Annotated in this window: 102 protein-coding genes (1 of these 102 running past the window's edge); 55 read left to right on the top strand and 47 right to left on the bottom strand. The window is 61.6% G+C overall.

All coding sequences use genetic code 11. The annotated features are described in order from the left end of the window. A protein-coding gene (locus SNL23_RS05565; protein WP_318301811.1) for an NAD-dependent epimerase/dehydratase family protein crosses the window boundary here: on the bottom strand, positions 1-357 show its 5' end (the start). The gene continues 495 nt to the left of window position 1, outside the view; only the first 357 of its 852 coding nucleotides appear in the window; the start codon lies at positions 355-357; its stop codon lies beyond the left edge, outside the window. A 188-nt stretch (positions 358-545) separates the two neighbouring features. Here SNL23_RS05565 and exbB point away from each other — a divergent pair, with 188 nt between their 5' ends. The 9 genes from exbB to SNL23_RS05520 all read left to right on the top strand — a co-directional run bounded on the left by exbB (position 546) and on the right by SNL23_RS05520 (position 9,317). Then, positions 546-1,532 (top strand): tonB-system energizer ExbB, encoded by a 987-nt coding sequence (gene exbB / locus SNL23_RS05560; RefSeq protein ID WP_076013157.1) that lies wholly within the window; start codon positions 546-548, stop codon positions 1,530-1,532. A gap of 6 nt (positions 1,533-1,538) precedes the next feature. Further along, the gene (exbD, locus tag SNL23_RS05555; RefSeq protein ID WP_017476711.1) at positions 1,539-1,964 is read left to right on the top strand and encodes a TonB system transport protein ExbD; all 426 of its coding nucleotides are present in this window, start codon (positions 1,539-1,541) and stop codon (positions 1,962-1,964) included. Then, positions 1,961-2,710 (top strand): energy transducer TonB family protein, encoded by a 750-nt coding sequence (locus tag SNL23_RS05550; RefSeq protein WP_076013158.1) that lies wholly within the window; start codon positions 1,961-1,963, stop codon positions 2,708-2,710. The genes exbD and SNL23_RS05550 overlap by 4 nt, the downstream gene beginning before the upstream one ends. Before the next feature lie 166 nt (positions 2,711-2,876). After that, positions 2,877-3,212: a cupredoxin domain-containing protein gene (locus SNL23_RS05545; protein WP_076013159.1), complete on the top strand. Its 336-nt coding sequence runs from the start codon at positions 2,877-2,879 to the stop codon at positions 3,210-3,212. Between the two features lie 3 nt (positions 3,213-3,215). Continuing rightward, positions 3,216-4,034, top strand: a complete 819-nt coding sequence (locus tag SNL23_RS05540; protein WP_076013160.1) for an FTR1 family iron permease — start codon at positions 3,216-3,218, stop codon at positions 4,032-4,034. A gap of 19 nt (positions 4,035-4,053) precedes the next feature. Next, positions 4,054-4,584, top strand: coding sequence for an iron transporter (locus SNL23_RS05535; RefSeq protein WP_076013161.1), 531 nt, complete (start codon positions 4,054-4,056; stop codon positions 4,582-4,584). Between the two features lie 114 nt (positions 4,585-4,698). Further along, the gene (locus SNL23_RS05530; RefSeq protein WP_017476716.1) at positions 4,699-5,619 is read left to right on the top strand and encodes a hydrogen peroxide-inducible genes activator; all 921 of its coding nucleotides are present in this window, start codon (positions 4,699-4,701) and stop codon (positions 5,617-5,619) included. Between the two features lie 8 nt (positions 5,620-5,627). Beyond that, positions 5,628-7,703, top strand: a complete 2,076-nt coding sequence (gene recG / locus SNL23_RS05525; RefSeq protein WP_076013162.1) for an ATP-dependent DNA helicase RecG — start codon at positions 5,628-5,630, stop codon at positions 7,701-7,703. A 213-nt stretch (positions 7,704-7,916) separates the two neighbouring features. Then, entirely contained in the window at positions 7,917-9,317 is a 1,401-nt protein-coding gene (locus SNL23_RS05520; protein ID WP_318301810.1) for an HDOD domain-containing protein, read from the top strand. 147 nt (positions 9,318-9,464) lie between these two features. Here the strand turns inward: SNL23_RS05520 and SNL23_RS05515 are convergent, their stop codons facing one another. The 13 genes from SNL23_RS05515 to tagH form a co-directional block, all read right to left on the bottom strand. Beyond that, positions 9,465-9,845: a hypothetical protein gene (locus tag SNL23_RS05515; protein WP_010168229.1), complete on the bottom strand. Its 381-nt coding sequence runs from the start codon at positions 9,843-9,845 to the stop codon at positions 9,465-9,467. Positions 9,846-9,970: 125 nt separating this feature from the next. Continuing rightward, positions 9,971-10,894 carry a type VI secretion system-associated lipoprotein TagQ gene (tagQ, locus tag SNL23_RS05510; protein WP_076013164.1) on the bottom strand — a complete coding sequence of 308 codons (924 nt, stop codon included), beginning with the start codon at positions 10,892-10,894 and terminating at the stop codon, positions 9,971-9,973. 84 nt (positions 10,895-10,978) lie between these two features. Continuing rightward, complete coding sequence (locus SNL23_RS05505) at positions 10,979-12,691, bottom strand: formylglycine-generating enzyme family protein (protein WP_318301809.1); 1,713 nt, start codon at positions 12,689-12,691, stop codon at positions 10,979-10,981. Then, entirely contained in the window at positions 12,684-13,868 is a 1,185-nt protein-coding gene (locus tag SNL23_RS05500) for an ABC transporter permease (RefSeq protein WP_318301808.1), read from the bottom strand. The genes SNL23_RS05505 and SNL23_RS05500 overlap by 8 nt, the downstream gene beginning before the upstream one ends. Continuing rightward, the gene (locus SNL23_RS05495) at positions 13,868-14,572 is read right to left on the bottom strand and encodes an ABC transporter ATP-binding protein (protein WP_318301807.1); all 705 of its coding nucleotides are present in this window, start codon (positions 14,570-14,572) and stop codon (positions 13,868-13,870) included. The genes SNL23_RS05500 and SNL23_RS05495 overlap by 1 nt, the downstream gene beginning before the upstream one ends. Continuing rightward, positions 14,572-17,589, bottom strand: coding sequence for a serine/threonine-protein kinase (locus SNL23_RS05490; protein ID WP_318301806.1), 3,018 nt, complete (start codon positions 17,587-17,589; stop codon positions 14,572-14,574). The genes SNL23_RS05495 and SNL23_RS05490 overlap by 1 nt, the downstream gene beginning before the upstream one ends. After that, complete coding sequence (locus SNL23_RS05485) at positions 17,586-18,305, bottom strand: PP2C family protein-serine/threonine phosphatase (protein ID WP_318301805.1); 720 nt, start codon at positions 18,303-18,305, stop codon at positions 17,586-17,588. Before SNL23_RS05485 ends, SNL23_RS05490 begins: the two co-directional genes overlap by 4 nt. Beyond that, positions 18,306-18,959, bottom strand: a complete 654-nt coding sequence (gene tagF / locus SNL23_RS05480) for a type VI secretion system-associated protein TagF (protein WP_076013170.1) — start codon at positions 18,957-18,959, stop codon at positions 18,306-18,308. It lies immediately after the preceding gene. Continuing rightward, complete coding sequence (tssM, locus tag SNL23_RS05475; protein WP_318301804.1) at positions 18,956-22,456, bottom strand: type VI secretion system membrane subunit TssM; 3,501 nt, start codon at positions 22,454-22,456, stop codon at positions 18,956-18,958. The genes tagF and tssM overlap by 4 nt, the downstream gene beginning before the upstream one ends. Further along, positions 22,453-23,742: a DotU family type VI secretion system protein gene (locus SNL23_RS05470; RefSeq protein ID WP_318301803.1), complete on the bottom strand. Its 1,290-nt coding sequence runs from the start codon at positions 23,740-23,742 to the stop codon at positions 22,453-22,455. Before SNL23_RS05470 ends, tssM begins: the two co-directional genes overlap by 4 nt. Before the next feature lie 6 nt (positions 23,743-23,748). Beyond that, a complete protein-coding gene (gene tssK, locus SNL23_RS05465; RefSeq protein WP_076013173.1) occupies positions 23,749-25,083 on the bottom strand; it encodes a type VI secretion system baseplate subunit TssK in 1,335 nt (444 codons plus the stop codon). Positions 25,084-25,097: 14 nt separating this feature from the next. Beyond that, a complete protein-coding gene (gene tssJ, locus SNL23_RS05460; protein WP_076013174.1) occupies positions 25,098-25,604 on the bottom strand; it encodes a type VI secretion system lipoprotein TssJ in 507 nt (168 codons plus the stop codon). A 52-nt stretch (positions 25,605-25,656) separates the two neighbouring features. Continuing rightward, a complete protein-coding gene (gene tagH / locus SNL23_RS05455) occupies positions 25,657-26,985 on the bottom strand; it encodes a type VI secretion system-associated FHA domain protein TagH (protein ID WP_318301802.1) in 1,329 nt (442 codons plus the stop codon). Between the two features lie 404 nt (positions 26,986-27,389). Here tagH and tssA point away from each other — a divergent pair, with 404 nt between their 5' ends. The 13 genes from tssA (at position 27,390) to SNL23_RS05390 (ending at position 45,378) form a co-directional block, all read left to right on the top strand. Further along, the gene (gene tssA / locus SNL23_RS05450) at positions 27,390-28,409 is read left to right on the top strand and encodes a type VI secretion system protein TssA (RefSeq protein ID WP_076013176.1); all 1,020 of its coding nucleotides are present in this window, start codon (positions 27,390-27,392) and stop codon (positions 28,407-28,409) included. A gap of 54 nt (positions 28,410-28,463) precedes the next feature. Then, positions 28,464-28,970: a type VI secretion system contractile sheath small subunit gene (tssB, locus tag SNL23_RS05445; RefSeq protein WP_010168268.1), complete on the top strand. Its 507-nt coding sequence runs from the start codon at positions 28,464-28,466 to the stop codon at positions 28,968-28,970. Positions 28,971-28,972: 2 nt separating this feature from the next. Beyond that, positions 28,973-30,469 carry a type VI secretion system contractile sheath large subunit gene (gene tssC / locus SNL23_RS05440; RefSeq protein ID WP_017476732.1) on the top strand — a complete coding sequence of 499 codons (1,497 nt, stop codon included), beginning with the start codon at positions 28,973-28,975 and terminating at the stop codon, positions 30,467-30,469. Positions 30,470-30,642: 173 nt separating this feature from the next. Beyond that, positions 30,643-31,131, top strand: coding sequence for an Hcp family type VI secretion system effector (locus tag SNL23_RS05435; protein WP_003213345.1), 489 nt, complete (start codon positions 30,643-30,645; stop codon positions 31,129-31,131). Between the two features lie 78 nt (positions 31,132-31,209). Then, entirely contained in the window at positions 31,210-31,725 is a 516-nt protein-coding gene (gene tssE, locus SNL23_RS05430; RefSeq protein ID WP_063034108.1) for a type VI secretion system baseplate subunit TssE, read from the top strand. Beyond that, positions 31,722-33,581, top strand: coding sequence for a type VI secretion system baseplate subunit TssF (gene tssF / locus SNL23_RS05425; protein ID WP_318301801.1), 1,860 nt, complete (start codon positions 31,722-31,724; stop codon positions 33,579-33,581). Before tssE ends, tssF begins: the two co-directional genes overlap by 4 nt. After that, positions 33,545-34,588, top strand: a complete 1,044-nt coding sequence (gene tssG, locus SNL23_RS05420; protein WP_318301800.1) for a type VI secretion system baseplate subunit TssG — start codon at positions 33,545-33,547, stop codon at positions 34,586-34,588. Before tssF ends, tssG begins: the two co-directional genes overlap by 37 nt. Next, positions 34,581-37,259 carry a type VI secretion system ATPase TssH gene (gene tssH / locus SNL23_RS05415; protein ID WP_318301799.1) on the top strand — a complete coding sequence of 893 codons (2,679 nt, stop codon included), beginning with the start codon at positions 34,581-34,583 and terminating at the stop codon, positions 37,257-37,259. Before tssG ends, tssH begins: the two co-directional genes overlap by 8 nt. A gap of 158 nt (positions 37,260-37,417) precedes the next feature. Continuing rightward, positions 37,418-39,364, top strand: a complete 1,947-nt coding sequence (locus SNL23_RS05410) for a type VI secretion system Vgr family protein (RefSeq protein ID WP_076013180.1) — start codon at positions 37,418-37,420, stop codon at positions 39,362-39,364. A 15-nt stretch (positions 39,365-39,379) separates the two neighbouring features. Further along, the gene (locus SNL23_RS05405; RefSeq protein ID WP_076013181.1) at positions 39,380-39,814 is read left to right on the top strand and encodes a DcrB-related protein; all 435 of its coding nucleotides are present in this window, start codon (positions 39,380-39,382) and stop codon (positions 39,812-39,814) included. Positions 39,815-39,828: 14 nt separating this feature from the next. Then, positions 39,829-44,211 carry an RHS repeat-associated core domain-containing protein gene (locus tag SNL23_RS05400; protein ID WP_318301798.1) on the top strand — a complete coding sequence of 1,461 codons (4,383 nt, stop codon included), beginning with the start codon at positions 39,829-39,831 and terminating at the stop codon, positions 44,209-44,211. Then, on the top strand, positions 44,208-44,969 hold the full coding sequence (locus tag SNL23_RS05395) for a pentapeptide repeat-containing protein (RefSeq protein WP_173860302.1): 762 nt from the start codon (positions 44,208-44,210) through the stop codon (positions 44,967-44,969). The genes SNL23_RS05400 and SNL23_RS05395 overlap by 4 nt, the downstream gene beginning before the upstream one ends. An 88-nt stretch (positions 44,970-45,057) precedes the next feature. Further along, the gene (locus SNL23_RS05390; RefSeq protein ID WP_167663984.1) at positions 45,058-45,378 is read left to right on the top strand and encodes a DUF7716 domain-containing protein; all 321 of its coding nucleotides are present in this window, start codon (positions 45,058-45,060) and stop codon (positions 45,376-45,378) included. 123 nt (positions 45,379-45,501) lie between these two features. Here SNL23_RS05390 and SNL23_RS05385 read toward each other — a convergent pair whose 3' ends face one another. The 3 genes from SNL23_RS05385 to SNL23_RS05375 all read right to left on the bottom strand — a co-directional run bounded on the left by SNL23_RS05385 (position 45,502) and on the right by SNL23_RS05375 (position 47,326). Further along, a complete protein-coding gene (locus SNL23_RS05385; protein WP_003213368.1) occupies positions 45,502-45,777 on the bottom strand; it encodes an HU family DNA-binding protein in 276 nt (91 codons plus the stop codon). Between the two features lie 191 nt (positions 45,778-45,968). After that, positions 45,969-47,117 carry an NAD(P)/FAD-dependent oxidoreductase gene (locus SNL23_RS05380; protein WP_318301797.1) on the bottom strand — a complete coding sequence of 383 codons (1,149 nt, stop codon included), beginning with the start codon at positions 47,115-47,117 and terminating at the stop codon, positions 45,969-45,971. 41 nt (positions 47,118-47,158) lie between these two features. Continuing rightward, on the bottom strand, positions 47,159-47,326 hold the full coding sequence (locus tag SNL23_RS05375; protein WP_032856748.1) for a rubredoxin: 168 nt from the start codon (positions 47,324-47,326) through the stop codon (positions 47,159-47,161). 196 nt (positions 47,327-47,522) lie between these two features. Between SNL23_RS05375 and SNL23_RS05370 the strand changes: the two genes are divergently transcribed. Beyond that, positions 47,523-48,086, top strand: coding sequence for a chorismate--pyruvate lyase family protein (locus SNL23_RS05370; RefSeq protein WP_318301796.1), 564 nt, complete (start codon positions 47,523-47,525; stop codon positions 48,084-48,086). Continuing rightward, on the top strand, positions 48,086-48,976 hold the full coding sequence (gene ubiA, locus SNL23_RS05365) for a 4-hydroxybenzoate octaprenyltransferase (RefSeq protein ID WP_167663981.1): 891 nt from the start codon (positions 48,086-48,088) through the stop codon (positions 48,974-48,976). Before SNL23_RS05370 ends, ubiA begins: the two co-directional genes overlap by 1 nt. Positions 48,977-49,008: 32 nt before the next feature. Here the strand turns inward: ubiA and SNL23_RS05360 are convergent, their stop codons facing one another. After that, the gene (locus tag SNL23_RS05360; RefSeq protein ID WP_076013187.1) at positions 49,009-49,389 is read right to left on the bottom strand and encodes a COG4315 family predicted lipoprotein; all 381 of its coding nucleotides are present in this window, start codon (positions 49,387-49,389) and stop codon (positions 49,009-49,011) included. 152 nt (positions 49,390-49,541) lie between these two features. Between SNL23_RS05360 and phoB the strand changes: the two genes are divergently transcribed. From phoB to SNL23_RS05345, 3 genes are all read left to right on the top strand, one after another. Beyond that, complete coding sequence (gene phoB, locus SNL23_RS05355) at positions 49,542-50,231, top strand: phosphate regulon transcriptional regulator PhoB (RefSeq protein ID WP_003195617.1); 690 nt, start codon at positions 49,542-49,544, stop codon at positions 50,229-50,231. Between the two features lie 79 nt (positions 50,232-50,310). Beyond that, the gene (phoR, locus tag SNL23_RS05350) at positions 50,311-51,597 is read left to right on the top strand and encodes a phosphate regulon sensor histidine kinase PhoR (protein ID WP_256576802.1); all 1,287 of its coding nucleotides are present in this window, start codon (positions 50,311-50,313) and stop codon (positions 51,595-51,597) included. 124 nt (positions 51,598-51,721) lie between these two features. Continuing rightward, entirely contained in the window at positions 51,722-53,062 is a 1,341-nt protein-coding gene (locus SNL23_RS05345; protein ID WP_076013189.1) for a hemolysin family protein, read from the top strand. 113 nt (positions 53,063-53,175) lie between these two features. On the opposite strand, the gene SNL23_RS05335 is transcribed toward SNL23_RS05345, so the two are convergent. From SNL23_RS05335 to SNL23_RS05290, 10 genes are all read right to left on the bottom strand, one after another. Continuing rightward, the gene (locus SNL23_RS05335) at positions 53,176-53,826 is read right to left on the bottom strand and encodes a M23 family metallopeptidase (RefSeq protein ID WP_318301795.1); all 651 of its coding nucleotides are present in this window, start codon (positions 53,824-53,826) and stop codon (positions 53,176-53,178) included. 66 nt (positions 53,827-53,892) lie between these two features. Next, positions 53,893-54,192 carry a helix-turn-helix domain-containing protein gene (locus SNL23_RS05330; protein ID WP_167663978.1) on the bottom strand — a complete coding sequence of 100 codons (300 nt, stop codon included), beginning with the start codon at positions 54,190-54,192 and terminating at the stop codon, positions 53,893-53,895. 4 nt (positions 54,193-54,196) lie between these two features. Beyond that, the gene (locus tag SNL23_RS05325) at positions 54,197-54,520 is read right to left on the bottom strand and encodes a type II toxin-antitoxin system RelE/ParE family toxin (protein WP_167663977.1); all 324 of its coding nucleotides are present in this window, start codon (positions 54,518-54,520) and stop codon (positions 54,197-54,199) included. Positions 54,521-54,710: 190 nt separating this feature from the next. Continuing rightward, entirely contained in the window at positions 54,711-55,610 is a 900-nt protein-coding gene (locus SNL23_RS05320; RefSeq protein ID WP_318301794.1) for a response regulator, read from the bottom strand. A 167-nt stretch (positions 55,611-55,777) separates the two neighbouring features. Then, positions 55,778-56,539: a phosphate signaling complex protein PhoU gene (gene phoU, locus SNL23_RS05315; RefSeq protein ID WP_076013194.1), complete on the bottom strand. Its 762-nt coding sequence runs from the start codon at positions 56,537-56,539 to the stop codon at positions 55,778-55,780. A 72-nt stretch (positions 56,540-56,611) separates the two neighbouring features. Continuing rightward, entirely contained in the window at positions 56,612-57,445 is an 834-nt protein-coding gene (pstB, locus tag SNL23_RS05310; RefSeq protein ID WP_076013195.1) for a phosphate ABC transporter ATP-binding protein PstB, read from the bottom strand. 139 nt (positions 57,446-57,584) lie between these two features. Further along, positions 57,585-59,255 carry a phosphate ABC transporter permease PstA gene (gene pstA, locus SNL23_RS05305; protein ID WP_076013196.1) on the bottom strand — a complete coding sequence of 557 codons (1,671 nt, stop codon included), beginning with the start codon at positions 59,253-59,255 and terminating at the stop codon, positions 57,585-57,587. A 15-nt stretch (positions 59,256-59,270) separates the two neighbouring features. Continuing rightward, entirely contained in the window at positions 59,271-61,304 is a 2,034-nt protein-coding gene (locus tag SNL23_RS05300) for an ABC transporter permease subunit (protein ID WP_173860312.1), read from the bottom strand. Between the two features lie 430 nt (positions 61,305-61,734). Then, on the bottom strand, positions 61,735-62,724 hold the full coding sequence (locus tag SNL23_RS05295) for a phosphate ABC transporter substrate-binding protein PstS (protein WP_076013198.1): 990 nt from the start codon (positions 62,722-62,724) through the stop codon (positions 61,735-61,737). A gap of 329 nt (positions 62,725-63,053) precedes the next feature. Next, positions 63,054-64,343 carry an MFS transporter gene (locus SNL23_RS05290; protein WP_318301793.1) on the bottom strand — a complete coding sequence of 430 codons (1,290 nt, stop codon included), beginning with the start codon at positions 64,341-64,343 and terminating at the stop codon, positions 63,054-63,056. A gap of 456 nt (positions 64,344-64,799) precedes the next feature. Here SNL23_RS05290 and SNL23_RS05285 point away from each other — a divergent pair, with 456 nt between their 5' ends. Then, positions 64,800-65,204 (top strand): acyl-CoA thioesterase, encoded by a 405-nt coding sequence (locus SNL23_RS05285; RefSeq protein ID WP_003176975.1) that lies wholly within the window; start codon positions 64,800-64,802, stop codon positions 65,202-65,204. A 58-nt stretch (positions 65,205-65,262) separates the two neighbouring features. After that, a complete protein-coding gene (locus SNL23_RS05280) occupies positions 65,263-66,162 on the top strand; it encodes a D-hexose-6-phosphate mutarotase (RefSeq protein ID WP_318301792.1) in 900 nt (299 codons plus the stop codon). Positions 66,163-66,282: 120 nt separating this feature from the next. Here the strand turns inward: SNL23_RS05280 and SNL23_RS05275 are convergent, their stop codons facing one another. From SNL23_RS05275 to SNL23_RS05255, 5 genes are all read right to left on the bottom strand, one after another. Beyond that, on the bottom strand, positions 66,283-66,816 hold the full coding sequence (locus tag SNL23_RS05275) for a DUF3299 domain-containing protein (RefSeq protein WP_023659290.1): 534 nt from the start codon (positions 66,814-66,816) through the stop codon (positions 66,283-66,285). Between the two features lie 78 nt (positions 66,817-66,894). Continuing rightward, positions 66,895-67,140, bottom strand: coding sequence for a GlsB/YeaQ/YmgE family stress response membrane protein (locus tag SNL23_RS05270; RefSeq protein WP_003213408.1), 246 nt, complete (start codon positions 67,138-67,140; stop codon positions 66,895-66,897). A gap of 104 nt (positions 67,141-67,244) precedes the next feature. Beyond that, positions 67,245-68,330, bottom strand: coding sequence for a 5-(carboxyamino)imidazole ribonucleotide synthase (locus SNL23_RS05265; protein ID WP_017476761.1), 1,086 nt, complete (start codon positions 68,328-68,330; stop codon positions 67,245-67,247). A gap of 11 nt (positions 68,331-68,341) precedes the next feature. Then, positions 68,342-68,833 carry a 5-(carboxyamino)imidazole ribonucleotide mutase gene (gene purE / locus SNL23_RS05260; RefSeq protein ID WP_003195648.1) on the bottom strand — a complete coding sequence of 164 codons (492 nt, stop codon included), beginning with the start codon at positions 68,831-68,833 and terminating at the stop codon, positions 68,342-68,344. A gap of 331 nt (positions 68,834-69,164) precedes the next feature. Further along, complete coding sequence (locus tag SNL23_RS05255; protein ID WP_003213413.1) at positions 69,165-70,073, bottom strand: LysR substrate-binding domain-containing protein; 909 nt, start codon at positions 70,071-70,073, stop codon at positions 69,165-69,167. A 181-nt stretch (positions 70,074-70,254) separates the two neighbouring features. Between SNL23_RS05255 and aspA the strand changes: the two genes are divergently transcribed. The 6 genes from aspA (at position 70,255) to SNL23_RS05225 (ending at position 77,923) form a co-directional block, all read left to right on the top strand. Beyond that, positions 70,255-71,679 (top strand): aspartate ammonia-lyase, encoded by a 1,425-nt coding sequence (gene aspA, locus SNL23_RS05250; RefSeq protein WP_003213415.1) that lies wholly within the window; start codon positions 70,255-70,257, stop codon positions 71,677-71,679. Positions 71,680-72,095: 416 nt separating this feature from the next. Continuing rightward, positions 72,096-73,547: an alanine/glycine:cation symporter family protein gene (locus SNL23_RS05245; protein ID WP_076013204.1), complete on the top strand. Its 1,452-nt coding sequence runs from the start codon at positions 72,096-72,098 to the stop codon at positions 73,545-73,547. A gap of 77 nt (positions 73,548-73,624) precedes the next feature. Further along, the gene (locus SNL23_RS05240) at positions 73,625-74,602 is read left to right on the top strand and encodes an asparaginase (protein ID WP_318301791.1); all 978 of its coding nucleotides are present in this window, start codon (positions 73,625-73,627) and stop codon (positions 74,600-74,602) included. A 50-nt stretch (positions 74,603-74,652) separates the two neighbouring features. Further along, positions 74,653-75,645: an AraC family transcriptional regulator gene (locus SNL23_RS05235; protein WP_076013206.1), complete on the top strand. Its 993-nt coding sequence runs from the start codon at positions 74,653-74,655 to the stop codon at positions 75,643-75,645. 155 nt (positions 75,646-75,800) lie between these two features. Next, entirely contained in the window at positions 75,801-76,835 is a 1,035-nt protein-coding gene (locus tag SNL23_RS05230; protein ID WP_318301790.1) for a histone deacetylase family protein, read from the top strand. Continuing rightward, complete coding sequence (locus tag SNL23_RS05225) at positions 76,832-77,923, top strand: polyamine ABC transporter substrate-binding protein (RefSeq protein ID WP_318301789.1); 1,092 nt, start codon at positions 76,832-76,834, stop codon at positions 77,921-77,923. Before SNL23_RS05230 ends, SNL23_RS05225 begins: the two co-directional genes overlap by 4 nt. A gap of 21 nt (positions 77,924-77,944) precedes the next feature. On the opposite strand, the gene pdxR is transcribed toward SNL23_RS05225, so the two are convergent. Next, entirely contained in the window at positions 77,945-79,507 is a 1,563-nt protein-coding gene (gene pdxR / locus SNL23_RS05220; RefSeq protein ID WP_318301788.1) for a MocR-like pyridoxine biosynthesis transcription factor PdxR, read from the bottom strand. Between the two features lie 90 nt (positions 79,508-79,597). On the opposite strand from pdxR, the gene SNL23_RS05215 reads away from it, so the two are divergent. The 3 genes from SNL23_RS05215 to SNL23_RS05205 are packed head-to-tail and all read left to right on the top strand — an operon-like array spanning position 79,598 to position 81,361. Then, on the top strand, positions 79,598-80,233 hold the full coding sequence (locus tag SNL23_RS05215) for an FMN-binding negative transcriptional regulator (protein ID WP_076013210.1): 636 nt from the start codon (positions 79,598-79,600) through the stop codon (positions 80,231-80,233). Continuing rightward, complete coding sequence (locus tag SNL23_RS05210) at positions 80,230-80,676, top strand: GNAT family N-acetyltransferase (RefSeq protein WP_003213433.1); 447 nt, start codon at positions 80,230-80,232, stop codon at positions 80,674-80,676. The genes SNL23_RS05215 and SNL23_RS05210 overlap by 4 nt, the downstream gene beginning before the upstream one ends. A 13-nt stretch (positions 80,677-80,689) precedes the next feature. After that, a complete protein-coding gene (locus SNL23_RS05205; protein WP_318301787.1) occupies positions 80,690-81,361 on the top strand; it encodes a GNAT family N-acetyltransferase in 672 nt (223 codons plus the stop codon). A 144-nt stretch (positions 81,362-81,505) separates the two neighbouring features. Here the strand turns inward: SNL23_RS05205 and SNL23_RS05200 are convergent, their stop codons facing one another. Beyond that, positions 81,506-81,772 (bottom strand): hypothetical protein, encoded by a 267-nt coding sequence (locus tag SNL23_RS05200; RefSeq protein WP_076013212.1) that lies wholly within the window; start codon positions 81,770-81,772, stop codon positions 81,506-81,508. Between the two features lie 366 nt (positions 81,773-82,138). On the opposite strand from SNL23_RS05200, the gene SNL23_RS05195 reads away from it, so the two are divergent. The 3 genes from SNL23_RS05195 to SNL23_RS05185 all read left to right on the top strand — a co-directional run bounded on the left by SNL23_RS05195 (position 82,139) and on the right by SNL23_RS05185 (position 87,736). Further along, positions 82,139-85,111: an autotransporter outer membrane beta-barrel domain-containing protein gene (locus SNL23_RS05195; protein WP_318301786.1), complete on the top strand. Its 2,973-nt coding sequence runs from the start codon at positions 82,139-82,141 to the stop codon at positions 85,109-85,111. A gap of 111 nt (positions 85,112-85,222) precedes the next feature. Then, positions 85,223-86,551, top strand: a complete 1,329-nt coding sequence (locus SNL23_RS05190) for an autotransporter outer membrane beta-barrel domain-containing protein (protein WP_167663963.1) — start codon at positions 85,223-85,225, stop codon at positions 86,549-86,551. Between the two features lie 111 nt (positions 86,552-86,662). Then, positions 86,663-87,736 (top strand): hypothetical protein, encoded by a 1,074-nt coding sequence (locus SNL23_RS05185; protein ID WP_318301785.1) that lies wholly within the window; start codon positions 86,663-86,665, stop codon positions 87,734-87,736. Between the two features lie 74 nt (positions 87,737-87,810). Here the strand turns inward: SNL23_RS05185 and oadA are convergent, their stop codons facing one another. After that, entirely contained in the window at positions 87,811-89,619 is a 1,809-nt protein-coding gene (gene oadA / locus SNL23_RS05180) for a sodium-extruding oxaloacetate decarboxylase subunit alpha (RefSeq protein ID WP_318301784.1), read from the bottom strand. 11 nt (positions 89,620-89,630) lie between these two features. Beyond that, on the bottom strand, positions 89,631-91,046 hold the full coding sequence (locus SNL23_RS05175; protein ID WP_003213442.1) for an acetyl-CoA carboxylase biotin carboxylase subunit: 1,416 nt from the start codon (positions 91,044-91,046) through the stop codon (positions 89,631-89,633). A gap of 196 nt (positions 91,047-91,242) precedes the next feature. Between SNL23_RS05175 and SNL23_RS05170 the strand changes: the two genes are divergently transcribed. Further along, entirely contained in the window at positions 91,243-92,217 is a 975-nt protein-coding gene (locus tag SNL23_RS05170) for a LysR family transcriptional regulator (RefSeq protein WP_076013217.1), read from the top strand. Here SNL23_RS05170 and SNL23_RS05165 read toward each other — a convergent pair. The 3 genes from SNL23_RS05165 to SNL23_RS05155 form a co-directional block, all read right to left on the bottom strand. Further along, on the bottom strand, positions 92,147-92,344 hold the full coding sequence (locus tag SNL23_RS05165; RefSeq protein ID WP_318301783.1) for a PA3496 family putative envelope integrity protein: 198 nt from the start codon (positions 92,342-92,344) through the stop codon (positions 92,147-92,149). The genes SNL23_RS05170 and SNL23_RS05165 overlap by 71 nt on opposite strands. Before the next feature lie 222 nt (positions 92,345-92,566). Next, the gene (hexR, locus tag SNL23_RS05160; RefSeq protein WP_010168370.1) at positions 92,567-93,433 is read right to left on the bottom strand and encodes a transcriptional regulator HexR; all 867 of its coding nucleotides are present in this window, start codon (positions 93,431-93,433) and stop codon (positions 92,567-92,569) included. 162 nt (positions 93,434-93,595) lie between these two features. Then, a complete protein-coding gene (locus tag SNL23_RS05155) occupies positions 93,596-96,469 on the bottom strand; it encodes an EAL domain-containing protein (RefSeq protein WP_167664576.1) in 2,874 nt (957 codons plus the stop codon). 279 nt (positions 96,470-96,748) lie between these two features. Between SNL23_RS05155 and uvrD the strand changes: the two genes are divergently transcribed. The 3 genes from uvrD (at position 96,749) to SNL23_RS05140 (ending at position 100,540) form a co-directional block, all read left to right on the top strand. Then, positions 96,749-98,932: a DNA helicase II gene (gene uvrD / locus SNL23_RS05150; protein WP_076013220.1), complete on the top strand. Its 2,184-nt coding sequence runs from the start codon at positions 96,749-96,751 to the stop codon at positions 98,930-98,932. A 191-nt stretch (positions 98,933-99,123) separates the two neighbouring features. Further along, positions 99,124-99,996 carry a Tim44 domain-containing protein gene (locus tag SNL23_RS05145; protein ID WP_167664577.1) on the top strand — a complete coding sequence of 291 codons (873 nt, stop codon included), beginning with the start codon at positions 99,124-99,126 and terminating at the stop codon, positions 99,994-99,996. A 136-nt stretch (positions 99,997-100,132) separates the two neighbouring features. Next, positions 100,133-100,540, top strand: a complete 408-nt coding sequence (locus SNL23_RS05140; protein ID WP_003213456.1) for an SMI1/KNR4 family protein — start codon at positions 100,133-100,135, stop codon at positions 100,538-100,540. Between the two features lie 101 nt (positions 100,541-100,641). On the opposite strand, the gene SNL23_RS05130 is transcribed toward SNL23_RS05140, so the two are convergent. Beyond that, positions 100,642-102,399, bottom strand: a complete 1,758-nt coding sequence (locus SNL23_RS05130; protein WP_076013222.1) for a cation:proton antiporter — start codon at positions 102,397-102,399, stop codon at positions 100,642-100,644. A gap of 295 nt (positions 102,400-102,694) precedes the next feature. On the opposite strand from SNL23_RS05130, the gene SNL23_RS05125 reads away from it, so the two are divergent. Then, positions 102,695-103,180 (top strand): acyl-CoA thioesterase, encoded by a 486-nt coding sequence (locus tag SNL23_RS05125; protein ID WP_003213461.1) that lies wholly within the window; start codon positions 102,695-102,697, stop codon positions 103,178-103,180. On the opposite strand, the gene pdxY is transcribed toward SNL23_RS05125, so the two are convergent. Further along, positions 103,177-104,049 carry a pyridoxal kinase PdxY gene (gene pdxY / locus SNL23_RS05120; protein ID WP_063033787.1) on the bottom strand — a complete coding sequence of 291 codons (873 nt, stop codon included), beginning with the start codon at positions 104,047-104,049 and terminating at the stop codon, positions 103,177-103,179. The two genes, SNL23_RS05125 and pdxY, sit on opposite strands and share 4 nt — an antisense overlap. Positions 104,050-104,166: 117 nt before the next feature. Between pdxY and SNL23_RS05115 the strand changes: the two genes are divergently transcribed. Further along, the gene (locus tag SNL23_RS05115; protein ID WP_017476780.1) at positions 104,167-104,565 is read left to right on the top strand and encodes a DUF3301 domain-containing protein; all 399 of its coding nucleotides are present in this window, start codon (positions 104,167-104,169) and stop codon (positions 104,563-104,565) included. On the opposite strand, the gene SNL23_RS05110 is transcribed toward SNL23_RS05115, so the two are convergent. From SNL23_RS05110 to dksA, 4 genes are read right to left on the bottom strand one after another with little or no spacing between them, the layout of a single operon-like run. Next, positions 104,559-105,521 carry a CobW family GTP-binding protein gene (locus tag SNL23_RS05110; RefSeq protein ID WP_318301782.1) on the bottom strand — a complete coding sequence of 321 codons (963 nt, stop codon included), beginning with the start codon at positions 105,519-105,521 and terminating at the stop codon, positions 104,559-104,561. The two genes, SNL23_RS05115 and SNL23_RS05110, sit on opposite strands and share 7 nt — an antisense overlap. A 45-nt stretch (positions 105,522-105,566) precedes the next feature. Next, positions 105,567-106,211 (bottom strand): DUF1826 domain-containing protein, encoded by a 645-nt coding sequence (locus SNL23_RS05105; protein ID WP_318301781.1) that lies wholly within the window; start codon positions 106,209-106,211, stop codon positions 105,567-105,569. Next, entirely contained in the window at positions 106,211-107,416 is a 1,206-nt protein-coding gene (zigA, locus tag SNL23_RS05100) for a zinc metallochaperone GTPase ZigA (RefSeq protein ID WP_318301780.1), read from the bottom strand. Before zigA ends, SNL23_RS05105 begins: the two co-directional genes overlap by 1 nt. 27 nt (positions 107,417-107,443) lie before the next feature. Further along, positions 107,444-107,848, bottom strand: a complete 405-nt coding sequence (dksA, locus tag SNL23_RS05095) for an RNA polymerase-binding protein DksA (protein WP_177043646.1) — start codon at positions 107,846-107,848, stop codon at positions 107,444-107,446. A gap of 127 nt (positions 107,849-107,975) precedes the next feature. Between dksA and SNL23_RS05090 the strand changes: the two genes are divergently transcribed. Then, positions 107,976-108,344 (top strand): glutamine synthetase, encoded by a 369-nt coding sequence (locus SNL23_RS05090; protein ID WP_318301779.1) that lies wholly within the window; start codon positions 107,976-107,978, stop codon positions 108,342-108,344. On the opposite strand, the gene SNL23_RS05085 is transcribed toward SNL23_RS05090, so the two are convergent. Then, positions 108,341-109,552 (bottom strand): N-acetylmuramoyl-L-alanine amidase, encoded by a 1,212-nt coding sequence (locus tag SNL23_RS05085; RefSeq protein ID WP_167664582.1) that lies wholly within the window; start codon positions 109,550-109,552, stop codon positions 108,341-108,343. The genes SNL23_RS05090 and SNL23_RS05085 overlap by 4 nt on opposite strands. 127 nt (positions 109,553-109,679) lie before the next feature. Here SNL23_RS05085 and folE2 point away from each other — a divergent pair, with 127 nt between their 5' ends. The 7 genes from folE2 to SNL23_RS05050 are packed head-to-tail and all read left to right on the top strand — an operon-like array spanning position 109,680 to position 115,322. Further along, a complete protein-coding gene (gene folE2 / locus SNL23_RS05080) occupies positions 109,680-110,576 on the top strand; it encodes a GTP cyclohydrolase FolE2 (RefSeq protein ID WP_076013231.1) in 897 nt (298 codons plus the stop codon). Next, a complete protein-coding gene (locus tag SNL23_RS05075; protein ID WP_167664584.1) occupies positions 110,573-111,241 on the top strand; it encodes a metal ABC transporter ATP-binding protein in 669 nt (222 codons plus the stop codon). Before folE2 ends, SNL23_RS05075 begins: the two co-directional genes overlap by 4 nt. Continuing rightward, on the top strand, positions 111,241-112,107 hold the full coding sequence (locus tag SNL23_RS05070; RefSeq protein ID WP_318301778.1) for a metal ABC transporter permease: 867 nt from the start codon (positions 111,241-111,243) through the stop codon (positions 112,105-112,107). The genes SNL23_RS05075 and SNL23_RS05070 overlap by 1 nt, the downstream gene beginning before the upstream one ends. 11 nt (positions 112,108-112,118) lie before the next feature. Then, complete coding sequence (locus SNL23_RS05065) at positions 112,119-113,003, top strand: metal ABC transporter substrate-binding protein (RefSeq protein ID WP_167664586.1); 885 nt, start codon at positions 112,119-112,121, stop codon at positions 113,001-113,003. Continuing rightward, complete coding sequence (gene hisI, locus SNL23_RS05060) at positions 113,000-113,425, top strand: phosphoribosyl-AMP cyclohydrolase (RefSeq protein WP_318301777.1); 426 nt, start codon at positions 113,000-113,002, stop codon at positions 113,423-113,425. Before SNL23_RS05065 ends, hisI begins: the two co-directional genes overlap by 4 nt. Then, on the top strand, positions 113,422-113,982 hold the full coding sequence (locus SNL23_RS05055; protein WP_076013235.1) for a gamma carbonic anhydrase family protein: 561 nt from the start codon (positions 113,422-113,424) through the stop codon (positions 113,980-113,982). The genes hisI and SNL23_RS05055 overlap by 4 nt, the downstream gene beginning before the upstream one ends. A gap of 2 nt (positions 113,983-113,984) precedes the next feature. After that, positions 113,985-115,322: a dihydroorotase gene (locus SNL23_RS05050; protein WP_318301776.1), complete on the top strand. Its 1,338-nt coding sequence runs from the start codon at positions 113,985-113,987 to the stop codon at positions 115,320-115,322. Positions 115,323-115,343: the final 21 nt, after the last annotated feature.

Here is a 115,343-nt window from a genome sequence, read left to right as displayed (position 1 = left end):
GTTCTGCTGCCCATACACACTGCTACTGGACACAAACAGCAAGTGCTTAGGTTCTTGGCCGTAGTCGTTCAACCATTCCAGCACATGCTGCAACCCTTGCACGTACGCGGAGCGATAGCCTGCTTCGTCGTGATCGGTGGCCGCCGCGCAATACACCAGGTAATCCACCCCGCCCACCGGCCAGGTGTCGGGGCAATCTTCTTTGAACAGGTCGCCGGCAATCCCGATCACGCCCTCGGGAAGGCGCGAGACATCCCGCCGCAGGCCATGAACCTCCCAGCCCTTGGCCAGCAATTGGGTGGCCAGACGGCTACCGACATCGCCGCAACCGGCAATCACCACAGAAGGCGCAGACATCACAAAACTCCATTCTTAAAGGTCAAGATTAGCCCCCACAGATGACCAGCGGCCAGCAAAACGACAAATAAAGTATCCGTATTGCTTCTGTTAACAAGAATTACTTGCAATAATAACCGCCCTTTTGTCCTCGACCCGATACGGTCTGGAAGGACACCCACTCATTCTTTCTCTCAGGTCCGGCCAGCATGACACGCAATAAATTCCCCGCTTCGCCAACCAAGCCTCACAGCCCATCCCGCGCCTGGCGTGCGATAGCTGCAGTGCTGTTCAGCGTTCTGCTGGCTCCGACCGCCGCGTTCGCCGATAACACCGCACCAGCCACCCCGCCTGCTGCCACTGCGCCAGCCCCCGAGCAAAATGCTCCTGCGCCAGCCGCCGCACCCGCTGCCACCGACCCGGCCCTGGCCGCCGAAGGCGCACCGGCTGACGATTCCGGCGTCGTGCTGGAAGAAGACAACAGCCTGGGCATGGCCCACGACCTGTCGCCCTGGGGCATGTACCAGAACGCTGACATCATCGTGAAGATCGTGATGATCGGCCTGGCCATCGCCTCGATCATCACCTGGACCATCTGGATCGCCAAGGGCTTCGAGCTGCTGGGCGCCAAGCGTCGCCTGCGCACTGAAATCGTCCACCTGAAAAAAGCCACCACCCTTAAAGAAGCCAGCGAAAGCGCGGCGAAGAAGGGTACCCTGGCACACCTGCTGGTTCACGACGCACTCGAAGAGATGCGCCTGTCCGCCAACACACGTGAAAAAGAAGGCATCAAGGAACGCGTCAGCTTCCGTCTTGAGCGCCTGGTTGCCGCCTGCGGTCGCAACATGAGCAACGGCACCGGCGTGCTGGCCACCATCGGTTCCACCGCGCCCTTCGTCGGCCTGTTCGGTACCGTGTGGGGCATCATGAACAGCTTCATCGGCATCGCCAAAACCCAGACCACCAACCTCGCCGTCGTGGCTCCCGGCATCGCCGAAGCCCTGCTGGCAACGGCACTGGGCCTGGTTGCCGCGATTCCTGCGGTAGTCATCTACAACGTCTTCGCCCGTTCGATCGCCGGCTACAAGGCCCAGGTATCAGACGCTTCGGCAGAAGTCCTGTTGCTGGTCAGCCGTGACCTCGATCACCTGCCTACCGAGCGCAGCTCGCAACCGCATATGGTGAAAGTGGGGTAATCGGCCATGGGCCTGCATTTGAATCAAGGCGACGACGAGCTCGTCGAGAACCACGAAATCAACGTCACGCCGTTTATCGACGTGATGCTGGTGCTGCTGATCATCTTCATGGTGGCCGCACCACTGGCCACTGTGGACATCAAGGTCGACCTGCCCGCCTCCAGCGCGAAACCTGCGCCGCGGCCGGAGAAACCGATATTCCTCAGCGTCAAGGCGGACCAACGTCTGTTCCTGGGCGAAGAAGAAGTCAAATCCGAAACCCTGGGCGCGGTGCTCGACGCCAAGACCCAGGGCAAGAAAGACACGACGATCTTCTTCCAGGCCGACAAGGGCGTGGACTACGGCGACCTGATGAGCGTGATGGATGCCCTGCGGGCAGCCGGCTACCTCAAGGTAGGCCTGGTCGGACTTGAGACGGCAGCCAAGAAATGATCACGACGCGCCACAAACTGACGCGTTATGGCACCAGCCTCGCCGTCGTGCTGGGCGTCCACGCCGTCGCGATCATCATCGCGCTCCAGTGGTCGGCGCCACATATGGTCCAGCTGCCTCCGGCGGCCATGGTCATCGACCTGGCACCGATGCCGGCGCCTCCACCTCCGGCCCCGCCGAAGGTGGTAACGCCGCCGCAACCGCCCGCGCCGGTGGAAGAGCTGCCATTGCCGAAACTGGCCGAGGCACCGAAGCCGACGATCCAGGTGCCGAAGCCGGTCAAGCCCAAGCCAAAACCGCAGCCGCCAAAACCTGTGGAGAAGAAGCCCGATCCGCCCAAGGAGAAACCTTCCGAGGAGCCACCGAGCGAAACTCCGCAGAACAACGCGCCTACGGAGAAGTCCGCTCAGCCACAACCGGGCCCTTCACCGCAGCAGATCGCGGCCAAGGCCACCTGGGAAAGTACCCTGCTGGGCCACCTGCAGAAGTACAAGAAGTACCCGCCGGGCGCCCAGGCGCGTGGCAAAGAAGGTCTGAACCGCCTGCGTTTCGTGGTAGATGCCGATGGCAACGTACTGTCCTATGAACTGGTGGGCCGCTCTGGCAACGCCGATCTGGACCGCGCCACCCTCGACATGATTCGTCGCGCCCAGCCGCTGCCCAAGCCGCCGGCCGACATGTTGAAAGGCGGCAGCATCGAGATCGTTGCGCCGTTCGTTTACAACATCGAAAAACGTCGCCGGTAATCCTCTCCGTGGGCACTCTCGGGTGCCCACGGCTGCTACGTCTCCCTGCCTATCGCCGCAAGCTGAACCCCAGTTGAACAGGCCTCAACCTAACTTTATCTTCACTTGTAACATTTAAAGACAAAGCCAATCATCCGCGAATCGTTCTCATTAGCGGACATTCGGCATGCCCAACCTTGCCCGGCTGGCTCTTCTCCTACTGGCTTTTCCCGTCGCAGCGCAAGCGGATCAGTTGGTCACCCTGGTCATTCAAAACCACACCTTCAGCCCCTCGACGTTCGAGGTGCCGGCCGGGGAACGCTTTCGTATTCAACTCACCAGCCATGACGAAAGCGTCGATGAGTTCGAAAGCTATGACATGAAATTCGAAAAAATCATCGTCCCCGGCAACACCGTTACGGTGTTCGCCGGCCCGCTGCATCCCGGCACCTACACCTTCTTCGATGACTACCACCCGGACCAGGCCAAAGGCACGGTCACTGCGGTCGCGGCCAAGGAGTAAGCCATGCTGGCCTGTCTGTTGATCGTGTTTCGAGAAGTACTGGAAGCCGGGATCGTGGTGGGGATTGTGATGGCCGCCACCCAAGGCCTGGCCAGACGCGGGCTGTTCATTGGTGGTGGAATCGCGGCCGGCGTACTCGGTGCCGGCGTCCTCGCGCTCTTTACCGGCGCAATCACCCAGGCGCTGCAAGGCTTCGGCCAAGAAATTTTCAACGCGGCCATTCTGGTGGTCGCCGTGGTGATGCTGGGCTGGCACAACCTGTGGATGGCCAGCCACGGTCGCGAGCTGGCGACCCAACTACGCAGCGCCGGCAATGCCGTACTCAACGGCGAAAAATCACTCTGGGCCCTGGCCGTAGTGATTACCGTCGCCGTACTGCGCGAAGGCTCGGAAATCGTGCTGTTCCTTTACGGCATCGCCGCGTCGAGCCAGGCAGACCCGCTCTCGATGCTGACCGGCGGCGTGCTCGGCATCGCTGCCGGGGCCGCGTTGTCCTGGCTGATGTACCGCGGCCTGGTCGCCATCAGCCTCAAGCGCCTGTTCTCGATTACCGGCTGGATGATCGCCTTGCTCGCCGCCGGCATGGCCGGCCGGGCCGCCGCGATCCTTGCCGGTATCGACCTGATTCCCGCCTGGGGCTACCAGCTCTGGGACACCTCCTGGCTGGTCTCCGATGGCAGCCTCACAGGCCGGGCACTGACCGCGCTGGTGGGCTACACCGACCGGCCACTGGGCGTCCAGTTGGTTGCCTGGTCCGTCACCCTCGCGCTCCTGGTGCTGGGTAACCGCTTACTGCATTCACGCGCGACACAATCACCTTAACCGCCCCAGGAGCCCCACCATGAAACCTCTGCGCAATCCCTTGGCCGCCGCACTGCTGCTTGTCAGCGCCGTGGCCGCTTCCTCCCTCGCCCAGGCCCGCGAATACCCGATCGGCGGGCCAGTCCAGATCAACGATATGGAGATCGCCTCTTCCTATCTGGTGGGCATCGAAATGGCGCCCATGCCGCCGGGCATGGTGATGAGCAAGGACTCGGTGCACCTTGAAACGGACGTGCACGCCACCGCCGACAACAAGTACGGCCTGTCCAACGGTGAGTGGGTGCCCTACCTGACCATCAGCTACTCGCTGGTCAAGCAAGGTTCGCCCGACTACAAGGAAATCGGTACGTTGCTGCCGATGGTGGCCAAAGACGGCGCTCACTACGCGAACAACGTGAAGATGGACGGCCCCGGCACCTACACCGTGGTATTGCGCTATGAAAGCCCGCAAATCAAAGGTTTCTTCCACCATGTGGACAAGGAAACCGGCGTGCCTGACTGGTGGGCTCCCTTCACCGAAACCTTCACCTTCAAGTACCCGCAGAAGTGAAATACCGGGCCGTGATACTCGATTAACCAGTGTCGTGGCCCCTACGCTGTCTGATAACGTGCGTCTATCGATTGCAGCCGGTATGCTTGGCCCGCAACCTCATGGACGCCCGCTATGACTCTTACAGAATTACGCTACATCGTTACCCTCGCCCAAGAGCAGCACTTCGGCCACGCGGCCGAGCGTTGCCACGTCAGCCAGCCGACGCTGTCGGTGGGTGTGAAGAAGCTTGAAGACGAACTCGGTGTGCTGATTTTCGAGCGCAGCAAAAGCGCCGTGCGCCTCACGCCCGTCGGCGAAGGCATCGTCGCCCAGGCCCAGAAGGTTCTGGAACAGGCCCAAAGCATTCGCGAGTTGGCCCAGGCTGGCAAGAACCAGCTGACCGCCCCGCTGAAAGTCGGCGCCATCTACACCGTCGGCCCGTACCTGTTCCCCCACTTGATTCCGCAACTGCACCGCGTCGCTCCGCAGATGCCGCTGTATATCGAAGAAAACTTCACCCACGTGCTGCGCGACAAACTGCGTAACGGCGAACTGGACGCGATCATCATCGCCCTGCCGTTCAACGAGGCAGACGTGCTGACCCTGCCGCTCTACGATGAGCCGTTCTACGTGCTGATGCCGGCGTCCCACCCGTGGACGCAAAAAGAAACCATCGACGCCGCCCTGCTCAACGACAAGAGCCTGCTGTTGTTGGGCGAAGGCCATTGCTTCCGCGACCAGGTGCTGGAAGCCTGCCCGACCCTGACCAAGGGCAATGACGGCGCCAAGCACACCACCGTGGAATCCAGCTCCCTGGAAACCATTCGCCATATGGTTGCTTCCGGCCTGGGTATTTCGATCCTGCCGCTGTCGGCGGTGGACAGCCATCACTACGCCCCCGGCGTGATCGCGGTGCGCCCACTGACGCCGCCGGTGCCGTTCCGTACCGTGGCGATCGCTTGGCGCGCCAGCTTTCCGCGACCGAAAGCGATTGAAATCCTCGCCGACTCGATCCGCCTGTGTTCGGTGGCCAAGCCGCCTGCTGCGAGCTAAGTAACGGTATGACTGAGCTGTCGCAGGTGTCGGTGACGGCACTCAAGGGTGTCGGGGAGGCCATGGCCGAGAAATTGGCCAAGGTCGGCCTGGAAAATCTCCAGGACGTGTTGTTCCACCTGCCCCTGCGTTACCAGGACCGCACCCGCGTGGTGCCCATCGGCCAACTGCGCCCGGGGCAGGACGCGGTGGTTGAAGGCACCGTCAGCGGCGCTGATGTGGTGATGGGCAAGCGCCGCAGCTTGGTCGTGCGCCTGCAAGACGGCACTGGCGGCCTGAGCCTGCGCTTCTACCATTTCAGCAACGCCCAGAAGGAAGGCCTCAAGCGTGGCACCCGCGTGCGTTGCTACGGTGAAGCCCGGCCCGGCGCTTCGGGGCTGGAAATCTACCACCCGGAATACCGCGCCATTACCGGCGACGAACCGCCGCCAGTGGACACTACCCTCACACCGATCTACCCGCTCACCGAAGGCCTGACCCAACAGCGCCTACGCCAGTTGTGCATGCAAACCCTGACGATGCTCGGGCCAAAAAGCCTGCCCGACTGGCTGCCCCAGGAACTGGCGCGCGACTATCAACTCGCACCGCTGGATGATGCGATTCGCTACCTGCATCACCCGCCTGCCGACGCCGATGTCGACGAGCTGGCCCTCGGTCATCACTGGGCCCAGCATCGCCTGGCGTTCGAAGAACTGCTGACCCACCAACTGTCCCAGCAACGCCTGCGCGAGAGCATGCGTTCCCTGCGCGCGCCGGCGATGCCCAAGGCCACACGTCTTCCGGCTCAATATCTGGCCAACCTGGGGTTTGCGCCGACGGGCGCCCAGCAACGGGTCGGCAATGAAATCGCCTACGACCTGAGCCAGAAAGAACCCATGCTGCGGCTGATCCAGGGCGACGTAGGCGCGGGTAAAACCGTGGTCGCCGCCCTCGCCGCGTTGCAGGCCCTCGAAGCCGGTTATCAGGTTGCACTGATGGCGCCCACCGAGATTCTTGCCGAACAGCACTTCATCACCTTCAAGCGCTGGCTCGAACCACTGGGCCTGGAAGTCGCGTGGCTGGCCGGCAAGCTTAAGGGCAAGAACCGCGTATCGGCTCTGGAACAAATCGCCGCCGGCGCCCCGATGGTGGTGGGCACCCACGCGCTGTTCCAGGACGAAGTGAAGTTCAAGAACCTCGCGCTGGTGATCATCGACGAACAGCACCGCTTCGGCGTGCAGCAGCGCCTGGCCCTGCGCCAGAAAGGCGTGGGCGGTCGCATGAGCCCGCACCAGTTGATCATGACCGCCACACCGATACCGCGCACCCTGGCCATGAGCGCCTACGCTGACCTCGACACGTCGATCCTCGACGAACTGCCGCCGGGCCGAACGCCGGTCAACACGGTGCTGGTCACCGACACTCGCCGGGTCGAAGTGATCGAACGGGTGCGCGGTGCCTGTGCCGAAGGCCGTCAGGCGTATTGGGTGTGCACGCTGATCGAAGAGTCCGAAGAACTGACCTGCCAGGCTGCCGAAACCACCTATGAAGACCTCACCAGCGCCTTGGGCGAACTCAAGGTCGGGCTGATCCACGGCCGCATGAAGCCGGTGGAAAAGGCCGCGGTGATGGCCGAGTTCAAGGCCGGCAATTTGCAATTGCTGGTGGCGACCACCGTCATCGAAGTCGGCGTCGACGTGCCCAACGCCAGCCTGATGATCATCGAGAACCCCGAGCGCCTTGGCCTGGCCCAACTGCACCAATTACGTGGCCGCGTCGGCCGGGGCAGCGCTGCCAGCCATTGTGTGCTGCTGTACCACCCGCCACTGTCGCAGGTGGGCCGCCAGCGCCTGGGCATCATGCGTGAGACCAACGACGGTTTCGTGATCGCCGAAAAAGACCTCGAACTGCGCGGCCCCGGCGAAATGCTCGGCACCCGCCAGACCGGCCTGCTGCAATTCAAGGTCGCCGACCTGATGCGCGACGCCGACCTGTTGCCCGCCGTGCGCGATGCCGCCCAGGCGTTGATCGAGCGCTGGCCGGAGCATGTCAGCCCGTTACTGGATCGCTGGCTCAGGCATGGGCAGCAATACGGCCAAGTGTGACGCTGACCCACCGTAGGAGCGAGCTTGCTCGCGAGAAACCTGAGCGCGCCGCGTTGAATCAGGATGCCCGCATCATCGTTAACGACCTTCGCGAGCAAGCTCGCGCCTACACAGGCCTGCAATAGCCGACAGTGTCACAAACCGCACTTAGACGACCCTCACTTGTATCAAGCTGGTTATACTCCAATGACTGTAGGAAATTGGATTCAGGCCATGTCAGAAGTTGCCCTCGCCACAGCCCCGCCGACCGCACCCTCGGTGATTCGGACGCTGCTTGCAAAGCTCGCCATCAGCTACACGGAAGTTGCCGAACGCCCTGGCCTGAACCCGGCACAAAAGGTTCAGGCAGTGTTGCTCGATGATGCCGTGGGTGCACTCATGGTGCTGTTTCCACAGAGTCAGCTGCTGGACCTCAATCGCCTGGCCGAGCTTACCGGCCGCCGCCTCACGGCCGTGTCGCCGGAGCGCCTCGAGCGCATGCTCGGCAAACACAGCCTGAGCCTGCTGCCTGGCCTGCCACCGCTCACCAGCTCGCCGTGCCTGTACGAAGAAAGCCTGTTGCGTGAGCCAACCGTGCTGGTGCACTCGGGCGAGGCCGGGCTGCTGCTGGAGATTTCCAGCGATGCCTTCAAGAGCATGCTGACCAAGGCCAGCGCCGCGCATTTCGGCGAGCCGCTGAGCAGCATCCGGCCGAACCTGGATCGCCCCAACGACGACCGCGAGGAAATCACCCAGGCAATGCAGGCGTTCACTGCCCGCCGTATCCAGCAGCGCCTGGAAGCGACCATCGAGATTCCACCGCTGGCCGACACGGCGCAGAAGATCATCAAGCTGCGGGTCGACCCCAACGCCACCATCGACGACATCACCGGCGTGGTGGAAACCGACCCGGCCCTGGCCGCCCAAGTGGTGAGCTGGGCCGCATCGCCCTACTACGCCTCGCCGGGCAAGATCCGTTCGGTGGAAGACGCCATCGTGCGCGTGCTGGGCTTTGACCTGGTGATCAACCTCGCGCTGGGCCTGGCCCTGGGCAAGACCTTGAGCCTGCCCAAGGACCACCCGCAACAGGCCACGCCGTACTGGCACCAGTCGATCTACACCGCCGCGGTGATCGAAGGCCTGACCCGCGCCATGCCCCGCGCCCAGCGCCCGGAAGCCGGCCTGACCTACCTGGCCGGCCTGCTGCACAACTTCGGCTACCTGTTGCTGGCCCACGTCTTCCCACCGCATTTCTCGCTGATCTGCCGGCACCTGGAGGTCAACCCGCACCTGTGCCACAGCTACATCGAACAGCACCTGCTGGGTATCAGCCGCGAGCAGATTGGTGCGTGGTTGATGCGTTACTGGGACATGCCGGACGAACTGTCCACGGCCCTGCGCTTCCAGCACGACCCGACCTACGACGGGCAATATGCGGAATACCCGAACCTGGTGTGCCTGGCCGTGCGTTTGTTGCGCAGCCGGGGGATCGGCTCCGGGCCGCATGAAGACATCCCGGACGAACTGCTTGAGCGCCTGGGGCTGACCCGGGACAAGGCAGAGGATGTGGTGGCTAAAGTGCTGGATGCGGAAACGTTGCTGCGCGAACTGGCGTCGCAGTTCAGCCAAGGCTAAAACCTCAGCAGATCAATGTGGCGAGGGAGCTTGCTCCCGCTGGGCTGCGAAGCGGCCCCGGCTTTTTTGGGAGTGCTGCGCACTCCAGCGGGAGCAAGCTCCCTCGCCACAACAAGCATTTTCACCGCATAAGTTGTGGTGCAGCCATCAAGCCTTCGGCTTTTTCTTCGGCTTCAAATACTTGGTCAACCCCTGGAACCAGATCACCAGCGCCGGGTTGCCCTTGATCTGGATCGACTTGTCCTGAATCCCCGTCATGAACGCCAGTTGCTTGTTCTTCGCCTGCATCGTGGCGAAGCCGTAGGCGGCGTCCTTGAAGGCAATAGCAAACGCAGGCGCGGGATGAACACCCGAACGGCTGGTGATGCGCTGGTCTTTGACGATGAAGTGACGAGCAACCTTGCCGTCGAGGGTCTGCAGCTGGAACGCCAGGTCCTTGTCACCCAACTGCTGCTGGAACGCAGGGTTGGTGCGGCTGGCTTTGCCCATCAACAGGCCAAGCATCCAGAGAAGAAAACGAAATTTCATGCACACGGCCTCAGTGTAATTATTGGGTGGCCGCAGCAGTTTAACGATTTGCGCAAATAACGCTACCGATCTCCCGTTTTAGCAGGAGATCGGCTGGCGTTTACCGCTTATAGCAACAACTTTGCTTAGACGTTAGGGCAAGGAACCGGTGCCCAATCCGCCAGGTTTGGATCGCGGCAAGTGCCTTCGATCTGCGCTTTACCGGCGCTGGCAACCTGCTTGCTTTCAGCTTGCTTGGTCTGGGCGGTCTGGATGGTTTTTTCGGTCGCTACGGCTTCTTTCGGCACGGTTGGCAGCACCGGCTTCTTCGCGACTTTTACCGGCTTCTTGCCTTTGGCTGGCGTCACCACCGGCGTGGTATCGGCAGTCGCAACAGTGACGACGTCGGCACGTTGTACGCCCACTTGTTGCAGATCCTGCTCGTACGCCTGGGTGTAGTTGTTCAGGTCTTCGCTGGCCTTGCCGTTTACCGCGACGATCAGGTCGTTGGACTCTTTCAGGCCCGAGACGATTTCTGCCAGGCGCTTGCGGCCTTCGGTGTCGTTAACGGTCTTGGCCTTGCGGTCAGCCACCAGCTTGGTGAATGCGCTCTGATAGCACTGCTGGGACGCCTTGGCATACGCGGTGCTGCGATCAATGTCGGAAGCGCGCTTGTTGACGTCAGTGGCGTAGGAGGCGATGCGCTGGTTGTCATCGGTGATCTGCTTCTGGCGCTCGGTGTAGTAACCCGCTGCACCACCGGCCAGGGCGCCGCCCGCTGCGCCGATCGCGGCGTTGCGGCCACGCTTGTCGGAGTCGCCGGTCAGGGCGCCCAGCAAAGCACCACCGGCCGCACCGATTGCAGCGCCGGTGACTACCGACTTGGTCAGGTCCGAATCGGTAGCGCGCAGGTGCTGCACCGGCTCGTAGCAGTTCGGGTAGTACTCGACCTTGGTGGTCGAGGAGACCTTGTTGGTCGGCGACGTTGCGCAACCAGTCAGCACGGTGCTGAAACCAGCTGCGATCAACAGCAGATGACGCTTGGAAACCGCCTTACGGGAAAAAATCATCGTTGTGTTCTCTTTTAAGTTTGACTTGCCCAGCACGGCCCACCGCCGCCTGAGTCCTTTCCAAGCTCGCCATACAACCAACGGTCAAGACCGCTGACCGCTCGCTGCGAGCAATTCCTTCAAAATCGTCGCCGGGTCGGCCCGCTGTTGCTTGCGGTAGTTGCCTACATGGCGAACGAATAACGTCGCGCGCGTCACCAGGCTCTTGCCCAGTACCGGCTTGCGATCCAACTCTTCCTTGATCCGTTGAAACTGCGCCTGGATCACGGCATCGGTGTAGCGCGTGCCGGTGGCCAGGTTGTCGATATAGATCGCGACCGCGCCATCCAGCGCGCTGCGCCCATTGGTGATGGCCGTGGCGAACAGCTGCGCGCTGGCTTCATCCTTGGCGTCGATGGCCTGCTGGCGGCTCTTCTGCAAATTGATCAGGCGGATGTTGTAGTTGTTGATGGTCTCGGCCACCAGGGCTGCAGACTGAATCAGGTTACCGGCCGCTTCTTCGCGCTGCTGGGCGATCAGCGAGACGTTGCGCTTGAGCTCTTCGTTGACCAACCCAAGTTCGGCTTGCAGGCGCGGGTCGACGCTCGCGGCGATGATGCTGTCCAGGCGCTTGGTCGGGTCCTGGGCGTCGTCGATGGCGTCGGTCAGCGAGGCCAGGCGGCCTTCTTTCTGCCACTGGGCGAACAGTTCCTTGTAGCGCGAGCGCGGTGCCGACAAGGCGCCAATCGCTACGCGAAAGCCGGTGGTCTCGTTGCTTTGTTCGGTGCCGTCGGCGGCGAACAACGGGTACTCGCGGCGCATGCCGGTGAACAGCGTGCCCTCGCCTTCCAGGTAGTTGCCGCCCTTGACCACGAACCCGCCATAGGCGCCCTGACGACGCCCGGCGTGCACCAGTTGAAAGGATTCCTGGACCATTTCCGCCGCGTTGCCGATCACATCGAACATGCCGATCGGGTTGGGCAACTTGGTGCCGATGGGCATCAAGCGTGCGGCCTGGCCGGTGCCACCGGCGACCTGATTGAACACCGCATAATCGGCGAGGGGGCCGTCGCTTTCGCTGCCCTCGGTGCGCCGTGGGAACAGCCGGCCTTCCAGGTCCTGACGGCTGACTGCCTGGCCGCCGCGTGCGGCAAACTCCCACTCCACCTCGGTAGGCAGGCGCACAAAACCGAGGCCGCCGTCATCCGCCGAAGCACCGCGACCACTCACCGGCAGCAGCTCGCGGTGATACTTCATCAGCCACGCGCTGTACACCGCCGAGAAGCGTTCCGCCTCAAAGCGCGACAGCTTGACCTTGGGCAGGCGCGCCGCCATGCCGGTGGGTACGTCACAGGCCGGGGCCGGCTCGCCACTGGCCAGGGACTGCGCCTGGGACATGACCTGCGCGTATTGCCGTGCGGTGACTTCGTACTTGCCGATGAAGTACAGCATCGGCTTGAGCGGGGTCTTGGCGTCGGTCTTGGGCATCAGCGGCGCGATGACCTTGTTCCAGTCCTTGGGCAGGTCCTTGAGGGTGAACTGGCCATTGATAAAGTCCCGGCGATAACCGGAAATGAACGACTGCTGGTAGCCCGCCTCGCCCTCGCTGAACGGGTAGCCGAGGCTGATCTCGCGGTCATCCAGGGTGCCTTGGGCCAGCACATAGGCGTAGCGGAACACCATGTTGCCTTCGCAGGGCAGCGGCAGGCTGACGTCGTCCGGCAACGGCTTGGGGTTGTCCAGCTTGTCGCTCGCCTCATCGGCCCAGGCCACGCAGGACAGGGTCAGCGCCACGGCGGCGCCCAGTAACTTATACATCTCTGATTCCTTCAGAAGCCTGGATCCGCGCCACACGCCAACCGCCACAGGCCGCCGCCACGGCGCTGACGCCAAGGACAGCGGCCAAGGCCAGGCCGTAGTGACGCGCCAGCAGGTGACTGGCGTACTCGCCCGGCACCTGCACGAATAATTGGTTCAGGCCGGACTGCGCCAGGCCATACAACACGCCACTCAATACAGCGGAAAACCCGGCGCTGTAGAGCGCCTGCAACACCACGAACAGCAACAGCCCGGCGGTGGAAAACCCCAACAGCCGCAACACCGACAACTCCCGACGCTTGCGTTCTACCGCTGCCAGCGCTCCGGCAAAGATCGCGGCAAACGCGCCCGCCAACGCCAGCCCGGCGATGATCCAGAACACGATCGACAGGTTGCGGCTCAACGACTGCACCTGGGCGATGGTCTGGGCCTGGGTCGACACCAGCAGATTCTGCCCGACGAAATACACCCGCAGCGGTTCCACATCCACCAGGCGCCGCGCATACAAGCGGAACGCCGGGTATACCCGCTGCTCGCTGACGCCCACCGCATCGCCGTCCCAGCCAAACGCCGGCACCGCGCGGCCATCGCGATAATCTTCCGCCGCTTCCAGCAAGCCCAAGGGCGCAAACAGTCCATCCCGGGCGAAGGCTTCCAGCGGCAATACCTGCAGCACTTGAACCCGAGTGCGCTGCGACTCGACCCGCCCCGCCACCTGGCGACCAAAAACCGCCTCCAGCCAATCCCCGGCCTTTGCCCCGAGCTTCTCGGCGGCGGTGTGGCTCAGCACGATTTGATCCAGGCCCTTGGGCATCGGCATACCGGCCAGCAATGGATCATTGTCGGCGGTCGGCAGCATCTCTACCGTCACGGCGCCCAACTGCGCCGTCGCCGCAATTTGCCGAGTGCGTGGCAAGGCAAACGCCACGTCGCCGCGCTGGCGGAGCTGCTCGACAAACTCACTGCTGAATCGACCACCGCCCAACGGAATAATTTCCCGGGTGGCCGGGTCGTTTTCCAAACGTTCGGTCAAACTGCTAACCAGTCCATATTTCAGGCCGAATAACACCAACAGCGGTGCGATCACCGCCACCAGCGCGAGCACCGAACACACCGACAGCCACGCGTCGTTGCGGTAATCCTGCCAGGCCAGGGAAGCCACCAGTGCGATACGCATCAGCAGGCCTCCCCGAGGGTCGCGGTGACGCCGCCGTCGGTGTCGCGACGGCAACTGATGCGCCGCACCTGCAAGCCACTGGCCCGGGCCAGGGGTTCATCATGGGTAGCGATCACGCAGCACGCGCCGTTATTCCGGGCCTGGGCCAACAGTGCCTGCATCACCCGCTCGGCGTTCAACGGGTCAAGCGCAGCGGTGGGCTCATCCGCCAGCAACAGCTGCGGACCGTGAGCCAGTGCCCTCGCACAGCTGACCCGCTGACGCTGGCCGACGGACAACGCCGCCGGTTTCTTATCCAGTTGATCAGTGATCTCCAACTGCTCGGCCAGCCGCGCCACACTGCTGTCATCCTTTAACCCCAGCAGTTGCCGCGACAGCGCAATGTTGCCGCGCACATCGAGAAAACCCAGCAGGCCGCCGGTTTGCAGCACATAACCCAGGTGCCGACTGCGCAGGTCCGCCAGCGCGCTTTGCTGGTCGCCGCGCCAGAGCCCGGCGATGTCGACGCGGTTGAAATCGAACTGCCCGACATGATCCGGCGCCAACACCAACGCCAGCAAATCCAGCAAGGTGCTCTTGCCACAGCCGCTCGGCCCAACCACCGCCAACTGTTCACCCGCACGCAGTTGCAGGCCCGGAATCACCAGGCTATAGCGCTGGGCACCAACGCCCCGGCTCTTGTGCACTGCGCTCAAGTTCAGCATTACGGCAGCGTCGACAGCGGCACGCGGTACAACGCATCACCCGGCTCGGCATCGCCGAAACGGACCCAGTTCGCCACGTCGTTGTGGAAGGTCTCGTAGAGGCGGATCTTCGAATCCAGCTCGTCGATAAAGTCTTCCTGCTCGGCCACGCTCAACGACAGCCACAAGTCCTGGGTCATGTTCAGCGACTTGCTGCGGTACGGCAGGCCTTCGAGGTATTCGCCAAGAATGCCGCCGTCCGCCAGGTTGCCGCCTTTTTTCAAGGCCTGTGGATCGCGGCTCATGTAGGCCGAGGCGCTGGCGATTTCCTGGAAGAAATCCTTCGGTGAGGTCTGGGTTTTACGCGCCGCGTCGACGATCAGTTTCAGTGACTGCTGCAAGTCGTTGAGCTGCAATTTGGTCAACATCACGCACACCTGGAAGGCCGGCAGTGCGGTGTTGGTCAGGTCGCGGTCGGCGGTCCAGGCACTCACCAGTTGCGGCGCCTGGCTCGCGGTTTTGCGGCCGAGAAAATCCATGTGCATCGCATAACCGACGGCGGCGGATTTGTCCGCCAGGGTCGGCGCGGTGCTGAGCAGCGGCACCGGCTGCGGCGTGTTGCTGCGCACCTGATGCACCAGGTTGGCGAACACCGTACCGATCTCGTCGACACGCTCGCCGAACTTGCGCACATCGCCACCGGGCACCGGCGTGTACAGGTCGCCGATCTGCGGGTTGGCGTCGGCGGTGAGTGTGCGGTACTGGGTTTCGGCGCCGCTGTGGGTTTTCTTGCCGGCGTCGGTGCGCAGGTGCAGGGCGTAGATCTTGATCTGCTTGCCCAATGCAGCCTGACGTACTTCGGCTTCGTTCATCTGGGTGGTGGCGAACGGGTCGTTCTTGCGCAACGCACCGGCGTCGGTCACCAGCAGGATCAGGCGCCCGCCGTAGCCGGACCAGTCCATGCCCTCCACCGCCTGCATCACACCGGCGAACGCGTCTTCGTTGAACGAGTGGCTGGACACAGTGGACGCCTTCACCTGCCGCGCCATGTCGAGGAAGCGTTGCGGGTCGCGGCCCTGGTCGAGGCTGATCAGGGTCTTGGCCACGTATTCCAGGCCCGGGGTTTTCTTGATGCTGTTGCGAAAACCCACCAGGCCGAAGCTCACGCTGTCCAACTCACCACGTTCGGCAATACGGGTTTGCAGTTCGTGGACCACGTCGCGGACCTGATCGATATACGGCTGCATGGACACAGTGGTGTCGACCACCAGCACCACGGCCGTACGGAAGGCATCGGCGTTGGCGTCGATCACCGGGGTTCGGCCGACGGCCTTGGCAATGGTGTTCGGTGTGCTACCGGGGTCGATGGAGGCGACGTTGAGCAACTGCACCGGCTGGCCGTTTTCGTCGAAGCTCTCTTTGGAGTCGAAGATCGGCAGCAGGTAGAACTGGTTCTGCGGGACGGCGCTGGCGGTGGGTTCCAGGGCCAGCACTTGTTGGTTGTCCTCGCTGTTTTTCTGCACCTTGAGCAGCAGGTTTTTCGCCGCCGCCGGATCAGCCAGCAGCTTTTCCACTTCTGCGGATTGGCGCAGGAACATCACCGGCGCCCGGCCCGATCGCTCGGTGAACTTGAGCACCAGGCTCTGCTTCCAGTCGCTGACTTGCGCCGCCGGCAACCAGCCGTCGCTGCGCCCGTCGGTGGCAGCGCCAACCCGCAGCCACAGGCTGCCGTCGACGTCCTTGCGCTGGTAGACGTAGAGCACCGAAAACGCCGGCAAACCCTCGCCTGCCGTGCCGCCCGCGTCACTCGACAATTTCGCGCCGGGCTTGCTCAGTACTCGCTGGAACAGGGTTTTCTTGCCTGCCATCAGCAACGGCCGTTGGCCGCCATCGGCCTGCGCCGTAACCGGTTGCGCGGCAGGCGGCGTGGCAGGCGGCGTGACGGCCTTGACCGCGTCGGCAACCGGCGGCGCGGCGGGTGCGTCATCTTTCAACCACCAGTAACTCGCGCCACCAATCGCCAGCGCGACCGCTACGGCAACCGCTGCCAACGCCATCATCGGCCCACGGTTCTGTTCGGACACGGCGGAGTGTTGCGTCGGTGTTACCACCGGCTGGCGCACGGGTTGTGGCTGCGGCTTTTCAGTCGGAATTTCGATTGATACCGGCGTCAGTCCGGCCAGGTCATTCGTGCCCGAAAGCGGAATCGGCAGAGGCCGAATCAACGTCGCCTCGACCTGCTCTTCCTTCGGCAACTGATCCAACGCCCGCAACAACGCCGCCGCATCCGGGAAACGTTCCGCCGGGTCTTTGGCCAGCAGCTTGCGCAGTACCTCCTGATAACGCCCGTGATGCACCGGTAATTCCGGCAGCGGTTCAGTCAGGTGCGCCAGCGCAGTGGAAAGCGCATCGGTACCGTTATAAGGCAGCTTGCCCACCAGAATTTCGTAGAGCACCACGCCCAACGCATACAGGTCGGCGCGGCCATCAATCTCCTGGCCCCGCGCCTGCTCCGGGCTCATGTAGCTCGGCGTGCCAACGGCAAATCCGGCCTGGGTGAACTGCGTGCGGTCATCCAGGGATTTGGCGATACCAAAGTCCGACAACACCGCCGTGCCATCCGCGCGGAACAGAATGTTCGCCGGCTTCACGTCACGGTGGACCAACCCCTGGGCGTGGGCATAGCCCAGCGCCGACGCGATCTGGCGGATATACGTCAGCCCCTGCTCCGGCGTCAGGCCAGCGGCGATGCGCTCCTTGAGCGTGCCATTGGGCAGGTATTCCATGGCCATGTAATACAGCTCACCGACATTGCCGATGTCATGGATGGTCACGGTATGCGGGTGGGACAGGCGCGCCAGGGTCTTGCCTTCGCGCAGGAAGCGTTCGCAGAAGCTCGGGTCGGCCGCCAGCGCCGCCGCCATGATCTTCAACGCCACCTTGCGCTCCAGGGACCGCTGGGTCGCCAGGTACACGCTGGCCATGGCGCCAACGCCAATTTCGCCTTCGATGTCGTAGCCGGGAATGACGATGTTCATGTCGACACCTTCACAACGATGGCGGTGATGTTGTCCGGCGCGCCGCGATTGAGCCCCAGGTGCACCAGGCTGCGGACGATTTCGTCGGGCTCGGCATGGCTCAACACTTCGCGAATCTCGTGGTCCTCGACGGTCTTGTTCAAGCCGTCGCTGCACAGCAGGTAACTGTCGCCGGGGGCGATCAACAGGTCGACAGACGACAACGCCAACTGCGCTTCCACGCCAATCGCACGGGTGACGATATTCGCCCGTGGATGCACCCGGGCGTCGGCTTCGCTGAGCAGGCCGCTGTCCTGCAAATCCTGTACGTAACTGTGGTCGCGGGAAATGCCTTCCAGCACGCCGTCCCGCAGGCGATACAAGCGGCTGTCGCCGGCCCACAAGCACACACCGCGCAAGCCTCGGGTGGCGAGCAACACCACGGTGCTGCCCATCATGCTCACGCCACGGTGGGCGGTTTCTTCGCGCACCGCGCCGTTGACCCGCAACAGGTCGCTGCGCAACGCCGCGGTGTATTCCTCAAGGGAACGGCCGACGGGAATGCTGCGCAGGCTGTCGACGATCAGGCTGCTGACGTAGTCCCCTGCCGCATGCCCGCCCATGCCGTCGGCCACCACCCACAGGCCGTTTTCCAGCAGATCGAGGCAGGCGTCTTCATTGACTTGGCGAACCATGCCGACATGGCTTTTGCTGGCGGATTTGAACGTGGACCGCATCTACACAACACCTTCTTGGCCAAGCAAAAATTGCGCAAAATCGTCGGCGGCAGGCAGGCCCTGACACCGCAATAAACCGGGGGAAATCTGTTGCGAACCACGGCCCCACCACAGGCTCGCGCCTTCGCAGGCCTGTTCGGCAAGCGCAGTCATCCGCGCTTGCGGGTCTGTGGCAGCGACGCGTTGCAGGCCGGCAAAGCGGCTACCCAAGGTGCGTGGTTGGCAGGCTGGAGCGCCGAGGGATTCGATCCCGTCGCTGAAACCTTCGAAGGTGGCGCCGGCATCCAGCGTGCTGAGCAGCAGTTCTTCCACCTGTTCAAACCAAGCGTCCGGGCCGCTGACGACGGAGGCTGGGTCGCTGTCGTGATCCAACAACGCAGCCACGGTCAGCGGGAAATAGCGCCCTACCCGGTCGATGCTTGGCATCACCACGCCCACCGCCGCGTCCGGCCCGCACACACCGGGTGCCAACACGAAGCGCCACAACGGGCTGACCAGGTAAGCGTTCAACCAGTCAGCCCCAAGGCGGGTCTGGCTGGCGAGTAATCCGGACGCCAGCCAACTGTCCCAAGGGCCGATAAAGCTCTGCGGCAGCGCGCGGCTGACAAAGTCGCCGCGGCTGGCCAACTTGCCGTAGAAACCCAGCGTGGTCATAGCCGCTCCGGCAGGCTGAAGCCGTTAAGCACGCGGCTCTTGAACGGGTTGAAGGCGCTGTTGGCCCGCAACTCGTAGGAGATGCTCGCACCGTCGACCCGCAGGCGGAGGTTGAAACGGTCCGGCGAATTGCCAGCGGTCAGGTCGGACTGTTCCAGCAACCGGAACCACGCCCACGGGCCATCCAGCGTCACACCGGAGCGCCGACTGGCCGACGGCGGCATGATGGAGATGCGCACCACGCCAATGCTGCCGGGGTTCGGCCACTGCATCGCGACCGGGCGGCTCGGGCCGTGGTCGTAGCTCAGTTGCTGGCCGTCCAGGTCCAACAGGAACTGGGTGATGGTCGCGTCCATCGCCACCGGCTTGAGTTCAAAGCGCACGATCGGCTGAGTGCCACCGGCGCGGAAAAACGCGTCACGAATGGTTGCCGCGCGCTGGAAGGTTTGCAGCACGCCCGGCGCGATGCCGAGCTTCTGCGCCGCGCCCGGCTGCCAGCGCCAGGTTTGCGTGGAGGTGTCGACGTAAGGTTGCAGGTACTTGCGGAAGTAGTTGTCCATCACCCCGCCCACCCCAAAGAACTGCCCGAAGTCATCCAGGGTCGCGTCCCGCGCACTGCCAGGCGACATCGGATAACGCCCGGCCAGGGACTGGCGATACACGTTCACCACTTCACTGACCCACGCCGCATTCAACTGGTTACGCACCCCGCCCATCATGCTGTTGGTGGTGGAGTTGACCACTGACTTGACCATGCCCTGCACCAGCGGCGGCTGGCGTTCGGCATTCAGGCTGACCCGCGTGGCCGCAGCCGCTGCCTGGTTTTTCGCTTCGCCGAGCAACGCATCGCCGCTGGCGCCGACCATGGCGCTGACCTGCACATACAACGCATTCATGTCCGACAGCAGGCCATCAATGGCCGCCGGTTCGCCTTCGTTCTTGCTGACGATGCTGTTGAGTTCGGCGAAGTGCGCGGTCACCGGATCTTCACTGGCCGCTGGTGCATTCGCGGTTGGTTGGTCCTGGCCAAGCAGGCTGCCGAGACGTTCCTTGAGTTTGTCCACGCCACCTTCCACCGGCGCGCCCTTGGCGGCCAGCAGGCGTTCTTCCGCTTGCAAGTCGGTCTCCTTGGAGACCGCCACCAGCAGCTTCTTCAGCGGCGAGGTCGGCCCGGAAATCACCCGCAAAACGTCGGCCGCCTGGGCCACGCTGGTGATCGGCACAAAGTCGATGTCAGCCAGCAAGGCGTCCCACTGGCGTTGATAGTCCTGGAAGTACAGGCGACGCACGTCGGCCGCGAGGCTGACCACGTTCTGTTGATCGGCCGGCTCGCGGCCCAGCACCCATTGCTCTTCAGCGAGGGTGCCGGTCTGGTTCAGGCTGGTCAGCAGGAAGCCCTGGCGATAACCCTTGGCGGTGAAGAAGCCGCTCAACGGCTCGCCCAACGGCTTGCCACTTTTGCGACTGAACACCAGCGCGGCGTCGCGGCCCGCCGCTTCGTTGATGCGAAAGTCCGGCACGCCTTCCGGCAGTTTCTGGCGCTTGATGCGGTCGTAGACACGCTGGGCCACCGGCAGTTGCTGCAGTTGCCGACGCAGGTCGTCGATCAGGCGCGGGTCAAGCCGGGCGCTGGGCGGATGCCGCTCGAACAAGGCCTGCAAGTGCCCGATCAGTGCCTGGCGCTGGTCCGCCGGCAGGTCGCGCGGCAGGTTGCGGTCCCAGTCCAGGGCGATCCAGGCCTTGATGAAGTCCGGGTCGTAATGCTCACTGTCAGCGAGCATCAGGTAGGCCTTCAAGCCTTCATAGAGGAAGTCGGAATTGCCGCCGCCGTGCAGTTGCTCTTCGATGCGCGTCACCAAACGGGGCGCGAACACGGCGATCAACAGCTTGCGGTAGACGCTGGCGGATTCGGCTTCGAGCATGTCGCCCTGATACAGGCCCAAGCCTTCGGACCAGCTCGGCGAGTCGCCCGCCAGGTTCTTCACGGCGTTGAGCAACGGCAATACCGCGAGCACTTCGCGTTGCGCCGGGCTCAGGTTCTGCACGGTCTGGCCCAGCGGTGCGACCTTCTGGTCAACCTGGGCGATGTAGGCCTTGTTGGCGCGATAACTCACCCACCACAGCGTGCTGACGACCAGCACCAACGCCACGGTTGCGGCCAGCACGCCACGGGCAATCCACTTGCGGCGGCGCTCGACCTTCGGGTTGACGCCCACCAGGCCACGCTCGGCAAACGCCACGGCGGTGAACAGTTTTTCGATGAAATAGCTGCGCCCGGTGCCGGTCTGGCGCGCCAGGTGCTGGCGGTCCAGGTTCATGCTCTGGGCCATGGCGCCGATCAAGCGGTCAATCGGGCTGCCTTCCTGGGTGCCGCTGGTGAAGTACACGCCGCGCAGCAAGACGCGCTCTTCAAAGGCGTTGGGCTTGAACACGCCTTCGAGGAAGCCTTGCAGGCAATCCTTCAACGCGCCGAACTGCTGCGGGAAGCCGTAGATCAGGTCGCGCCGCGCCGGGTCGCGTTCCTGTTGCAGGCGTTCCACCAGGCGCTCGTTGAGCCGCTGTTCCAGGCCGGCGAATTCGCTTTGCAAATGAGCCAACGGGCTGTCGCTGTTCTTGCCGTCGTCCAGGGCGAAGGTCATGCCCCACACCTGGGCGCGTTCTTCCTTGCTCAGGTTGTCGAAGAACTCCATGAAGCCCGGCACCAGGTCGAGCTTGGTCAGCATCAGGTAGATCGGGAAGCGCACGCCCAGTTGGGTGTACAGCTCCTGGATGCGCAGGCGGATCGCGGCGGCATGGGCGGCACGCTCGGCGTCGCTGCCCAGCAGCAGGTCCGAGAGGCTGATGGCGATAAACGCACCATCAATCGGGCGCCGGGAACGCTGCTTTTTCAGCAGGTCGAGAAAGCCCAGCCAAGCGGCTTTATCCACCGTGGAGTTGCTGTCCTGGGTGGTGTAGCGGCCGGCGGTGTCGAGCAATACGGCCTGGTCGGTAAACCACCAATCGCAATTGCGCGTACCGCCCACCCCCCGTACCGCACCGGCACCCAACTGCGCGGCCAAGGGAAAGTGCAGGCCGGAATTGACCAGCGCGGTGGTCTTGCCCGAGCCCGGCGGGCCGATGATCACGTACCACGGCAGCTCATACAGGTTGCGGCGCTCGTCACCGCCCAGCTTGGCCTTTTTCAACAGGGCCAGGGCTTCGTCCATGCGCTGGCGCAGGGTCGCCAGCTCTTCGGCGGTGGCGACACTGGCAGGGTCTGCCGGGGTTTCTGCGGCAAGGCTGCGCATCACTTCGGCGGCCTGGCGGCGGGCCTGGATAATCCGGAACACGCGGTAGGCAATCCACACCGCGAACACCAGGATGATCAGCGCCCAGCGGCGCCCTTCCGGCACCAGCACATCGAGCAACGGCCCCACAAACCAGATGATCAGGCTTAAGGCGATCAGACCCAACAACGGGATCACCCAGCGAATCAAAAAACTGAAAAACGCCTTCACTCGACCCCCTCCGCCAATACGGTGATTTCTACCCGGCGATTGCGCGCACGGCCTTCAGCAGTGGCGTTGGTCGCCACCGGCTCGGTGTCGCTACGGCCCTCGGCGCTGAAGCGTTCCGCCTGGCCGGTCTTGGCCGCGAGAATCTCCAGCACCGACTTGGCCCGCGCCTCGGACAGCGCCCAGTTGGACGGGAAACGCAGGGTCGCAATCGGACGGTTATCGCTGTGGCCGGTAACGCGCACCTGGCCCTTGACCTTGCGGATGGCGTCGGCGATGCGCAGCATCAGCGGCTGGAAGTCATCGACGATGCTGGAGCTGGCCGAGGCGAACAGTTCATCGCCACGGATGGTCACCACGGAGCGGTCGACGGCATCTTCCACAGCCACGCGACCGGCCTTGATGTCTTCCACCAGGAAGCCCGCCAGGCGTGGTCGCTCAATGATTTTCGGCTGGGCGACTGGACGGTCGATGGCCTGCACCGGGATCTCGCCCAGGGCATGAATATTCTTGAACACCGGCTCGGCATCCGACGCCAGTTTCATCCGCAACCCGAACAGCAACGCCAGCAACAGCGCCACGCCGATCGCCACGGCGATCCACGGCGGCATGAATTGCGCCAGGCGATCACGGGCCACGGTGACGCCGCGCCAATGGGGCGACAGCTCTCGCTCATGCTCGCCACGGGCACTGCGAATCGCCGCCGCGGTACGCTCGCGCAAGGCTTCCAGCTGGCTGCGGCCGTCGTTCATCACGCGGTAGCGACCTTCGAAACCCAGGCACAGGCACAAGTACAGCAGTTCCAGCAGGTACAGGCGTTCCCGCGGGCTTTGCAGGCAGTGATCCAGCAACTGGAAGACCTTTTCGCCGCCCCAGGCTTCGTTGTGCACGGTGATCAGCAGGCTCTGCTTGCCCCAGTCACTGGCACTGCCCCACGGCGTACTCAGCACGGCTTCATCGAGGGCGGTGCACAGCGCGTAACGCGCCAGCAGCACTTCATTGCGGGCCACGCCGGCGGCCTCGGCACGCTCTTCAAACTGGCGCAGGTAGGCCAGCAATTGCGCGCGCAGGCTCGACGGCGCCGGGTGGGAAATGGTGTTGCGCAGGCGTGTCAGCAGCGACAGCAGCGGGCCGGCGGCGCTTTCCAGTGGGTTCAGGCCTTGGGCCTTGCCGGTCAGGATCGGCGCGGCACGCATCGACAGCGGCGCCGTCTCTGCGCGAACCGGCTCCGGTGCGCGGCCACCCGGGCGCGGCATGAACTGGGTGCGGTCATCGTCATTGGGATGCATCGCGGATTATCCTCGGATCGCCCAGAAAGCCAGGTTCAACCCCGGGAACTGGCCGGCGATGTGGAACGCAAAGCCGCCGGAATTACTCAGTTGCTGCCAGTGCTCGCTGCCCCGGTCCAGCTCGTAATAGGTGCTGCCTGCGTGGTACGGAATCTGCCGTGGCGCCACCGGCAGCGGCAGCAGGCCGATGCCCGGCAGTTGCAGGTTGACCAGGTCGCGAATGTGTTCCACCGAGCCGACTTTGCTTTGCTGGCCGAAGCGCGCGCGCAGGGTTTCGCCCGGCACATCGGCGCGCACCACCAGGATGAAACTGGCGCTGTCGATCAAGGTTTTGTCGGCCAGCATCGCCACGTGCACGCCGTAGGCTTTCTCGACAATCGGGATCGGCGTGGCCTTGCTGTCGATCAGCATCGACAGTGCTTCGCGCAGCGCCTGCATCACCGGGGTGAAGCTCAGGGCCAGGTCGTCATGCTGGTATTGCGGGTATTCCTGGGGGCGACGGCCAGTGGTGGAGAAGGTCGAGAACTCGCCGGCCAGGCTCACCAGTTCACTGAAGAAACGCTCTGGGTGCAGCGGGCTCAACTGGCTCAGGTGCTGGATCAGCGGCTGGGCACGGTTGACCAGTTGCAACAGCATGAAGTCGGCAATTTCCGAAGCGCCACCGGCGCCCGAAGCCACTACGCGCCCGGCCAACGCTTCGCCGCGCTGGTGCAGCAGGCCCAGCAGTTCGCTGCGAAACGCGGTCAGCGGTTTGCTGGCAGCCACGTCGAGTACCGGCGGGATGTAGCTGTCGTCCAGCACCAGGGCGCGGTCGGCGCGTTTTTCCTTGATGCGCACCAGGCCGATGGCTGCGTAATCGCTGATGCCATCCTGGGCAGTCAACAGCCGCAGGGCACGGGAACCGACCGCCACCGGCGCACGGTTTTCAAAGGGGGCGTTGTCGTCGCGCACTTCGCGCACCTGGCTGACGTAGCGCGCCGCTTCCAGGGCTTCGCCTTCGTCGACGGTGTCGCGGGCGCCGGCACGCTTGAGGGGCAGCGCCAGGTAGACCAGGCCATCGCGCAGGTGGTCGTCGATGTTCAACGGGCTCGGCGCCAGGTCGTCCTGGGGGATATTGAACGGCGTACCGTCGGGCAACAAACCGCGTGCCGAGACAATCGCCAGCTTGCCCTGGGCCAACAGGCCCTGGTCGATCAACAATTCGGAGAAGCCCCAGGCCCCTGCCGACAACGGACGGCTGCGCGCATCGATCAGGTTTTCCAGGTAACGGTCATGCTGCTGGAAGTGCTGCGTTCCGATGAACATGCCTTCCGACCAGACCACGCGATTGTTCCAGGACATGGGGGCTCCGATTCTTATTGGGCAGGGCTGGATGGGGGAACCACGACGTCGGCACGCACCGCATGCACATCGAGGCTGATCTGGTATTCGGTGTATTGGCGCGCCGGCACGTTAAGCACGGTGCGCCACACGGCGCGGTCCAGTTCGCGATAGCCCACCAGCAGGCCGATCTGGCGGGTGGACGGGTCGAGGTCGCGCTGAATGCTCAATTGCTGGCCGGGCTGGATCACCACTTCGTCCTGGTCGAGCAGGTCGAGGCCGAGGGTCGACTGGGCGCGATCGGCCAAGGCGAAGTAGTCGGAACGGCTGAAGGTGGCGGCGTTTTTCAGTTCGAAAATCCGCACCCGTACCGGGGCTGCCTGGCCATTGGCGCCGGGGTTGAGCCCGGTGATGGCGTGGAAATGCAGCTCGACGGCGGCGGTGTCTGCCTCAGCCTCGGGGGCTTCGGGCTTGGCCGCATCCTTGGCACACGCCGTCAGCAGAAGCGCGGTGGCGGCTGCGAGTAAAAACCTGGGAATCATCCTGCGTCCTCAATGACGTACTTAGCTATCCGTTGTTCCATGTACTGCGTTGTTAGTGACGCTGTCGGCTGCTGTGCTCTTCGTAGGCACGGCTGAATTCACGCCCGAACAAGTCCTGGAAATCTTCCTGGGCCTCGCGGGAAATATTGCTGTAGAGCTCGGTGAACTGCTGCCAGTACTGGGCCTGGCGCGAACCGTTGAAAATGCTCGACAGCCCGCCGGGCTTGCCCATGCGCTCTTCGAGCTGCGCCGGTTCAAAGCGCGTCAGCAGGTGCTTGATGGCGGCTTCGACCCCGGCCATTACCGCCAATTGGTGTGCGCGCAGATCGTCGAAACTGTCGCGAACCGCCACGTCCGGCGCCATAAACGCCTGGTTGCTGTGACGTAGGAGCAGCAGTAACGCTTCATCGGCGTTGGGGGCGAATTTCAACGGGTTGTTTTCCACCGGCTGAATCACCGTCTGCTGCATGCGGAACTCACCCTTGAGGCTGCTGCGGGCACGCAATACGTCGATCAGGCCTTCGACCATCAGCCGGTAGCTGCGGCCGATGCTTTCCATCTGGGCTTCGACTTGGGCCTTGTCCAGCCGCAACTGATCGAGGCCGGCACCGCGCAGGAAGGCTTGCAGCAAATCGGGTTGGTTGGCGTCGGCCACAGGGAGCGGCTGCTCAACCTTGGGAGGCTCGATAATCGGTGTTGGAGGAGGTAGTGGCGGCGGCGCAACAGGCTGGGGTGCCGGGGCATCGCCAAACAAATCCCAGTCGTCGGGAATGATTGAGCCCGAGACCACCGGCGCAGGTGGTTCAGCCACGGGCAGCGGTGTCGGCGGACGGAAGTCGTGTTGCTCGGCCGGTACGTGATCGTGCACGGTGGCCGGCGGCACGCTGTTGGGCGCGAGGAAGTCGAACAGGTCCGGCAGGGTGTCCATCGACGAGGCGCCCTGGAACTGCGGCGCGATGACCGGGTGCGGCGTCGGGGTGCTCACGGCGGCGCCCATCAGGGCTTCGAAGCTGTTGGAGGTGTCACCGGTGAAAGACGGGGTATCTGTCACTTTCAGGTTGAAATCGATACGCGCCTGGATTTCGTAATCACCGATGCGGATCAGCTCACCGTCTTGCAATGGCTCGCTGTTTCCCCGGCGCAAACGGATGCCGGCGTTGACTAGCTCAACACCGTTAGTGCTGTTATCGGTTAAATAATAACGACCATCTTTGTATTGAATAACGCAATGCTGCGTGGAAACCAGGCGCTCCGGGTCAGGCAGTATCCAGTCATTTTCGGAACCGCGGCCAATAGCCATCGCTCCCTGATCCATGGACTTTTCAGGGCACTGGCCAGGGGTAATCTTGTGATAACTAGTGATAGTCAAACACAGCGACATCATGCCTCCTTGCTGATACTTCGCGCGCGGCCGTTCCCTGGGAGAAATGCTCCCGAGGGATCCACGACAGATCCTTTCAACACCTTGAAAGCCTGCTTCAACCCGCGTAATAGCTGATCTTAACCGGCCTGTATGACAAAAATCCTGCCTCGGCACCTGCTTCGACTGATCGGTCGCGCAGGATGTTAAGCACCGCACATCTGTCATAGAGGGCGAATAGCTTACCTTGACAAGGCATAAGTACTACACCAAAAATGCACAACTTCTTGAACACCAATGATGGCACTTTGAAATCAGCATGATGTCAAAGCGCTAAATATGACCAAGAAAACATGCAAAGTTCCTCGCGCAACTAATGCATGAGTTGTCCGTCATCTAACGGGCTGATAGGGAGATCGAATTTAGTGGATGTGCCTCTGCTGCTCGCCGCCGTTTCCGCGACTTCGCCTTGTGGCGAAGACTTGGAATATGACGCCGATTATTTGCATCTTGAGCGTGCCGCACAGGGTCAACCCGAGCGCAGCATGGGCGACTCGATCCTGCCCGCCGAACCTCCGGAATGGCGCAGCATCCAGCAGCAAAGCCTCGACCTCCTGCAACGCAGCAAAGACCTGCGCATCACCCATTTCCTGTTGCAAAGCGCCCTCGCCCTCCAGGGCATCGCGGGGCTTGCCGACGCGCTCACGCTGATCAACGCGCTGCTGCGCGAATACTGGGCCGACCTGCATCCGCGCCTGGATGCCGATGACGACAACGACCCCACCGTGCGCATCAACGCCCTCAGCGGCGTGACCAGCGACGCGAACATCCGCCTGCTGCGCGAAGCCATTCTTACCCGTTCGCGCACCTTCGGCCCCGTCAGCCTGCGCGCCGCGCTGAATGCCAGCGGGCTGCAGAGTTTCCCCGGCGAAAGCCTCGGCGCCGAACAGCTCAACGGCGCGTTCCTCGACAGCGATGCCGAGCAACTGCAAGCCACCCGCGACGCGCTGAACGCCGCCCGCGCCGCCTGTGATGCCATCGAACAATACGTCAGCGACCAGGTCGGTTCCGCCCAGGGCGTGGACCTCGGCCCCTTGAAGCAACTGCTCAAGCAGGCCGTGCAGATACTCAACCAATATGCCCCACACAGCGGCGCCGCCAGCGAGCCCGAGGTTGTCAGTGACGACAATGCCCCCTCGGTTGAATACGCCGCCGCGCCCGTTGCAGCACGCCCGACCGGCGACATCGCGAGCCGCGATGAAGTGCTGCGCAGCCTCGACAAAATACTTGCGTACTACACCCGCCACGAGCCTTCGAGCCCGCTGCCGGTGCTGTTGAACCGAGCGAAGAATCTGGTGCACGCCGACTTTGCGGCCATCGTGCGCAACCTGATTCCCGACGGCATGTCCCAATTTGAAAATCTGCGCGGGCCGGACAGCGAATAAGCGTACGGATCGCGCAGTTACAACACCGTCGCTCAAGCGACCAGGAGCAGCAACGTGGCGAAGCAAAGTTCTCAGAAATTCATCGCGCGCAACCGTGCGCCTCGGGTGCAGATCGAGTACGACGTCGAGCTCTACGGCGCCGAGAAAAAGGTCCAGCTGCCCTTCGTCATGGGTGTGATGGCCGATCTCGCCGGCAAGCCCGCCGAGCCTCTGGCGCCTGTGGCCGACCGCAAGTTCCTTGAAGTGGACGTCGACAACTTCGACTCGCGCCTCAAGGCTATGCAGCCACGCGTCGCGTTCCATGTGCCCAATGAGCTGACCGGCGAAGGCAACCTGAGCCTGGACATCACCTTTGAAAGCATGGACGACTTCAGCCCCGCCGCTGTGGCGCGCAAGGTCGACTCGCTGAACAAGCTGCTCGAAGCCCGCACGCAGCTGGCCAACCTGCTGACCTACATGGACGGCAAGACCGGCGCTGAAGAAATCATCATGAAAGCGATCAAGGACCCGGCATTGCTGCAGGCCCTTGCGAGCGCGCCGAAGCCGGCAGGGGACCAGTAATCATGACCGAGAATACCGCCCGCGAAGGCGCCCAGAACCTGGGCGCTACCGAAGAAACCAGCGAGTTCGCGTCGCTGCTGCTGCAAGAATTCAAACCCAAGACCGAGCGTGCTCGCGAAGCCGTGGAAACCGCCGTGCGCACCCTGGCCGAGCAGGCACTGGCCCAGACGGACCTGGTGTCCAACGACGCGATCAAGTCGATCGAATCGATCATCGCCGCCATCGACGCCAAGCTCACCGCCCAGGTCAACCAGATCATCCATCACCAGGATTTCCAGCAACTGGAAAGCGCCTGGCGTGGCCTGCACTACCTGGTGAACAACACCGAGAGCGATGAGCAACTGAAGATTCGCGTGCTCAATATCTCCAAGCCGGACCTGCACAAGACCCTGAAGAAATTCAAGGGCACTGCGTGGGACCAGAGCCCGATCTTCAAGAAGATGTACGAAGAAGAATACGGCCAGTTCGGCGGCGAACCTTACGGTTGCCTGGTGGGCGACTACTACTTCGACCAGTCGCCTCCCGACGTGGAGCTGCTGGGCGAGCTGTCGAAAGTCTGCGCCGCGATGCACGCGCCGTTCATTGCCGCGGCTTCGCCGACTGTGATGGGCATGGGCTCGTGGCAGGAACTGTCGAACCCGCGCGACCTGACCAAGATCTTCACCACCCCGGAATACGCCGGCTGGCGCTCCCTGCGTGAATCGGAAGATTCGCGCTACATCGGCCTGACCATGCCGCGCTTCCTCGCGCGCCTGCCGTACGGCGCCAAGACCGACCCGGTGGAAGCCTTCGCCTTCGAAGAAAACACCGACGGTGCCGACAGCTCCAAGTACACCTGGGCCAACGCGGCCTATGCGATGGCGGTGAACATCAACCGTTCGTTCAAACACTTCGGCTGGTGCTCGCGCATCCGTGGCGTGGAGTCTGGCGGTGAAGTCGAGAACCTGCCGGCCCACACCTTCCCGACGGATGACGGCGGTGTGGACATGAAGTGCCCGACCGAAATCGCCATCAGCGACCGCCGTGAAGCGGAACTGGCGAAGAACGGTTTCATGCCGCTGCTGCACAAGAAAAATACCGACTTCGCCGCCTTCATCGGCGCCCAGTCGTTGCAGAAACCGGCCGAATACGACGACCCGGACGCCACCGCCAACGCCAACCTGGCCGCGCGCCTGCCGTACCTGTTCGCCACCTGCCGTTTCGCTCACTACTTGAAGTGCATCGTGCGCGACAAGATCGGTTCCTTCAAAGAGAAGGACGAGATGCAGCGCTGGTTGCAGGACTGGATCCTCAACTACGTGGACGGCGACCCGGCGCACTCCACCGAAACCACCAAGGCCCAGCATCCATTGGCGGCTGCCGAAGTGATCGTGGAAGACGTTGAAGGCAACCCGGGGTACTACAACTCCCGGTTCTACCTGCGCCCGCACTACCAGCTTGAAGGGCTGACGGTGTCGCTGCGCCTGGTATCGAAACTGCCTTCGGCGAAAGGCGCGTAATAAAGATCCGCCGGGATCGGGCTTTTGTGGGAGCCGGGCTTGCCCGCGATGCAGGCGACGCGGTCTGTCAGTCAGACCGCAGTGATGCCATCGCGGGCAAGCCCGGCTCCCACAGAAAAGCACCGCCCTTGGGTTAACCAAATATCGTGGCTGAGTCCACACAGGGAGAAAACATGGCTGTTGATATTTTCATCAAGATCGGCGACATCAAGGGCGAGTCCATGGACAAGGCCCACAAGGACGAAATCGACGTATTGAACTGGAGCTGGGGCATGGCCCAGTCCGGCAACATGCACGTTGGCGGTGGCGGCGGCGCGGGCAAGGTGAACATCCAGGACCTGTCGCTGACCAAGTACGTCGACAAGGCCTCGCCTAACCTGATGATGCACTGCGCCAGCGGCAAGCACATCGACAAGGTCACGCTGACCGTGCGCAAGGCCGGCGGTGAAAGCCAGGTCGAGTACATGATCATCAACCTGGAAGAAGTGCTGGTCACCTCCCTGAGCACCGGCGGTTCGGGCAGCGATGATCGCCTCACCGAAAACGTGACCCTGAACTTCGCCCAGGTGATGGTGGACTACCAGCCACAGAAAGCCGACGGCACCAAAGACGGCGGCGCGATCAAGTTTGGCTGGAACATTCGCTCCAACACCAAACGCTGATTGCCCCTGTAGCCGCCACCCCAAGTGGCGGCTGCAAGCCCCCTGTTCCTCTCGCAACCCGTCCGTGGAGCTGCTTTGGTGGTAACTGAAATTGCTTCCCGCGATCGCCTGCAACCGTCCCTGCTGGACCGGTTGACCGACGATGACCCGACCAATCCCAAGGAAAGCGCCGACAAACGCGTGCTGTCCCTGAGCCAATTGAAAGCCTCGGTGCTGCGTGACCTGACGTGGCTGCTCAACACCACTTCACTGCTCAACGCCGATGCCACGCTGCACACGCCGGCCGGTACGTCGGTGGTCAATTACGGGCTGCCTGCCCTGGCGGGCAACAGTGTCTCCAGTGTCGACGTCAGTGCCCTGGAAGCCTTGATTCGACAAGCTATCGCCACCTTCGAGCCGCGTATCCTGCGTCATACCCTGCGGGTCAAGGCGCGCGTCGGCCATGGCGAGATGAACCATAACGCCCTGAGTTTCGAGATCGAGGGCGACCTGTGGGCGCAGCCGGTGCCATTGCGCCTGTTGCTGCAAACCGACCTGGACCTGGAATCCGGCCATGTGCGTGTGGTCAACGCCGACCAGCGGAGACGCCCATGAACCCGCGCCTGCTGGAGCTGTACAACCAGGAACTGCACCACGTGCGCGAAAGCGCCGCCGAGTTCGCCAAGGAATACCCGAAGATCGCCAGTCGGCTGACCCTGTCCGGCATGGACTGCGCCGACCCGTACGTCGAGCGTTTGCTCGAAGGCTTTGCGTATCTCACGGCCCGGGTCCAGCTCAAACTCGACGCCGAGTACCCGACCTTCACCAACAACCTGCTGGAGATCGCCTACCCGCACTACCTGGCGCCGACCCCGTCGATGACCGTGGTGCAGTTGCAGGCCGATCCCGATGAAGGCTCCCTGGCCAGTGGTTTTCCACTGCCCCGCGACACCGTTTTGCGGGCCGCCTTGGGCCGCGAAACCCAGACCTGCTGCGAGTACCGCACCGCGCACCCGGTGACACTGTGGCCGTTGCAGGTCGCCCAGGCCGAGTACTTCGGCAACCCGTCCACGGTGCTCGGGCGTTTGGCCGCCAGCGAACCCAAGGCCAAGGCCGGCCTGCGCCTGACCTTGCGTACCGGCGCCGAGCTGCCGTTCAACAGCCTCGCCCTGGATAATTTGCCGCTGTACCTCAGCGGTGCCGACGAACAACCGTTCCGCCTCTACGAACAACTGCTGGGCAATGCCTGTGCGGTGTTCGCGCGCAAGCCCGGCGGTGATTGGGTGGAACGCCTGCCGCCGGATGCCTTGCGCTCCCGGGGTTTCGACGACGCCGATGCGGCAATGCCGGTGGTGCCTCGAGCATTCCAGGGCTATCGCTTGCTTCAGGAATACTTCGCCCTGCCCCACCGTTTTCTGTTCGTTGAATTCGCTGAGCTGAGCCGCGCCGTCAAGCGCTGTGACGGCCAGGAGCTGGAACTGATCGTGCTGTTCGACCGCCACGATCCAAGCCTGGAAGGCAGCGTCGGCAAGGCGCAGTTCGTGCCGTTCTGCACCCCGGCAATCAACCTGTTTCCCAAGCGCGTGGACCGGATCCACTTGTCCGAGCGGGTCAACGAACACCATGTGATCGCCGACCGCACGCGGCCGATGGATTTCGAGATTCACTCCTTGAGCGGCATCACGGGCCACGGCACCGGGCCCGAGCAACCGTTCTTGCCGTTCTACGCAGTACGCGATCCGTCGCGCTATGGCCGTGACCAGGCTTACTACACGGTGCGCCGCGAACCCCGCGTGTTGTCCAGCGACCAGCGCCGCAACGGACCGCGCTCCACCTATGTGGGCAGCGAAACCTTCGTCAGCCTGGTGGACACCCAGCAAGCGCCGTACCGCCATGACCTGCGCCAACTGGGCGTTACTGCGCTGTGCACCAACCGCGATTTGCCGTTGTTCATGAGTGTGGGCAACGGCAAGACCGACTTCACCCTGGCCGACAGTGCGCCGGTCTTGGCTGTGCGTTGCGTCGCCGGGCCAAGCCGCCCGCGCGCCAGCCATGCTCATGACGCCAAGGCCTGGCGCCTGATCAGCCAGTTGTCGTTGAACTACCTGTCGCTGAGCGAGCAAGGCCAGGGCGCCGCCGCGTTACGCGAACTGCTGCGCCTGTATGGCGACAGCAACGACGCCGCCCTGCAATTGCAGATCGAAGGCCTGCGGGAAGTCAGCAGCAAAGCGGTGACCCGCCGCCTGCCGATGCCCGGCCCGATCGTGTTTGGCCGGGGCCTGGAAATCACCCTGGAATTTGATGAAAACGCGTTCCGCGGCACCGGCGTGTTCCTGCTCGGTGCGGTGTTTGAACGGTTCCTGGCACGCTATGTGTCGATCAACAGTTTTACCGAGACGGTGATCCGTACCACCGAGCGCGGCGAGATCATGCGATGGAAAGCCAAGCCCGGACGCCGTCCGACCCTGTGAGTACCCTGGATGCTATGCATCAGGAGCCCTGGGAATATGACTTCTTCCAGGCGCTGCGTCGTATCGAGTGCGAATCGCCGGACCTGCCACGCCTGGGACATTCCCTGCGCCTGGCGGATGACCCGTTGCGTCTCGGGCAGCAGGCCGATTGCACCTTTGCACCGGCCACATTGGCCTCGGTCGAACCTGGGGCTGAAGGCCAGCCGGCACGGCTGGAGCAGTTCTTCTTCGGCCTCGGCGGCCCCAACGGCCCGCTGCCGCTGCACATCACCGAGTACGTGCGTGAGCGCCAGCGCAACAACGCCGACAGCACCAGCAAGCGCTTCCTGGATGTGTTCCACCACCGCCTGCTGACCCTGTTTTATCGCGCATGGGCCGAGGCACGGCCGACCGTCAGCCATGACCGTCCGGACGATGACTACTGGTCGGCGCGCCTCGCGGCACTGAGTGGTCGCGGTACACCGAGCCTGCTCAACCAAGGCCTGATCCCCGACACGGCGAAGCTGCATTACAGCGGCCACCTGTCGGCGCAAACCCGCTACCCGGATGGCCTGAAAGCGATTCTCGGCGAGTACTTCGGCCTGCCGGTGGAGATCGAAGAATACGTCGGCCAATGGCTGGAACTGCCCGAGCGCAGCCGCGTGAGTGTCAGCGCCAACCAGCTGGGCGTGGACTTTTGCCTGGGCAGCCACGTGTGGGACCGCCAGCACAAATTCCGTATCCGCCTCGGCCCCCTGAAGCTCGATGACTACATGGGCATGCTGCCTGGCAGCCAGCCGTTCAACGAGCTGGTGGCGTGGGTCGCGGAGTACCTGGGCCATGAACTGGACTGGGACCTGAACCTGATCCTGCAACAACCGCAAGTGCCGGCCCTGCAACTCAACGGCCAGTTCCGCCTCGGTTTCAACACCTGGCTCGGCCAACCCGAGCATGACGCCAACGACCTAATCCTGGCCCGGCATTACGCCAAACACGCCAACACCTCAAGGAATCCAGAGCATGGGTGAAATCAGTCGCGCCGCACTGTTCGGCAAACTCAACAGCGTGGCCTACAAGGCCATCGAAGCCGCCACCGTGTTCTGCAAGCTGCGGGGCAACCCGTATGTGGAACTGGCCCACTGGTTTCACCAGTTGCTGCAACTGCAGGACTCAGACCTGCACCGCATCATCCGGCAGTTCAACGTCGAGCCGGCGCGCCTGGCCCGTGACCTGACCGAAGCCCTGGACCGCCTGCCCCGTGGTTCGACGTCGATCACCGACCTGTCGTCCCATGTGGAAGAAGCGGTCGAGCGTGGCTGGGTCTACGGCAGCCTGATGTTTGGCGAAACCCAGGTGCGCACCGGCTACCTGGTGCTGGGGATCCTCAAGACGCCAAGCCTGCGCCATGCGCTGCTGGGGTTGTCTGGAGAGTTCGACAAGATCAAGGCCGAAGCCCTGAGCGAACGCTTTGACGAGTACGTCGGCGACTCGCCCGAAAATGCACTGAGTGCCAGCGACGGTTTCAATGCCGGCGCCGTACCCGGCGAAGCCAGCGGCGCCATGGCCCCGAGCGCGATGGGCAAGCAGGAAGCCCTCAAGCGCTTCACCGTCGACCTGACCGAACAAGCCCGTAGCGGCAAGCTCGACCCGATCGTCGGGCGTGACGAAGAGATCCGCCAACTGGTGGACATCCTAATGCGTCGCCGCCAGAACAACCCGATCCTTACCGGTGAAGCCGGCGTCGGCAAGACCGCCGTGGTCGAAGGCTTCGCCCTGCGCATCGTCGCCGGCGACGTACCGCCAGCGCTGAAAGATGTGGAACTGCGCAGCCTGGATGTGGGCCTGCTGCAAGCCGGCGCCAGCATGAAAGGCGAGTTCGAACAGCGCCTGCGCCAGGTCATCGAAGACGTGCAGGCCTCGCCGAAACCGATCATCCTGTTTATCGACGAAGCCCACACCCTGGTAGGTGCCGGTGGCGCCGCCGGGACCGGTGACGCGGCCAACCTGCTTAAACCCGCCCTCGCCCGTGGCACCTTGCGTACCGTGGCCGCCACCACATGGGCCGAGTACAAGAAGCACATCGAAAAAGACCCGGCCCTGACCCGCCGCTTCCAGGTGGTACAAGTGGCCGAGCCGTCGGAAGACAAGGCGCTGCTGATGATGCGCGGCGTGGCCTCGACCATGGAGAAACACCATCAGGTGCAGATCCTCGATGAAGCCTTGGAAGCGTCAGTGAAGCTGTCCCACCGCTACATTCCGGCGCGTCAATTGCCGGACAAATCCGTGAGCCTGCTGGACACCGCCTGCGCCCGCGTCGCCATCAGCCTGCACGCGGTGCCGGCGGAAGTCGACGACAGCCGCCGTCGAATCGAGGCACTGGAAACCGAGCTGCAAATCATCGCCCGCGAGCATGCGATCGGCATCGCCATCGGTGCGCGCCAGACCAACAGCGAAGCGCTGCTGGGTGCCGAACGCGAGCGCCTGGCCACCCTGGAAACCCGCTGGGCCGAAGAGAAAACCCTGGTGGATGAGTTGCTCGCCACCCGTGCGACGTTGCGTGAAAAAGCCGGTGTGGTTGACAGTGATGCGGGTAATAACGAGAGCGACGAGCTGCGTGCGCAACTGGTCGATCTGCAACAGCGCCTCTCCACCCTGCAAGGCGAAACCCCGCTGATCCTGCCGACCGTGGATTACCAGGCCGTGGCCTCGGTGGTCGCCGACTGGACCGGCATTCCCGTGGGCCGCATGGCCCGCAACGAACTGGAGACGGTGCTCAACCTCGACCAGCACCTGAAGAAGCGCATCATCGGCCAGGACCACGCCTTGCAGATGATCGCCAAGCGCATCCAGACCTCCCGCGCCGGCCTCGACAACCCAAGCAAGCCGATTGGCGTGTTCATGCTCGCCGGCACCTCCGGCGTGGGCAAGACCGAAACCGCCCTGGCCCTGGCCGAAGCCATGTACGGCGGTGAGCAGAACGTCATCACCATCAACATGAGCGAGTTCCAGGAAGCCCACACCGTGTCGACCCTCAAGGGCGCGCCACCGGGCTACATCGGCTATGGCGAAGGCGGGGTGCTGACCGAAGCCGTGCGGCGCAAACCCTACAGCGTGGTGCTGCTGGACGAGGTGGAAAAAGCCCACCCGGACGTGCACGAGATCTTCTTCCAGGTATTCGACAAGGGCGTAATGGAAGACGGCGAAGGCCGGGTGATCGACTTCAAGAACACCTTGATCCTGCTGACCACCAACGCCGGTACCGAGCTGATTTCCCGGGTCTGCAAAGACCCGGCGAACATCCCAGAGCCCGAGGAAATCGCCAAGGCCCTGCGCCAGCCGTTGCTGGAGATTTTCCCGCCGGCGCTGCTCGGCCGCCTGGTGACCATTCCGTACTACCCGCTGAGCGACGAGATGCTGAAAGCGATCACCCGCCTGCAACTCAACCGCATCAAGAAGCGCGTGGAGAACACCCACAAAGTCGCCTTCGATTACGACGACGAAGTCGTCGACCTGATCGTGTCCCGCTGCACCGAAACCGAAAGCGGCGGGCGGATGATCGACACCATCCTGACCAACAGCCTGCTGCCGGACATGAGCCGCGAATTCCTCACCCGCATGCTCGAAGGCAAGGCGCTGGCGGGGGTGCGGATCAGCACGCGGGATAACGAATTGCACTACGACTTCAACGACGCGGATTGACCTGACGGAATGCGATCAAAACTGTGGGAGCGGGCTTGCTCGCGAAAGCGGTGTATCAGTTGAGGCATCCGGTGACTGATTCACCGCGTTCGCGAGCAAGCCCGCTCCCACAGTTGGAGCCGGTTCCTACAGTTATTACGCAATTTACGGGTTAACCGATGTTATTCAACCAATCGTCACGCCTGGCCAAGATCACCAGTCCCCTGGGGCCGGACGTGCTGCTGCTCAATGAAATGGGCGGCGGTGAAGAGTTGGGTCGGCTGTTCAATTTTGAACTGCAGTTGACCTCGCTGGACGCCAACATCGACCTCAACCAGTTGCTGGGCAAGCCGATGAGCCTGAACCTGCAACTGGCGGACGGTGGCGAGCGGCACTTCCACGGCATCGTCGCCCGCTGCAGCCAGAACATCGACCAGGGCCAGTTCGCCAGTTACCAGGTGACCCTGCGCCCATGGTTGTGGCTGCTGAGCCGCACCTCCGACTGCCGGATTTTCCAGAACCTGAGCATCCCGCAGATCATCAAGCAGGTGTTCCGCGACCTGGGTTTTTCCGACTTCGAAGACGCCTTGAGCCGGCCGTACCGCGAGTGGGAATACTGCGTGCAGTACCGCGAGACCAGCTTCGATTTCGTCAGCCGCTTGATGGAACAGGAAGGCATCTACTACTTCTTCCGCCACGAGCAGGACCGCCACGTGCTGGTGTTGGCCGATGCCTACGGTGCCCACGCCAACGTGCCCGGCTATGCCTCGGTGCCTTACTACCCCAAGGACGAGCAGCAGCGCGAACGCGACCATATGCACAACTGGCACTTGGCGCAGGAAGTGCAGCCCGGCTCCCTTGAGCTCAACGACTACGACTTCCAGCGCCCCAGCGCCAGCATCGACGTACGCTCGGCCATGCCGCGCCCGCACACCGCCGGCGATTACCCGCTGTACGACTACCCCGGCACCTACGTCAAAAGCGAAGACGGCGAACACTACGCACGCACCCGCATCGAAGCCCTGCAAACCCTGCACGAACAAGTGGAGTTCAGCGGCAACGCACGGGGCCTGGGTTCCGGCCACCTGTTCAGCCTCACCGGCTTCAGCCGCCGCGACCAGAACCGCGAATACCTGATCGTCGGCGCCCGCTACTACATCTCCCAGGAAAGCCTCGAAAGCGGCGGTGGCGCAGCCTCGGCCCAGTTCGAAAGCACCCTGACCTGCATCGACGCGCAACAGAGTTTCCGCCCGCTGGCCAACACCTACCGGCCCATCGTCAAAGGCCCGCAGACGGCGCTGGTGGTGGGCCCCAAAGGCGAAGAAATCTGGACCGACCAATATGGCCGGGTCAAGGTGCATTTCTATTGGGACCGTCACGACCAGTCCAACGAAAACAGCTCGTGCTGGATTCGTGTATCGCAGTCATGGGCCGGGAAAAACTGGGGCTCTATGCAGATTCCACGGATTGGCCAGGAAGTGATTGTGAGCTTCCTGGAAGGTGATCCGGACCGGCCGATCATCACTGGCCGCGTGTACAACGCCGAGCAGACCGTGCCTTACGATTTGCCGGAAAACGCCACCCAAAGCGGGATGAAGAGCCGCTCCAGCAAAGGCGGCACGCCGGCCAACTTCAATGAAATCCGCATGGAGGACAAGAAGGGGTTGGAGCAGTTGTACATCCATGCCGAGCGTAACCAGGACATCGTGGTTGAGGTGGATGAAAGTCATTCGGTGGGGCATGACCGGAACAAGAGTATTGGGCATAACGAGACGGTGACGATTGGCAGTAACCGCCTGCGGGTTGTGCGCAACAACGACACCGTGATTGTGGGCGGTGCCAAGTCTGACAGTGCCGCCACGACCTACACCATCGAGGCGGGCGACAGTATTCGCCTGGTGTGCGGCGCCAGTGTGATTGAGCTCAAGGCCGGTGGAGACATCAACCTGACCTGTGGCTCGTTCAACCTGTTTTCCACCGGCAGCAGCAAAATCCAGACGAAGGGCAAACTGGATATCAACGTGGGCAGTGACAAGGGCACGGTGCCCGGTGCCCAAGGCGTGCAAAGCACGATCAAGTCCGCCGTCGAATCAAAATTCCCTGGCAAGCCCGGCGCTGGTCAATAACGAGATTTCTCCACCATGAATTACCTGATCAACGAAGCCCAATTCACCCTGCCCGATGCAGAGGTGCAGGACACCTCGATCAACATTCTCAAGTTCGCCAAGCTGGGCACCACGCTGGTGGTCAGCCGCAGCCCGTTGGCAGATGGCGAGACCTTACACAGCAACTTCGAGGGCCAGCTTAAAAAACTTGAGCAGCAAGTCAAAGACCTTCGTTATTCGCCGGCGCAAGCCGTCAAGGTGGGGCCAGCGCAGGACATCGACGCCTTTGAGGTGCAGAACCGTTTCAACAAAGGCAGTGACAATATTTACCAATATCAGCTGGCGATGCAGATACCCGGCACACGCCGCTTGATTGCCCTGAGCTACGTCAAGACCCAGCCCCTGGGGCCTGCCGAAGCGGCACATTGGGCAACGCTCAAGAACACGCTTAACTTCGTCGCCACGCCCTGAGTAGAGTCTGAACAATGAGTGAAGACCTCTGGGCTGCCCGCGAAGGCGACGCGCTGCTGCACACCTCGGTGATGGCCGATATTCTCGGCGGCGTGCTGGAAGTGGCGGCCTATGCCGCACTCACTACCGTGGGCTGCCTGGCCGTTGCAGGGGCGGTTTTCCTCGCGACCGGTGCGACCATCGCCACAGGCGGCGTTGCATTGGTTTTGGTAGTGGGGGCAGTCGTTGGGATCACCGCAGGGCTCACAGGGGCCGACCTGAAAATATCCAGTTGGTGCGAGTCCGCCGCCAACTGGGTTTTCCCGCCGGTGATCGATGCCTTCATCACCAGCGGTTCGGACAACGTCTTCATCAATGGCAAAAAAGCTGCCCGCGCCGCTGGCAAGATGACTGCTGTTCCGGTCGCACCCAGCGAACCGCCAGCCCCCAGCTTCCTGGACATGGCCGGGGAGTTTTTCTCACAGATGTGGCGCCCGACCGTCGCCTCCCCCGCCCCTGGCACCGAGCCTTGCCCGCTGGACACTGTGGCGTGCAACAAGCACCCGCCCATGCCCCTGCAATTCATTGCCGAGGGGTCCAGCTCGGTGTTCATCAACGGGCAGCCTGCGGCACGCAGTGGCGATCGCAGTACCTGCGACGCCAAGATTGGTACAGCCCCGGGCCTGATCTCGCCGGATGTGCGCATCGGTGGCGGGACCATCGTGGTGCAAGAGATTCGTAGCGGCAAGACGCCGGGCGTGGGTTTGGCGATTGCGGTGGTGATGGCGTTGCGGGGCAACCTGAAATGTTTCTGGACCAAGCTGCCGTGCCTGGTTGGAGGCTTGGTGGTGGGCGGTGCCATTTCTTATGCAACCAGCAAGGTTACCTCTGCGCTCAAGAGCGCCATGAATGGCTCGCCCAATCCGGTTCACAGCGCGACCGGGGCCAAGGTCCTGGGTGGGGACGAGGAGCTGGATTTCGTGCTGCCGGGTTTGCTCCCGATAGATTGGCAGCGTTTCTACAGCAGCCTCGACACACGCCAGGACGGTCTCTTCGGCGCGGGCTGGAGCGTTGCGTATGAAGTGTCGATTGAGATAGATGCAGACGAAAACCTGCTCTACATCGATGAGCAAGGGCGCCGCCTGGAGATCGGCTACATCCCCTTGTCCGGCGGAGCATTCGACCCGGGCGAAGGCCTTGCGGTCAGGCGCAGTGCCGACGGCGCGGTATTGATCGAGAGCATCGACGGCCTGTATCGCCTGTTCGAGCCCGACCCACTGAACAGCGCGCGGATGCGTCTGCAGCTGCTGGGTGATCGCAATGAAGGGCGGATCTTTCTCGACTACGACACTCAGGGGCGGCTGTATCGCCTGCGCGACACTCATGACTTGATGCACGTCGAGCTGAGCTACTCGACCGAATATCCACGGCGCGTGAGCCACATCGAACGGCGTTACCTGCGCCAGGACCATTTCGATGCGCGCAGCGACGTGCTCGTCAGCTACCGCTATGACAGCAACGGCGACCTGGCTGAAGTGTTGGACGTGCAAGGTACCACCCTTCGACGCTTTGCTTATGACAATGGCCGGCGAATGGTCGAACACCAGTTGCCGAGTGGCCTGCGCTGCTTCTATCAATGGAGTGCAGTGACCGGACCCCACGGTGACGAGTGGCGCGTGAGCCGCCACTGGACAGATGCAGGCGATGAATACACCTTCGACTACGATCTCGACGCAGGCATTACCCGCGTGACCGATGGCCTGATGCGCGTCAGCACACGAGAGTGGAACCCGCAGTACCAGATCACTCGCTACGTCGACAACCTGGGCCATACGTGGCAGTTCGAGTGGAGCGAAGATCGCCAGTTGCTCGGCGCGATTGACCCGCAAAACGGTCAGTGGCGCTTCAATTACGATGAGTCCGGCAACCTGAGCGCGGTGATCGACCCGCTGTCCAGAACCAGCGGCACGCAGTGGCTCGCGCACTGGGCATTGCCCCAAGTAGAGACCGACCTTGCGGGCAACAGTTGGCATTACCGCTACGATCAGCGAGGCAACTGCATCGAGGAAATCGACCCGCTGGGCAATAGCACGCGCTATGTCTACGACGGGTTCGGTCAACCGGTGCGCATCATCGATGCCACGGAAAAAACCAAAACGCTGCATTGGAACGAATGGAGCCAACTGGTCGAAGCGGTGGATTGCTCGGGTTATCCCACCCGTTATCAATACGACGCCTTCGGCAATCTGGTGGTGCAGACCAATGCGGAAGGTGAGTCGGTTCGCTACCGGTACGGTCCTCAGGGGCTATTGCTGGAATGCCAGCTCCCGGATGGCCGCGTGGAACAGTTCCAACGCAGCGCCAGCGGTTACCTGACGGCCCATGTCGACCCGGCCGGCAGCACCACGCGCTATGCCTATGACCTGCATGGCCTGGTCAAACAGCGCTGGGATGCGCACAACCGCACGGTCATGTTCGACCATGACGCCTATGGCCGATTGCGCAGGCTGACCAATGAGAACGGCGAAAGCTATCGCTTTGAGTGGGATGCATGCGACCGCATGGTGCGGCAGCAAGACCTCGACCAGAGTCAGCGCTGCTACACCTATGATCCGCTGGATGATGTTGTCGCCGTGGACTTCCTGCCGGGGACAGAAGGCGAACCGGTAGCGCCGCTGTCACACCAATTTCAGCGAGATCCGGTTGGACGCCTGGTCAGCAAAGTCACCGCAGACGGCACCACCGTTTACGAACATGATCTGAACGACCAACTGGTCGGCGTCACGTTCACCGCGCTTGACGGTCAGCAGCAGCGACTGGGTTTCAGCTACGACGCGCTGGGGCAACTGCTGCAGGAGCAAAGCACAGCGGGCTCCTTGCAGCATCACTACGACGAATTGGGGAACCTGATTCAGACCCAGTTGCCCGACGGTCGATGGCTGAACCGCCTCTACTACGGCAGCGGTCACCTGCATCAGTTGAATCTCGATGGAAAGGTCATCAGCGACTTCGAGCGTGATCGTTTGCACCGCGAAGTGCAGCGCACTCAAGGTCAACTCAGAACGAACACCGCGTATGACCGCAGTGGAAGGGTTCGCTCGCGCCAGCGCCGCAGTATCGACCAACCGTGGCAGTTGCCGCCGTTGGTTGAGACTGACTACAGCTACGATCCCAGCGATAACCTGATCGGGCGTCGTCGTATTGACCGCGTGCACGATCGTCAAGAGCAGTTGGGTTACGACAGTACCGACCGGATTCTTGTCTGCCACCAAGTGGGAAGGAGCGAAACCTACTCCTATGACGCCGCAGCCAATCTACTGGATAGCCCGCATCAGGGGGGCCTTGTACGGCATAACCGGCTGCTCACCTATCAGGACAAGCGTTATCGATACGATGCCTTGGGTCGTATGATCGAAAAACGCAGTAGCATCCGGGGTTTTCAGCGCTTTGCCTACGACGCTGAAAGTCGCCTGGTTGAAGTGCGAAATGAGAGCGGCAACGTGGTCAGGATGAGCTATGACCCACTGGGGCGACGCGTCGAAAAAACAGAGCATGACGACAATGGCAATCCACTGGGCCAGACGCGTTTCATCTGGGATGGTTTACGCCTATTGCAGGAACACAAACACAGCCAGACTAGCCTTTATGTTTATGAAGGGGAAAGCTACGAGCCTCTAGCCCGAATAGACGGTACCGGGTCGCTGCAAAAAATTCGCTACTACCACAATGATCTGAACGGGCTCCCTGAGCAGTTGACCGAGACCGATGGACACAACCTCTGGCAGGCCAGTTATCAAGTGTGGGGCAATACGTCGGAGGAGGTGCGCGAGCCTTACTACCTTGAAGAGCAGAATCTAAGGTTTCAGGGACAGTACCTGGACCGGGAGACGGGGCTGCATTTCAATACATTTCGGTTTTATGATCCGGATGTGGGCCGTTTTACAACGCCTGACCCTGTCGGGCTGGCAGGAGGTTTTAACCTTTATCAGTATTCTCCTAACCCTTCGGGATGGATCGATCCGTTGGGGTGGGCACCTTGCGGCGCAACAACTAGCAAGCTTCAGGCACACGCCAATGCCGCTAGAAAGGCCGTTTACAGTAATCCTCAAAGGTCTTTGACCCCAAAACAAAGAGCAGCAGTAAAACGAGCCTATGACAGAGGCGATCTCGGACAAGCACGCTCACGCTATCGTCGGTATGTAGGGCAGCGAATAGATGCAGACTTCAAAATCAGAGTGAAAAATGATCCGTCACTTGGGCATTTGGAGGTGTCAAAATCAGGGCAACGTCTACCCGATGTGTATGAAACTAAAACTAAAACCTGGTGGGATCTCACGACGAAGGCTGACTGGAAAAGAGGAACGCATCAGCGGCGTTATGGGGACTGGGGCAATGGTTATGAAGGAATATTATGGTGAGTGACAAAATTCCATCAAAAGTACTGTCCGGCGTTTCGCAGGAAGGACTCGTTTTGCCTAAAAAAACGCGTTTTGAAAACGAGCTTATCAGTGGTTGCAAATTAAAAAACGCAAAACTCTGCGATCCGATTTTTGACCAATGCATTTTGGAAAATTGCGACTTTGAGAAAGCTGACTTTTCCGGCTCGCGATTCTTCAATAAAACATCCTTGACCGATTGCTCGTTCAAAACTACAAGTTTTCAAGGATCAGGTTTCAGCAATAGCAAATTTGAGAACTGCACGTTTGTGAAGTGCGACTTTCGAGAAGCGTCCTTGAAGGATTGCACTTTTGCCAACTGCACATTCTCTCAGTGCAAAATTATTGATAATTCATTTAATGTAAAAAATATATCCACCATTAAATTCGCTGGAAAACTCCAGGAAGTTAATTTCATATCAGATCAACCCAGCACGCCACTTTCTGCTGACTTTGAACTTTGCAAACTTGATTATGTAACCTTTGAAAACTGCAACCTGGAAAATATAATCCCACCCGCCGAGGCCAAACACATTTTCTTCAAAGATGTGGCAGTTCGTGCGAAAAAAGCACTCACTATCATATCTGCAGAACCTGAAAGCCAGATCAATAAGATATTGAAGCGACGACTATTAAAACTTACAACTCAACGCGGAGCTGTCTTCAATATTGAAAACCTCGAAGATTATGAGGGCGAGGAATTCACCTCACGATTTATTTCACTTCTTCAAGATGCTTAAATTATAAAAGGGAAAGATTTGTTTAGATTAAATGACCATTAGATAAATTGAATAATCCGCCCCCTTAACCCTGATATGAGGAAGCGATATGAAATTGGTCTCAATTCGCGATGCTCTCTCTTCACCAGAGAACAATCCGCAAGGATGGTTCTATTTACCTCCAGATGCCGCGCAGTGGAGCGCTGAGACCTTAGGTGTATTTTCACTCGATAGTTCGGATTTCCCGCCTGACTCCGACGACTATTTGCCGAAACAGGCGAAAGAGGACGGTTGGATTGCAACGCTGGAAACCTCAGCAATCGAGGACGTAGTCGACAATGCAAAAGATCAGCTGCCAACAGTAAGTGTTGCAGACCTATTCAAAGCGTTTGTTTTCTATTTCGAGAATGACGCGTTTATCGAGTACTAAGCCGGTCTCATTAACCGGACGCAACGTTCAAAAAGCCACAAAAAATGGGCACCCGACCCAGTCGGCGTGCCCATTTTTTATCCCGCGCTCACACTCGCATGTGCGTAGCGCAGGCTTCTTTACTTACGGATTGACGCTGTCTTTAAGCGACTTGCCTGGCTTGAACGCAACGGTGTTGCTCGCCTTGATTTTCACCGGCTCGCCGGTTTGCGGGTTTTTGCCGGTGCGGGCGCCGCGGTGGCGCTGCAGGAAGGTGCCGAAGCCGACCAGGGTGACGCTGTCCTTGCGATGCAGCGCGCCGGTGATTTCTTCGAGTACGGCGTTGAGTACGCGGTTGGCCTGTTCTTTGGTCAGGTCTGCTTTTTCAGCAATAGCGGCTGCGAGTTCTGGTTTACGCATAAGTGAAGCCTCTTTGACGGTTTTTTGTTGTTATGTCCGTGCTGCTCTCTTTCGGAGCAGCGCCCAAGGCGCCGCAGGCTCTACTCTGCGGCAGACGGGAGTGAGGATGGCATGCCATCGGGGCCTGCGCCAGTCTCACGGCGACCTTTCTGTGGGCAAAATGATGCTTATTCCGACAGAACGACCAGCATTTACGCCAGCAGCGGCGGAAGTTCTTTGTTAAGGGCCAGTTTTTCCATCACGGCCGTGCCGGTCAGGGCATAACCCAGCAGGCGGCCGCTGGCGTCGCGGCACAGGGCCTTGATGTCGCCGCCCTGCCCTTCGACGCTCCACACACCTTCGGTGCCCCGTGGCGGTGGCGAGACGACCAGCGGGCAGACCGGGGTTTTTACTGTGACAGGCATCGGCCCGTAGCTGACAGCGGTCGCGTTGCCCGCCAGCGTCTGCGCCAGGGCGCGGGCGCAACTCATCAGGGGCATTACGTACAGCAGGTTCAGGCCATCGACCTCGGCGCAGTCGCCCAGGGCGTAGATGTTGGCGTGGGAGGTCTTGAGGTGGCGGTCGACCATGATCCCACGGTTGATCTGCAAGCCGGCGGCGGCGGCCAGGTCGACACGCGGGCGCAGGCCGATGGCAGACACCACCAGGTCACACTGGATCACTTCACCATCAGACAGGTGGGCTTCCAGGCCGTCAGCGTTGCGTTGCAGGCGATTGAGCACCGGGCCCAGGTGGAAGCGCGCCCCCAGGCCTTCAAGCCCGGCCTGCACCGCTGCAGCCGCCGCCGGGTGCAGCAGGGTCGGCATGACTTGCTCGCACGGCGCCACCAGGTCGATCTCGTAGCCACCGAGGATAAGGTCGTTGGCGAACTCGCAACCGATCAGCCCGGCGCCCAGCAACAGCACCCGGCGCTTACCGGCCGCCGCCGCGCGAAAGCGCGCGTAGTCTTCAAGGTCGTTGATCGGGAAAATCAGGTCAGCAGCGTCGCCCTGTACCGGCACCCGCACGGTTTCTGCGCCCCAGGCCAGGATCAGGTCGCGGTAGATCACCGCTTCCTCGCCGATCCACAAACGCTTGTGACCCGGGTCGATGCCGCTGATGCGGGTGTGGGTGCGCACTTCGGCCTTGAGTTGCTCGGCCATGGCGCCCGGTTCAGCCATGCTTAGGCCGTCGGCTTCCTTGTTCTTGCCAAAGCCGGTGGAGAGCATGGGCTTGGAGTAGGAGCGCCCGTCATCTGCGGTGATCAGCAACAGCGGGGTTTCGCTATCAAGCTTGCGAAACTCCCGAGCCAGGTTGTAACCGGCCAAACCCGTGCCGACGATCACGACAGGTGCGTTCATTCCTTTCTCCTTGTAGTACGTTTCTTGGATTGCTTCTTAAATCAGCCGATTTCGATCATTTCGAAATCCATTTTGCCCACGCCGCAGTCCGGGCACAGCCAGTCTTCGGGGACGTCCTGCCACAGGGTGCCCGGCGCGATACCGTCATCCGGCCATCCGTCTGCTTCGTTGTAAATCAGGCCACAGACGACACATTGCCACTTCTTCATTACTTGCTTCCTCAGGGTCCAGGCGTGTTGGCCGACAGTCGATAGATGAAACCTTGCCGTGCGGCTCAGGGCGTTTTGTACTGATCAGCAGGCGCAGATGCAAGCATGATCGACGCATGGGCCTGGCGCGTCCCGGCAAAAGTCCAGGGCACCATGGTAAGCTCGCCGTCTCATTAACTGCCAATAATGACCCTCCGTGCCGCATTCAAACGCCCTCCCCGATGCTTGCCGATGGCTGACCCAGAGCCTTCTGAGCCCACTGCCCGCGCCGCTGACACTCAACTGGCTGTTCGATGAAGGTTCCCTGACCCGGCGCCTTACATGTCTGTCCAGCGACGGCTTCAGCGTGACGCCGCTGTTCGAAGGCTGGCAACCACTGCGAGACGACGAATGCGCCGCCCTGGACCTGCCCGCCGCCAGCATCGGCTGGGTGCGCGAGGTGTATTTGCGTGGCCATGGCCAGCCGTGGGTGTTTGCCCGCAGCGTGGCGGCCCGCAGCGCCTTGCAAGGCGACGGTTTGCACATGGATGAGTTGGGCAGCCGGTCGCTGGGGGAGTTGCTGTTTTGTGACCATGCCTTCACGCGCCAGCCGATCGAAGTCTGCCGCTATCCAAGGCAATGGCTGCCTACGGCGGACCAGGTCGATAACCTGTGGGCGCGTCGCTCGCGCTTTGATCGCGGGCCGCTGAGCGTGCTGGTGGCGGAAATTTTCCTGCCGACCCTGTGGCAAGTCGTGCACGACCATCCGGAGAATTGCTGATGTACCAGCGCCTGCTCAAATCCTTGAATCGCTTGAACCCAAGGGCCTGGGACTTCATCCAGTTGACCCGCATGGACAAGCCCATCGGCATTTATCTGCTGCTGTGGCCCACGCTGTGGGCGCTGTGGATTGCCGGCAAGGGTTCGCCATCGCTGCTTAACATCGTGATTTTTGTGCTCGGCGTGGTACTGACCCGGGCCGGCGGTTGCGTCATCAATGACTGGGCCGACCGCAAGGTCGACGGTCACGTGAAACGCACCGAACAGCGGCCGCTGGTGAGCGGCAAGATCAGCTCGAAAGAGGCGCTGGTGTTCTTCGCGGTGCTGATGTTCATCAGCTTCCTGCTGGTGCTGTTGACCAATTCCATGACGATCTGGCTGTCCCTGGGCGGCCTCGCTCTGGCGGCCAGCTATCCATTCATGAAGCGTTACACCTACTACCCGCAGGTGGTATTGGGCGCGGCGTTCTCGTGGGGCATGCCGATGGCGTTCACCGCGGAAACAGGCAGCCTGCCAGCCGCGGCATGGCTGTTGTACATCGCCAACCTGTTGTGGACGGTGGGTTACGACACCTATTACGCCATGACCGATCGCGACGATGACCTGAAAATCGGGGTCAAATCCACCGCCATTCTGTTTGGCGAAGCCGACCGGGTGATCATCCTGAGCTTGCAGGGTCTGGCGCTGGCTTGCCTGTGGCTGGCGGGGATGCGCTTTGAGTTGGGTGGCTGGTTCCACCTGGGCTTACTGGCGGCGGCCGGGTGTTTTGCCTGGGAGTTCTGGTACACCCGGGACAAGGACCGCCTCAAATGCTTCAAGGCGTTTTTGCACAACCACTGGGCCGGGTTGGCGATTTTTGTTGGGATTGTGGCGGACTACGGGTTTCGGTGAAGGGCCACGCCCCTCACCGCTAGCAAATTGACTCAGGGCTTGGCGACTTTCCAGGCCCCGTCCATTTTGCCGTCACCGGTCATGTCGCCCGCCTTCTTGTCCATAATGAAGGTGTAGAGGGGCTTGCCGCTGTAGGCCCATTGGCTTTTCTGGTCGTCACGGGTGATGACGGTCCACTTGCCCATGGGCTTGTCGGTGGATTCGGCCATCAACGGCGGCCAGTTGGTGGCGCACTTGTCATTGCACATGGATTTGCCATCAGCATCCTTGGCAAAGGTGTAGAGGGTCATGCCTTTGTGGTCCACCAGCATCCCGTCCTTGGTCATCGCCGGGTCTGCCGCAAACGCCAGTGTCGGCAGCGTTAACGCGGCCGTTACCAGCAGGGTTTTCCAGGAAAAAGTACTGTGAGTCATGGGAACCTTCCTTTTGTGGTTGTCAGGATTCGGACCCCAAGCGTAGTCCAGAGAGGCGCCGAATGCCTAAGCGACTAAATTACTGTCACACGACTGCAATAATTCCGTTATCTAATGCGGCGCAAGACAGTTAAATGACAAGAGGATTTAGCATGGTTGGCAGGAGCATTCTGATCGTTGACGACGAAGCGCCCATTCGCGAGATGATCGCCGTTGCGTTGGAAATGGCCGGCTATGACTGCCTGGAGGCGGAGAACTCCCAGCAGGCCCATGCCATTATCGTCGACCGCAAGCCGGACCTGATCCTGCTGGACTGGATGCTGCCCGGCACCTCCGGCATCGAATTGGCCCGCCGCCTGAAGCGTGACGAGCTGACCGGGGATATCCCGATCATCATGCTCACCGCCAAGGGCGAAGAGGACAACAAGATCCAGGGCCTGGAAGTCGGCGCCGATGACTACATCACCAAGCCCTTTTCCCCACGGGAACTGGTCGCCCGTCTGAAAGCCGTTCTGCGCCGTGCCGGCCCAACCGATGGCGAAGCGCCTATCGAAGTCGACGGTCTGATTCTGGACCCTATCAGCCATCGCGTGACCATCGACGGCAAACCCGCCGAGATGGGCCCCACCGAATACCGCCTGCTGCAATTCTTCATGACCCATCAGGAGCGCGCCTACACCCGCGGCCAACTGCTGGACCAGGTCTGGGGCGGCAATGTGTATGTGGAAGAGCGCACCGTCGACGTGCATATCCGCCGCCTGCGCAAAGCCTTGGGCGACGCTTACGAGAATCTGGTACAAACCGTGCGCGGCACTGGCTACCGGTTTTCCACCAAAGGCTGAGCCAGCCCGAACTGCCCAGACAGCTGAAAGGACGCGTGTTTAAGTGAACCAAAACTGGCATGGCACCCTGATCCGCCACATGCTCCTGCTGATCACCGGCTGCCTGCTGGTGGGCCTGGTCAGCGGCTTTTACGGCTGGAGCCTGGCCGTCGGCATCGGCCTCTATCTTGGCTGGACCCTCAAGCAATTGCTGCGCCTGCACGAGTGGCTGCGCCAGCACAAACCTGATGAAGCACCGCCCGATGGCTACGGCCTGTGGGGCGAGGTGTTCGACAGCATCTACCACCTGCAACGCCGCGACCAACGTGTACGCGGGCGGCTGCAGGCGGTAATTGACCGGGTCCAGGAGTCCACCGCCGCGCTGAAAGACGCCGTGATCATGCTCGACAGCGACGGCAACCTGGAATGGTGGAACCGCGCCGCAGAAACCCTGCTGGGCCTCAAGACGCCCCAGGACAGCGGCCAGCCGGTGACCAACCTGGTGCGCCACCCGCGTTTCAAGGAGTACTTCGAGCAGGACAACTTCGAAGAAGCCCTGGAAATTCCGTCGCCTACCAACGACCGCGTGCGCATCCAGCTGTACCTGACGCGCTACGGCAATAACGAACATTTGATGCTGGTGCGCGATGTCACGCGCATCCATCAGCTGGAACAGATGCGCAAGGACTTCGTCGCCAACGTCTCCCACGAACTGCGCACGCCGCTGACGGTGATTTGCGGTTATCTGGAGACGCTGCTCGATAACGTTGAGGACGTGAACCCGCGCTGGACCCGTGCCCTGCAACAGATGCAGCAGCAAGGCGGGCGCATGCAAACCCTGCTCAATGACCTGCTGTTGCTGGCCAAGCTGGAAGCCACCGATTACCCCTCTGACAACCATCCGGTGCCGGTGCAAAGCCTGCTGCAGACCATCAAGAGCGACGCCCAGGCATTGTCCGGGCAGCGTGAACAGCAGATTACCCTCGAAGCCGACCCGTCGATCCTGCTCAAGGGCAGCGAGGGCGAGTTGCGCAGCGCGTTTTCCAACCTGGTGTTCAACGCCGTCAAATACACCCAGGACAAGGGCAATATCCGCATCCGCTGGTGGGCCGATGACCAGGGCGCACACCTCAGCGTGCAGGACTCCGGAATGGGCATCGACGCCAAACACTTGCCGCGCCTCACCGAACGCTTCTACCGCGTCGACTCCAGCCGCAACTCCAACACCGGCGGCACCGGGCTCGGCCTGGCCATCGTCAAGCATGTGCTGCTGCGCCATCGCGCGCGGCTGGAAATCAGCAGCGTGCTCGGCCATGGCAGTACCTTTACCTGCCATTTCCCGCCGGCCCAGATGACACGCTCACGGGTCATTCATCAGGACGAGTGACCCTCCACCCGGCAGCCGCCACTAGGCAAGCGCCCCGTCAGCCGCTACATTGGCGGACTTGCGCCTGCCTTTCAGGCCCACCTGCTCACCCTTTTTGATTAGACGGAACCCGCAAAACCCCATCATGGACCCTTCCCCTGGCATCACCCTCGCGACACTCTTCGCCGACTTCGGCATGATTCTTTTTGCACTGATCCTGGTACTGCTCAACGGCTTTTTCGTTGCGGCGGAATTTGCCATGGTCAAACTGCGCTCGACCCGGGTCGAGGCCATTGCCCACAAAAACGGCTGGCGCGGACAGATCCTGCGCACTGTACACAGCCAGCTCGACGCGTATCTGTCGGCCTGCCAGTTGGGTATCACCCTCGCCTCCCTGGGCCTGGGCTGGGTCGGTGAGCCGGCCTTCGCGCACATCCTCGAGCCGTTGCTGGGCGCGATCGGCGTGCAATCGCCGGAAGTGATCAAGGGCGTGTCGTTCTTTGCCGCCTTCTTCGTGATCTCGTACCTGCACATCGTGGTCGGTGAGCTGGCGCCCAAGTCCTGGGCCATTCGCAAGCCTGAGTTGCTGTCGCTGTGGACCGCCGTGCCGCTGTACCTGTTCTACTGGGCCATGTACCCGGCGATCTACCTGCTCAACGCCAGCGCCAACGCCATCCTGCGCATCGCCGGCCAAGGCGAGCCTGGCCCGCACCACGAGCACCATTACAGCCGTGAAGAACTGAAACTGATCCTGCACTCCAGCCGTGGCCAGGACCCGAGCGACCAAGGCATGCGTGTATTGGCCTCCGCCGTGGAAATGGGCGAGCTGGAAGTGGTCGACTGGGCCAACTCCCGGGAAGACCTGGTGACCCTGGACTTCAACGCTCCGCTCAAGGAAATCCTGGCGCTGTTCCGTCGCCACAAGTTCAGCCGTTATCCGGTGTACGACGCGGTGCGCAACGAGTTTGTCGGCTTGCTGCACATCAAGGACCTGCTGCTGGAACTGGCGGCCCTGGACCACATTCCCGAATCGTTCAACCTCGCCGAGCTGACCCGCCCGCTGGAGCGCGTATCGCGCCATATGCCGCTGTCGCAGTTGCTTGAGCAGTTCCGCAAAGGCGGCGCGCACTTCGCCCTGGTGGAAGAAGCCGACGGCAAGATCATCGGCTACCTGACCATGGAAGACGTGCTGGAAGTACTGGTAGGTGACATCCAGGACGAACACCGCAAGGCCGAGCGCGGCATCCTCGCTTACCAGCCGGGCAAGCTCCTGGTGCGTGGCGACACGCCGCTGTTCAAGGTGGAGCGCCTGCTGGGCGTCGACCTGGACCACATCGAGGCCGAAACCCTGGCCGGGCTGATCTACGACACCCTGAAACGGGTGCCGGAAGAGGAAGAAGTGCTGGAAGTCGAAGGCCTGCGGATCATCATCAAGAAGATGAAAGGGCCGAAGATCGTGTTGGCCAAGGTGCTGTTGCTCGACTAGCCGCCCCTGTAGGAGCGAGCTTGCTCGCGAAGGACGTTAACGATAACGCTGGGATCCTGACACCCGGCAGCGCCCTCAGGTTTTTCGCGAGCAAGCTCGCTCCTACAAAAGCCTTATCGCGGGCCCAATGCAAAATTGGGCAACGCCTGCACCGGCTGGTTGAATTCATAGGGAATCGACACCAGCCCCAACACCGTCGTGCGTTGCACCACAAAATGCAGATGCGGCCCGCTGCTGTTGCCGGTATTACCCGACAGCGCCAGCGGGCTGCCCACCGCCACTCGCTGCCCTTCCCTGACGCTGACCGACCCTTGCTTGAGGTGCAGGTACACGCCCTGCGTGCCGTCATCGTGCTGCACCCGCACGAAATTGCCCGATGGATCGCTGCCACGCCCGGATTGGGTGTTCTCGGTTTTCAGCACCAAACCTGCGCGTGCCGCAATGATCGGTGTGCCTTCGGGCATGGCGATGTCCATCGCGTAGCGGCTTTTGAGCTCGGAGTGGCTGAAGGTACCGTTGGGGCCTTGGGTGAGACGGAACGGGCCGCCACGCCAGGGCAAGGGATAACGATATGAAGCGGGTTGCGACGGATATACAGGCTTGGGAATCACCCGTTCCTGATACACAAACGCCTGCGCCCCGGGCGTGTACCGGTCGCTGAAGACTACAACGCCGTCAGCGTCGATGGATTTGTAGAGGGTCATGGACATCACCGGCATGACGACGGCGAACAATCCCCAAAACAGCAGTGAGCGCACGAGCATCGGGTTGGCCTGCCAGAGACGACGGGATGGCAGGCTAACAAGGGATCATGACAGTGCTATGTGACCTCAGGCCAGCAGTGGTGTGAAGCAGATATCCACGTCCATATGAGCCGCAGCGGACAGGTTAACCAAGGCATCCAGCGAGAATTTGTCGATCTTGCCGCCCAGAACATCATTGAGGCGCGGCTGACTGATGTGAAGTCGATGGGCTGCGTCCTTCTGGGAAAGCTCCCAGCTGCGAATGGTTTTGCACAGTTCCTGAAGGAGCTTTGAGCGCAAACGCATGTTGGCTGCTTGCTGGGGAGTATCTTCCAGCGCATCCCAAACGCTGCTGAAACGTTCGGTTTGAAACTTTTGGTCTGTCATGGGCTTAACCTAACTCCTGCAGTCTGGCGCGAGCCAATTCAATATCCCGCATTTCGGTTTTCTGAGTGGTTTTGCGCAGCGCATGCAGCACATAGATTGCCTCCGGCCGATTGACCACATAAAAAACCCGGAACGCTCCTGACTCGTCGAAAATCCTGATCTCATGGACGCCGCGCCCGATAGTCTTCATCGGTTTGCAATCAAAAGGCTGCTCGCCCTGCTGCAAGAGGTCCAATTGAAAACCGACGGCTCGTCGCGCATCAAGTGGAAACGACTTGAGATCCTTGAGCGAGCCTCCCACAAACACCACGTCCTTATGCCTTGGCATCCACTTCTCTTGTTCTGGAAAGGAAAAGCGTAAAAGACGATTCGGCTCAAGGAGCGGGCGGTATGTTTCAAGGCGTAGCGAACACTCGATAACGACAGTGCGTTAACGAGAGACTATATCGAAACCGATATAAATCAAGCCGAACACCGAGAATCAGACGGTTGGTCGATTCCCGATATTGGAAGAGAGATCACGCACCCGGCACAAAATGCTTCTGTGCGGTCCCGCGGGCGATCAGCCGCGAGATGTAGTCGAGCTTCTGCGCATCCTGGTCGATAAACCGGAAGGTCAGTTGCAGCCAGTCACTGTCAGGCTTGGGCTCGTAGGCCACGACGGCGTGCAGGTAACCGTTGAGACGGGCCACCTCGGCGTTTTCGCCCTGCTCCAGGTCGAGCACGGCGCTTTCCAGTACCTGAGGCAGGATTTCGCCGCGACGCACCACCAGCAGCGCCTCCTTGATGCTCAGGGCTTTGATCACGCATTGCTGGGTGCCACTGGACAGGCGCAGTTGGCCCTGGCCACGACCGCCGGCTGGCGATGCTGCAGGAGCAGCCTGCACCGACGGGCTGTTGAGCAAGCCTTTGCTCGGTGCGGCCACCGCCGCCGGCTTGACCGCTTCAGGCTTGCCGCCGGTCAGGGCGCTCAGGGAATCGTTGCCGAACGCCGAGTTCATCTTGGTCGGCGCACTGGCGATCAGCGCGTCGAGGCGGCCGATCTTGTTCAGCGCCTGCTTGACCTTGTTCAGCAACTGCTCGTTGGTAAACGGCTTGCTGACGTAGCCGGAAACCCCGGCCTGGATCGCCTGCACTACGTTTTCCTTGTCGCCACGGCTGGTCACCATGACGAACGGCATGGCCTTCAAATGAGGCTGTTCTCGGCACCAGGTCAACAGTTCCAGGCCGGACATTTCCGGCATTTCCCAGTCACACAGCACCATGTCGAAGGTTTCGCGCATCAGGATGGCCTGGGCCTTTTTGCCGTTCACCGCATCTTCGATCTTGATCCCAGGGAAGTAGTTGCGCAGGCACTTCTTCACCAGGTCGCGAATAAACGAGGCGTCATCCACCACCAATACACTGACTTTGCTCATCGACCCTTCATCCTATAAAAACCCCGGCAAGCATAACGCTTCGCTGATGGCATTTCGCCAAAACTCTTCAGTCACGCCAGGACTTTACGTTACCCCGCCGCGCAAAATTCGTACGCCACAAACGAAAACGCCCGACCAAAGGCCGGGCGTTTATTTCTCGGGCAATCTTACTTATCGTCAGGAACGCCCGGAACATTAGGGATTTGATCAACCGTGCCTTCAACTTCGGCTTTCATGCGCTTGAGGCCCATGTGCCGCACGTCGGTGCCCCGCACCAGGTAGATCACCAGTTCCGAGATATTGCGTGCGTGGTCGCCGATGCGCTCCAGCGAACGCAGCACCCAGATGATGCTCAGCACCCGTGAGATAGAGCGCGGGTCTTCCATCATGTAGGTCGCCAGCTCGCGCAGGGCGGTCTTGTATTCGCGGTCGATGATCTTGTCGTACTGGGCCACCGACAACGCCAGTTCGGCGTCGAAGCGGGCAAACGCGTCGAGGGCATCGCGGACCATGTTGCGCACCTGGTCACCGATGTGGCGCACTTCGACATAACCGCGCGGCGCTTCGCCTTCTTCGCACAACTGGATGGCGCGGCGGGCGATCTTGGTGGCTTCGTCGCCGATGCGCTCCAGGTCGATCACCGACTTGGAAATGCTGATGATCAAACGCAGGTCGGACGCCGCCGGCTGACGACGGGCCAGGATGCGCAGGCATTCTTCGTCGATGTTGCGTTCCATCTGGTTGATCTGGTCATCGATCTCGCGCACTTGCTGGGCCAGGCCGGAGTCGGCCTCGATCAGCGCGGTGACCGCGTCGTTGACTTGCTTCTCCACCAGCCCGCCCATGGCCAGGAGGTGGCTGCGCACTTCCTCAAGCTCGGCGTTGAACTGCGCGGAGATGTGATGGGTAAGGCCTTCTTTGCTAATCATGTTGGCGTCCTTGGAACGTCCAGTAAGGTGCGGTCGACCGCAGCATCAGTTCAGTGAGCAACCAGCCACCTGCTAGCCGTAGCGACCGGTGATGTAGTCTTCGGTCTGCTTCTTCGCCGGGTTGGTGAACAGGGTATCGGTGTCACCAAATTCCACCAGTTTGCCCATGTACATGAACGCGGTGTAGTCGGAAACCCGCGCTGCCTGTTGCATGTTGTGGGTCACGATGACGATGGTGAACTTGGATTTCAGTTCGTAGATCAGCTCTTCGACTTTCAGCGTGGAAATCGGATCGAGTGCCGAGCAAGGTTCGTCGAGCAGCAGCACTTCCGGCTCCACGGCGATGGTGCGGGCGATCACCAGACGCTGCTGCTGGCCGCCGGACAAACCGAGGGCCGATTCGTGCAGGCGGTCCTTGACCTCGTCCCACAGCGCCGCGCCTTTTAAAGCCCACTCAACGGCTTCGTCGAGGATGCGCTTCTTGTTGATGCCTTGGATGCGCAGGCCGTAGACCACGTTTTCATAGATGGTCTTGGGAAACGGGTTGGGCTTCTGGAACACCATGCCCACCCGGCGACGCAGCTCGGCCACGTCTTCACCCTTGCGGTAGATGTTGGTGCCGTAGAGGTTGATTGCGCCCTCGACGCGGCAGCCGTCCACCAGATCATTCATCCGGTTGAAGGTGCGCAGCAAGGTCGACTTGCCGCAGCCGGACGGGCCGATAAAAGCGGTCACGCGCTGCTTCGGGATGTTCATGCTGACGTCGAACAGCGCCTGCTTGTCGCCGTAGTACAGGCTCAGGCTCGGGACTTCGATCGCCACGGTTTCCTGGGCCAGGCTCAGGCTCTGCTTGTCGCGACCCAGGGCTGACATGTTGATGCCGTGGGAATGGGTTTCATGTTGCATGGGATGCTCCCTGTGCTACCAATTCGTTTTGTGGGAGCGGGCTTGCTCGCGAAGGCGTCAGGTCAGTTGACCCATGTATTACTGATACACCGCATTCGCGAGCAAGCCCGCTCCCACATTTAGTCCGCGTTCACTTCAATTAACTGTCCAACGCTTTGTATTTTTCGCGCAGGTGGTTACGAATCCACACCGCCGAGAGGTTGAGCGTGGCGATCACCAGCACCAGCAGCAAGGCAGTGGCATACACCAGCGGCCGTGCGGCCTCGACGTTGGGGCTCTGGAAGCCGACGTCATAAATATGGAAGCCCAGGTGCATGATTTTCTGGTCCAGGTGCAGGTACGGGTAGTTGCCGTCCACCGGCAGCGACGGCGCCAGTTTCACCACACCTACCAGCATCAGCGGCGCCACTTCACCGGCGGCACGGGCCACGGCGAGGATCATGCCGGTCATCATCGCCGGGCTGGCCATCGGCAGGACGATCTTCCACAGCGTTTCCGCCTTGGTCGCGCCCAGTGCCAAAGAACCTTCACGTACGGTGCGAGGGATCCGCGCCAGGCCTTCTTCGGTGGCCACGATCACTACCGGTACCGCCAACAGCGCCAGGGTCAGGGACGCCCAGAGCAGGCCAGGCGTACCGAAGGTCGGTGCCGGCAAGGCTTCGGCGAAGAACAGCCGATCGACCGAGCCGCCCAGTACGTAGACAAAGAAGCCGAGGCCGAATACGCCGTAAACGATGGCGGGTACACCGGCCAGGTTGTTCACGGCGATGCGGATGATCCGCGTCAGGGTGTTCTGCTTGGCGTATTCACGCAGGTACACCGCCGCCAGCACACCGAACGGGGTCACGATCATCGCCATGATCAGCGTCATCATCACGGTGCCGAAGATCGCCGGGAAAATCCCGCCTTCGGTGTTGGCTTCCCGTGGATCGTCGCTGAGGAATTCCCAGATCTTGCTGAAGTAGAAGCCGATCTTGGTCATGTAACCCATGGCGTTCGGCTGGTAGGCATGCACCACCTTGCCGATGCCGATTTCGATTTCTTTACCGTTGGCATCGCGGGCGGTGAGGCTGTCGCGGTTGAACTGGGCATGCAGGTCCGCCAGGCGGGCTTCGATGTCCTTGTAGCGGTTGTTCAGTTCGGCGCGACCGCTGTCCATGTCGGCTTGAGCGGTGGCGTCCAGCTTGCCTTCCAGCTCCAGCTTGCGACCGTGCAGGCGGATGCGTTCGAGGCCGGCGTTGATTGCGCCGATGTCGGACTTCTCAAGGGTCTTGAGCTGGGCCGCGAGCTTGTTGACGCGGTCGACGCGGGCTTGCAGTTCCGGCCAGGCCGCCTCGCCTTCAGCGATGACCTTGCCGTCCTGCTTGACGTTGACCAGGGTGCCGTAGAAGTTGCCCCATTCACGCCGCTCGATAGCCATCAGCTCGACCGGCTTGGTCTGGTTGGTCAGCCACTCGCCGACGATCCAGGTGAAGTCGTTGCCGTTCAAGTCACGGTTGCCGACCTTGATCAGCTCGCGGGTCATGAACTCCGGGCCTTGGTCCGGCACCGGCAAGCCAGCGCTTTTCAGACGCTCGCGGGGCACTTCTTCTTTCTGCACCACTTCGCCGACGACGATATGGTTTTCCTGGCCCGGCACGTTGTAGCTGGCCTGGATGAGGTCGGCCGGCCAGAAGTGGCCCAAGCCACGCACGGCAATCACGGCCAGCAAACCAATGGTCATGATGACCGCGATGGACACCGCGCCACCGCTGATCCAGACGCCCGGGGCGCCGCTCTTGAACCATCCATTCAGGGAGTTCTGTTTCACAGACTTCTACCTTTCTTAAAGCGACGAGTATTTCTTGCGCAGACGCTGACGAATCAGCTCGGCGAGGGTGTTCATGACGAAGGTGAACAGCAGCAGTACCAGCGCCGAGAGGAACAGCACGCGGTAGTGGCTGCCGCCGACTTCCGATTCGGGCATTTCCACCGCGACGTTGGCCGCCAGGGTGCGCAGGCCTTCAAACAGGTTCATCTCCATCACCGGCGTGTTACCGGTGGCCATCAGCACGATCATGGTTTCACCGACCGCGCGGCCCATGCCGATCATCAGTGCCGAGAAGATGCCCGGGCTGGCGGTCAGGATCACCACGCGCGTCATGGTCTGCCATGGCGTGGCACCCAGGGCCAGGGAGCCCAGGGTCAGGCCGCGCGGCACGCTGAACACGGCGTCTTCGGCGATGGAGTAGATGTTCGGGATCACCGCGAAACCCATGGCCAGGCCGACTACCAGGGCGTTGCGCTGGTCGTAGGTAATGCCCAGGTCGTGGGAGATCCACATCCGCATGTCGCCGCCGAAGAACCAGGTTTCCAGGTACGGGCTCATGTACAGCGAGAGCCAGCCCACAAACAGAATTACCGGGATCAGGATCGCGCTTTCCCAGCCATCGGGAACCCGCAGGCGGATCGACTCAGGCAGGCGGCTGAAGATGAAGCCGGCGACCAGGATGCCAACCGGCAGCAGCATCAACAGGCTGAAAATCCCCGGCAAATGCCCTTCGACATACGGCGCCAGGAACAGGCCGGCGAAGAAACCGAGGATCACCGTCGGCATCGCTTCCATCAATTCGATCACCGGCTTGACCTTGCGGCGCAGGCTCGGGGCCATGAAGTAGGCGGTGTAGATCGCAGCGGCGACGGCCAGTGGCGCAGCCAGCAGCATGGCGTAGAACGCGGCCTTCAGGGTACCGAAGGTCAAGGGCGCCAGGCTCATTTTGGGTTCGAAGTCGGTGTTGGCGGCGGTCGATTGCCAGACGTATTTAGGCTCGTCGTAGTTTTCGTACCAGACCTTGCTCCACAACGCGCTCCAGGAAACTTCCGGGTGCGGGTTGTCCAGCAGCAGCGGTTGCAGCTTGCCGCCGGCTTCGACGATCACCCGGTTGGCCCGTGGCGACATGCCGAAGATGCCGGTGCCGTCCACCACCGGGTCCACCAGCAGCGTGCGGTGGGCGGTGCTGTGGAACACGCCGAACTTGCCGGAGGCGTCGAGGGCGGTGAAGCCTTTGCGACGCTCTTCGGCGGCGATTTCAACGATAGGCGCGGTGCCCATCTGGAAGGTGCGGATCTGCTTCAGGCGTTGTTCGCCGTCCGGGTCACGGGCCATGAACCACTGGGCCAGGCCGCCGCTGGAGTTACCGATGATCAGCGAGATGCCGCCCACCAGCTGGGTGCTGGCCGTGACTTGCGCTACGCCGTCGTCCAACAATTTGTAGCGACCGTTGAGGCTGTTGTCCCGCAGGCTGAAAACATCGGCCTGGGCGCGACCATTGATCACGTATAGCCATTGCTGGCGCGGATCAACGAAGATGGCTTTCACCGGCTCGGTCATTTGCGGCAGTTCGATGCGCTTCTGCTCGGTGGTGACTTCCTCGGTCATCATGTTTTCTTCACGGCTGATGGACAGCACGTTCAGATGAGCACCACTGGAACCGGCCACCACCAGCGTCGAATCGGTCGCATTCAGAGCGACGTGCTCAAGCGCGCGGCCTTGTTCGTCGAGGACGATCGGCGTTTCGCCGTAAGGGTATTCGACGGCGGGCGAGATGGTCTTCTTGCCTTCCGGGTACGACACTTTATACGTGTGGCGGAACACCAAAGACTGGCCGTTGGACAGGCCGAGGATCACCAGCGGGCTGCCGGGCTGGTCTTCACCGATGGAGGCGACCGTCACACCGGCCGGCAACGGCAGGTCAACGCGCTTGAGTTCGGCACCCGTGTCAACGTTGAAGAACAGCGCCTGGCCCTTGTCGGAAACCCGCATGGCGACCTGGTTCTGTTCTTCCATGGAGATCATCAGCGGCTTGCCGGCGTCCTGCATCCAGGCAGGCGTCAGAGCGTCTTCCTTGGTCAGGTTGGCGCCGTGGAACAGCGGGGCCACCACGTAGGCGAGGAAGAAGAAGATCAAGGTGATAGCGCCCAGGACGGCAAGGCCGCCCACCAGCACGTACCAACGGGTCAGGCGATCCTTGAGCGCGCGGATGCGGCGCTTGCGTTGCAGCTCAGGCGTATTGAAATCAATGCGCTTGGGGGGAGAAGTCGTCGTCATGGTGGAATTGGCCAGATCATTCATGCGCACACCCTAGCGATCCTGTATGACAGAAAGATGACAATGCAGTGACGCAAGAAATCCGCCGCGTAGCAGGGCTGGCAGCGGATTAAAAAATGGGAGGCGAGGTCCAGGTCTTGCAGACCCCGCCCAGGCCTTGAACGGTGGGTGAACCCAGGTTCAAGGCAGGTTTACCGGCGGCTTATTTGCCACCCTCTTTCAGGCCCAGGTCAGCCAGTGCCTTGGCGGCAACTTTGGCTGGCAGCGGGATGTAGCCGTCTTTCACTACAACTTCCTGGCCCTGTTTGGACAGGACCAGCTTCACGAACTCGGCTTCCAGCGGGGCCAGAGGCTTGTTCGGGGCTTTGTTGACGTAGACGTAGAGGAAGCGCGACAGCGGGTATTTGCCGTTCAGGGCGTTTTCTTCGGTGTCTTCGATGAAGTCAGTGCTGCCTTTCTTGGCCAGGGCCACGGTCTTCACGCTGGCGGTTTTGTAACCGATGCCCGAGTAACCGATACCGTTCAGCGAAGAGCTGATGGACTGCACAACCGACGCCGAACCTGGTTGTTCGTTCACGTTAGGTTTGTAGTCGCCTTTGCACAGGGCTTCTTCCTTGAAGTAGCCGTAAGTGCCGGATACCGAGTTACGACCGAACAGTTGCACTGGCTTGTTGGCCAGGTCGCCGGTCACGCCCAGGTCGCCCCAGGTTTTGACATCAGCTTTGGCGCCGCACAGACGAGTCGAAGAGAAGATCGCGTCGACTTGTTCCATGGTCAGGTGCTGGATCGGGTTGTCCTTGTGCACGAACACGGCCAGGGCATCCACGGCAACCGGAATAGCGGTTGGTTTGTAGCCGTACTTCTGCTCGAAGGCAGCCAGTTCGGTGTCCTTCATCTTGCGGCTCATCGGGCCCAGGTTGGAGGTGCCTTCAGTCAGCGCAGGAGGAGCAGTGGCGGAGCCGGCGGCCTGAATCTGGATGTTGACGTTCGGGTATTCCTTTTTGTAACCCTCAGCCCACAGGGTCATCAGGTTTGCCAAGGTATCGGAACCAACGCTGGACAGGTTGCCCGACACACCAGTGGTCTTCACGTAAGCCGGAATTGCCGGGTCAACACCAGCGGCTACCGCGTTAGCGGTCGCAACGCCAGCAGCGACAAAAGTCATTGCCGCCATCAAACGTTTCAGTTTCATGCCTTGCTCCTAGCAGATAGGGATAGTTGGATCGGGGCCAAGTATCGGTAGGCCGTGTGAACACTCTATGTCTGGAATATGACAATTAGATGAAAGGCCAGCATTTATGAAAAAGCTGACAGGAAGGAGAAACTTCAATAAATCCGGGACTTGCGAGGAGGTGGGAGCGATTTCGTGGAAACAATCTGTATCGTTGTAAGGCAAAATCTGTGGCGAGGGAGCTTGCTCCCGTTGGGTCGCGTAGCGGCCCCCAAAATGGAACTGCTGCGCAGTTCAACGGGAGCAAGCTCCCTCGCCACAAGGTTATCCGTCAGTTTTCAAAAAACGTGTCAGCGCCCACGCTTCCACAGATACCCGCCCACGGCCATCCCCATCACGCACAGGACAGCCACGTAGTACGCCGGGCCCATGGGACTTTCTTTCATCAGCAGCGACACCGCCAAGGGTGTCAGGCCACCGAACACGGCATAAGCGACGTTGTAGGAGAACGACAAACCACTGAAACGCACCACTGGCGGGAATGCCTTCACCATGACATAGGGCACCACACCGATGGTGCCTACAAACAGGCCGGTCAAGGCGTACAACGGGAACAGCCAATCCGGGTGAGCCATCAGGCTGTGATAGAGCGTCCAGGACGTTGCCAGCAACAGCGCACAGCCGATGATCAACACACGCCCGGCACCGAATCGGTCGGCCAGGGCCCCGGAGGCAATACACCCCAGGCTCAGGGTGACGATGGCCAGGCTATTGGCCTGCAGCGCCACCGTAGGGCTGAAGTGGTAGACCGTTTGCAGCACGGTCGGCGTCATCAGGATCACAACGACCACACCGGCCGAAAGCAACCAGGTCAGCAACATCGACAACACGATGGCACCACGGTGGTCACGCAGCACCGCGCGCAATGGCAGCTCGGCCGCCAGGGTCTTGCGCTGTTGCATCTCGGCGAAGATCGGGGTTTCGTGCAGCCAGCGACGCAGGTACACCGACAGCAAGCCAAACACACCACCCAGCAGGAACGGAATCCGCCAGGCGTAATCCGACACCTGCTCCGGGGTGTAGAGCGTGTTGATGGCAGTGGCCACCAGCGAACCCAACAGGATGCCGGCCGTCAGGCCGCTGGTCAGGGTGCCACAGGCATAGCCAATATGACGCGGCGGCACATGCTCGGAAACGAACACCCACGCGCCTGGTACTTCACCGCCAATCGCCGCGCCCTGGATCACGCGCATCAGCAGCAACAGGATCGGCGCCCACAGGCCGATCTGCGCATAGGTCGGCAGCAGGCCCATGATCAGGGTCGGCACGGCCATCATGAAGATGCTCAGGGTGAACATCTTCTTGCGCCCCAGCAGGTCGCCGAAGTGCGCCATGATGATCCCGCCCAACGGCCGCGCCAGGTAGCCGGCGGCGAAAATGCCGAAGGTCTGCATCATGCGCAGCCATTCGGGCATCTCGGCAGGGAAAAACAGTTTCCCGACCACTGTGGCGAAAAACACGAAAATGATGAAGTCGTAGAACTCCAGCGCCCCGCCCAAGGCAGACAGCGACAGGGTTTTGTAGTCGTTGCGGGTCAGCGGGCGCGAAGGTTGCGCACTGCTTGCGGGCACGGAGGACATGGCAAGGCTTCTCTTATAGTAGTCAGGACGGCAAGCCCGGGACTTGCGGCAGGTTTGGCAAGATAGCAAATCGCTTGAAAAAGCACAGCGTCGGGCCGTTAACAGTTCAGATAAGCGAAATATTCCCGTCGCAGAACTGCAATTAACATGAGCAGGAGCACAGTTGCCGGAAAAAGCCGCGATACAGCTTCTATTTACCGACCAAATGAGCGACGGGAGGTCGTCGTGGCGCCGACGGCTCGATATACTCGCCCATTGCAAGCGCCAGACCCGCATCCTTGAGGGGCTGCTGTGCCAAAACGCCGTTGGTGTCCTCCAGCCGATTTGGCAGAGTTTCCCTTTAGTACGCCTTACGAGAAACGCATCGAGCGGTGTATGTTGGTGCTGAAACGTTTTTCCAGAAGACGGCTATCCACTTGAAATACCCATAAAGCGTCACGGGTCAGAGGCACCGGCATGATCGAACTCGAACAAGAAGATCCTATCCCGCAAGGCGATCTCGCCCTGCAAATCACCGCACTCCCGCGTGAAACCAACGGTTTCGGCGACATCTTCGGCGGCTGGCTGGTCGCGCAGATGGACCTGGCCGGCACAGCCATGGCGAGCAAGGTTGCCGGTGGCCGCGTCGCGACCGTCGCGATTGATCGCATGGCATTCCTGGTGCCAGTGGCCGTCGGCGCGCAGTTGTCCTTCTATACCCAGGCCCTGGAAATCGGCCGCAGCTCGATCCAGATGATGGTCGAAGTGTGGAGCGACGACCCGCTGTCCAGTGAATGGCGCAAAGTCACCGAGGCTGTGTTTGTGTTCGTTGCCATCGATGGCAGCGGTCGCACCCGGTCGGTTCCGTCGCGGGCGCGTTAAACATCGCGACGTTTTGACGGTCCATTGCCCCATTGTCTGCCATTGAGAGCGCGCGCCTATGTCTACGCCCAACGTTGAAACCGTAAAACTGGATGAGCTGAACGCTTGGCGCATCCGCCATAACGGGGCCGAATTGGTGGTCGCCCAGCAAGGCGCGCACATCGTCAGTTACCAGCGCACCGGCGAGAAGGCGCTGATCTGGCCCAATGACACCGTGGTATTCAAGAAAGGCAAAGGCATTCGTACCGGCGTGCCGGTGTGCTGGCCGTGGTTTGGCGTGTTCGACCGCAATCCGCAAAGCGTCAAGGCCATGTACCAGGGCGACGAGCCAGCTGGGGCGCATGGGTTCGTACGGACCGCCGACTGGACGTTGGCTGGCGTGGAAGCTGAAGGCGCAGCGTTGCGGGTTGAACTGGAACTGCCGGTGCCTGAAGGTGGCTTCCCGGGTTGGCCGCATCTAGTTGACCTGAAGATGAGCCTCCTGCTGGATGATCAACTGCACATCCGCCTGACCAGCCACAACCGTGGCACCGAGACCGTCAGCCTCAGCCAGGCGCTGCACAGTTATTTTGCGGTCAGTGATGTGCGCAACGTGCAGGTCGACGGCCTGGACGGGCGAGCCTATATCGACACCGCCGACGGCTGGAGCCACAAGCAGCAATCCGGGCTCCTGCACTTCACCGCCGAGACCGACCGCATCTACCTCGACACGCCAGCGCAACTGAACATTGTCGATAAAGACTGGCAGCGCCGCGTTCAACTCACCAGCACAGGTTCGCGCTCGACGGTGATCTGGAACCCGTGGACTGAACGTGCCAAGGCTTTCAGCGACATGGCCGACGATGGCTGGCAGGGCATGCTGTGCATCGAGACCGCGAACGTGCTGGACGATGTGGTGACACTGGCGCCGGGTGAAAGCCATACCCTGGGCGTGAGCATCGCCGGTATTGCCCTGTAAACCCAATCAAAAATGTGGGAGCGGGCTTGCTCGCGAATGCGGTTTTCCAGTTAGTGTATGTGCTGACTGACACACCGCTTTCGCGAGCAAGCCCGCTCCCACATTAGGTTCTGCGTCAGATCAGAGATCCGACTCTTTAACCGCCCGCACTTTCCCCGCATCCAGCGCATACGCCGCATCGGCCAGGTCATTGTTGACCTTCTCCACCTTCAGCGTGCCCGTCACCCACAGCGGCGTGTAGATATCATCCAGCTTCAAACCCTTGGGATAACGCACCAGCACCAACTGGTTGGGCGGCGGTGGCGGAACGTGGATGCAGGCGCCCGGGTAAGGCACCAGGAAGAACAGCGTGCTGCGGCCCTTGGCGTCGGTTTCCAGTGGCACGGGGTAGCCGCCGATGCGGATGTTCTTGCCGTTCATGGCAGCCACGGTCTTGGTGGAATACATCACCGCCGGCAAGCCCTTGCTCTGCTTCAGGCCACCCTTTGCGGTGAACGTGCCTTGGGCTTCCGGGGAGTTGTGGTCGATTTCCGGCATTTCTTCGAGGGCTTTCTGGTCCGACTTGGGCATCAGTTCCAGCCAGTCGGTTTCCGGCAGTTCGCCAGCGTGGGCCAACCCGGTGCATAGAAGAAGGGATAACAGGAGACGGCGCATGGAGAAGCTCGGCAAGGATTACAGTGCCGGCATTCTAGCCCCCTGCGCCTGCGCAGCGCAGAGGGCTTGGTCGCTAAATTACTTCTTTTTCAGCAAACCGTAGATCACCAGCAACACCACGGCACCCACCAGCGCACCAATGAAGCCTGCACCTTGGCCAGCCTGATAGATGCCCAGTGCCTGGCCACCATAGGTAGCAACCAGCGAACCGGCGATACCCAGCAGGATGGTCATGATCCAGCCCATGCTGTCGTCGCCTGGTTTCAGGAAACGCGCCAGCAGGCCGACGATCAAACCGATAAAGATGGTTCCAATGATACCCATGGCATTTCCCTCTGATTGAAGTGAGCTAAGTCAAAGCCTAGTCAGACTTTGGCTTCCTGCAATCAGAGGGTGGCGGGTACCAATGGTTCCCGCCCGGCCTTGGGTTATTGCTCAGCGATCAGCGCTTCGACCTTGAGGATCTGCGCTTGCAGCGTCGCGCGGTCCTTGCAGCGCAGGTTGGCGTGGCCGACCTTGCGCCCGGCCTTGAACGCCTTGCCGTAGTGATGCAGATGGCAGTCATCAATCGCGATCACGCGATCAACCGGCGGTACCACGCCGATGAAGTTGAGCATGGCGCTCTCGCCGACCTTGGCCGTGGAGCCCAAGGGCAAGCCCGCCACCGCCCGCAGGTGGTTTTCGAACTGGCTGCACTCGGCGCCTTCGGTGGTCCAGTGCCCGGAGTTGTGCACGCGCGGGGCGATTTCGTTGGCCTTGAGGCCTCCGTCGACTTCAAAGAACTCGAACGCCATCACGCCGACGTAATCCAGTTGCTTGAGCACACGGCTCGAATAATCTTCGGCCAGGGCTTGCAGCGGGTGGTCGGTGCTGGCCACGGACAGCTTGAGGATGCCGCTGTCGTGGGTGTTGTGTACCAGCGGGTAGAAGCGGGTTTCGCCATCCCGGGCACGCACGGCGATCAGCGAGACTTCGCCGGTGAACGGCACGAAGCCTTCCAGCAGGCAGGCGACGCTGCCCAGTTCGGCGAAGGTACCGACCACGTCAGCGGCGGTGCGCAGGACTTTCTGGCCCTTGCCGTCGTAACCCAGGGTGCGAGTCTTCAGCACGGCCGGCAGGCCGATGGAGGCGACTGCGGCGTCCAGGTCAGCCTGGGACTGGATGTCGGCGAAGGCCGGCGTCGGGATGCCCAGGTCCTTGAACATGCTCTTCTCGAACCAGCGGTCACGAGCGATGCGCAAGGCTTCGGCGCTCGGGTACACCGGCACGAACTGCGACAGGAAGGCTACGGTTTCAGCCGGGACACTTTCGAACTCGAAGGTCACCAGGTCGACTTCATCGGCCAGTTGGCGCAGGTGATCCGGGTCGCTGTAATCAGCCCGCAGATGTTCACCCAACGCAGCCGCACAGGCGTCCGGCGCCGGGTCCAGGAAAGCGAAGTTCATCCCCAGCGGCGTACCCGCCAGGGCCAGCATGCGGCCCAGTTGGCCGCCACCGATTACACCGATTTTCATCGTCAACAACCTCAGGCAATGCGTGGGTCTGGATTGTCCAGGACGCTGTCTGTCTGTTCAGCACGGAATTTTTTCAGCACCGCGTGGAACTGCGGGTGCTTGGCACCGAGGATGCTGGCGGACAGCAAGGCTGCGTTGATCGCGCCGGCCTTGCCGATCGCCAGGGTGGCCACCGGAATACCGGCGGGCATCTGCACGATGGACAACAGCGAATCCACGCCCGAGAGCATCGACGACTGCACCGGAACGCCAAGTACTGGCAGGTGAGTCTTGGCGGCACACATGCCTGGCAAGTGAGCTGCACCGCCGGCACCGGCGATAATCACCTCGATGCCACGGGATTCTGCTTCATCGGCATACTGGAAGAGCAAATCCGGAGTGCGGTGGGCGGAAACCACCTTCACTTCATAGGGAATGCCGAGTTTTTCCAGCATATCGGCGGTGTGGCTAAGGGTGGACCAATCGGACTTGGAGCCCATGATCACGCCAACCAATGCACTCATCGTCGTGCCTCTTCTCTCTGGGCGCCCGCAGGCGCGTCAAAAAACAACAAGCCACGCGGGAAATCCGGCGTGGCTTGTTGTACGAATTAAGGCCGGTTGGACCGGCCGAAGGCCGCGCAGTATACCGTAATAACGCAGATAAACAGCCCCTGGAATGACCATCTGTCTTACACCTCAACAGGCGGTTTTATTGACTTCCAGGTCAGCGAACTCACCAGAAAACTAATGTGGGAGCGGGCTTGCTCGCGAAGGCGGTGGATCAGCCACAGATGGGTTGACTGACACTACGCTTTCGCGAGCAAGCCCGCTCCCACATTTGATCTGTGTGGGCTCAGGTATTCTGCGCCGCACCACCTTCCAGCTTGCGCCACAGCAACCGCACGTTCGCCTTGCGCACCAAGGCACAGCGGTACAGCCGGATCTCCAGCGGCACATGCCATTGCGGGCCGCCGCACACCACCAGTTCGCCCCGGGCCAACTCGGCGCGCACGCTCAACTGCGGCACCCAGGCAATGCCCAGGCCTTCGAGGGCCATGCTTTTCAGGCTGTCGGCCATGGCGGTTTCATAAATCGTCGTGAAGCGCAGCGCCCGCTGGCGCAGCAGCAGGTTTACCGAACGCCCCAGGAAAGCCCCGGCGCTGTAGGCCAGCAGCGGCACACTGCCCTCGCCTTCCAGGTCGAACAGCGGCTTTCCATCGGCATCGGCGGCGCACACTGGCAGCATCTCGGTGTTGCCCAGGTGCAGCGACGGGAAGATTTCCGGGTCCATCTGCATGGCCGCATCCGGGTCGTAGAACGCCAGCATCAAATCGCAACCGCCTTCGCGCAAGGCATGCACGGCGTCACCCACGTTGGTGGCAACCAACCGCGTGGCGATGTTCAGTCCTTCGTTGCGCAACTGCGCGATCCAGCGCGGGAAGAAACCCAACGCCAGGGAGTGCGCCGCGGCCACTTGCATGACTTCGCCCTGCCCGCCTTCCAGATGATGCAAGTGCCGCAGCACTTCACCGAGTTGCTCGACCACGGTACGCGCGGTGACCAGGAACAACTGCCCCGCCGCCGTCAGTTCGACCGGCGTGCGCGAGCGATTGACCAGAGTCAGCCCCAGCGCGGCCTCCAGGCTGCGAATGCGTCGACTGAACGCCGGCTGGGTGACAAAGCGCCGCTCCGCCGCCTGGGAGAAGCTGCGGGTGGCAGCCAGGGCGCTAAAGTCTTCCAGCCATTTGCTTTCAAGGTTCATCACATCCTCCCGGGGCATGCACCATTTTGGCACACACGACCGTTATGGTAACGGGGTCACACCGACATTATGCCGTTTATGCATAGCCCAGTGTTTAACAGCATTGGCCCAAAATCTCCTGCAAGCCTAGCATTCACAGCGTTCCGGCCTAGCCCGGGTCCATATCGAGATGATTTCCGTCATGTCCTCCGCTGCATCTTTCCGCACAGAAAAAGACCTGCTTGGCGTACTCGAAGTACCCGCTCAAGCGTATTACGGCATCCAGACCCTGCGAGCGGTGAATAACTTCCGCCTCTCGGGCGTTCCGATTTCGCATTACCCGAAATTGGTGGTCGGCCTGGCAATGGTCAAGCAGGCAGCTGCTGACGCCAACCGCGAGCTGGGCCAGCTCAGCGAAGCCAAGCATGCTGCCATCAGCGAAGCCTGTGCCCGTCTGATCCGCGGCGATTTCCACGAAGAGTTCGTGGTGGACATGATTCAAGGCGGCGCTGGCACTTCAACCAACATGAATGCCAACGAAGTTATCGCCAACATCGCGCTGGAGGCCATGGGCCACAGCAAGGGCGAATACCAATACCTGCACCCCAACAACGACGTGAACATGGCGCAGTCGACCAACGACGCCTACCCGACCGCGATCCGCCTGGGTTTGCTGCTGGGCCACGACGCCTTGTTGGCCAGCCTCGACAGCCTGATCCAGGCGTTCGCTGCCAAAGGTGAAGAATTCAGCCACGTCCTGAAGATGGGCCGTACCCAGTTGCAAGACGCCGTGCCGATGACCCTCGGCCAGGAATTCCGTGCCTTCGCCACCACCCTCGGTGAAGACCTGGCTCGCCTGAAGACCCTGGCGCCTGAGCTGCTGACTGAAGTGAACCTGGGCGGCACCGCCATCGGTACCGGCATCAACGCCGACCCGCGTTACCAGGCCCTGGCCGTGCAACGCCTGGCCACCATCAGCGGCCAGCCGCTGGTACCGGCTGCCGACCTGATCGAAGCCACCTCCGACATGGGCGCCTTCGTACTGTTCTCCGGCATGCTCAAGCGTACCGCGGTGAAGCTGTCGAAGATCTGCAACGACCTGCGCCTGCTGTCCAGCGGCCCACGCACCGGCATCAACGAAATCAACCTGCCAGCGCGTCAGCCAGGCAGCTCGATCATGCCCGGCAAGGTCAACCCGGTCATCCCGGAAGCCGTGAACCAGGTAGCGTTCCAGATCATCGGTAACGACTTGGCACTGACCATCGCGGCCGAAGGCGGCCAGCTGCAACTGAACGTGATGGAGCCGCTGATCGCCTACAAGATCTTCGACTCGATCCGCTTGCTGCAACGCGCCATGGATATGCTGCGCGAGCACTGCATCGTCGGCATCACCGCCAACGAAGCCCGCTGCCGCGAACTGGTGGAACACTCCATCGGCCTGGTCACCGCGCTGAACCCGTACATCGGCTATGAAAACGCCACCCGCATCGCCCGCATCGCCCTTGAAAGCGGCCGCGGCGTGCTGGAACTGGTGCGCGAAGAAGGCTTGCTCGACGACGCCATGCTCGACGACATCCTGCGCCCCGAAAACATGATCGCTCCACGTTTGGTCCCGTTGAAGGCCTAAGCGTTTGTTGCACCGCTCACCAGGTTGAGGGACTAGACACCTCTCACCTTTTGAGGGCCTGAAGGCTCGTTCTTCAGGCCCTTTTTTTTTGCTTGTAGGAGCGAGCTTGCTCGCGAAAAACGCAAGGAGACCGCAATCATCCAGACAGCCAAGATCACCGTTAACGACCTTCGCGAGCAAGCTCGCTCCTACAAACCTTTAATCGCCTCGTGCAGACGGATCACACACTCCTAGGTATAGTGCCGCCCCTCTTCGCGTCAGCGGTCGTCGGTAACGAGACCCTGGTAAGCGCGAAACCGCATGAATAACAACACCCGCAAAAGGATTGGGGTCGAAGCGTCGTGCACTGCCTGGTGCCGAGCGATGCGTCGGACCGTCCTGCGTTTGCCATTAGAAAAATCAGCGAGGAACACTCCATGCTAGAAGTCATCAACGACTTCCTCTCAGGGAAAGTATTGATCGTGCTCATTGTCGGGCTCGGTGGTTACTTCACGATCCGCTCGCGTTTCGTTCAGTTGCGTCACTTTTTCCACATGTTTTCGGTATTTCGCGACAGCCTGAAAAGCAGCGCCGGCCAGCTCAGCTCGTTCCAGGCGCTGATGCTCAGCCTCGCCGGGCGCGTGGGTGCCGGCAACATCGCAGGCGTCGGCATTGCCGTGACCCTGGGTGGCCCGGGCGCCGTATTCTGGATGTGGGTCACCGCACTGGTGGGCATGTCCTCGAGCTTTATCGAGTGCTCCCTCGGCCAGCTCTACAAACGCACCGACGCTGAAGGCACCTACCGTGGCGGCCCGGCGTATTACATCCAGCACGGCCTGCACAAACGCTGGTTGGGCATGGTGATGGCATTCCTGCTGCTGGTGACCTTCGGTTTCGCCTTCAACGGCCTGCAAGCCCACGCCGTAACCCACTCGCTGAACAACGCGTTTGGCCTCGACACCACCTACACCGGCCTGGCCCTGGCTGTGCTGCTGGGCTTGGTGTTCATTGGCGGGATCAAGCGTATCGCCTCGATCGCCGACCTGCTGGTGCCGGTCAAGACCCTGGTCTACATCGCCGTGACCCTGTACGTGATCGTGCTGCAATTCGACCACGTGCCAGCCATGCTCGCGACCATCGTCAAGAGCGCCTTCGGCCTCGACCAAGCCTTCGGTGGCCTGGTGGGGAGCGCGATCATCATGGGTGTGAAGCGCGGCGTGTTCGCCAACGAAGCCGGTCTGGGCAGTGCGCCTAACGTGGCGGCAGTCGCGTCCGTAGAGCACCCGATCGCCCAAGGCGTGGTGCAAGCGTTCAGCGTGTTCCTCGACACCTTTGTGATCTGCACCTGCACCGCGTTGCTGATCCTGCTCTCGGGTTTCTACACCCCGGGCTTTGAAGGCGACGGCATTGCCCTGACCCAGAACTCCCTGGCGGCAGTGGTCGGTGACTGGGGCCGGATGTTCATCTCGGTGGCCTTGGCGTTGTTCGTGTTCACCTCGATCATGTACAACTACTACCTCGGCGAGAGCAACCTGCGCTTCATCGTGGGCGACAATCGCAAGGTGTTGATGGGCTACCGTGCGCTGGTGCTGGTGCTGATTTTCTGGGGTTCCATCGAGAACCTCGGCACCGTGTTCGCTTTCGCCGACATCACCATGACCATGCTCGCGTTCGTCAACCTGTTTGCCCTGGCGTTCCTGTTCAAGATCGCCATGCGTATCCTGAATGACTACGACGGCCAGCGTGCTGCGGGCATCAAGACTCCGGTGTTTGATTCCAGCAAGTTCCCGGACCTGGACCTGGACCGCAAGGCCTGGCCGGCGAACCCGGTGAAGGCTGAGCCAACCGCTCAAGCATCGGTTGAACTGAGCGCTCAAACGCAACGCTAAACCTAGATAGATGACACGCCGCCCGGCCTTGGGCATGCTCTGGGCCCGGCGGCGTTTTTCGTTCAGGAGATTCTTCAATGCAACCAGCCAACAACGTCATGGTGCTCTACACCGGCGGCACCATCGGCATGCAGGCCAGCGCAAACGGCCTGGCCCCCGCTTCGGGTTTTGAAGCGCGAATGAGCGAAGCCCTCGCCCAACTGAATATGCCAGCCTGGCGCTTCCGGGAAATGTCCCCGCTGATCGACAGCGCCAACATGACCCCCGCCTACTGGCAGCGCCTGCGCGCCGCCGTGATTGAGGCGGTGGACGAGGGCTGCGACGCCGTACTGGTGCTGCACGGCACCGACACCCTGGCCTACAGCGCGGCCGCCATGAGTTTCCAACTGCTGGGCCTGCCCGCACCGGTGCTGTTCACCGGCTCGATGCTGCCTGCCGGCGTGCCCGACAGCGATGCCTGGGAAAACGTCAGCGGTGCGTTGGCAGCCTTGGGCGAAGGCCTGGCGCCGGGCGTGCAACTGTACTTCCACGGTGCACTGATGGCCCCGACCCGTTGCGCGAAAATCCGCAGTTTTGGTCGCCATCCGTTTGCCGCGTTACGGCGTAATGGCGGCGTGGCCAAGGCCGAACTGGTGCCAGCAGCGCTGCATTACCGCCAGGCCAAGGCGCTGGCCAATGTGGGCGTGCTGCCACTGGTGCCGGGCATCGCCGCCGCGCAATTGGACGGGTTGATCGACAGTGGCATCCAGGCGCTGGTGCTGGAATGCTTCGGCAGCGGCACCGGGCCGAGCGACAACCCGCAGTTCCTCGCCAGCCTCCAGCGCGCGCAGGATAACGGCGTGGTGGTGGTGGCAATTACCCAATGCCATGAAGGCGGCGTGGAGCTGGATGTATACGAAGCCGGTAGCCGCTTGCGTGGCGTGGGCGTGTTGTCAGGTGGCGGTATGACCCGGGAAGCCGCGTTCGGCAAGCTCAATGCCTTGATCGGCGCCGGGCTGGACACCGCCGAAGTCCGCCGCCTGGTCGAACTCGACCTGTGCGGCGAACTGAGCTGACCGGCATATAACTTGCTCCTCTTCCAGCCATCCCCTGGCTGGAAGCACCCATGCTGCACTCCCACCTCACCACCCTCAACGCCGTCTCGCTGGTGCTCAACACCTTCAAGGCCGAAGGCCAACCCGCCGAGGCCTTGCTGGCCGGCAGCGGTATCTGCGCGGCGGACTTGAGCCGCGCCGACACCCGTATCACCACCAACCAGGAGATGCGCGTGTGCGCCAACGCCGTGGCACTGCGCCGGGATATCGGCCTGGAGCTGGGCCGGCAAATGCACGTTTCGTCCTATGGCATGCTCGGTTACGCACTGCTCACCAGTGCCACCTTCGGTGACGCTTTGCGCCTGGCGCTGCGGTATCCGGCGCTGCTGGGAACACTTTTCGAGCTGGACCTCGAGGAAGACGGCACGCGCATCTGGTTCAGCGCCGCGGATTACCGAGAAAATCCGGCACTGGAAATGTTCAACGTCGAACTCTGCCTGGCCTCGTTGAAGGTGATCTGCGACGACCTGCTGGGGCATGCCTTGCCGCTGCTGGGTGCGCGCTTTGAACATGACGCCCCGGATTACCGCGCGCGGTACGCCGAAAGCTTTGCCTGCTCGCTGCAATTCGGCGCCACCGCCAACGCGTTTGCCTTCGACCGAAGCTGGCTGGACCAGCCCCTGCCGTTAGCCGACGCCGTCACCCACCAGGCCATGGCCGAGCGCTGCCGCAAGCAAAACACCGAGTTCACCGGGCGCCAGGCCTGGCTGGGCAAGATTCGCCACCTGCTCGCCAGCCAACTCAGCGCCGCGCCGGGCCTCGACGGCCTGGCCGAACAGATGAACTGCTCCCCCCGCACGCTACGCCGGCACCTGCATGACTTGGGCTGCAGCTATCAGGAGTTGCTGGACGAGCTACGCTTCGAGCGGGCCAAACGGTTGCTGGGCGAGGATGAACTGCCTATTTACCGAATTGCCGAGGCGCTGGGCTTCAGCGAAACCGCGAGTTTCCGTCACGCCTTTGTGCGCTGGAGCGGCGTAGCGCCCAGCCAGTTCCGCCCCTGAAGCCACTTGGTGGGGCGTGGCCGCGCCATTTCGGGGCGAATTGCGGTCACACACTTTGGCCATATTGATCCCCTTTTGGCCGCTCCTGCCATTCTCATAAATCCCGCCCGCCGCAAGACTGGACCTCACCGATTCAGCCTGCGGAGAACAACAATATGCTGACGATCTACTCGGACGATCACCACCTGCACCATGGCCGATGCGAGTTGATGGACGGGCAACTGATGCCGTGTTTTGAAATGCCCTCGCGCGCCGACCATGTGTTGCAACGGGTCAAGGAGCGCGAACTGGGACCGGTGCAAGCGCCCAACGATTTTGGCCTGGCGCCGCTGCAACGCATTCACAGCCCCGCCTATCTGGACTTCTTTAAAGGCGCCTGGGAGCGCTGGACCGCGTACGGCCAGGACGGAGATCTGCTGCCCTACACCTGGCCCGCACGCACTTTGCGCCGGGTCATCCCCACCAGCCTGCACGGCCAGCTCGGCTATTACAGCTTCGACGGCGGCGCGCCGATCACCGCCGGTACCTGGCAAGCGGCCTACAGCGCAGCGCAAGTCGCGCTGACTGCGCAACAGGCGATGCAGCAAGGCGCCCACAGTGCCTTCGCCCTGTGCCGCCCGCCCGGGCACCATGCCGCCAGCGACTTGATGGGCGGCTATTGCTACCTGAACAACGCGGCGATCGCAGCCCAGGCGTTTCTCGACCAGGGCCACAAGAAGGTCGCAATCCTCGACGTGGACTACCACCACGGCAACGGTACCCAGTCGATTTTCTACGAGCGCAGCGATGTGCTGTTCACCTCGATCCATGGCCATCCGGAAGCGGAATTTCCGTTCTTCCTGGGCTATGCCGACGAGTCGGGCGAAGGCGCCGGTGAAGGTTTCAACTTCAATTATCCCTTACCCGCCGGCTCTGGCTGGGACCGCTGGAGCGCCGCGCTGGAGCAGGCGTGTGAGGAGATTGAGCGCTATGGCGCCGACATCATCGTGGTCTCGCTGGGCGTGGACACCTTCAAGGACGACCCGATCTCCCAGTTCAAGCTCGACAGCCCGGACTACCTGGCGATGGGCGCGCGAATCGCCCGCCTCGGCAAACCGACGCTGTTTGTGATGGAAGGCGGCTACGCCGTGGAAGAAATCGGCATCAATGCCGTCAACGTTCTCGAAGGTTTTGAGGGATTCGTCCAATGAACATGCTCAAGCATCTCGTCCTCTGCGCCGCCGTGCTGAGCGGGGCCGCGCACGCCGAAGAAAGAACCCTGCGGGTCTACAACTGGTTCGACTACATCACCCCCAAGGCCCTGGAAGATTTCAAGGCGCAGAACCCCAGCGTCAAGCTGGTCTACGACATCTTCGACACCAACGAAGCCCTTGAGGCCAAGCTGCTGACCGGCAACTCCGGCTATGACGTGGTGGTGCCGTCCAACGTGTTCCTGGCCAAGCAGATCGAAGCCTCGGTGTTCCAGCCGCTGGACCGCAGCAAACTGCCCAACTGGAACCACCTCGATCCCAAGTTGATGAAGCTGATCGAGGCCAACGACCCGGGTAATAAGTTCGCCGTGCCCTACATGTACGGCACCATCCTGATCGGCTTCAACCCGGACAAGGTCAAGGCCGCGCTGGGTGCCAACGCGCCCGTGGACAGCTGGGACTTGATCTTCAACGTCGAAAACATCAGCAAGCTCAAGCAATGCGGCGTGGCGCTGCTGGATTCGCCGTCGGAGATCCTGCCGCTGGCCTTGCAGCACCTGGGCCTGGACCCCAACAGCAGCAACCCGGCGGACTATGTCAAAGCCGAAGCGCTGCTGATGAAGATCCGTCCGTACATCACCTATTTCCACTCGTCCAAGTACATGGCCGACATTGCCAACGGTGACATCTGCGTGGCGGTCGGCTATTCCGGCAGCTTCTCCCAGGCCGCCAACCGCGCCAAGGAAGCCAAGAACGGCGTGACCGTGGACATGCGCTTGCCGAAAGAAGGTGCGCCAATCTGGTTCGATATGCTCGCCATCCCCAAAGGCGCCAAGGACCCGGAAGACGCCTACACCTTTATCAACTACCTGCTGCAACCGGGCGTGATCGCGCCGATCAGTGACTTTGTCGGTTATCCCAACCCCAACAAGGACGCCACCGGTTTGGTGGACCCGGCCATTCGCAACAACCCCAACCTGTACCCGACCGAGGCCGCCATGGCCACGCTGTATACCCTCAAGCCGCTGGGACGTGATGCCGAACGGGCCAGGACCCGCGCCTGGACCAAGATCAAGTCCGGCACCTGATCGGTTGCCGCCGGTTGCGCCTCAGCGCGTAACCGGCGCGCGCCAAACCTGGCTCAAGCGCTTCAACGCCTGGCTGATCTGCGCCTCGGGCACGGCAGCAAACCCCAACACCAATCCTGCACGCTGATCCAGCGGTGTAAGCGAGTCCGGCAACCAATAGCTGCTCAGGCCATTGATCTCCACACCCACCGCCGCGGCCTGTGCGATCAGCGCCTGTTCCCGCGCCAGGCTATCGACCCGCACGGTCAAGTGCAGCCCGGCCGCCACTGACGGGAGGCGGCCAACGCCATCTATACCAGCGGGCCATTCGGCCACCAGCGCATTGAGCCGGCTCTGCGCGGCTCGGCGCATGCGGCGCACATGGCGTTGAAAGTGCCCGGTCGCCATGAACTCCGCCATCACCGCTTGAGTGCTGACTTCCGAGTGGCGCACGTCCACCGCACGGCGACGGGCAAAGGCCTGGACCAGGCCGACCGGCAACACCAGGTAACCCAGGCGCAGCGCCGGAAAGGCCACCTTGCCGAAGGTCCCGACATACAGCACCCGCCCCGTACGATCCAGGGCCGCCAGCGGAGCCAGGGGCGCGCCGCTGTAGCGGTACTCACCGTCGTAGTCATCCTCGACGATCCAGCCGCCCGTACGCTCGGCCCAGGCCAGCAGTTCCAGGCGCCGGGCCAGGCTCATCACCACTCCGGTGGGGTATTGATGCGACGGGGTGACGTAGGCCAGACGGCAACTGCCGAGGCCGTTCAACGCGGCGCAGTCGATGCCCTCGCTGTCCACCGTCACGCCATGCAATTGGCCCCCCGCCACTGCGAACGCATGGCCCGCCGCCCGATACCCCGGATTTTCAATGGCAACTGCATCGCCGGGCTCCACCAGCAACTGTGCACAAAGGCTGATTGCCTGCTGCGCGCCACTGGTGATCACTATTTGCTCAGCACTGCACTGCATGCCGCGAGAACTGCGCAAATAGGCAGCAATCAATCCACGCAGGCGCTCGTCGCCTGCCGGGTCGCCATAACACAGCTGCTGCAAGTCCGGCTTGCGCCAGAAAGCCGCATTCAGCTTGGCCCACACGTCGAAGGGGAACAGATCAAAAGCCGGTACGCCCACCCTGAAAGCCCTCGGCGGACCGCCGGGTGGAAGTGCCAAATGATTGTTTTCCACCCGCGCCAACGCACCGCTGTGGATAACTTGACTGGACGAAACCCCAGGTAAATCCGGCCGTTTTGTGGATAACCCTGGGGATAAGCCTGTTGATAACCCTGTGGACACTTTTGTGGATAGTTTTTTTGCGGGAGTCGGTGTCCGTGGCAATTGCGCGACATAGGTGCCATCCCCCACTCGGCCTTCGATAAATCCTTCGGCATACAGCTGGTCGTAAGCGCGGACCACGCTATTGCGTGAAATCGACAACGCGGCCGCCAGGTCGCGGCTGGCGGGGAGCCGAGTGCCACTGACCAGCCGGCCATCCAATACCCGCTGGCGCAGTGCCTGATAGAGCTGGCGCGTGAGACCCTGGCGACGGTCCAACTCGATACCCGCCGGGTTGAACGAGAGCGGTGGTTCTAACGCAGGCATGGAATTGGACCTATGAAATTGACTGTAGATGGCTCTTACAACGAACCAATAGCCTGCCTAGGATGCAAGCATTCGCCAAGGAAAATCTTCATGTACACACCACGCGCCTTTGCCCTCGATGACTTGCCCGAAATCCAGCAACTGATCCAGCACACGCGCTTGGCGCAACTGGTCACTTTCGGTGAGCAAGGCCTGCAAGCCAGCCATTTGCCGCTGCTGCTCAACCCCGATGAAGGGCCCAACGGCACCCTTTACGGGCACATGGCCAAGGCCAATCGCCAGTGGCAGGACCTGCAAAATGGCGGCGAGGCCCTGGTGATTTTTGCCGGTGCCGAGGCCTACGTCAGCCCGTCGTTTTACCCGGCCAAAGCCGAACACGGCAAAGTGGTGCCGACCTGGAACTACATCGCGGTACACGCCTACGGCACCGGCGAAGTGTTCACCGATGCCGAGCGCCTGCTGGAGCTGGTCAGTGCCCTCACCGACCGCCATGAAGGCAATCGCGCCCAACCCTGGAACGTCAGCGACGCCCCGGCCGATTACATCGACGGCATGCTCAAGGCCATCGTCGGCTTTGCCCTGCCCATCCAGCGCCTGGAAGGCAAACGCAAACTAAGCCAGAACCGCAGCCCGGCAGACATCGCTGGGGTTCGCGACGGCCTTGCGGCCAGCACCGATGTGCGCGACCAGACCCTCGCCCGCTTTATCCCCAAGGAGCCATCATGAGCCAGATCGAAATCCGCCAGGTCAGCGCCGCCGACCACGCCGCATGGCTGCCCCTGTGGCAGGCCTACCTGCGTTTTTACAACACCGAGTTGCCCGACGCCGTCAGCCAGAACACCTGGCAACGCCTGATCGACGCCAATGAGCCGACCCATTCGGCCCTGGCCTGGCAGGACGGCAAGGCCGTAGGCATGGTCAACTTCATCTACCACCGCTCCAACTGGAGCATCGAAAACTCCTGCTACCTGCAGGACTTGCTGGTAGACCCGGCCCAACGTGGCACCGGCGTCGGCCGCAAACTGATCGAATTCGTCTACGCCACCGCCAAGGCCGACGGCTGCTGCAAGGTCCACTGGCTGACCCACGAGACCAACGCCACCGCCATCCAGCTGTACGAACGCATCGCCGAACGCCCCGGCTTTATCCAGTTTCGCAAAGGTCTTTAAGGAGAAGCACAGCATGACGACATCATTGGCCGACTGGAAAGGCGTCCCGGCGCCCACCGTCACCGTTATCGAAGGGCGCTTCATCCGCCTGGAAAAACTCGACCCGGCCCGCCACGGCGATGACCTGTTCAACGCCCTGCAAGGCCCCGGCGCGGATCCGACGTTATGGGATTATTTGCCTTACGGCCCGTTTCCTGAGCACGCCGCCTTCGACGCCTGGCTGAACAACCACGCGTCCCACAGCGACCCGTACTTCTTCAGCGTGATCGACAAAGCCAGCGGCGACGTACAAGGCATCCTCAGCCTGATGTCCATCGTGCCCGAGCAAGGCCGCATCGAAATCGGCCACGTGACCTTCGGCGCGCCGATGCAACGCTCACCGAAAAGCACCGAGGCGGTGTACCTGCTGGCCAAGCACTCGTTTGAGCTGGGCAATCGTCGCCTGGAATGGAAGTGCAACAACGCCAACGCCCGCTCCAAAAATGCGGCCGAGCGTTTGGGTTTCAGTTTTGAAGGGGTGTTTCGCCAGCACACCGTGGTCAAGGGCCGCAACCGGGATACGGCGTGGTATTCGATCCTGGATGGGGAATGGCCGGCGATTGGGGCGGGGTTTGAGCGGTGGCTGTCAGATGCCAACCAGACCGGTTCGGGACAGTTGAAAACGCTGGTGGAATGCCGTACCTAATCCACCCTGCCACCCCCTTACAAATGTGGGAGCGGGCTTGCTCGCGAAAGCGGTGTATCCGTCACAAATGTATTAACTGACCCACCGTCATCGCGGGCAAGCCCGGCTCCCACATTGTATCTTCAGCGTATCCGGGCCTTGTGCTCAGCCAACCCTGCCCTCTTTCCACCCCAACGCCTGCAAGGCGTCACAACCATCCTGCAACAACAGATGCGCCGCCGAGGCGAAGTGTTGCAGGTCCGTGCCCTCCACGCGCTCGGTACTCAGACAGATCACGCTATTGAGCAAATTGCGGGCAGCCTCGATGCGCTGGGTGGCGGTTTCGAGTAGCCCGCGGGCGTCGGCATCGGGGTTGAGGAACAGGACGGGGTCACAGCTGATATTACTTTCAAGAGCGGTGTAGTTGGGCATGAAGAAAGACTCGTAATTGAAGTTCAGAGGTCTCACTTTGCTTTCGACCGGCTAAGATCAGTCACCTACGAATCAGCAACCGGCGGACTATATGCCAGCGGCTATACCTTAAAATACTTGCCCACGATCAAAAATCTCATGATCGCCTTTTCCTACAAGCTTCTACGAAGCTTCTACGAAGCTTCAACGCTCCCACCTTCAATTCAAACGGACTGAACACGGCAAGCTGCAATATATTGCGTTTATTGCATGATAAAGCTGCAAAAACTGCAATAAATTGCACTCTTCCGTCACCTCCCCGCCATCATTCTGTAAAAAACCTTCGCTATACAGGTCGACTATTTTCCAAAAACAAGGTCGCCCGCCATGCCCCCTTCGCCCCAGCGCCTTGCGCTCACTCTCGGCCTGCTGGTCAGCAGCGGTTTTGTCGATGCGGCGCCCACGCCAACCAAGACGCTGCAGATCGACACGCCCACCACCACCGGGCAAACCCTGGGTGGCAGTGACTCGTTGACGATCTCGGCCCCGGGCAGCATCACCACCTCCAAAGTCGCGGTGACCTTGAAAGATGGCACCAGCGGCAACGGCGTGCGGATCGATAACTCCGGCACTATCGCCTCCACCGGCGGCCGCGGGATCGACAGCAGCGGCGACCTCACCGGCGCTCGCAACTACAGCATCTACAACCGCGCCGGCGGCGTGATCCAGGGTGCCAACGACGCGCTGCGCATCGACAGTAATTTCGCCAGCGGCAGCCTGTTGATCGACAACAGCGGCACCATTCGCTCCGCCACCGGCCAAGGGCTGGACCTGGATGCGATCCGCAGCCCCAACGTCAGCACCACCATCATCAACCGCCTGGGCGGGTTGATTCGCGGCGACGCCAGCGACGGCATGAAGACCGGCGGCAACGCTACGATCACCAACTACGGCGAGATTTCCACCGGTGACACCCACTCGCGCGATGACAAATTCGACGGCGTCGACATCGACTCCGCCACCGGCGTGACCGTCACCAACTACGGCCTCATCTCCGGCGGCCGCCACGGCATCACCACCGACCTGGGCGCTACGCTGACCAACTACGGCACGGTGATCGGCCGCAACGGCTCGGGCTTTGGCTCCGACGGCGACGGCACGGTGATCAACCACGGCACCATCACTGGCGCATTCTCCGGACTGCAGCCAGATGGCGACGGCGACGGCGTGGACATCGACAAGATCGCCCACATTGAAAACTACGGAGTCATCCAGGGCGTGGGCGCCGGTGGCGTCGACAAGAACGGCTTTGCCAACGGCAGCGAAGGCATCGCCCTTGGCGGTGGCTATGTGTTCAACGGTGTCGGCGCGCTGGTGAGCGGCGCCAATAACGCGGTGCTGGTGGACGACGGCAGCGACGGCCCGGGACTGGCAGCCACGACCCTGATCAACCACGGCACCATCCAGGGTCTGGATGGCTTCGGCGTGAAGTTCGTCGGCGAGTTTGCCGACACGGTGGTCAACGCTGGCTTGATCAGCGGCAGCAACGGCCTGGCCCTGGATTTGGGCGGCGGCGATGACAAGCTGACTCTGCTCGGTGGCAGCCGTTTTGTCGGCGTGGTGGATGGCGGCACCGGATATGACCGCGTGATCATGGACGACGCCGCCGGCGGCAGTTTCGGCGACAGCCGCAACTTTGAATGGCTGGACGTGAAGCAAGGCACCTGGACCCTCACCGGCAGCGGTGACTTCAGCGATGGCGGCGAGATTTTCAGCGGCGCCAAGCTGATCAACCAAGGCGGGATCGCCGGCAACGTGACCGTCGATGAAGGCGGTATTTATGCCGGTGGCGGCAGCGTCGGCAGCCTGTTGGTCAAAGGCACGTTGCAGACCAACACTGCACTCGGCACCGCCAGCATCACCCGCGACCTGACCATGACCAGCGGCTCGACCCTGGCCTATGGCGTGAATCCCGACGGCAGCAGTGCACCGGTTCAGATCGGTGGCACTGCCTATCTGAACGGCGCGACCCTGGCGGTCAATCCCGGCACCGGCACCTACCCGTGGCAGAGCCACTACACGGTGCTGCAGGCCGGCAGTATCAATGGCACATTCGGCAAGGTCACCAGCGACTATGCCTTCCTCACCCCCACCCTGGATTACAGCCCTACCCAGGTTGGCCTGACCTACACCCGTAATGACATTGCCTTCAATCAGTTCGCCAACACCGGCAACGGCACCCGCGCCGCCAATGCCCTGGCGAGCCTGGGCAACAACAACCCGCTGTATAACGCGCTGCTCAACACCACCAATAGCAGCGCCGGTGCCGCCATTGAGCAACTGGCAGGCAGCAGCACCGCCAACCTGACCAGCGCGACCCTCGGCGCCAGCGCCCAGGTCGGCAACAGCATGCTGAGCGCCATGCATCAACTGGGCGGCGGCGCAGGATTGCTGGTGGGCCTTGATCAAAAAGACACCCCCGTACTGGCCGCCACTGGCGTACCCGCCGAAGCCCGTAACCTCAACGATCCGAATGCCCGGGGCCGCCTGTGGCTGCAAGGCATCGGCAGCTACGGCAAGCTCGACGGAGACCACGGCAGCAATGGCCTGACCCAGCGCACCAAGGGCAGCGTGCTGGGAGCCGATTGGGCACTCGATTCGGACTGGCGCGTGGGCGTACTGGGCGGTTATTCGAAGACAGACCTGGACACCACCGGCGTCGATGGCAGCGTCGACAGCTGGCACGCCGGCGTCTACGCCATGCGCCAGAGTGGACCGCTGGCCTTGCGCCTTGGTGCTGCCTACAGTGGGCATCAAGGCGACAGCAAACGCACCGTGACCTTCGACGGTTTCAGCGATCGCCCCAAAGGTGACTACGACGCCAACAGCCAACAAGCCTTCGCCGAACTGGGTTATGCCCTGGGCAGCGGGCGCCTCAGCGCCGAGCCGTTCGCCAACCTCGGTTACCAGCGCTACCACCGCGACAGCTATAACGAAAAAGGCGGCGCCGCCGCGCTGCGTGTCGATGGGCAAACCCAGGACAATTTCAGCAGCACGTTCGGCCTGCGCCTGGCGCACCTGAGCCAGCTCGACAATGGCATCAGCCTCACGCCACGGGTCAGCGCCGGCTGGAAACACACCTACGGCGATGTCGACAGCAGCACTCGCCAGGCCTTCCTGATGGGCGGTACCGCGTTCAACGTCGAAGGCAGCGCACTGGACCGTGACAGCTTGATGCTGGAGGCCGGGCTGGATGTTGGCCTGTCGGCTCGCCACACGCTGGGCGTGGGCTACAACGGCGACATCGGCAATAACAGCCGCACTCATGGATTGATCGGGCATTGGCAGATGAGTTTTTAATCGCAGCCCACTAGAGACATCTCCGGCGAGCCAAGGGTGGATAGCCTGACATTTATTCGCCCTTTACCTCGCTAGATTTCCAGACCTCATACATCAAGAGGTTCGGTTTACATGCCACTCCTACAGAAACAACTCGCTGTTGCCATCACCTTCGCACTGGGAGCCACCAGCGCTCAATTCGTCCAGGCGCAAGGGGAGATTGATCCAGACAGCGAGTGGTTCACCTCACAGCCGGTGGTCGGCCAACAGGGCCACCTGTATCCCACGCCATCCGAGCCCACTCCCGACTTCTACTTCGCCAACCAAGCGACCACCCGCAACGGTCAGCAGGTCGCTCGCGTGCTGGACTCCGCCGTGGACACCCTTCTCGAGTCGGGAGAACTCGACGAATGGGATGAGTACGAACTGGAAAGTGTCGCCCGGGAACTCGGCGATCTGGCACCAGGCCGTGTGGGTGCAGTCCTTGAGCAACTGGCAGGCAGCCAGAACGCCAACCTCGGCACTGCCACTCAAGACAGCATGAAACAGCTCAATAGCAGCCTGCTTTCAGCCATGCGCCAACTGAGCGATGGCCGCAACGTCAGCGATGGCGCAGGCAATGGCCACGTCTGGCTCCAGGCTCTGGGCGACACTGGCAAGCTCGACGGGCAGCACGGCAGCGCGGGGCTGGATCGCCGAACAAAAGGCCTGATGCTGGGTGGCGACTGGTCAGTGAATGACGCATGGCGAGTGGGCGTGATGGGTGCCAAATCTGCCAGCGACCTGAGCGCCAGACGCTTCAAGGGTGATCTGGACAGCTGGCACCTTGGTGGTTACGCGGTGCGGCAGGACGGCCCCCTGGCCCTGCGCCTGGGTGCGATCTACAGCAGCCATGCCGGCCAAACCAAACGTTCCGTGGACTTTGACTTCGTCGATTATCGCGAGCAGGCTAAAGGCAAATACAACGCCCAAAGCCAGAACGCTTTCGCCGAACTGGGCTATCAACTGGACAAGGGCAGCTTCAGCGTCGAACCTTTTGCCGGTGTCGGCTACCAGCGCTATCACCGTGACAGCTACAAGGAAAAAGGCGGTTTTACAGCGCTGAACGTCGGCACCCAGACCCAGGAAAACCTCAGCAGTAACTTCGGCCTGCGCATGGCCAGCGCGTTTGAGCTGGATAACCGCATGACCTTGAAACCGCATCTGAGCACTAGCTGGAAGCATCTCTACGGCGACGTGGGCAGCAGCGTGCGCCAATCCTCCGCCTGGGTAAAACGGACAACCTTCAACAGTGACTTCAACATCGAAGGCACCTCCCTTGACCGTGACAGCCTGGCCCTGCACACCGGGCTCGACCTGGCACTCTCGGCGCAACAGACCGTGGGCCTGGCCTATACCGCCGAGGTCGGCAGCAACAGCCATCAACAAGGACTGATGGGCAACTGGCGGATGGCGTTCTAACCTCAGTGAATTGAGGAACAATCCCGCAAGCATCGGCCCGATGTCCTGACAGTCATCAACCCGGGTTGCTCGCTACATTCCGGTCTCTTTTACCCAAGAGGCCGGAACATTATGTCGTCGACAATCCCGTACTTTCCTTCCATGGGCTCCCTGCTGGCCTACGGCACTCGGTCATTGGCCGAGGCCGTGGCGCCTCGGCCACCTTCAGCCGCCCCGGTCGGCGCAAACTTCACCTCCATCTCCGTAACCCTCAACAATGGGGCAGGACTGGACATCGATAGTGTCAGCCAGCTGATTTCCCCCTACGCCAAAACCGGCCCCCGCACTTCACTGCGAGGCATCGAAATCACCAACTCGCCTACCGCCACGACCCAAGGCCTTTCAAGCGCCGGCCAGAACCCTGTCTGGCTGGAAAACCAGGGCCTTATCGAAAACAAAAAGGGTACCGGGGTAAAACTTGCGGGCAACCAGGCAGACGAGGTGGTGAACGCAGGCATGATCAAAGGCAGCAACGGCATTGCCCTGGACATGGGCGGCGGCGACGACCTGTTGATTGTGCGCAGCAGCGGCGGTTTCGACGGCGCAGTCGACGGAGGCAGCGGCACCAATCAGGTGCTCCTGGACAGTGCCAAGGGTGGCACCTTTGACGGCGCCAGCCAGATGCAACACCTGTGGGTGGGCAGCGGCGCCTGGACCTTGACCGGCCCCGTGCCCGCCAACCAGAACGGCGAGGTCTACGCCAACGCGACCCTGATCAACAAAAGCCGAATCGGCGGGGAGATGCACGTACGCCCGGGAGGTACTTACACGGGAGGCACCGTCGGTAGCCTGAATGTTGCGGGCACCCTGCAGCTCGACCCGGCCACGAAGTCGCAGACAAGGGTCAAGGACACCTTGCGCCTTGAACCGGGTTCGACACTGGCCTTCAAGGTCGGCACGGATGAAACCCACAGCACGTTGAAAGTCGACAACCGCGCCGTCCTGAACAACGCCACGTTGAACATCGAAGTCACCGCCGAGACCGACCAGCTCCTGGCGCGGCAACTACGGGTGGTTGATGCCCAGCAGTTTGACGGCGAGTTCGGCACGGTTACCAGCAACCTGAAGGCCTACACCCCGGAGCTGATCTACACCCCAACCGGCGTTTTTGTGGCGTTCAAACCCAAGGAAGCCGTGGCGGCCTGAGGGCAAATCCCAGGCGAAAAAAAAGGGGGCACATGCCCCCCCGAGGATTAAGCGGTAGTGTCGAAGGCTGTCAGTCAGCCTTCGATTTCAATCAGGATTTCACCCGGGTTGACCCGGTCGCCCTTGGCCACGTGAACGGCGGTGACCTTGCCGGCGATAGACGCCTGTACTTCGGTCTCCATCTTCATCGCTTCAGTGATCAACACGGCCTGGCCGGCCTTGACCTCATCGCCTTCCTTGACCAGCACGTCGACGATGTTGCCCGGCATCGCCGTGCTGACATGACCCGGCTCGGTGGCGTGCTTGCGCTTGCTGCCGCCGCTGCTGACGAATTCGTTGAGCGGTTCGAACACCACTTCTTCGGGCATGCCGTCGATGGACAGGTAGAAGTGGCGCTTGCCTTCAGCCTTGACGCCCACCCCGGTGATATCCACGCGGTAGCTTTCGCCGTGCACGTCGATCACGAACTCGGTCGGCACACCTTCACCACCGGCGCGGGCCACGCCGCCGGCTTCAGGAATCGGCAACAACACTTCAGGGCTCAAGGTGCCGGCATCACGCTCTTCGAGGAACTTGCGGCCGATGTCCGGGAACATGGCGTAGGTCAGCACGTCTTCTTCGGACTTGGCCAGCGCGCCGATTTCGCCGCGCAGCTTGGTCATTTCCGGCTTGAGCAGATCGGCCGGACGGACGTCGATAACTTCTTCGCTGCCGATGGCCTGGCGCCGCAGTTTTTCATTCACAGTGCCCGGCGCCTTGCCGTAGCCGCCTTGCAGGTACAGCTTCACTTCGTTGGTGATGGTCTTGTAGCGCTCGCCGGCCAGCACGTTGAAGAACGCCTGGGTGCCGACAATCTGCGAGGTCGGGGTAACCAGCGGCGGGAAGCCGAGGTCTTCACGCACCCGCGGGATTTCAGCCAGCACTTCGCTCATGCGGTTCAGCGCGCCCTGCTCTTTCAACTGGTTGGCCAGGTTGGAAATCATCCCGCCCGGTACCTGGTTGACTTGCACACGGGTATCGACCGCCGTGAATTCGCTTTCGAACTGGTGGTACTTCTTGCGCACGGCGTAGAAGTACAGGCCGATTTCCTGCAGCAGTTCCAAGCTCAGGCCGGTGTCGAACTCGCTGCCTTTAAGGGCGGCGACCATCGACTCGGTGCCCGGGTGGCTGGTGCCCCAGGCGAAGCTGGAGATGGCGGTGTCGATATGGTCGGCGCCGTTTTCGATAGCCTTGAGTTGGCACATCGCAGCCAGGCCGGCGGTGTCGTGGGAGTGGATGAAGATCGGCAGGCTTTGCTCGGCTTTCAGCGCCTTGACCAGTTCGCCGGTAGCGTACGGCGTCAGCAGGCCGGCCATGTCCTTGATCGCGATCGAGTCGCAACCCATGGATTCCAACTGCTTGGCCTGGGCCACGAACGCTTCGACGGTGTGCACAGGGCTGGTGGTGTAGGCGATGGTACCCTGGGCATGTTTGCCCGCTGCTTTTACCGCTTCGATGGCCACACGCAGGTTACGCACGTCGTTCATCGCATCGAAGATACGGAACACGTCGATACCGTTGACGGCAGCTTTAGCGACGAAGGCTTTGACTACGTCGTCGCTGTAGTGGCGGTAGCCCAGCAGGTTCTGGCCGCGCAGCAGCATTTGCAGGCGCGTGTTGGGCAATGCCGCACGCAGCTTGCGCAGGCGCTCCCACGGGTCTTCTTTCAGAAAGCGTACGCAGGCGTCGAAGGTCGCGCCGCCCCAGACTTCCAGGGACCAGTAGCCGACTTTGTCGAGCTTGTCGCAGATCGGCAGCATGTCGTCGGTGCGCATGCGGGTCGCCAGCAACGATTGGTGGGCGTCGCGCAGGATGGTGTCGGTTACGAAGATCTTCTTGCTCATTCTTATATTCCTCACAGGCCTGCGTGGGCGGCGATGGCGGCGGCGATGGCCAGGGCCAGCTCTTCGGGTTTGCGCTTGATCGAGTAGTTGGTCAGCTCAGGGTGGCTTTCCACGAAACTGGTGTTGAACTGGCCGCTGCGGAATTCCGGGTTGCGCAGGATTTCCTGGTAATAGGCGGCGGTGGTCTTCACGCCTTGCAGGCGCATGTCGTCCAGGGCGCGCAGGCCGCGGTCCATGGCTTCTTCCCAGGTCAACGCCCACACCACCAGCTTCAGGCACATGGAGTCGTAGAACGGCGGGATGGTGTAGCCGGTATAGATCGCCGTGTCGGTGCGCACGCCGGGGCCGCCGGGTGCGTAGTAACGGGTGATCTTGCCGAAACTTGGGAGGAAGTTGTTCTTCGGGTCTTCGGCGTTGATCCGGAACTGCAACGCGAAACCCCGGTGCTGAATGTCTTCCTGCTTGACCGACAGCGGCAGGCCCGACGCGATGCGGATCTGCTCACGCACAATGTCGATGCCGGTGATTTCTTCGGTGATGGTGTGTTCCACCTGCACCCGGGTGTTCATCTCCATGAAGTACACCTCGCCCTCGGCGAGCAGGAACTCCACGGTGCCGGCGTTCTCGTAGCCCACGGCCTTGGCTGCGCGCACCGACAGGTCGCCGATGTAGGCGCGCTGTTCAGGGGTCAGCTGGGGGCTCGGGGCGATTTCGATCAGCTTCTGGTTGCGGCGCTGGATCGAGCAATCACGCTCGAACAAATGCACCACGTTGCCAAAGCTGTCACCGAGGATCTGCGCCTCAATGTGCTTGGGATTGACGATGCATTTTTCCAGGAACACTTCCGCCGAACCGAACGCCTTGGTGGCTTCGGAAATCACGCGAGGGAAGGCTTGTTCGAGTTCTTCACGGCTGTTGCAGCGACGAATGCCGCGACCGCCACCACCGGAGGTGGCCTTGAGCATCACCGGGTAACCGATACGGTCGCCTTCGGTGAGAGCTTCAGCGATGTCGGCAACGTTGCCTTCGGTGCCCGGGGTGACCGGCACGCCGGCCTTGATCATGCTGCGGCGGGCTTCGGTCTTGTCGCCCATGCGGCGAATCACTTCGGCCGATGGGCCGATGAATTTGATCCCGCGTTCGGCGCAAATATCTGCCAGCTCGGCGTTTTCCGAGAGAAAGCCGTAGCCGGGGTGCAGCGCGTCGCAACCGGTTTCCACCGCGAGGTTCACCAGCTTGCGCGGGTTCAGGTAACCGGCCAATGGCTCGGCGCCGATGCTGTGGGCTTCATCTGCGCGCTTTACATGCAGGGCATGGCGATCGGCATCGGAATAGACCGCGACCGAACGAATACCCATCTCGGCGCAAGCACGCACGATACGTACGGCAATCTCACCACGGTTGGCGATCAGGATCTTTTTTATCACTTGGAAATTCCCTTGAGCCGATTGCTAGCTACTTCGACCCGCTGGAGCCGGGTCGGCGCGTGACCAAATGTTTCAAGCCAGTCGCGAGACACACACTATGCCCCAGCAGGGATTAACAAAAATCAATAATAATTGGGTTGTGTATAAGTAAAGACTTATAGTCAGCGCATCAGCGGTCGGCGGGAGGGCTTGAACAATGCGTAAGTCATTGATGCGTATGACATTGCGTCAGTTGCAGATTTTCAATGAGGTCTGTGATTTGCGCTCCTACAGCCGTGCGGCCGAGGAAATGTCTCTCACGCAGCCGGCCGTTAGCCTACAAATCAAGCAGCTGGAAGAGCTGCTGGGCCAGCCGTTATTCGATTACGTCGGCAAAAAGCTCTATATGACTGAAGCAGCCGAAGCGTTGCAACGGGCGAGCCGAGACATCTTCGGGCGCCTGGAAAACCTCGATATGCAGCTCTCCGACATGCAGGGCTCATTGCAAGGCCAGCTGAAACTGGCGGTGGAATCCAGCGCCAAGTACTTCGTGCCGCACCTGTTTGCCGCCTTCAAGCGCCAGCACCCGGAGGTCAACCTGCACCTGACGGTGGTCAACCGCGCCCAGGTGATTCGCAGGCTGTCGGACAACCGTGATGACCTGGTGATCATGTCCATGGTGCCCCAGGACATGGGCCTGGAATTCCTGCCGTTCCTGAACAACCCGATTGTTGCCGTGGCGCCCCACGACCATCCGCTGAGCCATCAAGGGCCGCTGCGTTTGCAGGACCTGGAGCCTTACACGCTGCTGTTACGCGAGCCAGGGTCCGGGACGCGGATGGCGTGCGAGGAGTACTTCAAGGAGAAGCGCGTGCACTTCACCCAGACGGTGGAAGTGTCCTCGGCCGAGGCGCAGCGAGAGTGCGTGACCGCCGGGTTGGGCGTGGCACTGCTGACGCGCCACGCGGTCAACCTGGAACTGGCCACCGGCGGGCTCAAGGAGCTGCCGGTGGAAGAACTGCCGCTGTACCGCAGTTGGTGCCTGGTGCAGGCCAAGGCCAAGCGTCTGTCACCGGTGGCCCATGCATTCCTGGGCTTTATCCGCAGCGAGCGGCTACAGATCAGCGCGCTGGCTGAGCGCTTCGCTGGGCAGCCGCGAGTGCCTGCCAATGAAGTTCCGGATAGTCACTGATGCTCTGTTGCAATTGACGCTGATCGCAGCGGTCTTCAATTGCACGACGGAAGGCCATGCGGCGCTGGTCTTCCTGTTGGCGACGAGTCTTGACGGTGCTGTTGCTTTCTTCGTATTGCCGAGCCATTTCGAGTCTCCCAATGCGAGTAAGGGGAGTTCAGGATAGGCTTGGGCAATGACGGTTTAGCGGCACGGGGATGACAGGACGATGAATCTTCCGGGGCAGAACCCAATCAAAATGTGGGAGCGGGCTTGCTCGCGAATGCGGTGGGCCAGCCAGCATATTCGGTGACTGACACTGCGCATTCGCGAGCAAGCCCGCTCCCACAGTTGGTCCGCGTACAAACTATCAGTCGTCGAGGGCTTTTACGGATTTGGGCGACAACCGAAGGCTGCGCAAGCTGCGCTTCACGCTCTTGAGGTGGTTGACCAGGCTCGGGCCGCGCGCCATGGCCACGCCCATCGCCAGCACGTCGATCACCACCAGGTGGGCGATACGCGAGGTCAATGGTGTGTAGATTTCAGTGTCTTCGTGCACATCGATCGCCAGGTTGACGGTCGACAGCTCCGCCAAAGGCGTCTGGCTCGGGCACAGGGTAATCAGGGTTGCGCCGCTTTCACGTACCAGGTTGGCGGTGATCAGCAAATCCTTGGAGCGGCCCGACTGGGAAATGCAGATCGCCACGTCGGTGGGCTTCAGCGTTACCGCCGACATCGCCTGCATGTGCGGGTCGCTGTAGGCCGCCGCAGTCAGCAGCAAACGGAAGAACTTGTGCTGGGCATCCGCCGCCACCGCACCGGACGCGCCGAAACCATAGAACTCCACGCGCTGGGCCTGGGACATGGCGGTCACGGCTTTTTGCAGTTCCACCGGGTCGAGCTTTTCCCGCACTTCCATCAGGGTATGCAGGGTGGTGTCGAAGATTTTCAGGCTGTAGTCGGCGACGGAGTCGTCTTCGTGAATCGCGAACTGCCCGAAGCTCGCACCGGCGGCGAGGCTCTGGGCCAGCTTGAGCTTCAAGTCCTGGAACCCGGAGCAACCGATGGCGCGGCAGAAGCGCACGATGGTCGGCTCGCTGATGCCCACGCTGTGGGCCAGGTCAGCCATGGAACTGTGCATCACAGCCGCAGGGTCAAGCAGCACGTGATCGGCAACCTTGAGTTCCGATTTGCGTAACAGGTGGCGCGACTGGGCGATATGTTGCAACAGGTTCAAAGGGCTGGACTCTTGTTATTGGCAGACGCCAGGGATGTAGCAAGCTTGTAGTTATACTACAAGAATTACCGATTTGCCCGCTCGATGCATCACTTAATCACGCTGCTGCCCGCTGAAACAGCGGGCAGGCTCGATGTAGCCCCGCGTGCGGCTTGGGCTTAACTACGGAAAATCGGCATTTTTTCGTAACAAATCCGCCAGACCGTCCGCTTCCACTGGCCGACTGATCAAATAGCCCTGCACTTCATCGCATTGCTCGGCCCGCAGGAAATCCAGCTGCTGCTGATCTTCCACGCCCTCGGCCACCACCTTGAGCGACAGCCCGTGGGCCATGGCGATGATTGCACGGGTGATCGAGGCATCTTCGCGGCCCTGCCCTAGGCCGCGGATGAAGGTCTGGTCGATCTTCACGTAATCCACAGGGATGCGCTTGAGGTAACTGAGGGACGAGTAGCCGGTGCCGAAATCATCAATCGCCAGTTTCACACCCAAGTCGCGCAGTTGCTGGAAGGTGGAAATGATGTGCTCGACACTGTCGAGCAGTTGGCTTTCGGTCAGCTCCAGCTCCAGGTACTGCGGATCAAGCCCGGTTTCTTCCAGCACCTGACGCACCAGACTGACCAGCTTCCCTTGGCGCAACTGATGCACCGACAGATTGACCGACACCCGAATCGGTTCCAGCCCCTGGCGCTGCCACTCACAGGCTTGCCAGCAGGCCTGGCGCAACACGAACTCCCCGAGCGGTACGATCAATCCGGTTTCTTCGGCCAGCCCGATAAAATCCCCCGGCGGCACCATGCCCCACTGCGGATGCTCCCAGCGGATCAAGGCCTCAGCGGCATTCAGCTTGCCGCTGGCCAGGCACAGCTTGGGTTGGTAGAACACGGTGAGTTGGCGCTCATCAATCGCCTTGCGCAGCTGGTTTTCCAGCTGCAAACGCTCCAGGGTGCTGGCTTGCAGGCTGTCGGTGTAGAACTGGAAATTATTCCCGCCCAAATGCTTGGCGTGCTGCATCGCCATGTTCGACTGGCTGACCAGCGCGGATATTTCCCGCGCATTGTCGGGCAACAGGCTGACGCCCATTGAGGCGCTGACCACCAGTTCATGCCCTTCCACCGTCACCGGCACCCGCAACTTGGCCAGCAACCGCGTGGCCACCCGCGCCAGGCTCGACAGGTTGCCGTACGCATCGAACAGCACGGCGAATTCATCGCCAGAGAGCCGCGCAATGGTGTCGGCTTCGGGCAAGGCGTTGATCAAGCGGCGGGCCATTTTCTGCAATAACTGGTCGGCCACTTCATGCCCGAGGCTGTCGTTGAGCAGCTTGAAACGATCCAGGTTGATATGCAGCAAGGCCAGGCTGCGGCCGCCTTGGCGCACCCGTTGATGGGCTTCGCGCAGCCGTTCGCGGAACAGTGAACGGTTCGCCAACCCGGTCAATTCGTCGTAATGCGTGAGGTAGCGCATGCGCTCCTCGGATTCGCGCCGCGCGGACAGATCAGCGAAGAAGCCGACGATGTGGCTGACATTTCCCCGAATATCCCGCACCACATTGAGTTGCAGCCATTGTGGGTAGAGTTCGCCATTCTTGCGGGTTTCCACCAGCTCGCCCTGCCAGGTACCGTGGCTGAGCAGCGCCTGGCGGATCACCGGGAAATGGCGACGTGCGTCGCGGCTGCTGGGCAGTTCGACGACATTGCGGCCGATCATGTCATCAATATCGAAGCCGGTGACGCGGCTGAACGCCTGGTTGACCGCAACCAGCACATAGTCTGGGTTCAGGATCACGATGCCTTCGCTGGCCGCCTCGAACACCGTCGATGCCAGGCGCTGCTGTTCTTCCAGGACCTTGCCGGCGCTGATGTCGCGGCGGGTGCCGAGCATCCGTGTGACGCGTCCACTGGGCGAGCGCTCCACGGCGCGGCCACGGTCCTGAATCCACACCCAATGGCCATCGCCATGGCGCACCCGGTATTCCACCAGATAATCCTCGCTGCGGCCTTTCAGGTGTTCCACCAGCGCACGCTTGAGCAGCGGCAAATCGTCCGGGTGCAGCCGCGGCTTGAGATGGCTGAGCATCGCTGTGACGTATTCCGGCTCCAGGCCGAACAGTTCCTTGAGTTGGGTGTGGTGGACCTCGTCGGTTTGCAGGTTCCAGTCCCACAGGCCCAGTTCGCTGGCCTGCAATGCCATCGCCAGGCGCGCCTCGCTTTTGCTCAGGGCCAGGCTGGCGACATCCAGTTCCTGGCTACGCTGATCGACACGCTGCTGCAGGCCGATCTGCGCCTCACGCAGCTCTTGCTCGACCTGGCGTCGTTGCTCCACTTCACGCACCAGTTCCTGATTCAGCTGCTCGCTGCGCTGCTGCGCTTGCTGCAGATGCTCGATCAACGCCTGGTTCTGGAAGCGCCTGAGCAGCCCGCGTTGAATCAAGCGATTGACCTGCCACGCCACCAGGCTTAAAGACGCCAGCAAAATCAGGCCCAGGCAACCCCAGCCTTGCTGCTGCGGGTCACCGCTCCAGAACAGATAGATAATCGCCGGCACCAGGCAGGGCAAGGCAAACGACAGGAATGCTGGCAGGCTGACGGCGTAGGCCACACTGGCGGACAAGGTCGCCGCGCCGAGCAAGCCGAACACCCAGGCCTGCTGCGCGAAGCTGTCCACCGGCACCAGGGCGATGGCAGCACTGGCCAGCGTCAGGCCGCTGACGGCCGAGCCCAGCATGAACATGCGGCGCCAGATCGGCTGTGCCTGGCGGCTCGGCATAGCGGACTCGAACGCCGCCACCTGAATCACCCGCAGGGCCACCAGCGCCAGCAGCCACACCAGCCAAATGCTGTCCAGCAGATAGCGCTGCGGGCTCCAGAGCAACCAGGCGCAGACCAGTCCGTTCACCAGCATTAATAAGGTAGGCAGCAGGGAGCCTTGGTACAGCAGGCGCGTGCGCTCGACCGCCATCTCCATGGCGTAGTGTTTGCGGATAACCTGCGCCGGCGCCACCGAGGGGCCAGCCAGGTCAGTGCTAAGGGTCATAGGCAATGTTCTTATAATGGTGAGCCCGAAACGTCGACGGAGCATACACAAGCAAACGCTCGGGCCAAACTGCTCCGCGTCATAAAAACAGCGCGACAATCAGGCGCAAACCTTGGAGCCAGACAGCTTGAGTGAGACAGGGCGCGGGCTGTGGGCGATGACCGACCGGTCATCACCGTGAATAGATTGTTGCCTTATCCAGTGTAGTCCCTGAAATTTTCCCGCGACCATCCGGCATTGGGATTTGCCCGACTCCCCCGGGCACCCTAGAATGCGCCGATGCGCGATGATCTCTCCCTTTTGCTGAACTCCCTCAACGATGCCCAACGCCAGGCCGTAGCAGCCCCCGTTGGCCGTCAGTTGGTCCTGGCCGGTGCTGGCTCCGGTAAAACCCGAGTGCTGGTGCACCGTATCGCCTGGTTGATCCAGGTCGAGAACGCCTCACCTCACTCCATCCTGTCGGTGACCTTCACCAACAAGGCCGCTGCCGAGATGCGCCATCGCATCGAGCAGTTGATGGGCATCAGCCCGGCCGGCATGTGGGTGGGCACCTTCCACGGCCTGGCGCACCGCTTGTTGCGGGCCCATTGGCAGGAGGCCGGCCTCGCCCAGACCTTCCAGATTCTCGACAGCGACGACCAGCAACGCCTGGTCAAGCGGGTGATCCGCGAGTTGGGCTTGGATGAGCAACGCTGGCCGGTCCGTCAGGCCCAGTGGTTTATCAACGGCCAGAAAGATGAAGGCCTGCGCCCGCAACATATCCAGGCCAGCGGCGACCTGTTCCTGGCCACCATGCGCAGCATTTATGAAGCCTATGAAGTGGCCTGCCAGCGCGCCGGCGTCATCGACTTCTCCGAACTGCTGCTGCGCGCCCTCGACCTGTGGCGCGACAACCCGGGCTTGCTGGCGCACTACCAGAAACGCTTCCGGCACATCCTGGTGGACGAGTTCCAGGACACCAACGCCGTGCAGTACGCCTGGTTGCGCTTGCTGGCCAAGGGCGGCGACAGCCTGATGGTGGTGGGCGACGACGATCAGTCGATCTACGGCTGGCGCGGCGCGAAAATCGAGAACATCTACCAGTACAGCGACGACTTCCCGGACGCCGAAACCATCCGCCTGGAGCAGAACTACCGCTCCACGGCCGGGATTCTCAAGGCCGCCAACGCCTTGATCGCCAACAACACCGGGCGCCTGGGCAAAGAGTTGTGGACCGACGGCGGCGAAGGCGAGGCGATCAACCTGTACGCCGCCTTCAACGAGCACGATGAAGCGCGCTACGTGGTGGAAACCATCGAAAGCGCCCTGAAAACCGGCCTGGCCCGCAGCGATATCGCGATTCTTTATCGTTCCAACGCCCAATCACGGGTGCTGGAAGAGGCCTTGCTGCGCGAGCGCATTCCGTACCGTATCTATGGCGGCCAGCGCTTCTTCGAACGTGCTGAAATCAAGAACGCCATGGCCTACCTGCGCTTGCTGGAAGGTCGCGGCAACGATGCGGCGCTGGAGCGGGTGATCAATATCCCGGCCCGCGGCATCGGCGAGAAGACCGTCGAGGCGATTCGCGACCATGCACGCCACAGCGATGTGTCGATGTGGGAAGCCATGCGCCTGCTGATCGCCAACAAGGGCCTGACCGGCCGTGCTGCCGGTGCCTTGAGCGTGTTTGTCGAGCTGATCGAGAACCTGGCCGCCAAGTGCATGGAAATGCCCCTGCACCTGATGACCCAGACCGTGATCGAGCAGTCCGGCTTGATCGCCTACCACGAAGCGGAAAAAGGCGAGAAAGGCCAGGCCCGGGTAGAAAACCTTGAGGAACTGGTCAGCGCCGCCCGCGCGTTCGAAAACAACGAAGAAGACGAAGACCTGACGCCACTGGCGGCATTCCTCGGCCACGCTTCGCTGGAAGCCGGCGACACCCAGGCTGACGAGCATGAAGACAGCATCCAGCTGATGACCTTGCACAGCGCCAAGGGCCTGGAGTTCCCGTACGTGTTCCTGGTGGGCATGGAAGAAGGCCTGTTCCCCCACAAGATGAGCCTGGAAGAGCCCGGCCGCCTGGAAGAGGAACGCCGCCTGGCCTATGTGGGCATCACCCGGGCCATGCAGAACCTGGTGATGACCTACGCCGAAACCCGGCGCCTGTACGGCAGTGAGACCTACAACAAGGTGTCGCGCTTCGTACGTGAAGTGCCGAAAGGACTGATTCAGGAAGTGCGCCTCTCCAACAGCGTCAGCCGACCGTTCGGCGGCGGCCAGCAGCAGAACTCCAGCAGCATGTTTGCCGGTTCTGAAATTCCCGAAACGCCGTTCAGCCTTGGCCAGCAGGTCAAGCATGCGGTCTTCGGCGAAGGCGTTATCCTCAACTTCGAAGGCGCCGGTGCCCAGGCCCGGGTGCAGGTGAACTTCGCCGAAGGCAGCAAGTGGCTGATGATGGGCTACGCCAAGCTCGAAGCAATCTGAAACAACTGCAGAACATGAAGGATGTTGGCCCGCCCTTGTATTTGGCAACGGTGGGGCCAATATCTGTACTAAGTCCTACAGACGATTCGGTATTGGCCCTACGCAAAAGCCCGAAACATTATGCCGCTGGCCACTGCCAACACACCTGTGCAACATGGCGCGCGTGCAATCCACAAATGGGAATTCCCTTTATGAAACGTTTTCTTAGCATCGCCATGGCGTTGTGCATCGGCCTGACAATGAGCCTCGACGCCAACGCCAAGCGCTTCGGTGGCGGCAAATCCATGGGTTCGGCGCCGAGCCACCAGACCAGCCAAATGGCCCCTGCCGGCGGCGGCATGGGCGGCGCAGCTGCGACCGCTGGTGCTGCCGGTGCAGCAGGCGCCGCTGCCAAGGCTGGCGGTGCTTCGCGCTGGTTGGGCCCTCTGGCCGGTATCGCGGCCGGTGGCCTGCTCGCCTCCATGTTCATGGGCGGCGGCTTCCAGGGCATGCAGATCTTCGACATCCTGATCATGGCGGTCATCGCCTTCCTGATCTTCCGCTTTATCGCCGCCCGTCGCCGCAAGCAGCAGGAGCACATGTCTCCAGCCGGCGCGCCGATGCAGCGTGAAGTGTTTGAGCAAAAGCCTGCTGCAATGGGTTCGATCTTTGGGGGTTCGGCCGCACCAGCCGCTCGTCCGGTGATCAATGCGCCAGCCTGGTTCAACGAAGAGCGTTTCGTCGAAGCCGCTCGTGGCCACTTCCAGGCGCTGCAGCAACACTGGGACGCCAACGAAATGGACAAGATCGCCGAGTTCGTGACCCCGCAATTGCTGGAGTTCCTCAAGCGCGAACGTGCTGACTTGGGCGACGGCTTCCAGTCGACCTACATCGAAGACCTGAAAGTGCAGCTTGAAGGTGTGGATGACCGCGCCGACAAGACCATCGCCACCCTGACCTTCAGCGGCGTGTCGAAGACCTCGCGTTTCGACCAGGGCGAAGTGTTCAGCGAAAGCTGGAACATGGAACGTCCACAGGGCGAAAACCAGCCTTGGCTGGTCGCCGGTATCCGCCAGAACGGCTGATCCCTGCACGCTTTGAGTGCGCTGTAACAAAAACCCCGGACTTGTCCGGGGTTTTCTATTTCACGGTTGCACTTATAGCGAGCTACTGTATAAAACGCCCCTATTAACCGCGCCATCTAGCAAGAGGATCCCGGCCGTGGAAGAAGTTATCGAACAATTGCGTGAAGCCAACGAACCGGTACCGGTTCCTCTGGAGCTGCCTGACGAAGACCAACTGGTGGAAATCGAGGAACAACTGTTCATCGATATCCCGTTCGTCTTCCGTGAATTCCTGCTGACCGTCAGCGACGTGGTCTACGGCAGCCTGGAGCCGGTGACCGTCACCGACCCACAGTCCCACACCTACCTGCCGGACGTTGCCGCCAACGCCTGGGATGCCGGCGTTGACCGCAGCATGATCCCGATCTGCCAGGACGGCGACGACTACTACTGCGTCGAAGAAGACGGCACCGTGGTGCTGTGGTCCGGCGAAGAAGAACTCGTCACTGAAGAAACCTGGGAATCGGTATGGCACTGGGCGCGGGACGTCTGGCTGGAAAGCTAAGACCCCTGTAGGAGCGAGCTTGCTCGCGAAAATCATCAACGATAACGCTGGCCTCCTGAGTGAACGCGGCGCTCTCGGGTTTTTCGCGAGCAAGCTCGCTCCTACAACGTGTCCTTGTGGTTATCCAGGGTCTCCAGCAAGGCGACCTGCATCCGCGTATGCACGCGGATGAACCAGCGCCACAGCACGGCGGCCACGGCGGCCGCTACCACGGCGATCAGTACCAGCAACTTGTTGGTCGGCAGGATACTGGCCGACAAGGCTGCCAATAGCAGGAAAATCACCAACAGCGAAAGAATCGGGATCACTTCGGCGATCACCCGGCGCACGCGCTGAGTGTGGCGCCCAGCCATTTCCGGCTTCACGCTCATCTCCGCCAACAGCATCGAAAGCGCCTTGAGCTTGCGGTACGCCGCAATCAAAAACGGCAGCGACAGCAGCAATGCCCCACCCCAGATCAATGCTTTCTGCCAGCTCGGATCGCTGATCCAGCCTTCCACATAACTGCCAATGCGCGCCGCAAAAAAGCTGCCGGCAAAGAAGATCGCCACCACCAACGCCAGATTCACACCCACCTGCAAAATGATCTTGCGGATCATCGACGCCAGCATCGCACCCTCGCCCTGAGGCTGAATGCTGCGCAGCCACTCGCCATACATCCCGAACACCCGGCTCATGCGCTTGGGCATCACAGCCGCTATCTTCAGCGACAGCGGGTCAGCGCCACGAATCAGATACGGGGTAAGCAGAGTGGTGATCGCAGAAACCGCTACCGCCACCGGATACAGGAAGTCACTGGTGACCTGCAACGTCATCCCCAGCGCGGCGATGATGAATGAAAATTCGCCAATCTGTGACAGGCCCATCCCCACCCGCAGCGAGGTGCGGCCATCGTTGCCAGCGATAAATGCCCCCAAGCCACAGGACAACATCTTGCCCAGCACCACGGCCACGGTAATCACCGCGATCGGCCAGGCGTATTGCAGCAGAATCTGCGGATCAATCATCAAGCCGATGGCGACAAAGAAGATCGCGCTGAACATGTCGCGAACCGGTTCGATCAGGCGCTCAATCTTCAACAGTTGCCGGGATTCAGCCATGATCGCACCGATCAGGAACGCCCCCAGCACCATGCTGTATTCCAGCTTGACCACCAGCAGGCAGAAGCCGAAGCACAGGCCAAGCACGGTGATCAACAGCATCTCATTGCTTTCGAATTTGGCCACGTACTCAAGCAGGCGCGGCACCAGCAAAATCCCGATCACCAGCGCAACGATCATGAACAATGAGAGTTTGCCGACCGTGGAGAACACTTCGCCGGAGCTGACCGTACCGCTGACGGCGATGCTCGACAGCAAGGCGATGATGCCGATGCCGAGGATGTCTTCAACGATCAGCACACCGAAAATCAGCTGGGCAAAGCGCTGGTTTTTCATCTTCAGGTCATTGAGGGCCTTGACGATGATGGTGGTGGAGGAAATCGCCAGGATAGCGCCCAGGAACAGTGAGTCCATGGTGTTCCAGTCGAACCAGCGGCCGATTTCGTAGCCGATCCAGATCATCAGGATGATCTCAAGGAACGCCGCGATAAACGCAGTGGCGCCGACCTTGAACAGCTTGCGCAGGCTGAATTCGAGGCCCAGGCAGAACATCAGGAAAATCACCCCAAGCTCGGCCAGGGTCTTGATGGTGTCTTCATCGTGGATCAGGCCGAACGGTGGGGTGTGCGGGCCGATGATGAAGCCGGCGACGATATACCCCAACACCACTGGCTGCTTGAGCCGATGGAACAGGATCGTCACCACCCCGGCCACGAGCATGATCACGGCCAGGTCCTGGATAAAGCTGATGGCGTGCATGGCGAGGGGCTCCTTGAGGGGTACTGGCGCTTTTCCCATTTCCACGCATTCACCCCGAAAGGTCGCAATGAACGGAAAGAAAAGTCAGCCTTGATCGTAAGAATTGCCCTTGAGGCGGGCTTTTGAAGGGTAACACCGCGACTTGCGACAGAAAGCCGGTGCAATATATGGAAACAGATCGCCCCGGGCGTGACGGCAAGCCGGGGCCCAGCGTCCCGTTATGAATGGCTCTGCAAAGATTCCAGCACCCGCAGAGGTGCCTCCCCACCCAATGCCTACAACCCGTGAGTGTGCTATGGAACCCGGAAACGCCCAGCTGTCGATGACAGTATTGATGACCCCTGACATGGCCAACTTCTCAGGCAATGTGCACGGCGGCACGCTGCTCAAGTACCTCGACGAAGTGGCCTACGCCTGCGCCAGCCGTTATGCCGGCCGCTATGTGGTGACGTTGTCGGTGGACCAGGTGATTTTTCGCGAGCCGATCCATGTCGGTGAGCTGGTGACCTTCCTGGCTTCGGTCAACTACACCGGCAACACGTCGATGGAAGTGGGGATCAAGGTGGTCACCGAGAACATCCGCGAGCGTTCGGTGCGCCATACCAATAGCTGCTTCTTCACCATGGTCGCGGTGGATGACCAGCGCAAACCGGCCGCCGTGCCACCGCTGCAACCGCAGAACAGCGAAGACAAGCGCCGGTTTGTGCAGGCTCAACAGCGCCGGCAGATTCGCCAGGAGCTGGAAAAGCGCTATCAGGAAATCAAGGCCGACGGGCCTTAAAGCCCTATGGGGGTTGCCTCGAAGCGAACCCGCGGATGGGCAATCCGGTCCTGGGCGCGCACCAGTTCCAGCTCATAGCTGGCGCACGCCTGGGTTTCCAACAGCACTTCGTGCACCGCTGCAGCGGTGAACTCAAAGGCCGCCACCAGGCTGTCGCCCAACAACACCCGCGCCAGGAACAGGCCCGACGTCAGGTCACCCACGCCCACCGGCTGACGCGGGAACGCCAGCAACGGCCGGCGCAGGTGCCAGCTGCCTTCGGCCGTTACCAGCAGCATCTCGAAACCATCCGGCAGCTTGCCGGGATAATCCAGGTGCTTGACCAACACCGCTTTCGGCCCCCGAGCCAGCAACGCACGGGCCATGCCCAGGCAATCGAACAGCGACTGCGGCTTGCGCCCGGCAAAGCTGTCCAGCTCCAACTGGTTGGGGCACAGGAAGTCGGCCATCGCCGCCGCTTCGTCCAGGAGAAAGTCGCTGACCTCCTGGGGCACGATGCAGCCTTTCTCCGGATGGCCCATCACCGGGTCGCACAGGTACAGGGCCTTGGGGTTGATCGCCTTGATTCGCGCCACGCCGGTAAGGATCGCCCGACCCTGGGCCGCGCTGCCCAGGTAGCCCGACAGCACCGCATCACAGTTGCCCAGCTCACCAATCGCCGCGATGCCTTCCACCAGCGCAGGAATTTGCTGCGGCGCCAACACTTCTCCCGCCCACTGACCATACTGAGTGTGGTTGGAGAACTGCACGGTATTGAGCGGCCACACGTTCACCCCGACCCGTTGCATGGGGAACACGGCGGCGCTGTTTCCGGCGTGGCCAAAGACCACATGAGACTGGATCGCAAGCAGATGGGGCGTACGTTTCATGCAGGGGATTTCCGTAAAGCGGTTGAATTTCTGGCTGCGCAGTATGCGACTAAACGCGGCCTGTACGACAGACCGGAGACGCAGTTAAGCTGGCCACACTTAGTTGGAGTTCATCGAATGCTGACCCTCGGAAATATCTTCGTGCTGATGCTGCTGGCGACCGGTGCCGCCTGGCTGTGGCACAACCACGGCCTGCGCGAGCGGGCGCTGGAACGGGTCAAGCAGCATTGCGCCAAGCTCGACATCGAGCTGCTCGATGGCGCCGTGGCGTTGAAGCGCATCGGTTTTGTGAAGGATGCCAGCGGTCGGCGGCGTCTGGCACGGATCTACAACTTTGAATTCACCGTGACCGGCGAAACGCGGCACCCGGGAACCATCACCCAGTTCGGTGCGCACAGCGCGCAAATCGAGCTGGCGCCCTACCCGTTTGAGATCAAGACGCCGCTGCCCAGCGCCGAGATCATTGAGCTAAGCCAATGGCGCCAGGAGCATGGCAGCAGCAAGACCCGTCACTGACGGCAATCGGCTAACCCGTCCTGTAATTGCGCAACGTCCTGCGCTTCACCAAAGATCAATTCGATACGCGAATCCCGGCGCCATTCACTGGGCAGCCAGGCCACCACGGCGTTATCCACAGCGTTGGCCGACATCCAACCGTCGAGGCTGTGGATAACCAGTTTTGCCCGCCGCCAATCCAGCAACTCCAGCCATTGCTGCAAGCGCTGCCGGTCGAATTGCTGGCTCGGATGCCAGCGCCAACCAATACTCCAGCCACCCTCCTGGCCCTGACTCAGGCAAATCGGCGCCGACGGGTCAGTCCAGATGGCCGGCATTTGCCCCACGCCTTTGGGCACCTCGAAGTTATCCACAGCCGCTGCGGCTTGAGCGTTCAAACCCGGCAATTGCGCCAGGGGTAGTTGCGCCTGCTGAGTCCAATAGATCGGCCGGTCAGGCAATTGCCCTTGAATCACCAGGCGCTGCGCATCACTGAGGGCTTCATTCTTATTCAATACCAACAGCCCGGCGCTGGCCAACGCTTCACGTTGGGCATTGGGTAATGGCTTGCCCGCCGCCAACGCCTGGGCATCGAGTACCAGCACGCACGGCTGCACCGCCAGCACCTGCTGCCAGGGCGCTTCCCGCAATTGCTTGAGCAGTTGAGCCGGATGCCCCAGCCCGGACGGCTCTATAAACAGCCGGTCGGGCTTGGCCTTACGCAACAAACGGCCCAGTCCTACCTGGAACGGCGCACCGTTGACGCAACACAGGCAACCACCCGCCACTTCACCGAGGGCAATACCGTCGTCATCACGGGTCAGCAACGCGGCATCCAGGCCAATCTGCCCGAACTCGTTGATCAACACCGCCCAGCGCTCGTTGGCCGGGCGCTGGGCCAGCAGGTGCTTGATCAGGCTGGTCTTGCCGGCGCCCAAGGGCCCGGCAATCACGTGGGTGGGAATGTTCTGCAGCATGGTGGACATCATTCAGACCGTGTAGAGAGCTTTGATCCTACCCGGTTACGCCAACCAATCCAGCGTCAGGATCAACCGTCGCTCACCCGCTTGCAGCGGCGGAGAACGGTGGATAAGGCCAAAGCCTTCGTTGCCGTGCCATTTTTCGCCCTTGAACAACGCCACTTCACCGCAGTGGATTTGCTCAATGCGCGCTTGCGGCTCCGCGCTCGCCTGGCTCAGGTGCCGCCGCTCCATCACGCCTTCACGCAACCACTGGCTGCCGATGCCGGCGTAAGTGGTGATCAGCCGCACCGGCACATGGTCCACGTGAAAGCGCGGGCACATCGCCTTGTCCAATAGCCGCAAACGTACGCCGATGCGCTTGGCACCCAGCAAACAGGCAAAGGCGCTGACCAGCCACGACACATCGGCGATAAAGCCTTCGTAGCCTTCAAGGTCGCGGCTACCTGACGCGAAGTCCTGCAAGTTCGGCTCGGCGTCTTCGCTGTTCAGCTCAACCACCAGCGACTCGGCCAACGGCTCATTGAGCGCCACCAGCAACGCGCCGAACTCGGCGATGTGCAGCGGCAACTGACGCTGCCACACCGCGAGATTCACGCCATCTTCAAGGATATCGGTGAGCACGGCCGGGGTTTCACCATGAGTCTGGCGAATCACCGGGCGCAGTTTCAGGGTCGGTGCCAGCATCAGGCAGCCTCTTCGAACCAAGGGCCAAAGGGATCAGCCAACAAGCGCCAACCTTCGACGCCTGTGGCCATTTCATCATCGGTCAGCAAGCAGGCGTCCAGCTCGGCGGTCATCTGCGCGAAGTCGATGTTCTGGCCGATAAACACCAGTTCCTGGCGGCAATCGCCGGTACTCGGCTGCCAGTTGTTCATGATCGCGGCGACACCTTCCTCGTCCTCCGGCCACTGGGTTTTCGGCACGAAACGCCACCAGCGCCCGGCGAAACCATGGCGCATCAGGCCGCCGGCCTGGGACCAACTGCCGGCGTCCTGGTGTTTGCTGGCCAGCCAGAAAAAGCCCTTGGAGCGCAGCAGTTTTCCATTCACCCAAGGCCGGTCGATAAAATCGAAAAAACGCTGTGGATGGAACGGGCGGCGGGCGCGATACGCGGTGGAGGCGATGCCGTATTCCTCGGTTTCCGGCACGTGCTCGCCACGCAATTCCTGCAACCATCCGGGTGCCTGGGACGCGCGTTCGAAGTCGAAACGACCGGTGTTGAGGATCTTCGCCAGCGGCACTTCGCCCATGACCATCGGGATGATTTCCGCTTGGGCATTCAGGCGCTCCAGGATCGCCATCAGCTCCTGACGCTCACTGCTGCTGATCAGGTCGATCTTGCTGATGAGGATCACGTCGGCAAATTCAATCTGCTCGATCAGCAGGTCGGTGATCGAGCGTTCGTCCTCTTCACCCAGGGTTTCGCCCCGGGACGCCAGGCTTTCGGCAGCCTGGTAGTCGAGCAGGAAGTTCATGCCGTCGACCACGGTGACCATGGTGTCGAGCCGGGCGATGTCCGCCAGGCTCTGGCCTTCTTCGTCGCGGAAGGTAAAGGTTTCGGCCACCGGCAGTGGCTCGGAGATGCCGGTGGATTCAATCAACAGGTAATCGAACCGACCTTCCTTGGCGAGCTTTCCGACTTCTTCCAGCAAGTCTTCGCGCAAGGTGCAGCAGATGCAGCCATTGCTCATTTCCACCAGTTTTTCTTCGGAGCGATTGAGGGTGACGTCGCGCTGGACCTCACTGCCATCGATGTTGATTTCGCTCATGTCGTTGACGATCACCGCCACCCGCAGGTTTTCGCGGTTGCGCAGGACGTAGTTGAGCAGCGTGCTTTTACCGGCGCCGAGGAATCCGGACAGCACAGTAACGGGGAGACGATTGGGCATCAGGTATTCCTCATCAGGGTTGGCCGGTCAAATCGCCCGTTGATGGCGTTCGCGCAGCTCTTCACGTTCTTTGGCTTCGATACACAGGGTGGCCGTGGGGCGCAGCAACAGGCGCTTGAGGCCGATGGGCTCGCCAGTTTCACGGCACCAGCCGTATTCGCCGCGGGCCAGGTGTTCCAGGGCTTCATCGATCTTGTCCAACAGCTTCTTTTCGCGCTCCAGCAGGCGCAGTTGCCATTGGCGCTGTTCTTCAGCGCTGCCCACATCGGCGGGATCGCTGTTGGGTTCCTGTTCGCGCAGCACCATGAATTCGGCATCGATGCGCACTTGAAGCTCGTTGCGCTGGGCCAGCAACAGCTCGCGGAAGAAACCTTGCTGGGCTTCATTCATGTAGTCGGCGGAGGGTTGGGCGAGAAGGTCTTGTTCGGTCATTGGAGGTGGTTCACGGGCCAGGCTGTTTTTTAATGTTATAGTATAACAATGTAAATAAGCCAATCCCCCTTGCTCGTGACGACGAAGGGCGCAATGCTGGCAGCCGAATAACGCCCCGAGAGCCTCTATGAAATACCTGTTGTGCGCTGTGTTGCTGATGGTGGCGAGTCAGGCCAATGCCCAGGTTCCCAGCCTGCTGGCCAACTGCACCCGCAGCGCCAACCTGCTGGCGTGCGTCGACGCGCAGGGCAATGCCTACAGCGTCGCGACGGCGGGCAGCACCACGTATTTGCGGGGTTTCGAGGTGATCGGCAAACGCTACTGGGCACAGACCAACAGCCGCTACGGGCAGCTGACGTTCTTTACCGGATTGGCATCCGATGGTGAGGCGTGGGTGGGCTACACGCGGCGAGTGGGCTGGACCACCATCAACCGGTTTTCCAGTTCCGGTGGTGCCAGCGCCAAATTCACCTGCAGCCGGATTACCGGCTGTTAGACCTGGCCGTTCTTCTGTTCCTGAACCCAGGCCATGTAGCTGTTCATCGGTGGGTTCTTCTGGAAGTAGTTCTTCAGCCCTTCAAATAAACCGTCTGCCACCGCCTGTTGATGGCGCGCGGTGACCAGCCGCTGGGCGTCCTGGGTGTTGGAGATAAACCCGGTTTCCACCAGGATCGACGGCACGTCCGGCGACTTGAGTACCGCAAAGCCGGCCTGTTCCACGCGTTTTTGATGCAGCGAGGTGATGCTTTGCAGGCTGCCCAGCACCGAACTGCCCAGTTGCAGACTGGAGGCGATGGTGGCGTTCATCGACATGTCGAGAATGACGCCGGCGAGCATTGGGTCTTTGTCCTTGAGGTTGAGCAGGGTGGTGGCGCCCAGCAGGTCGGCGCCGTTCTCCCGTTGTGCCATGAACCGCGCGGTGGCGGACGTCGCGCCGCCTTCAGACAACGCATAGACAGAAGCGCCTGACGCCGTGAGCCGTGGCGCCGCATCGGCGTGCACCGAGATAAACATGTCGGCCTTGTGCTGACGGGCGATGTCCACGCGTTTACGCAGCGGCACGAAGAAATCGTCGTTGCGCACCAGCTTCACATCGAAGCCCTTCTCACGCTTCAAGCGCTTGGCCAGCAATTGGGCGATGGACAGCACCACGTCTTTTTCACGCTGGCCTTTGGAGCCGATTGCGCCGGGATCCTTACCGCCATGGCCGGGGTCGACCACCACGATGATGTCGCGCTTCGGATGCGCCTTATCCACCGGCGGTGCCAAGGGCGCCGGTGCCGCGGCGATTTGCTGAGGCGCATGGGTGGCGCTGGTCAGGTCCAGCACCAGGCGATGACCTTGGCCATCCTGGGGCGGCAGCAGGAAGCTGTTGAGCTGCATCGGCGCCTTCAAATCCAGCACGATCCGTGTATCACCCTGGCCAAAGTGCCCCGAGCGAATCGAGGTAATGCCGCTGTTGGTCAGGGCCAGTTGGCTGAAATCCCCGGTCAGCTTCGCGCCGCTCAAATCAATGATCAACCGCTCCGGCGCGGTCAGGGTGAAGGTTTTGTATTGCACCGGGCCGCTGAGATCCAGCACCAACCGCAGCTTGTTATCCGAGCGCCACAGCCGTGCATTGCGGATCTGCGCGGCAGATACACCAAAGGGCAGGGTGAACACCGCACTGGCCAGCAGCAGGTTGAGGAGTTGACGTCTGTGCATGACTTACACCGCAAATAAAGGAGCGTCCGTACTCGACATGACTGAATAAAAGACAGAGCAGAAAAACTTTCGTCGATTCAATTGTAATAATATAACATGTCTTTTTATTTCCAACGATGGACTGCTCATGAACGCGCTGACTCTGCCCGATATCGCCGCGCAGGCTTCACGCCAAGCCTTGCCGCTGGATTGGGTGGGCATGTGCGGCATTGCCCTGCCCATTCAGATCGACGGCCAGCGCCTCAGCGCCAAGGCCGATGCAGGCGTCAGCCTGGACGACGGCGAAGCGCGTGGCATTCATATGTCGCGGCTTTATCTTGCGCTGGAGATGCTTGAACAGCAGCCGCTTACGCCAGCACTGCTGCGCAGTGTATTGCAACGTTTTCTCGACAGTCATGAAGGTTTATCCACAAATGCCTACCTGCGAATTCATGCGGATCTGCTGCTGAAACGCCCCGCTTTGGTCAGCCCACTGGCCGGCTGGAAAAGCTACCCGGTGAGCATCGAAGCCCGTCTGGAAAACCAGATGTTCCACGTGGAACTAAAAATTGACGTTACTTACTCTTCAACCTGCCCTTGCTCGGCTGCCCTCGCCAGGCAATTGATTCAGCAGCAATTTATCGAAGACTTCGGCAACACCCCGTTGCAACACGAAGACGTGCTGACCTGGCTGGGCAGTGCCAATGGCATCGTCGCCACGCCCCACAGCCAGCGCAGCAGCGCGCTGTTGCAGGTCCGTCTTCGAGGCGACCAGCCAACCCTGCCGCTGACGCAACTGATCGACGATACCGAAGCAGCCCTTGGCACCGCCGTACAAACCGCCGTAAAGCGCGCGGACGAACAAGCCTTCGCCCTGGCCAACGGGCAGAACCTGATGTTCTGCGAAGACGCCGCACGCCGCCTGAACCTCGCCTTGAAACGCTCGGATGCGGTCATTGCCTTCCACTTGAAAGTGATCCACGCCGAAAGCCTGCACGCGCACGATGCCGTGGCTGAAAGCCGCTGGACGAGACCTTCCGAATGATCACCTGCACCGCCCTGCGCTGGGGCGCTCCCGGCCAACCACTGACTCCCGCTGTCGATTTCACCCTGGAAAAAGGAAGCCTCACCGGCATCATCGGCGCCAACGGCACCGGCAAAAGCAGCCTGCTGAAAGTCATCGCCGGCTTGCAGAAGCCCTTGGCCGGGAAAGTGACGATTGATGTTCCACGCCGTGGTGGCCTGTCGTTCCTGCCCCAGCAACAGAATCTCGATCGGCAATTCCCCATCAGCCTGCAAGAATTGGTGGCCGCCGGTTTTTGGGGCAGCAAGCAAACCCCACAACAACGCACCGAACGCCTGAACGCCGTACTCGAAGACTGGTGCCTCAGTGGCCTGGAGCATCGGCCGTTGATGGCCTTGTCGGGCGGCGAACTGCAACGCGCCCTGCTCGCCCGCATGAGTTTGGCCGAATCACCGATATTGCTGCTGGACGAACCCCACGCCGCCCTCGACGAAGACGGCCAAGCGCTGTGCTGGAAACACATCCACGCCTGGCACGACGCAGGCCGCACCGTGGTCGTGGTGTGCCATGACCTCGGCTCTGTCCGCCAACACACCCAGCAAGTGGTGCAGATCAAAAGCAGCGGTTGCGTGTTCGGCTCAAGCAAAGAGCTGATCCGCCCCCAGCCACACATGCAGGTGGCCTGATGCACTTCGCCGCTCACCTGTGGATGCCGTTTCTCGACTTCGTTTTCATGCGCCGCGCGCTCGTCGGCGGGCTGGTATTGGCATGCAGCACTGCGCCGCTGGGGGTGTTCCTGATCCTGCGCCGCATGAGCCTGATTGGTGACGCGGTGTCCCACGGCATCCTGCCGGGCGCCGCCCTGGGCTTCTGGTTCGCCGGCCTGAGCTTGCCCGCGCTGACCATCGGTGGCTTGGGCGCGGGCCTGAGCATGGCCGGCCTCGCCGCGTGGATAACCCGTCGCACCGGGCTGAAGGAAGACGCGAGCCTCGCCGCCATCTACCCAATCTCCCTGGCCAGCGGCGTGCTGATTCTTGGCCTCGCCGGCAAGCGCCTGGACCTGCTGCACCTGCTGTTCGGCTCGGCCCTGGCGGTCGACGGCCCGACCCTCACCGGCATGCTCTGGGTTTCAGGCTTCAGCCTGATAGCCATGGTGGTGATCTACAAACCGCTGCTGCTGGACACACTCGACCCGCTGTTCCTGCAAACCGTCAGCCGCCTCGGCCCACTGGCCCACGGGCTGTTCCTGACGCTGGTGGTGTTGAACCTGGTGATCGGCTTCCAGGCCATCGGCGCGTTGATGGTGGTCGGCTTGATGATGTTGCCGGCGATTGCTTCACGTTTCTGGAGCCGGCGCCTGCCGGTGTTGATCGCCATATCGGCAGCGCTGGGATGCCTGTCGGTGTGGCTTGGCTTGTTGCTGTCGTTCTACTACTCGTTGCCCAGCGGCCCGGCGATTGTGCTGGTGGCTGGCGGCTTGTACCTGCTGTCCGTGGTCTTCGGTCCGGTGCACGGCTTGCTGCGCCGCCCGACTTTGCTTACATCCCAATGAGGTGTTTCCCGATGCGCGCTCTACTCGTGCTGTTCAGTGTGTTGCTGCCGCTGTCGTTCGCGACGGCCCAGGCTGCCGACAAGCTTCAGGTGGTTACCAGCTTCAGTATTCTTGACGACATGACCCATCAGGTTGGTGGCGATCATATCCAGATCAGCAACATGGTCGGCCCCGACGCCGACGCCCACACCTACGAACCGACGCCAGACGATGCCAAGGCCCTGCTCAAGGCCAAGGTCATCATCAAGAACGGCCTGGGCTTCGAGCCTTGGCTGGATCGCCTGGTCACCAGCACCGAGACCAAAGCGACGGTGGTTACCGCCAGTAAAGGCGTGCTGTCCCACACCATGGATGAAGATGGCGAAACCATCCCCGACCCACACGCCTGGCACAACCTGGCCAACACAGTGATCTATGTGAACAACATCACTAAGGCATTGATCGCCGCCGACCCGGCCAACAAGGCGGACTACGAGCACAACAGCCAGGTGTACCTGAAAGAAATCTACCGCCTGCTGGCTGAAGCCAAAGCCAAGTTCGGCGCCTTGCCACCGGGCAACCGTCGCATCGTGACCTCCCATGACGCCTTCGGTTACCTGGGCCAGGCCTACGGTATTGAGTTCCTGTCGCCTCAAGGGTTGTCCACCGAACGTGAACCGTCCGCCGCTGAAGTCGCCACGCTGATCACCCAGATCCGCAAGGACAAGGTCAAGGCCGTGTTCATGGAAAACATCAAGGACTCGCGCCTGCTCAAGCAGATCGCAGACGAAAGTGGCGCGCAAATCGGTGGCACGCTGTACTCGGACGCCCTGGCATCAGAAGGCCCGGCCAGCACCTTTACCGGCCTGTTCGAATACAACCTCAACACCCTGTGCGCGGCCCTGAGCAAGCCATGAAACCGAGCATGCTCGACCTGGAAAAGGCCGCCATCGGCAGCCGCTTTCCACTCGACCGCGTGCTCGACGCCCTGCCGTGGAACAGCGATGGCCTGATCGCCGCCATCGCCCAGCAACACGGCAGCGGCGAGGTGTTGATGCTGGCCTGGATGAACCGCCAGGCCCTCGACGAAACCTTGGCCACCGAGCAGGTCTGCTACTGGTCCCGCTCGCGCCAGCAGTTGTGGCGCAAGGGCGAAACCTCCGGCCACTGGCAACTGCTGGTAGAGGCGCGCCTGGATTGCGACGGCGACGCCGTATTGCTGATCGTCGACCAGCAAGGTCCGGCCTGCCACACCGGGCGACCCACCTGCTTCTACAACGCCATCGACGGCCGCCACGTACACATCCTTACCGCGCCCCTCCAGGAGCCTGCCCCATGATCCGCAAGAACCCTTCCGGCGATCTGCCCGTGATTGCCGAATCGGCCTACGTCGACAAAACCGCAATCATCTGCGGCAAGGTGATCATCGGCGAAAACGTCTTTGTCGGCCCTTACGCGGTGATCCGCGCCGACGAAGTCGACGCCAATGGCGACATGGACCCGATCACCATCGGCGCCAATTCAAATATCCAGGACGGCGTGGTGATCCACTCCAAATCCGGCGCCGCCGTGACCATCGGCGAGTTCACCTCCATCGCCCACCGCTCCATCGTTCATGGCCCGTGCACTGTCGGCGACCGGGTGTTTATCGGCTTCAACAGTGTGCTGTTCAACTGCATCGTGGGTGACGGTTGCGTGGTGCGCCACAACTCGGTGGTCGACGGCCGCGATTTGCCCGCCGCGTTCTACGTGCCTTCCACCACCCGCATCGGCCCCAACACCGACCTGTCCCAGTTTCCGCCGGTGAGTGTCAGCGCTTCGGAGTTTTCCGAAGACGTGGCGCGCACCAACGTCGACCTGGTGCTGGGTTACAAAGCCCTGCAAAACGAGTTCTGACCATGAGCCGCCTGCTGATCCGCAACGCCCGCCTGGTGAATGAAGGCCAGGAATTCGAGGCTGACCTGCTGGTCGCCAATGGCCGCATCGAGAAGATCGCCAGCAGCATCGACAACGCCAATGCCACCGTGGAAATCGACGCCCACGGCCAATGGCTGCTGCCGGGCATGATCGACGACCAAGTGCACTTCCGTGAACCCGGCGCGCCGGACAAGGGCAGCTTCTACAGCGAGTCCCGTGCAGCGGTGGCCGGTGGCATCACCAGTTTCATGGACATGCCCAACACCAACCCGGCGACGTTGAACCTGGAAGCCCTGGCCGACAAGAAGCGCCGTGCGGCGCTGCATTCGGTGGCCAACTACGGCTTTCATTTCGGGGTGAGCAACGACAACCTCGACACCGTGGCCGCGCTGGACCCGCGCGAGGTGGCTGGCGTCAAAGTCTTCATGGGCGCCTCCACCGGCAATATGCTGGTGGATGATCCGAAGATTCTCGAGCGCCTGTTCGCCGAGGTGCCGACCATTCTCCTGGCCCACTGCGAGCACACGCCCAGCATCCACGCCAGCGAGCAACGGATGCGCGAGCGATTCGGCGAGCACATTCCTGCCGTGGCTCACCCGCTGATTCGCGATGCCGAAGCCTGCTATCGCTCGTCGTCTTTGGCGGTGGAGCTGGCCAAGCGGCATGGCACGCGCCTGCATGTGTTGCACATCACCAGCGCCCGGGAGTTGGTGCTGTTCGAAGACAAACCCCTGGCAGAAAAACGCATCACGGCGGAAGTCTGCCTGCATCACCTCTTGTTCGATGACCGCGACTACGCGCGCCTCGGCCACCAGATCAAATGCAACCCGGCGATCAAGACACGCGCCGACCGCGACGCCCTGCGCCTGGCATTGTTGAGTGATCGTCTGGATGTGATTGGCAGTGATCATGCGCCGCACACCTGGGCGCAAAAACAGCTGCCGTATCGTGAAGCGCCGTCAGGCTTGCCGCTGGTGCAACACGCCCTGCCGGCGCTGCTGGAACTGGTAGCCGACGGCTTGCTGCCGCTGACCACCCTGGTGGCAAAGACCAGCCATCGCGTCGCGGACCTGTTTGCGATCCCCGACCGCGGCTACCTGCGGGAAGGCTATTGGGCCGACCTGGTACTGATCAAACCCGAGCCCCATGGCAAGCCCGTCAGCAGCCAGCCGATTATGGCCCGTTGCGGCTGGACGCCCTTCGCCGAGCGCAGCTTCCGGCACAGCGTCAGCACCACGCTGGTCTCCGGCCACCTGGCCTGGCACGACGGGCGCGTGCACGACAGTTGCCAGGGGTTGCCGCTGCATTTCCAGCGTTGAAGAGAATCAGGAACTGGCAAT

The organism is Pseudomonas sp. SED1 (assembly GCF_034044025.1).
Classification (GTDB): Bacteria; Pseudomonadota; Gammaproteobacteria; order Pseudomonadales; family Pseudomonadaceae; genus Aquipseudomonas.
The sequence above is the reverse complement of the archived record's forward strand: the minus strand, read 5'-3'. Positions and strand labels throughout refer to the sequence as shown.

What these genes read in the sequence shown, in the direction of transcription:
- SNL23_RS05285 (WP_003176975.1), top strand. Translation starts at nt 64,800, where the DNA reads ATGATCGAACTCGAACAAGAAGATCCTATCCCGCAAGGCGATCTCGCC.
- tssJ (WP_076013174.1), bottom strand. Translation starts at nt 25,604, where the DNA reads ATGATTCCCAGGTTTTTACTCGCAGCCGCCACCGCGCTTCTGCTGACG.
- SNL23_RS05435 (WP_003213345.1), top strand. Translation starts at nt 30,643, where the DNA reads ATGGCTGTTGATATTTTCATCAAGATCGGCGACATCAAGGGCGAGTCC.
- SNL23_RS05295 (WP_076013198.1), bottom strand. Translation starts at nt 62,724, where the DNA reads ATGAAACTGAAACGTTTGATGGCGGCAATGACTTTTGTCGCTGCTGGC.
- phoR (WP_256576802.1), top strand. Translation starts at nt 50,311, where the DNA reads ATGCTCCTGCTGATCACCGGCTGCCTGCTGGTGGGCCTGGTCAGCGGC.
- SNL23_RS05410 (WP_076013180.1), top strand. Translation starts at nt 37,418, where the DNA reads ATGTTATTCAACCAATCGTCACGCCTGGCCAAGATCACCAGTCCCCTG.
- SNL23_RS05515 (WP_010168229.1), bottom strand. Translation starts at nt 9,845, where the DNA reads ATGAAATTTCGTTTTCTTCTCTGGATGCTTGGCCTGTTGATGGGCAAA.
- phoB (WP_003195617.1), top strand. Translation starts at nt 49,542, where the DNA reads ATGGTTGGCAGGAGCATTCTGATCGTTGACGACGAAGCGCCCATTCGC.
- SNL23_RS05265 (WP_017476761.1), bottom strand. Translation starts at nt 68,330, where the DNA reads ATGAAAATCGGTGTAATCGGTGGCGGCCAACTGGGCCGCATGCTGGCC.
- aspA (WP_003213415.1), top strand. Translation starts at nt 70,255, where the DNA reads ATGTCCTCCGCTGCATCTTTCCGCACAGAAAAAGACCTGCTTGGCGTA.
- SNL23_RS05375 (WP_032856748.1), bottom strand. Translation starts at nt 47,326, where the DNA reads ATGAAGAAGTGGCAATGTGTCGTCTGTGGCCTGATTTACAACGAAGCA.
- SNL23_RS05400 (WP_318301798.1), top strand. Translation starts at nt 39,829, where the DNA reads ATGAGTGAAGACCTCTGGGCTGCCCGCGAAGGCGACGCGCTGCTGCAC.
- pdxR (WP_318301788.1), bottom strand. Translation starts at nt 79,507, where the DNA reads ATGCCTGCGTTAGAACCACCGCTCTCGTTCAACCCGGCGGGTATCGAG.
- tssG (WP_318301800.1), top strand. Translation starts at nt 33,545, where the DNA reads ATGGAAAGCCAAGCCCGGACGCCGTCCGACCCTGTGAGTACCCTGGAT.
- SNL23_RS05495 (WP_318301807.1), bottom strand. Translation starts at nt 14,572, where the DNA reads ATGCTGAACTTGAGCGCAGTGCACAAGAGCCGGGGCGTTGGTGCCCAG.
- SNL23_RS05125 (WP_003213461.1), top strand. Translation starts at nt 102,695, where the DNA reads ATGGAACCCGGAAACGCCCAGCTGTCGATGACAGTATTGATGACCCCT.
- SNL23_RS05390 (WP_167663984.1), top strand. Translation starts at nt 45,058, where the DNA reads ATGAAATTGGTCTCAATTCGCGATGCTCTCTCTTCACCAGAGAACAAT.
- folE2 (WP_076013231.1), top strand. Translation starts at nt 109,680, where the DNA reads ATGAACGCGCTGACTCTGCCCGATATCGCCGCGCAGGCTTCACGCCAA.
- SNL23_RS05335 (WP_318301795.1), bottom strand. Translation starts at nt 53,826, where the DNA reads ATGCTCGTGCGCTCACTGCTGTTTTGGGGATTGTTCGCCGTCGTCATG.
- pstB (WP_076013195.1), bottom strand. Translation starts at nt 57,445, where the DNA reads ATGCAACATGAAACCCATTCCCACGGCATCAACATGTCAGCCCTGGGT.
- SNL23_RS05195 (WP_318301786.1), top strand. Translation starts at nt 82,139, where the DNA reads ATGCCCCCTTCGCCCCAGCGCCTTGCGCTCACTCTCGGCCTGCTGGTC.
- SNL23_RS05070 (WP_318301778.1), top strand. Translation starts at nt 111,241, where the DNA reads ATGCACTTCGCCGCTCACCTGTGGATGCCGTTTCTCGACTTCGTTTTC.
- SNL23_RS05200 (WP_076013212.1), bottom strand. Translation starts at nt 81,772, where the DNA reads ATGCCCAACTACACCGCTCTTGAAAGTAATATCAGCTGTGACCCCGTC.
- purE (WP_003195648.1), bottom strand. Translation starts at nt 68,833, where the DNA reads ATGAGTGCATTGGTTGGCGTGATCATGGGCTCCAAGTCCGATTGGTCC.
- SNL23_RS05090 (WP_318301779.1), top strand. Translation starts at nt 107,976, where the DNA reads ATGAAATACCTGTTGTGCGCTGTGTTGCTGATGGTGGCGAGTCAGGCC.
- SNL23_RS05245 (WP_076013204.1), top strand. Translation starts at nt 72,096, where the DNA reads ATGCTAGAAGTCATCAACGACTTCCTCTCAGGGAAAGTATTGATCGTG.
- SNL23_RS05380 (WP_318301797.1), bottom strand. Translation starts at nt 47,117, where the DNA reads ATGAACGCACCTGTCGTGATCGTCGGCACGGGTTTGGCCGGTTACAAC.
- SNL23_RS05550 (WP_076013158.1), top strand. Translation starts at nt 1,961, where the DNA reads ATGATCACGACGCGCCACAAACTGACGCGTTATGGCACCAGCCTCGCC.
- SNL23_RS05110 (WP_318301782.1), bottom strand. Translation starts at nt 105,521, where the DNA reads ATGCTGCAGAACATTCCCACCCACGTGATTGCCGGGCCCTTGGGCGCC.
- SNL23_RS05490 (WP_318301806.1), bottom strand. Translation starts at nt 17,589, where the DNA reads ATGAACATCGTCATTCCCGGCTACGACATCGAAGGCGAAATTGGCGTT.
- SNL23_RS05300 (WP_173860312.1), bottom strand. Translation starts at nt 61,304, where the DNA reads ATGCAGGACGCCGGCAAGCCGCTGATGATCTCCATGGAAGAACAGAAC.
- tssC (WP_017476732.1), top strand. Translation starts at nt 28,973, where the DNA reads ATGACCGAGAATACCGCCCGCGAAGGCGCCCAGAACCTGGGCGCTACC.
- SNL23_RS05485 (WP_318301805.1), bottom strand. Translation starts at nt 18,305, where the DNA reads ATGCGGTCCACGTTCAAATCCGCCAGCAAAAGCCATGTCGGCATGGTT.
- phoU (WP_076013194.1), bottom strand. Translation starts at nt 56,539, where the DNA reads ATGATTAGCAAAGAAGGCCTTACCCATCACATCTCCGCGCAGTTCAAC.
- tagQ (WP_076013164.1), bottom strand. Translation starts at nt 10,894, where the DNA reads ATGATTTTTTCCCGTAAGGCGGTTTCCAAGCGTCATCTGCTGTTGATC.
- SNL23_RS05505 (WP_318301809.1), bottom strand. Translation starts at nt 12,691, where the DNA reads ATGTATAAGTTACTGGGCGCCGCCGTGGCGCTGACCCTGTCCTGCGTG.
- SNL23_RS05145 (WP_167664577.1), top strand. Translation starts at nt 99,124, where the DNA reads ATGAAACGTTTTCTTAGCATCGCCATGGCGTTGTGCATCGGCCTGACA.
- tssK (WP_076013173.1), bottom strand. Translation starts at nt 25,083, where the DNA reads ATGTCCTGGAACAATCGCGTGGTCTGGTCGGAAGGCATGTTCATCGGA.
- SNL23_RS05500 (WP_318301808.1), bottom strand. Translation starts at nt 13,868, where the DNA reads ATGCGTATCGCACTGGTGGCTTCCCTGGCCTGGCAGGATTACCGCAAC.
- SNL23_RS05130 (WP_076013222.1), bottom strand. Translation starts at nt 102,399, where the DNA reads ATGCACGCCATCAGCTTTATCCAGGACCTGGCCGTGATCATGCTCGTG.
- SNL23_RS05215 (WP_076013210.1), top strand. Translation starts at nt 79,598, where the DNA reads ATGTACACACCACGCGCCTTTGCCCTCGATGACTTGCCCGAAATCCAG.
- tagF (WP_076013170.1), bottom strand. Translation starts at nt 18,959, where the DNA reads ATGACCACGCTGGGTTTCTACGGCAAGTTGGCCAGCCGCGGCGACTTT.
- SNL23_RS05255 (WP_003213413.1), bottom strand. Translation starts at nt 70,073, where the DNA reads ATGAACCTTGAAAGCAAATGGCTGGAAGACTTTAGCGCCCTGGCTGCC.
- exbD (WP_017476711.1), top strand. Translation starts at nt 1,539, where the DNA reads ATGGGCCTGCATTTGAATCAAGGCGACGACGAGCTCGTCGAGAACCAC.
- SNL23_RS05075 (WP_167664584.1), top strand. Translation starts at nt 110,573, where the DNA reads ATGATCACCTGCACCGCCCTGCGCTGGGGCGCTCCCGGCCAACCACTG.
- SNL23_RS05535 (WP_076013161.1), top strand. Translation starts at nt 4,054, where the DNA reads ATGAAACCTCTGCGCAATCCCTTGGCCGCCGCACTGCTGCTTGTCAGC.
- SNL23_RS05115 (WP_017476780.1), top strand. Translation starts at nt 104,167, where the DNA reads ATGCTGACCCTCGGAAATATCTTCGTGCTGATGCTGCTGGCGACCGGT.
- SNL23_RS05270 (WP_003213408.1), bottom strand. Translation starts at nt 67,140, where the DNA reads ATGGGTATCATTGGAACCATCTTTATCGGTTTGATCGTCGGCCTGCTG.
- recG (WP_076013162.1), top strand. Translation starts at nt 5,628, where the DNA reads ATGACTGAGCTGTCGCAGGTGTCGGTGACGGCACTCAAGGGTGTCGGG.
- SNL23_RS05330 (WP_167663978.1), bottom strand. Translation starts at nt 54,192, where the DNA reads ATGACAGACCAAAAGTTTCAAACCGAACGTTTCAGCAGCGTTTGGGAT.
- SNL23_RS05065 (WP_167664586.1), top strand. Translation starts at nt 112,119, where the DNA reads ATGCGCGCTCTACTCGTGCTGTTCAGTGTGTTGCTGCCGCTGTCGTTC.
- tagH (WP_318301802.1), bottom strand. Translation starts at nt 26,985, where the DNA reads ATGTCGCTGTGTTTGACTATCACTAGTTATCACAAGATTACCCCTGGC.
- SNL23_RS05545 (WP_076013159.1), top strand. Translation starts at nt 2,877, where the DNA reads ATGCCCAACCTTGCCCGGCTGGCTCTTCTCCTACTGGCTTTTCCCGTC.
- SNL23_RS05085 (WP_167664582.1), bottom strand. Translation starts at nt 109,552, where the DNA reads ATGCACAGACGTCAACTCCTCAACCTGCTGCTGGCCAGTGCGGTGTTC.
- uvrD (WP_076013220.1), top strand. Translation starts at nt 96,749, where the DNA reads ATGCGCGATGATCTCTCCCTTTTGCTGAACTCCCTCAACGATGCCCAA.
- SNL23_RS05530 (WP_017476716.1), top strand. Translation starts at nt 4,699, where the DNA reads ATGACTCTTACAGAATTACGCTACATCGTTACCCTCGCCCAAGAGCAG.
- hisI (WP_318301777.1), top strand. Translation starts at nt 113,000, where the DNA reads ATGAAACCGAGCATGCTCGACCTGGAAAAGGCCGCCATCGGCAGCCGC.
- ubiA (WP_167663981.1), top strand. Translation starts at nt 48,086, where the DNA reads ATGTACCAGCGCCTGCTCAAATCCTTGAATCGCTTGAACCCAAGGGCC.
- SNL23_RS05235 (WP_076013206.1), top strand. Translation starts at nt 74,653, where the DNA reads ATGCTGCACTCCCACCTCACCACCCTCAACGCCGTCTCGCTGGTGCTC.
- dksA (WP_177043646.1), bottom strand. Translation starts at nt 107,848, where the DNA reads ATGACCGAACAAGACCTTCTCGCCCAACCCTCCGCCGACTACATGAAT.
- SNL23_RS05205 (WP_318301787.1), top strand. Translation starts at nt 80,690, where the DNA reads ATGACGACATCATTGGCCGACTGGAAAGGCGTCCCGGCGCCCACCGTC.
- tssF (WP_318301801.1), top strand. Translation starts at nt 31,722, where the DNA reads ATGAACCCGCGCCTGCTGGAGCTGTACAACCAGGAACTGCACCACGTG.
- SNL23_RS05225 (WP_318301789.1), top strand. Translation starts at nt 76,832, where the DNA reads ATGAACATGCTCAAGCATCTCGTCCTCTGCGCCGCCGTGCTGAGCGGG.
- SNL23_RS05320 (WP_318301794.1), bottom strand. Translation starts at nt 55,610, where the DNA reads ATGAGCAAAGTCAGTGTATTGGTGGTGGATGACGCCTCGTTTATTCGC.
- SNL23_RS05165 (WP_318301783.1), bottom strand. Translation starts at nt 92,344, where the DNA reads ATGGCTCGGCAATACGAAGAAAGCAACAGCACCGTCAAGACTCGTCGC.
- SNL23_RS05055 (WP_076013235.1), top strand. Translation starts at nt 113,422, where the DNA reads ATGATCCGCAAGAACCCTTCCGGCGATCTGCCCGTGATTGCCGAATCG.
- SNL23_RS05240 (WP_318301791.1), top strand. Translation starts at nt 73,625, where the DNA reads ATGCAACCAGCCAACAACGTCATGGTGCTCTACACCGGCGGCACCATC.
- SNL23_RS05275 (WP_023659290.1), bottom strand. Translation starts at nt 66,816, where the DNA reads ATGCGCCGTCTCCTGTTATCCCTTCTTCTATGCACCGGGTTGGCCCAC.
- SNL23_RS05520 (WP_318301810.1), top strand. Translation starts at nt 7,917, where the DNA reads ATGTCAGAAGTTGCCCTCGCCACAGCCCCGCCGACCGCACCCTCGGTG.
- SNL23_RS05170 (WP_076013217.1), top strand. Translation starts at nt 91,243, where the DNA reads ATGCGTAAGTCATTGATGCGTATGACATTGCGTCAGTTGCAGATTTTC.
- SNL23_RS05325 (WP_167663977.1), bottom strand. Translation starts at nt 54,520, where the DNA reads ATGCCAAGGCATAAGGACGTGGTGTTTGTGGGAGGCTCGCTCAAGGAT.
- SNL23_RS05105 (WP_318301781.1), bottom strand. Translation starts at nt 106,211, where the DNA reads ATGCTGGCACCGACCCTGAAACTGCGCCCGGTGATTCGCCAGACTCAT.
- SNL23_RS05190 (WP_167663963.1), top strand. Translation starts at nt 85,223, where the DNA reads ATGCCACTCCTACAGAAACAACTCGCTGTTGCCATCACCTTCGCACTG.
- SNL23_RS05050 (WP_318301776.1), top strand. Translation starts at nt 113,985, where the DNA reads ATGAGCCGCCTGCTGATCCGCAACGCCCGCCTGGTGAATGAAGGCCAG.
- SNL23_RS05345 (WP_076013189.1), top strand. Translation starts at nt 51,722, where the DNA reads ATGGACCCTTCCCCTGGCATCACCCTCGCGACACTCTTCGCCGACTTC.
- SNL23_RS05470 (WP_318301803.1), bottom strand. Translation starts at nt 23,742, where the DNA reads ATGCATCCCAATGACGATGACCGCACCCAGTTCATGCCGCGCCCGGGT.
- SNL23_RS05280 (WP_318301792.1), top strand. Translation starts at nt 65,263, where the DNA reads ATGTCTACGCCCAACGTTGAAACCGTAAAACTGGATGAGCTGAACGCT.
- SNL23_RS05155 (WP_167664576.1), bottom strand. Translation starts at nt 96,469, where the DNA reads ATGACCCTTAGCACTGACCTGGCTGGCCCCTCGGTGGCGCCGGCGCAG.
- SNL23_RS05385 (WP_003213368.1), bottom strand. Translation starts at nt 45,777, where the DNA reads ATGCGTAAACCAGAACTCGCAGCCGCTATTGCTGAAAAAGCAGACCTG.
- zigA (WP_318301780.1), bottom strand. Translation starts at nt 107,416, where the DNA reads ATGCCCAATCGTCTCCCCGTTACTGTGCTGTCCGGATTCCTCGGCGCC.
- SNL23_RS05230 (WP_318301790.1), top strand. Translation starts at nt 75,801, where the DNA reads ATGCTGACGATCTACTCGGACGATCACCACCTGCACCATGGCCGATGC.
- SNL23_RS05360 (WP_076013187.1), bottom strand. Translation starts at nt 49,389, where the DNA reads ATGACTCACAGTACTTTTTCCTGGAAAACCCTGCTGGTAACGGCCGCG.
- SNL23_RS05185 (WP_318301785.1), top strand. Translation starts at nt 86,663, where the DNA reads ATGTCGTCGACAATCCCGTACTTTCCTTCCATGGGCTCCCTGCTGGCC.
- SNL23_RS05290 (WP_318301793.1), bottom strand. Translation starts at nt 64,343, where the DNA reads ATGTCCTCCGTGCCCGCAAGCAGTGCGCAACCTTCGCGCCCGCTGACC.
- oadA (WP_318301784.1), bottom strand. Translation starts at nt 89,619, where the DNA reads ATGAGCAAGAAGATCTTCGTAACCGACACCATCCTGCGCGACGCCCAC.
- SNL23_RS05210 (WP_003213433.1), top strand. Translation starts at nt 80,230, where the DNA reads ATGAGCCAGATCGAAATCCGCCAGGTCAGCGCCGCCGACCACGCCGCA.
- SNL23_RS05405 (WP_076013181.1), top strand. Translation starts at nt 39,380, where the DNA reads ATGAATTACCTGATCAACGAAGCCCAATTCACCCTGCCCGATGCAGAG.
- SNL23_RS05540 (WP_076013160.1), top strand. Translation starts at nt 3,216, where the DNA reads ATGCTGGCCTGTCTGTTGATCGTGTTTCGAGAAGTACTGGAAGCCGGG.
- tssH (WP_318301799.1), top strand. Translation starts at nt 34,581, where the DNA reads ATGGGTGAAATCAGTCGCGCCGCACTGTTCGGCAAACTCAACAGCGTG.
- exbB (WP_076013157.1), top strand. Translation starts at nt 546, where the DNA reads ATGACACGCAATAAATTCCCCGCTTCGCCAACCAAGCCTCACAGCCCA.
- pdxY (WP_063033787.1), bottom strand. Translation starts at nt 104,049, where the DNA reads ATGAAACGTACGCCCCATCTGCTTGCGATCCAGTCTCATGTGGTCTTT.